The organism is Ruegeria sp. AG1 (genome assembly GCF_056541705.1).
The window spans coordinates 279,936-384,885 of record NZ_JBQFYU010000004.1 but is presented as its reverse complement, the minus strand read 5'-3'; the positions used below and the strand labels follow the sequence as shown (position 1 = coordinate 384,885).

The 104,950-nt window shown below is 58.4% G+C and carries 93 protein-coding genes and 1 tRNA gene (1 of these 94 running past the window's edge); 51 read left to right on the top strand and 43 right to left on the bottom strand.

Annotation, left to right across the window (positions count from 1 at the left end; all coding sequences use genetic code 11):
• Positions 1 to 13: 13 nt before the first annotated feature.
• The 3 genes from ACR0B5_RS08325 to ACR0B5_RS08315 form a co-directional block, all read right to left on the bottom strand.
• Positions 14 to 499, bottom strand: a complete 486-nt coding sequence (locus ACR0B5_RS08325; RefSeq protein ID WP_480539836.1) for a (2Fe-2S)-binding protein — start codon at positions 497 to 499, stop codon at positions 14 to 16.
• 148 nt (positions 500 to 647) lie between these two features.
• Entirely contained in the window at positions 648 to 1,649 is a 1,002-nt protein-coding gene (locus ACR0B5_RS08320; RefSeq protein WP_480539834.1) for a molybdopterin-binding protein, read from the bottom strand.
• The gene (locus ACR0B5_RS08315; RefSeq protein ID WP_480539832.1) at positions 1,646 to 2,614 is read right to left on the bottom strand and encodes an XdhC family protein; all 969 of its coding nucleotides are present in this window, start codon (positions 2,612 to 2,614) and stop codon (positions 1,646 to 1,648) included. Before ACR0B5_RS08315 ends, ACR0B5_RS08320 begins: the two co-directional genes overlap by 4 nt.
• Before the next feature lie 225 nt (positions 2,615 to 2,839).
• Here ACR0B5_RS08315 and ACR0B5_RS08310 point away from each other — a divergent pair, with 225 nt between their 5' ends.
• Entirely contained in the window at positions 2,840 to 3,340 is a 501-nt protein-coding gene (locus ACR0B5_RS08310) for a hypothetical protein (RefSeq protein ID WP_480539830.1), read from the top strand.
• A gap of 3 nt (positions 3,341 to 3,343) precedes the next feature.
• Here the strand turns inward: ACR0B5_RS08310 and ACR0B5_RS08305 are convergent, their stop codons facing one another.
• Positions 3,344 to 4,603 carry a vWA domain-containing protein gene (locus tag ACR0B5_RS08305; RefSeq protein WP_480539828.1) on the bottom strand — a complete coding sequence of 420 codons (1,260 nt, stop codon included), beginning with the start codon at positions 4,601 to 4,603 and terminating at the stop codon, positions 3,344 to 3,346.
• A 58-nt stretch (positions 4,604 to 4,661) separates the two neighbouring features.
• Positions 4,662 to 5,570: an AAA family ATPase gene (locus tag ACR0B5_RS08300; RefSeq protein WP_170483861.1), complete on the bottom strand. Its 909-nt coding sequence runs from the start codon at positions 5,568 to 5,570 to the stop codon at positions 4,662 to 4,664.
• 135 nt (positions 5,571 to 5,705) lie between these two features.
• On the opposite strand from ACR0B5_RS08300, the gene pyrC reads away from it, so the two are divergent.
• Positions 5,706 to 6,743: a dihydroorotase gene (gene pyrC, locus ACR0B5_RS08295; RefSeq protein WP_480539825.1), complete on the top strand. Its 1,038-nt coding sequence runs from the start codon at positions 5,706 to 5,708 to the stop codon at positions 6,741 to 6,743.
• Here pyrC and ACR0B5_RS08290 read toward each other — a convergent pair.
• Together ACR0B5_RS08290 and ACR0B5_RS08285 are read right to left on the bottom strand one after the other, a co-directional pair.
• Entirely contained in the window at positions 6,740 to 8,035 is a 1,296-nt protein-coding gene (locus ACR0B5_RS08290) for an MmgE/PrpD family protein (protein ID WP_480539823.1), read from the bottom strand. The two genes, pyrC and ACR0B5_RS08290, sit on opposite strands and share 4 nt — an antisense overlap.
• Positions 8,036 to 8,073: 38 nt before the next feature.
• On the bottom strand, positions 8,074 to 8,520 hold the full coding sequence (locus ACR0B5_RS08285; RefSeq protein ID WP_480539821.1) for a type II toxin-antitoxin system RatA family toxin: 447 nt from the start codon (positions 8,518 to 8,520) through the stop codon (positions 8,074 to 8,076).
• Between the two features lie 73 nt (positions 8,521 to 8,593).
• Here ACR0B5_RS08285 and hpt point away from each other — a divergent pair, with 73 nt between their 5' ends.
• Positions 8,594 to 9,130 (top strand): hypoxanthine phosphoribosyltransferase, encoded by a 537-nt coding sequence (gene hpt, locus ACR0B5_RS08280; protein WP_170376813.1) that lies wholly within the window; start codon positions 8,594 to 8,596, stop codon positions 9,128 to 9,130.
• A gap of 8 nt (positions 9,131 to 9,138) precedes the next feature.
• Here hpt and ACR0B5_RS08275 read toward each other — a convergent pair whose 3' ends face one another.
• Positions 9,139 to 10,281, bottom strand: coding sequence for an amidohydrolase (locus ACR0B5_RS08275; protein WP_480539819.1), 1,143 nt, complete (start codon positions 10,279 to 10,281; stop codon positions 9,139 to 9,141).
• Positions 10,278 to 11,228 (bottom strand): lipoyl synthase, encoded by a 951-nt coding sequence (lipA, locus tag ACR0B5_RS08270; RefSeq protein WP_170551141.1) that lies wholly within the window; start codon positions 11,226 to 11,228, stop codon positions 10,278 to 10,280. The genes ACR0B5_RS08275 and lipA overlap by 4 nt, the downstream gene beginning before the upstream one ends.
• A gap of 262 nt (positions 11,229 to 11,490) precedes the next feature.
• Between lipA and ACR0B5_RS08265 the strand changes: the two genes are divergently transcribed.
• A complete protein-coding gene (locus tag ACR0B5_RS08265; protein ID WP_170718092.1) occupies positions 11,491 to 12,039 on the top strand; it encodes a peroxiredoxin in 549 nt (182 codons plus the stop codon).
• A gap of 47 nt (positions 12,040 to 12,086) precedes the next feature.
• On the opposite strand, the gene ACR0B5_RS08260 is transcribed toward ACR0B5_RS08265, so the two are convergent.
• Together ACR0B5_RS08260 and ACR0B5_RS08255 are read right to left on the bottom strand one after the other, a co-directional pair.
• Complete coding sequence (locus tag ACR0B5_RS08260; protein WP_480539818.1) at positions 12,087 to 13,010, bottom strand: LysR substrate-binding domain-containing protein; 924 nt, start codon at positions 13,008 to 13,010, stop codon at positions 12,087 to 12,089.
• A gap of 47 nt (positions 13,011 to 13,057) precedes the next feature.
• On the bottom strand, positions 13,058 to 14,140 hold the full coding sequence (locus ACR0B5_RS08255; protein WP_480539855.1) for a DUF6456 domain-containing protein: 1,083 nt from the start codon (positions 14,138 to 14,140) through the stop codon (positions 13,058 to 13,060).
• Between the two features lie 240 nt (positions 14,141 to 14,380).
• Here ACR0B5_RS08255 and ACR0B5_RS08250 point away from each other — a divergent pair, with 240 nt between their 5' ends.
• The gene (locus ACR0B5_RS08250; RefSeq protein WP_170458051.1) at positions 14,381 to 14,680 is read left to right on the top strand and encodes a DUF6477 family protein; all 300 of its coding nucleotides are present in this window, start codon (positions 14,381 to 14,383) and stop codon (positions 14,678 to 14,680) included.
• On the opposite strand, the gene ACR0B5_RS08245 is transcribed toward ACR0B5_RS08250, so the two are convergent.
• Together ACR0B5_RS08245 and ACR0B5_RS08240 are read right to left on the bottom strand one after the other, a co-directional pair.
• Positions 14,681 to 16,225, bottom strand: coding sequence for a trimethylamine methyltransferase family protein (locus tag ACR0B5_RS08245; RefSeq protein ID WP_480539815.1), 1,545 nt, complete (start codon positions 16,223 to 16,225; stop codon positions 14,681 to 14,683).
• A 135-nt stretch (positions 16,226 to 16,360) separates the two neighbouring features.
• Positions 16,361 to 17,065, bottom strand: a complete 705-nt coding sequence (locus ACR0B5_RS08240) for an MgtC/SapB family protein (RefSeq protein WP_480539813.1) — start codon at positions 17,063 to 17,065, stop codon at positions 16,361 to 16,363.
• Positions 17,066 to 17,229: 164 nt separating this feature from the next.
• Between ACR0B5_RS08240 and guaA the strand changes: the two genes are divergently transcribed.
• From guaA to ACR0B5_RS08190, 10 genes are all read left to right on the top strand, one after another.
• Positions 17,230 to 18,789: a glutamine-hydrolyzing GMP synthase gene (guaA, locus tag ACR0B5_RS08235; protein ID WP_480539811.1), complete on the top strand. Its 1,560-nt coding sequence runs from the start codon at positions 17,230 to 17,232 to the stop codon at positions 18,787 to 18,789.
• A gap of 89 nt (positions 18,790 to 18,878) precedes the next feature.
• The gene (locus tag ACR0B5_RS08230) at positions 18,879 to 19,550 is read left to right on the top strand and encodes a class I SAM-dependent methyltransferase (RefSeq protein ID WP_480539809.1); all 672 of its coding nucleotides are present in this window, start codon (positions 18,879 to 18,881) and stop codon (positions 19,548 to 19,550) included.
• Between the two features lie 29 nt (positions 19,551 to 19,579).
• Positions 19,580 to 20,485, top strand: a complete 906-nt coding sequence (locus tag ACR0B5_RS08225) for a DMT family transporter (RefSeq protein ID WP_480539807.1) — start codon at positions 19,580 to 19,582, stop codon at positions 20,483 to 20,485.
• Positions 20,486 to 20,678: 193 nt separating this feature from the next.
• A complete protein-coding gene (locus ACR0B5_RS08220; RefSeq protein WP_480539805.1) occupies positions 20,679 to 21,758 on the top strand; it encodes an OmpP1/FadL family transporter in 1,080 nt (359 codons plus the stop codon).
• Positions 21,759 to 21,873: 115 nt separating this feature from the next.
• A complete protein-coding gene (locus ACR0B5_RS08215; protein WP_480539803.1) occupies positions 21,874 to 22,770 on the top strand; it encodes a DMT family transporter in 897 nt (298 codons plus the stop codon).
• A gap of 50 nt (positions 22,771 to 22,820) precedes the next feature.
• The gene (locus tag ACR0B5_RS08210; protein WP_170376788.1) at positions 22,821 to 23,693 is read left to right on the top strand and encodes an ATPase; all 873 of its coding nucleotides are present in this window, start codon (positions 22,821 to 22,823) and stop codon (positions 23,691 to 23,693) included.
• 35 nt (positions 23,694 to 23,728) lie between these two features.
• On the top strand, positions 23,729 to 24,646 hold the full coding sequence (gene metA, locus ACR0B5_RS08205; RefSeq protein ID WP_170551160.1) for a homoserine O-acetyltransferase MetA: 918 nt from the start codon (positions 23,729 to 23,731) through the stop codon (positions 24,644 to 24,646).
• The gene (locus tag ACR0B5_RS08200) at positions 24,636 to 25,589 is read left to right on the top strand and encodes an alpha/beta fold hydrolase (RefSeq protein ID WP_170665254.1); all 954 of its coding nucleotides are present in this window, start codon (positions 24,636 to 24,638) and stop codon (positions 25,587 to 25,589) included. Before metA ends, ACR0B5_RS08200 begins: the two co-directional genes overlap by 11 nt.
• Positions 25,590 to 25,638: 49 nt before the next feature.
• Complete coding sequence (gene ppk2, locus ACR0B5_RS08195) at positions 25,639 to 26,508, top strand: polyphosphate kinase 2 (RefSeq protein WP_170638853.1); 870 nt, start codon at positions 25,639 to 25,641, stop codon at positions 26,506 to 26,508.
• Positions 26,509 to 26,619: 111 nt separating this feature from the next.
• Positions 26,620 to 27,237 carry a TetR/AcrR family transcriptional regulator gene (locus ACR0B5_RS08190; RefSeq protein WP_170487400.1) on the top strand — a complete coding sequence of 206 codons (618 nt, stop codon included), beginning with the start codon at positions 26,620 to 26,622 and terminating at the stop codon, positions 27,235 to 27,237.
• 3 nt (positions 27,238 to 27,240) lie between these two features.
• Here ACR0B5_RS08190 and ACR0B5_RS08185 read toward each other — a convergent pair whose 3' ends face one another.
• The 14 genes from ACR0B5_RS08185 to pyrH all read right to left on the bottom strand — a co-directional run bounded on the left by ACR0B5_RS08185 (position 27,241) and on the right by pyrH (position 41,436).
• Positions 27,241 to 28,299 carry an adenylate/guanylate cyclase domain-containing protein gene (locus ACR0B5_RS08185; RefSeq protein WP_475217627.1) on the bottom strand — a complete coding sequence of 353 codons (1,059 nt, stop codon included), beginning with the start codon at positions 28,297 to 28,299 and terminating at the stop codon, positions 27,241 to 27,243.
• Complete coding sequence (locus ACR0B5_RS08180; RefSeq protein ID WP_480539799.1) at positions 28,296 to 28,664, bottom strand: group I truncated hemoglobin; 369 nt, start codon at positions 28,662 to 28,664, stop codon at positions 28,296 to 28,298. Before ACR0B5_RS08180 ends, ACR0B5_RS08185 begins: the two co-directional genes overlap by 4 nt.
• 126 nt (positions 28,665 to 28,790) lie before the next feature.
• Positions 28,791 to 29,630, bottom strand: a complete 840-nt coding sequence (locus tag ACR0B5_RS08175) for a glycosyltransferase family 25 protein (protein WP_480539797.1) — start codon at positions 29,628 to 29,630, stop codon at positions 28,791 to 28,793.
• 21 nt (positions 29,631 to 29,651) lie between these two features.
• Entirely contained in the window at positions 29,652 to 30,515 is an 864-nt protein-coding gene (locus ACR0B5_RS08170) for an urea carboxylase-associated family protein (RefSeq protein WP_480539795.1), read from the bottom strand.
• A gap of 102 nt (positions 30,516 to 30,617) precedes the next feature.
• The gene (locus ACR0B5_RS08165; protein ID WP_480539793.1) at positions 30,618 to 31,208 is read right to left on the bottom strand and encodes a YrbL family protein; all 591 of its coding nucleotides are present in this window, start codon (positions 31,206 to 31,208) and stop codon (positions 30,618 to 30,620) included.
• A 137-nt stretch (positions 31,209 to 31,345) separates the two neighbouring features.
• Positions 31,346 to 31,435, bottom strand: a tRNA-Ser gene (locus tag ACR0B5_RS08160).
• Positions 31,436 to 31,543: 108 nt separating this feature from the next.
• Positions 31,544 to 33,958: a DUF3772 domain-containing protein gene (locus tag ACR0B5_RS08155; protein WP_480539791.1), complete on the bottom strand. Its 2,415-nt coding sequence runs from the start codon at positions 33,956 to 33,958 to the stop codon at positions 31,544 to 31,546.
• Positions 33,958 to 34,992 carry a cysteine synthase A gene (locus ACR0B5_RS08150; RefSeq protein ID WP_480539789.1) on the bottom strand — a complete coding sequence of 345 codons (1,035 nt, stop codon included), beginning with the start codon at positions 34,990 to 34,992 and terminating at the stop codon, positions 33,958 to 33,960. Before ACR0B5_RS08150 ends, ACR0B5_RS08155 begins: the two co-directional genes overlap by 1 nt.
• Positions 34,993 to 35,060: 68 nt before the next feature.
• Complete coding sequence (locus ACR0B5_RS08145) at positions 35,061 to 36,176, bottom strand: NUDIX domain-containing protein (protein ID WP_480539787.1); 1,116 nt, start codon at positions 36,174 to 36,176, stop codon at positions 35,061 to 35,063.
• A 31-nt stretch (positions 36,177 to 36,207) separates the two neighbouring features.
• Entirely contained in the window at positions 36,208 to 36,648 is a 441-nt protein-coding gene (locus ACR0B5_RS08140) for a TrgA family protein (RefSeq protein ID WP_170718109.1), read from the bottom strand.
• 16 nt (positions 36,649 to 36,664) lie between these two features.
• On the bottom strand, positions 36,665 to 37,873 hold the full coding sequence (locus tag ACR0B5_RS08135) for a class I SAM-dependent methyltransferase (protein WP_480539785.1): 1,209 nt from the start codon (positions 37,871 to 37,873) through the stop codon (positions 36,665 to 36,667).
• Positions 37,874 to 37,942: 69 nt separating this feature from the next.
• Positions 37,943 to 39,367, bottom strand: coding sequence for a cryptochrome/photolyase family protein (locus ACR0B5_RS08130; protein ID WP_480539783.1), 1,425 nt, complete (start codon positions 39,365 to 39,367; stop codon positions 37,943 to 37,945).
• Between the two features lie 48 nt (positions 39,368 to 39,415).
• The gene (locus ACR0B5_RS08125; RefSeq protein ID WP_480539781.1) at positions 39,416 to 40,642 is read right to left on the bottom strand and encodes an aminotransferase class V-fold PLP-dependent enzyme; all 1,227 of its coding nucleotides are present in this window, start codon (positions 40,640 to 40,642) and stop codon (positions 39,416 to 39,418) included.
• Positions 40,643 to 40,692: 50 nt separating this feature from the next.
• Entirely contained in the window at positions 40,693 to 41,436 is a 744-nt protein-coding gene (gene pyrH, locus ACR0B5_RS08120; protein ID WP_480539779.1) for a UMP kinase, read from the bottom strand.
• Between the two features lie 85 nt (positions 41,437 to 41,521).
• Between pyrH and miaA the strand changes: the two genes are divergently transcribed.
• From miaA to ACR0B5_RS08095, 5 genes are all read left to right on the top strand, one after another.
• A complete protein-coding gene (gene miaA / locus ACR0B5_RS08115; RefSeq protein WP_480539777.1) occupies positions 41,522 to 42,415 on the top strand; it encodes a tRNA (adenosine(37)-N6)-dimethylallyltransferase MiaA in 894 nt (297 codons plus the stop codon).
• Positions 42,416 to 42,766: 351 nt separating this feature from the next.
• Entirely contained in the window at positions 42,767 to 44,437 is a 1,671-nt protein-coding gene (locus ACR0B5_RS08110) for an ABC transporter substrate-binding protein (RefSeq protein ID WP_480539776.1), read from the top strand.
• Positions 44,438 to 44,558: 121 nt separating this feature from the next.
• Positions 44,559 to 45,605 carry an ABC transporter permease gene (locus ACR0B5_RS08105; RefSeq protein ID WP_170376750.1) on the top strand — a complete coding sequence of 349 codons (1,047 nt, stop codon included), beginning with the start codon at positions 44,559 to 44,561 and terminating at the stop codon, positions 45,603 to 45,605.
• A gap of 14 nt (positions 45,606 to 45,619) precedes the next feature.
• Positions 45,620 to 47,083: an ABC transporter permease gene (locus ACR0B5_RS08100; RefSeq protein ID WP_170469726.1), complete on the top strand. Its 1,464-nt coding sequence runs from the start codon at positions 45,620 to 45,622 to the stop codon at positions 47,081 to 47,083.
• A 92-nt stretch (positions 47,084 to 47,175) separates the two neighbouring features.
• Positions 47,176 to 49,263, top strand: a complete 2,088-nt coding sequence (locus ACR0B5_RS08095) for a dipeptide ABC transporter ATP-binding protein (protein WP_170551194.1) — start codon at positions 47,176 to 47,178, stop codon at positions 49,261 to 49,263.
• A gap of 81 nt (positions 49,264 to 49,344) precedes the next feature.
• Here ACR0B5_RS08095 and ACR0B5_RS08090 read toward each other — a convergent pair whose 3' ends face one another.
• Positions 49,345 to 49,923, bottom strand: a complete 579-nt coding sequence (locus ACR0B5_RS08090; protein ID WP_480539775.1) for a lytic transglycosylase domain-containing protein — start codon at positions 49,921 to 49,923, stop codon at positions 49,345 to 49,347.
• A 204-nt stretch (positions 49,924 to 50,127) separates the two neighbouring features.
• Between ACR0B5_RS08090 and ssb the strand changes: the two genes are divergently transcribed.
• Complete coding sequence (ssb, locus tag ACR0B5_RS08085; protein ID WP_170638871.1) at positions 50,128 to 50,634, top strand: single-stranded DNA-binding protein; 507 nt, start codon at positions 50,128 to 50,130, stop codon at positions 50,632 to 50,634.
• A gap of 18 nt (positions 50,635 to 50,652) precedes the next feature.
• Positions 50,653 to 51,723 carry a site-2 protease family protein gene (locus ACR0B5_RS08080; RefSeq protein WP_480539774.1) on the top strand — a complete coding sequence of 357 codons (1,071 nt, stop codon included), beginning with the start codon at positions 50,653 to 50,655 and terminating at the stop codon, positions 51,721 to 51,723.
• Between the two features lie 9 nt (positions 51,724 to 51,732).
• Here ACR0B5_RS08080 and aroB read toward each other — a convergent pair whose 3' ends face one another.
• Both aroB and ACR0B5_RS08070 read right to left on the bottom strand, forming a co-directional pair.
• On the bottom strand, positions 51,733 to 52,845 hold the full coding sequence (gene aroB, locus ACR0B5_RS08075; protein WP_480539772.1) for a 3-dehydroquinate synthase: 1,113 nt from the start codon (positions 52,843 to 52,845) through the stop codon (positions 51,733 to 51,735).
• Entirely contained in the window at positions 52,846 to 53,433 is a 588-nt protein-coding gene (locus ACR0B5_RS08070; RefSeq protein WP_480539770.1) for a shikimate kinase, read from the bottom strand.
• Between the two features lie 79 nt (positions 53,434 to 53,512).
• Between ACR0B5_RS08070 and ACR0B5_RS08065 the strand changes: the two genes are divergently transcribed.
• The 9 genes from ACR0B5_RS08065 to ACR0B5_RS08025 all read left to right on the top strand — a co-directional run bounded on the left by ACR0B5_RS08065 (position 53,513) and on the right by ACR0B5_RS08025 (position 65,044).
• Entirely contained in the window at positions 53,513 to 53,662 is a 150-nt protein-coding gene (locus ACR0B5_RS08065) for a hypothetical protein (protein ID WP_480539768.1), read from the top strand.
• On the top strand, positions 53,652 to 55,175 hold the full coding sequence (locus ACR0B5_RS08060; RefSeq protein WP_480539766.1) for a hypothetical protein: 1,524 nt from the start codon (positions 53,652 to 53,654) through the stop codon (positions 55,173 to 55,175). The genes ACR0B5_RS08065 and ACR0B5_RS08060 overlap by 11 nt, the downstream gene beginning before the upstream one ends.
• Positions 55,175 to 56,128 carry a tyrosine recombinase gene (locus ACR0B5_RS08055; protein ID WP_480539764.1) on the top strand — a complete coding sequence of 318 codons (954 nt, stop codon included), beginning with the start codon at positions 55,175 to 55,177 and terminating at the stop codon, positions 56,126 to 56,128. The genes ACR0B5_RS08060 and ACR0B5_RS08055 overlap by 1 nt, the downstream gene beginning before the upstream one ends.
• 63 nt (positions 56,129 to 56,191) lie before the next feature.
• Positions 56,192 to 57,499, top strand: coding sequence for an HlyC/CorC family transporter (locus ACR0B5_RS08050; RefSeq protein ID WP_170765457.1), 1,308 nt, complete (start codon positions 56,192 to 56,194; stop codon positions 57,497 to 57,499).
• A 92-nt stretch (positions 57,500 to 57,591) separates the two neighbouring features.
• On the top strand, positions 57,592 to 60,009 hold the full coding sequence (locus ACR0B5_RS08045; RefSeq protein WP_480539762.1) for a GcvT family protein: 2,418 nt from the start codon (positions 57,592 to 57,594) through the stop codon (positions 60,007 to 60,009).
• Positions 60,010 to 60,040: 31 nt separating this feature from the next.
• On the top strand, positions 60,041 to 60,640 hold the full coding sequence (locus tag ACR0B5_RS08040) for a nucleotidyltransferase family protein (protein ID WP_480539760.1): 600 nt from the start codon (positions 60,041 to 60,043) through the stop codon (positions 60,638 to 60,640).
• Positions 60,641 to 61,389: 749 nt separating this feature from the next.
• Positions 61,390 to 62,826 carry a DegQ family serine endoprotease gene (locus ACR0B5_RS08035; protein WP_480539758.1) on the top strand — a complete coding sequence of 479 codons (1,437 nt, stop codon included), beginning with the start codon at positions 61,390 to 61,392 and terminating at the stop codon, positions 62,824 to 62,826.
• A 180-nt stretch (positions 62,827 to 63,006) separates the two neighbouring features.
• Positions 63,007 to 63,687: a response regulator transcription factor gene (locus ACR0B5_RS08030; RefSeq protein WP_170376721.1), complete on the top strand. Its 681-nt coding sequence runs from the start codon at positions 63,007 to 63,009 to the stop codon at positions 63,685 to 63,687.
• Complete coding sequence (locus ACR0B5_RS08025; protein ID WP_480539756.1) at positions 63,680 to 65,044, top strand: sensor histidine kinase; 1,365 nt, start codon at positions 63,680 to 63,682, stop codon at positions 65,042 to 65,044. Before ACR0B5_RS08030 ends, ACR0B5_RS08025 begins: the two co-directional genes overlap by 8 nt.
• Here the strand turns inward: ACR0B5_RS08025 and ACR0B5_RS08020 are convergent.
• Genes ACR0B5_RS08020 through ACR0B5_RS08010 form a run of 3 tightly spaced genes read right to left on the bottom strand, consistent with a single transcriptional unit; the run spans position 65,041 to position 67,775 of the window.
• Positions 65,041 to 65,508 carry a CYTH domain-containing protein gene (locus ACR0B5_RS08020; RefSeq protein WP_480539754.1) on the bottom strand — a complete coding sequence of 156 codons (468 nt, stop codon included), beginning with the start codon at positions 65,506 to 65,508 and terminating at the stop codon, positions 65,041 to 65,043. The two genes, ACR0B5_RS08025 and ACR0B5_RS08020, sit on opposite strands and share 4 nt — an antisense overlap.
• A complete protein-coding gene (locus tag ACR0B5_RS08015) occupies positions 65,505 to 66,260 on the bottom strand; it encodes a ParA family protein (protein ID WP_480539752.1) in 756 nt (251 codons plus the stop codon). Before ACR0B5_RS08015 ends, ACR0B5_RS08020 begins: the two co-directional genes overlap by 4 nt.
• 3 nt (positions 66,261 to 66,263) lie before the next feature.
• Positions 66,264 to 67,775: a CHAD domain-containing protein gene (locus tag ACR0B5_RS08010; protein WP_480539750.1), complete on the bottom strand. Its 1,512-nt coding sequence runs from the start codon at positions 67,773 to 67,775 to the stop codon at positions 66,264 to 66,266.
• Between the two features lie 131 nt (positions 67,776 to 67,906).
• Here ACR0B5_RS08010 and ACR0B5_RS08005 point away from each other — a divergent pair, with 131 nt between their 5' ends.
• Positions 67,907 to 68,254 (top strand): TfoX/Sxy family protein, encoded by a 348-nt coding sequence (locus tag ACR0B5_RS08005; RefSeq protein ID WP_480539748.1) that lies wholly within the window; start codon positions 67,907 to 67,909, stop codon positions 68,252 to 68,254.
• A gap of 56 nt (positions 68,255 to 68,310) precedes the next feature.
• Here the strand turns inward: ACR0B5_RS08005 and ndk are convergent, their stop codons facing one another.
• Both ndk and ACR0B5_RS07995 read right to left on the bottom strand, forming a co-directional pair.
• Positions 68,311 to 68,733, bottom strand: coding sequence for a nucleoside-diphosphate kinase (ndk, locus tag ACR0B5_RS08000; RefSeq protein WP_155143779.1), 423 nt, complete (start codon positions 68,731 to 68,733; stop codon positions 68,311 to 68,313).
• A gap of 115 nt (positions 68,734 to 68,848) precedes the next feature.
• Entirely contained in the window at positions 68,849 to 70,051 is a 1,203-nt protein-coding gene (locus tag ACR0B5_RS07995; RefSeq protein ID WP_480539746.1) for a multidrug effflux MFS transporter, read from the bottom strand.
• Between the two features lie 108 nt (positions 70,052 to 70,159).
• Between ACR0B5_RS07995 and ACR0B5_RS07990 the strand changes: the two genes are divergently transcribed.
• The 6 genes from ACR0B5_RS07990 (at position 70,160) to ACR0B5_RS07965 (ending at position 75,869) form a co-directional block, all read left to right on the top strand.
• Positions 70,160 to 72,013, top strand: a complete 1,854-nt coding sequence (locus ACR0B5_RS07990) for an ABC-F family ATP-binding cassette domain-containing protein (protein ID WP_480539744.1) — start codon at positions 70,160 to 70,162, stop codon at positions 72,011 to 72,013.
• Positions 72,010 to 72,630 carry a MarC family protein gene (locus tag ACR0B5_RS07985; protein WP_170469775.1) on the top strand — a complete coding sequence of 207 codons (621 nt, stop codon included), beginning with the start codon at positions 72,010 to 72,012 and terminating at the stop codon, positions 72,628 to 72,630. Before ACR0B5_RS07990 ends, ACR0B5_RS07985 begins: the two co-directional genes overlap by 4 nt.
• A 39-nt stretch (positions 72,631 to 72,669) precedes the next feature.
• Complete coding sequence (locus ACR0B5_RS07980; protein WP_170660360.1) at positions 72,670 to 73,251, top strand: retropepsin-like aspartic protease family protein; 582 nt, start codon at positions 72,670 to 72,672, stop codon at positions 73,249 to 73,251.
• A gap of 48 nt (positions 73,252 to 73,299) precedes the next feature.
• Positions 73,300 to 73,911 (top strand): ImuA family protein, encoded by a 612-nt coding sequence (locus ACR0B5_RS07975; RefSeq protein WP_480539742.1) that lies wholly within the window; start codon positions 73,300 to 73,302, stop codon positions 73,909 to 73,911.
• A 60-nt stretch (positions 73,912 to 73,971) separates the two neighbouring features.
• Positions 73,972 to 74,565, top strand: coding sequence for a YceI family protein (locus tag ACR0B5_RS07970; RefSeq protein ID WP_480539740.1), 594 nt, complete (start codon positions 73,972 to 73,974; stop codon positions 74,563 to 74,565).
• Positions 74,566 to 74,648: 83 nt separating this feature from the next.
• Positions 74,649 to 75,869, top strand: a complete 1,221-nt coding sequence (locus ACR0B5_RS07965) for an MFS transporter (protein WP_170660363.1) — start codon at positions 74,649 to 74,651, stop codon at positions 75,867 to 75,869.
• Positions 75,870 to 75,903: 34 nt separating this feature from the next.
• On the opposite strand, the gene ACR0B5_RS07960 is transcribed toward ACR0B5_RS07965, so the two are convergent.
• Positions 75,904 to 77,574 (bottom strand): flotillin family protein, encoded by a 1,671-nt coding sequence (locus ACR0B5_RS07960; protein ID WP_480539737.1) that lies wholly within the window; start codon positions 77,572 to 77,574, stop codon positions 75,904 to 75,906.
• A 33-nt stretch (positions 77,575 to 77,607) separates the two neighbouring features.
• Entirely contained in the window at positions 77,608 to 78,279 is a 672-nt protein-coding gene (locus ACR0B5_RS07955; protein WP_480539735.1) for an OB-fold-containig protein, read from the bottom strand.
• 257 nt (positions 78,280 to 78,536) lie between these two features.
• On the opposite strand from ACR0B5_RS07955, the gene metG reads away from it, so the two are divergent.
• From metG to ACR0B5_RS07940, 3 genes are all read left to right on the top strand, one after another.
• A complete protein-coding gene (metG, locus tag ACR0B5_RS07950) occupies positions 78,537 to 80,255 on the top strand; it encodes a methionine--tRNA ligase (RefSeq protein WP_480539733.1) in 1,719 nt (572 codons plus the stop codon).
• Between the two features lie 616 nt (positions 80,256 to 80,871).
• Positions 80,872 to 82,050 carry an efflux RND transporter periplasmic adaptor subunit gene (locus ACR0B5_RS07945; protein ID WP_480524422.1) on the top strand — a complete coding sequence of 393 codons (1,179 nt, stop codon included), beginning with the start codon at positions 80,872 to 80,874 and terminating at the stop codon, positions 82,048 to 82,050.
• 3 nt (positions 82,051 to 82,053) lie between these two features.
• On the top strand, positions 82,054 to 85,191 hold the full coding sequence (locus ACR0B5_RS07940) for an efflux RND transporter permease subunit (RefSeq protein WP_480539731.1): 3,138 nt from the start codon (positions 82,054 to 82,056) through the stop codon (positions 85,189 to 85,191).
• A 35-nt stretch (positions 85,192 to 85,226) separates the two neighbouring features.
• Here the strand turns inward: ACR0B5_RS07940 and glpD are convergent, their stop codons facing one another.
• The gene (gene glpD / locus ACR0B5_RS07935; RefSeq protein WP_480539729.1) at positions 85,227 to 86,816 is read right to left on the bottom strand and encodes a glycerol-3-phosphate dehydrogenase; all 1,590 of its coding nucleotides are present in this window, start codon (positions 86,814 to 86,816) and stop codon (positions 85,227 to 85,229) included.
• 179 nt (positions 86,817 to 86,995) lie between these two features.
• Here glpD and ACR0B5_RS07930 point away from each other — a divergent pair, with 179 nt between their 5' ends.
• The 4 genes from ACR0B5_RS07930 to ACR0B5_RS07915 all read left to right on the top strand — a co-directional run bounded on the left by ACR0B5_RS07930 (position 86,996) and on the right by ACR0B5_RS07915 (position 90,966).
• A complete protein-coding gene (locus ACR0B5_RS07930; RefSeq protein ID WP_480539728.1) occupies positions 86,996 to 87,760 on the top strand; it encodes a DeoR/GlpR family DNA-binding transcription regulator in 765 nt (254 codons plus the stop codon).
• A gap of 108 nt (positions 87,761 to 87,868) precedes the next feature.
• Positions 87,869 to 88,225, top strand: a complete 357-nt coding sequence (locus ACR0B5_RS07925) for a DUF3302 domain-containing protein (protein ID WP_480539727.1) — start codon at positions 87,869 to 87,871, stop codon at positions 88,223 to 88,225.
• A 21-nt stretch (positions 88,226 to 88,246) separates the two neighbouring features.
• A complete protein-coding gene (locus tag ACR0B5_RS07920; RefSeq protein ID WP_170638894.1) occupies positions 88,247 to 89,392 on the top strand; it encodes an HlyD family secretion protein in 1,146 nt (381 codons plus the stop codon).
• An 11-nt stretch (positions 89,393 to 89,403) separates the two neighbouring features.
• A complete protein-coding gene (locus ACR0B5_RS07915) occupies positions 89,404 to 90,966 on the top strand; it encodes an efflux transporter outer membrane subunit (RefSeq protein ID WP_170638895.1) in 1,563 nt (520 codons plus the stop codon).
• Between the two features lie 104 nt (positions 90,967 to 91,070).
• Here ACR0B5_RS07915 and mprF read toward each other — a convergent pair whose 3' ends face one another.
• Together mprF and ACR0B5_RS07905 are read right to left on the bottom strand one after the other, a co-directional pair.
• Positions 91,071 to 93,674: a bifunctional lysylphosphatidylglycerol flippase/synthetase MprF gene (mprF, locus tag ACR0B5_RS07910; protein WP_480539724.1), complete on the bottom strand. Its 2,604-nt coding sequence runs from the start codon at positions 93,672 to 93,674 to the stop codon at positions 91,071 to 91,073.
• Positions 93,675 to 93,761: 87 nt separating this feature from the next.
• Positions 93,762 to 94,190, bottom strand: coding sequence for an Lrp/AsnC family transcriptional regulator (locus tag ACR0B5_RS07905; protein ID WP_170376662.1), 429 nt, complete (start codon positions 94,188 to 94,190; stop codon positions 93,762 to 93,764).
• A gap of 87 nt (positions 94,191 to 94,277) precedes the next feature.
• Between ACR0B5_RS07905 and rocF the strand changes: the two genes are divergently transcribed.
• Positions 94,278 to 95,198: an arginase gene (gene rocF / locus ACR0B5_RS07900; RefSeq protein ID WP_480539722.1), complete on the top strand. Its 921-nt coding sequence runs from the start codon at positions 94,278 to 94,280 to the stop codon at positions 95,196 to 95,198.
• Positions 95,198 to 96,241 (top strand): ornithine cyclodeaminase, encoded by a 1,044-nt coding sequence (locus ACR0B5_RS07895; RefSeq protein ID WP_480539720.1) that lies wholly within the window; start codon positions 95,198 to 95,200, stop codon positions 96,239 to 96,241. The genes rocF and ACR0B5_RS07895 overlap by 1 nt, the downstream gene beginning before the upstream one ends.
• Positions 96,242 to 96,503: 262 nt before the next feature.
• Here the strand turns inward: ACR0B5_RS07895 and ACR0B5_RS07890 are convergent, their stop codons facing one another.
• The 3 genes from ACR0B5_RS07890 to dctP are packed head-to-tail and all read right to left on the bottom strand — an operon-like array spanning position 96,504 to position 99,615.
• Entirely contained in the window at positions 96,504 to 97,907 is a 1,404-nt protein-coding gene (locus ACR0B5_RS07890; RefSeq protein ID WP_170376654.1) for a TRAP transporter large permease, read from the bottom strand.
• A 3-nt stretch (positions 97,908 to 97,910) separates the two neighbouring features.
• A complete protein-coding gene (locus ACR0B5_RS07885; RefSeq protein WP_170376651.1) occupies positions 97,911 to 98,540 on the bottom strand; it encodes a TRAP transporter small permease subunit in 630 nt (209 codons plus the stop codon).
• Between the two features lie 58 nt (positions 98,541 to 98,598).
• Positions 98,599 to 99,615, bottom strand: coding sequence for a TRAP transporter substrate-binding protein DctP (gene dctP, locus ACR0B5_RS07880; RefSeq protein ID WP_480539717.1), 1,017 nt, complete (start codon positions 99,613 to 99,615; stop codon positions 98,599 to 98,601).
• 416 nt (positions 99,616 to 100,031) lie between these two features.
• Between dctP and acs the strand changes: the two genes are divergently transcribed.
• The 4 genes from acs to ACR0B5_RS07860 form a co-directional block, all read left to right on the top strand.
• Positions 100,032 to 101,996 carry an acetate--CoA ligase gene (gene acs / locus ACR0B5_RS07875; protein ID WP_480539715.1) on the top strand — a complete coding sequence of 655 codons (1,965 nt, stop codon included), beginning with the start codon at positions 100,032 to 100,034 and terminating at the stop codon, positions 101,994 to 101,996.
• 7 nt (positions 101,997 to 102,003) lie between these two features.
• Positions 102,004 to 102,687, top strand: coding sequence for an adenylate kinase (locus ACR0B5_RS07870; RefSeq protein ID WP_170376643.1), 684 nt, complete (start codon positions 102,004 to 102,006; stop codon positions 102,685 to 102,687).
• Positions 102,688 to 102,868: 181 nt separating this feature from the next.
• Positions 102,869 to 103,153, top strand: coding sequence for a DUF4212 domain-containing protein (locus tag ACR0B5_RS07865; RefSeq protein WP_170376639.1), 285 nt, complete (start codon positions 102,869 to 102,871; stop codon positions 103,151 to 103,153).
• Between the two features lie 15 nt (positions 103,154 to 103,168).
• A protein-coding gene (locus ACR0B5_RS07860) for a sodium:solute symporter family protein (protein WP_170551306.1) crosses the window boundary here: on the top strand, positions 103,169 to 104,950 show its 5' portion. The gene runs 3 nt beyond the window's last position; 1,782 of the gene's 1,785 nt are visible here — the first part of the coding sequence; the start codon lies at positions 103,169 to 103,171; the stop codon falls past the right edge of the window.

Below are 104,950 nucleotides of genomic sequence, written 5' to 3'. Positions count from 1 at the left end.
TCCCTCGGGCCGCTTATTCGGCGGCGATGCTGCTGACGTCCTGGCCCGAAGCGGCCATGATCGCCTTGACGATGTTGTGATAGCCCGTGCAGCGGCACAGGTTGCCTTCCAGATACTTGCGGATCTCGGCCTCGGACGGGCGCGGATTGTCCTTCAGCAAGGCCGCCGCGCTCATCACCATGCCCGGTGTGCAGAAGCCGCATTGCAGCCCGTGGTGATCCTGAAACGCCTGCTGGATCGCATTGAGTGTCCCATCCTCGGAGGCCTGACCCTCGATCGTGCCGACCTCGGCCCCGTCGGCCTCAACCGCCAGCATGTTGCACGACTTCACGGCCTCGCCGTTCACATGCACCACACAGGCCCCACATTGCGCCGTATCACAGCCAACATGCGTCCCCGTCAAAGACAAATGATCCCGCAAAAAACCAGACAATAACGTCCGACCCTCAACTTCACCGCTCACAGACATGCCATTCACAGTCAGCGATATATTTGGCATAAGACCTCCCCTTCTTTAGCTCCTTCGCTTGGGGCGAGTTAAACACGGGAGGTCTGACTTGAGAACAGGAATTTGTCGCTTTTTGACACCAGAGGGACGCAAAAGGCCGATGCCATAAACTCATCGGCGCCACCTGTGGGCCTCTGAACTATTTCTTCCGTTGCGCGCGAGGTTGCGGCCGGGTCGGGATTTCCTTGAGCAGACCGCCCACACCCATCGCAGCAATATCAGCACCAGTGGTCTCAACCCCGCAGGCGACCCGCGACAAAACCCAATCGGCGCCATTCAACGCGGGAGAGCGCGCGCATCCTGGCAGGCCGATCACAGGGCGTGTGTTCAGCGCCCCCAGAAACAGCAAATTGCCCGGATCGACCGGCATGCCGAACCGGTCAACATCCCCACCCGCGGCGCGCACGGCGGACGGGGCCACGTCGTTCACATCCGACGTGGCCGAGGCCGTCAGGATCATCAGCACATCGCCTTCGGCACGATCAATGGCCGATGCAAGTTGATCGGTTTTATGCGGGACGATCTGCACATCGCACAGGTCCATGCCCAGAGCTTCGACACGCCCGCGCATGGCCGCGATTCCCTTCTCATTGGGCGGCCCTCCGGCGATGTCCGTTACGATCAATCCCGCGCTGCGATAGACCGGCGCGACAAGGCGCACCGAGGCCTGCGCCAAACCCGCCGCGCGTTCAACATCGGCTTTGGGAACGGCGTAGGAGATCACCTTGATCGTGGCAACCATACCGCCCGCTGTCATCTGCTGATGCTGCGGTACCGTTGCGACGGTGATCATCGGATTGACGCGGTTGAACTGCTCGAGCGCCGCCACATCCAGCACCACCACGCCGGGCCCCTCGGCCAGAAGGTTCACGCGACCGGTGAACGCCTCGGTCAGACGCAAATTGGCGCCGGAGGGGTCAGGGACCAGAGCGCGGGCCAACATCTCGGCGGCCTCGTCCTCATGACAATCGCCCGGCTCCAGACGGGCGACGATGACCTCGTCAAACTCCGCGCTAGACAATTGCGAGACATGCTCGGCAGTTAGCATGAGCCCTTTGCGCAGCTTTTGGTCCGAGACTTTGACGGAATGCGCAAGAATAGCTCCGGCGGCTTCGGTCACGGGCACAGGGCCGAATTTCATGCCTTACCTCGCAGAACGGCGGTCATCTGAGCCAGAATGGCCACGGCAATTTCGGAGGGGCCTGCCGCGCCGATATCAAGGCCAATCGGCCCGTGAATGCGCTCAATCTGAATTTGAGTGAACCCCGCCTCAGTCATCCGCTCAACCCTTTTGGCATGGGTGCGGGTCGACCCGAGGGCGCCAATGTAGAACACATCCGCATCCAACGCGGCCTGCAGGGCCGGATCATCCAGCTTTGGATCGTGGGTCAACAGGACAATGGCCGTGCGCTGATCCAGACCCAAATTGGCGACTGCTTCATCCGGCCAATCGGTCAACAAAGTCTCTCCGGGGAAGCGGCTGTCTGAGGCAAATGCCTCACGCGGGTCGATGATGGCCGAGTCGTAACCCGCAATCCGCGCCATCGGCACCAAGGCCTGCGCGATATGAACCGCACCGACGATGATCAACCGCAACGGCGGGTTGTGAACGGCGACGAAGGTCTTGCCATCCTCTTCGAACCCGGACCGGTCCATGCGCAACCGATCCGCATAAGCATTCCGGCGCAAGGCCCTGTGTCCGCTGTCTGTATTCACTTCATAGGCCAGCGGTTCACGGCGCGCTCGGGCGGCTACCAACTCGGCCAACATCGGCTCAGGCAGGACAGAGCCAACCGGCTCGACCAACACACGGATAGTGCCTCCACAAGCCAGACCAACGGCAAATGCGTCTTCGTCGCTGACACCGAATTCAAGCAGGCGCGCCTCACCCTCGTCAATTGCTTCAATGGCTTCGACGATTACGGCGCCTTCGACGCAACCGCCCGAGACCGACCCTTCAATCCGCCCATCCCCACCAATCACCAACTGAGACCCCACACGGCGCGGCGCGCTGCCCCAGGTTTCGACAACAGTGGCCAGCGCGGCACCGCGACCACTGCGATGCCATTCCAAAGCGCGTTCCGGGCTGCTGTCGAATCGATCCATCGAATCCTCCTGGCTTGTTGCAAACCAACATAGGCAGCCTTGGACCAATGAAAAGCGAACGTTAGTCGGAGACGGCAGTCAATTCGCGATTATGTGGGCAGTAAAAGGCCGATTTGATATTCACACTCTCAAAGGATTGATTGCGAATACCCCACGTCTTAAGTTGAAACCGCGCCTGAATTTGGATTGGGCGCTCTCAATAAATTTCTCAACGGAGACGAAGAGTTGAAACGCATTCTTACACTGGGAACGGCGCTCGGCCTGTTGGCCTCGACCGCTGTATGGGCTGATACATTCGAACGCTACGGTGAGGTTGAAGGCTGGAAAGTCTTCATCGACAACGAAAAGAAATCCTGTCTGATTGAGGCCGTGGATGACGCGGAAAACGTTGTTCAGATGGGCCTGACCGAGGATCGCGGTGTGGGTTACGTTGGTGTTTTCACCAAGGCGGAAACCAATATCAAACGCGGTGAGAAAGAAGCCGTGGCAATCCTGCTGGGTGATAACCTTTATGTGGGTGAGGCCACTGGCATGAAGGGCAATATCACCAAGGGTTATTCCGGCGGTTATGTCCTGTCCGACGACCCACAATTTGCGGATGATTTGGCCAAGAAACAGGTCATGATCGTCTTCCCCGAAAAGGAATTTGCGTTCACCGTAGATCTGACCGGCACTTACAAGGCCATGGAGATGGCGCGTGAGTGCAACGAAAAACAGCTGGGCTAAACCCTAGCCAGAAAGCGCGGACATGAGCCGCGCTTTCTCTCCGACATCGTCCTGGGCTGAGATGACCGTGGCGAGGTCTTCGAGCGACGCGATCGAATGACCCGCGCGGAAGCTGTCGACATGGGGCAGCATGGCGGCCACGCCCTGCGCTTTGGGGGCGAACCCATCCCAGCGCAGCAGAGGGTTCAGCCAGATCAGACGCCGGGCCGAAAGATGCAGGCGCTCGGTCTCTTTCGCCAAAGCTTCGGGCGCACCGCGATCCAACCCGTCCGAGATCAGCAGAACCACCGCGCCCTGCCCCATCACGCGCCGCGACCAGTCTCGGTTGAAGGCGTGCAAGCAGTCTCCGATCCGCGTGCCGCCTTCCCAATCCTGCGCCTCGGCCCCGGCGGCAGCTAGGGCGGCATCCACGTCGCGCTGGTGCAGGTGACGGGTGATATTGGTCAGTTGCGTGCCGAAGGTGAAGGCATGGACCTTTGCCCAGCCGGCCCCCTTGGCGTTCGAGACCGTGTGAAGGAAGTGCAGGATCAGGCGGCTGTATTGGCTCATCGAGCCGGAGATATCGCAGAGCACGACCAGATTGGGCCAGCGCGGCCGGGGTTTTTGTTTCGCGATATCGTGCATCTCACCGCCCTGACGCATGGCGGCGCGCAGGGTTCTCGCCCGGTCGATCCGGTGGCCAATATGGCTGGCCTGACTGCGCCGACTTTCGATCGGCTTGACCGGCAGGCTGAGGCGCGACAGGAGGCGCTTGGCCTGCGCGATCTCATCGGTACTCATCTGTTCGAAATCCAGACTGCGCAGACGTTCCTCGGATGAGGCGGTTTGCGAGGCGTCGATCTCGAGCTCGGTCTCGCCCTCCTGTTCTTCGGAGGTTTCGGGCTGATCGCGTTCAACCCCGTCAAGCAACGCCTCAGCCGCGCGTTTTTCACCGGCGTCGGCTTTGCGTTCTTCCTGCACGCCACGAATGGCGGGCAGCATCATGGACATCATGTGTTCAAGATACCTTGGGTCCCGCCAATAAAGGCGAAAGACCTGCGCGAAGACGGTGCGATGTTCGGGGCGGTTCACGAAACAGGCGTGTAGGGTCCAGTAGAAGTCTTGCTTTTCGGTGAAGCCTGCGGTCTCAACGGCCCGAATGGCATCCACCACGCGACCGGTGCCGATCGGCAGCCCGGCTTTTCGAAGGGCGCGGGCGAAATGTGTGATGTTCTGCGCCAGCTTCGGGTTTTCGGGAATGTCGAGCGGGATCTGTTCGGCCATCAACGCTCATGGGGGCTCTGCCCCCATACCCCCGAGGTATTTTCAAACAGAAGAAACATCAGGCCGGTTCTAAATCGGCCTTGGCTTCGTCAAGAATGCGTTTGGCCTCGGACCCTTGCAGTTTCTGGATGTCGTCCTGGTATTTCAGGATCGCGCCGAGGGTATCTCCGATCACTTCGGGGCTGAGGTTGATGACGTCCAGCGCCAGCAGGCATTTGGCCCAGTCGATGGTTTCGGCCACGCCGGGTTTCTTGAACAGGTCTTCGGTGCGCAAACGCTGCACGAAGGCTACGACCTCACGACTGAGGGACTGGGCCGCTTCGGGCGCGCGGGCGTTCAGGATTTCAATCTCCCGGTCGAAATCCGGGTAGTCGACCCAGTGGTAGAGGCAGCGGCGTTTGAGGGCGTCATGCACCTCGCGCGTGCGGTTTGAGGTGACGATCACGACGGGTGGTTCGGGGGCTTTGACGGTGCCGAGTTCCGGGATTGTGACCTGAAAATCGCTGAGCGCTTCCAGCAGGAAGGCCTCGAAGGGTTCATCCGTGCGGTCAAGCTCGTCGATCAGCAGCACCGGCGCGCCGTTTTCATCGGGCCTCATGGCTTGTAGCAAAGGGCGTTCGACGAGGTAATCATCCGAGAACAGCTCGGTCTGCAGGGCTGAACGATCGGCGCCGCCCGCAGCTTCGGCGGTTCGGATGGCGACCATCTGCGCAGGAAAGTTCCATTCATAGACGGCAGAGGACGCATCCAGCCCTTCGTAGCATTGCAGGCGGATCAGTCGGCGACCAAGCCCTGCGGCGAGTGCCTTGGCGATCTCGGTCTTGCCGACGCCGGCCTCGCCTTCCAGAAACAGCGGCCGGCCGAGTTTCAGCGACAGGAAGACGACCGTAGCCAGCGCGCGGCCGCAAACATAGCCCTGTGCGCTCAGCATGGTTTGAACCGCGTCTATGGAATCTGGCTGTGTCATGTGCTGAATTCTCCCTTGCCACAAAAGGTCATGGCCGCGCCTGTGCGTCAAGGCCATCACCCGTTTCTGAGCTACGACGTTCGAACGAGTTGACAAGGGCTTTTCCGGCAGCGGCCTCTGTGCTAGCGGATGCGCATGACCGATAGCATCACGATCCGCCGACCCGACGACTGGCATCTGCACCTGCGCGATGGCGCGATGTTGCAGGCCGTCCTGCCCGAAACCGCCCGCCATTTTGGCCGTGCGATCATTATGCCCAATCTGGTGCCCCCGGTGGTGACCGGCGCGCACGCCGCCGCCTATCGTGAGCGTATTATGGCTGCGCTGCCCGAAGGGATGACGTTCGAGCCGCTGATGACCCTGTATCTGACCGAAGATACGGATCCGGAAGACCTCGCCGCTGCGCATGCAAGCGGGTTGGTCAAGGCAGTCAAGCTGTATCCCGCGGGTGCGACGACCAATTCGCATTCGGGTGTTCGGAATTTCGACAATGTGCGCCCGGTGCTGGAGAAAATGGCCGAGATCGGCCTGCCTCTATGTGTTCATGGCGAGGTCACCGATTCCGAGATCGACATTTTCGATCGTGAGGCGGTGTTCATCGACCGCGTTCTGGACCCGATCCGCAAGGCCACGCCGGGCCTACGCGTTGTGATGGAGCATATTACGACCCGCGACGGAGTTCAGTATGTTGCAGCAAATGAGACCGATCTGGGCGCGACGATCACGGCGCACCACCTGATCATCAACCGCAACCACATTCTCGTCGGTGGCATCAAACCACATTACTACTGCCTGCCCGTCGCTAAACGTGAAGAGCATCGGTTGGAGCTGCTGAAGGCCGCGACCTCGGGCGATCCGCGCTATTTCCTGGGCACGGACAGCGCGCCTCATACGGATGACAACAAGGAAATGGCCTGTGGCTGTGCGGGCTGTTTCACGGCGACCAACACCATGTCCTTAGTGGCAGAGATGTTCGACCGCGAAGGTGCCTTGGACAAGCTGGAAGGGTTTGTGTCGTTGAATGGTCCGGGTTTCTACGGCCTGCCGGTGAACGAAAGCTCAATCACGCTGACCAAGGGTGACCCGGTCGAATACCCGTCGAAGATCGAAAGCGGCGACGGACCCGTCACCGTATTTGACCCCGGCTTCCCCCTGCACTGGCGCGTGGTTTAACCCGCCAGTTTTGCAGCCAGATCGCGGGCGCGACCTCCGGTGCGCAGCATCGACCAGATCGCGTCCGCCTCGTCCCCTCCAATCAGTTTCGACGCTTTGGCACGAACACGGTCTTCCCGATCCGCCAAAGACATCGGAGCCATCAGATCATGGGTAACCTCGCGTCGTACGCCGTCGCGCCGCAGCAGCTCTAGGTGGGCCCGGGTCTCGGTCAGAGACTCATCCGCCTCGACCGTTATGCGGTCTCGCAAAGAGCGAATTCGAGGATCAGCGCAGACCTTTTCGGTGTAACTACTGGGCAAAGCGGTGTCGTAGCCGAGCGCCTGCATGGCGATCACCGTACGATAGGAAAACTTCGCCCCCAACCCCGTAGTCGGAGACATCTGGTTGCACACACTCATCCAACGCGGATGGGTTTTGACCTTGATTTCAGCCACTTCGGGTTCGGCAATGTCCAGACGCAGAGCAGCCTCAAGCGCGGCGTGCAAACCGTGGCAGCAAGCGTGGAACTTGTGGCTGACCGATTCGAACAGCCACTCCTCCCCCAACCCGTCCAGCGCTGCTGATGTATCCGCCGCACCCTGGTGGGTTGCACCAAAGCCGTACTGGCCTTCTAGCGCACTCGCATTGGGCTCAAAGCCCCGTTTAATCAGCAAGGCGGCCTCGATCCCAGCTGATGCGGCCAATCCTGCATTGTAGGGTTTGCCCATGGTGCCGAACTGAGCTTTCAGGCCGGCCGAGCGCGTGGATGTCAGGCCCAGAACTTGCTGCATCTGGTTCGCATCAAACCCAAGAACCCGACCCACTGCAACCGCCGCCCCAAAGGCCCCCGCAGTCGCCGTTTGGTGAAACCCGGCCTGATAGTGATCTCGGCCAAGCCAGAGGCCGATACGGATCGAAACCTCCATCCCGATCAGGGCAGCTTCCAAGAGATCAACTAGAATACGGTCATCCCATTCCGAAACCGCCAAGGCCGCGGGTAGGATGGCAACCGACGGATGGCCGATATGGGCGAAGTGTGTGTCGTCATAGTCCAACGCATGGGACACCGTTCCATTGACCAGCGCCGCCGCCCGCAAAGGCGCTGCGCCGCCACCGAATAGATGGGCCTGCGCTGCGCCGCCCTCCTCCTGCACCATATCCCGGACGGCGACCGACACAGGCTCGGACACACCGGCACGGCCCACGGCGATCCAGTCGAGAACAGAAAGAGACGAAATAGCCCGCGCCTGCGCGGTTGTGTTGACGGGGCTGGCGGCAAAACTCGCAAGCGTTGAGGTAAATCCAGACATAGCGCGCAGTCTAGCGCGCGCCGGTCGTTGGTAAAGCCTTAGCTGTAAAGCTCAGCGGCGCGGACCTCGAATGCGCGCACGATGCGCTGCATGGCCTCGTTGAAGACAACACCAATGATCCCTTGCAGGATGGCGTTCTTGAACTCGAAATCTACATGGAACGAAACGTTGCACCCACCTTCAGGGGCGTCTTCAAACTGCCAGTCCGATTTCATGTATTTGAACGGGCCGTCCAGATATTCGGTGTCTATCTTCTTTTGGTCGGCAAACAAAGTCACCCGGCTTCCGAATCTTTCGCGAAACACCTTGAACGAGATCACCAGATCCGCCTCCATCACCTCGGCTTCGCCAGCCGCATAGGTCTTACGGATACGCGCGGCGGCACACCAAGGCAGGAACTTGGGATAGCTCGCCACGTCAGCAACCAGATCATACATCTGCTGGGCCGTATAAGGCAGGTGACGCGTTTCCGAGTGGATAGGCATGGCAATCCGGCATTAGAAGGTGACAATGGCGCGTCATGTCGTATGTTGCGCGCCAAAGATCAAGGGGGCTGCGATGACTGACCGCGCTTATGTGATAGATGAGATGATCTCGGCCAAGGCAATTGCAGCCAGAATCGAAGAGCTTTGCCGCGAAATTACCGAAGAATTCGGCAATACTGACAAGCTGGTCGTCGTCGGCCTGCTGCGTGGCTCTTTCGTGTTCATCGCTGATCTGGTCCGCGAGTTAGACCTGCCGATCGAGGTGGATTTCCTGGAGGCTTCTTCCTACGGCGACGCGATGGAGAGCAGCAGAGAAGTACGCATTCTCAAGGACTTGCGCGGCGCGATTGAAGGTCGCGATGTGCTGGTTGTCGAAGATATCGTCGATACGGGCCATACGCTGAACCACGTCACCAACTTGCTGCGCAGTCGTAAGCCGAAACGGTTGAAGTCCATTGCCCTGTTGGACAAACCCAGCCGGCGCGAGGTCGACTTTCGTTCAGATTGGATCGGGTTCGAGATCCCAGACGAATTCGTCGTGGGCTACGGAATCGACTACGCGCAGCGCAATCGCAACTTGCCGTTCATCGGCAAGGTTCGATTTACCTGAACACGGCCTCAGCCCAGCACCTGCCGGATCGCCGCCAGAAAGACGCCTGTGCCAACTGGAATCAGCGCGTCTGGGAAATCATAGTCGGGATTGTGAAGTTGGGGGTGGTCTCTCCCGGCTCCCAACCAGAACATCGCCGACTTTGCGACTTTGCCGAACTGGCCAAAATCTTCCGAAAACCTCTGCGGTTCATTAGTCAACTTGCATGGAACGGCTTGATCCGCACAGGCCTCGGCCAGAATAGTCACCGCCTCAGCGTCGTTGGTGCAGGCCTCGAAGACATCCTCATAGGTGATCTCGGCACTCAGGTTCTCGGACTTGGCGACCTGCTGAACCAAGGCTTCAGCATCGGCAACGAGCTTTGCCATACGGTCGTCTGACACGGTGCGCAATGTCACCCACAGCTCAGCTTGACCGGGGGCCACGCCAAAGGTCCGCTCTCCGAGGCTGGCATGCGTGATCGTGGTCAGCGCATAGTCGGCGTTCAGGGCGCCTGCCGTGCCGAGCCGGGTTAGTTCCGGGATCATTGCGGATAAAGCGCCCGCCGGAGAAACCCCGTCCTGCGGCGCAGCGGCATGAGAGGTCTTTCCGGTCAATGCAATCCGCATACCGCGAGAGGCGCAGTTGGTTGGCTCCTGACACAGCTCAACCTCGCCCAGTTCCAGCCCCGGCAAGTTATGGAGAGAAAACACGTAATCCGGCGCAAGCTTAGCGAACTCAGGATCGTCTCGGAACGCCCTGGCCCCCTGCCCGGTTTCTTCAGCAGGCTGGAAAATCAGAACCACCCGTCCGCGAGTCGGGCGCTGTTCCTGCAACGCAAGCGCAACGCCGAGAACCATCGACATATGGCCGTCATGCCCGCAAAGATGCCCTTTACCCGGCAAGGTCGAGATATACGGCAGCTCCGAGAGTTCCTTGATCGGCAAGCCATCCAGTTCACACCGAATTGCGACGGTAGGACCAGTCGCACCGCTGTCGAAGACCGCGGCAACTCCGTGCCCGCCGAGGTCAGTCACTACGGTATCCGCCCCCGCACGACGCAGCTCATCGGCCATGCGCGCGGCGGTTTCACGTTCTTGCCCAGAAAGCTCGGGGTGTTGATGCAAACTGTGGCGCAGCGCTGTCAGCCGCGCCAATCTTTCAGGCGTCACGCTTGACCCAGCTTCGCCTGCCGCGCCGCGCGCAAACGCGCGAAATCGTCGCCCGCGTGGTAGGAGGAGCGTGTCAGAGGTGTAGCTGAGACCATCAGGAAGCCCTTGCCATAAGCCGCTTTTTCATAGGAGGCGAACTCTTCGGGCGTCACGAAACGGTCCACCGCGTGGTGCTTTGGCGTTGGCTGCAGATACTGACCAATGGTCAGGAAATCTATGTCGGCGGCGCGCATGTCATCCATAACCTGACCGACTTGCTGTTTATCCTCGCCCAGACCGACCATGATGCCGGATTTGGTGAAGATCGACGGGTCCAATTCCTTCACTCGCTGCAACAGGCGCAGCGAATGGAAATACCGCGCGCCGGGGCGAACCTCGGGATAGAGGCCCGGTACGGTTTCGAGATTGTGGTTGAACACATCCGGCTTGGCCTCGACTACGGTCTCAAGCACTTCGGGTTCACATTTCAGGAAGTCAGGTGTCAGAATCTCGATCGTCGTCTTCGGGGAACGGTGACGGACGGCGCGAATTGTCTGCGCAAAGTGATCCGCTCCGCCGTCTTTCAAATCGTCCCGATCAACCGAGGTGATCACAACGTGGTTCAGACCCAATTTTTGAACCGCATGCGCTACACGACCCGGCTCGAATGCATCCAGCGAGTCCGGACGTCCCGTGGCAATATTGCAGAAGGTGCAGCCGCGGGTACAAATCTCACCCATGATCATCATGGTGGCGTGACCCTGGCTCCAGCACTCGCCTACGTTGGGGCATCCGGCCTCTTCGCAAACCGTCACCAGATTGTTTTCTCGCATGATCTTATGCGTCTCGGCATAACCCTTGCCGCCTGGCGCCTTGACCCTGATCCATTTCGGCTTCTTAGGCTGGGCGTTGTCCGGGCGATGCGCCTTTTCGGGGTGACGTTGTTCTGGGATTTTCAGATCGCGCACGGGCAGTTTTCCTAACTTTGGGTCAACTTTGTGTACCCATAACATAAAACACTCACGCCTGTTACACCAGCGACGCATAGCCGCTATGCACATATCTGGCGAGCGTCAAATTAGTTTAAACTTAAACTATATTTTTCACACGAAAAATCAATAGACAAGCCAATCAAACCTATCTTGCAGATGCAGCATTTCATGGATTGCAGGCAATTTATAACTGATTTAAGTCGCCAGAACGTCACAACTGAATCACAGGAACTTGAACATGAAGACCGGAGCAAAACTGCCCGATGTGACCTTCCACACGCGCGTCCGCGACGAGGCCGTCGAAGGCCCCAACCCGTTCCGCTGGGAAGACAAGACAACCGCCGATTATTTCGCTGGCAAACGAGTGATCCTGTTCTCGCTGCCCGGCGCTTTCACCCCCACATGTTCGACCTACCAGCTGCCCGGATTTGAAAACGGTTACGCCGATTTCACCGCCAAGGGTATCGACGAGATCTACTGCATGTCCGTCAATGACAGCTTTGTCATGAACAAATGGGCACAGGATCAAGGCCTGAAAAACGTCAAGGTCATCCCTGATGGTTCGGGTGAGTTCACCCGCAAGATGGGCATGCTGGTCGACAAGGACAACCTGGGCTTTGGCATGCGCTCGTGGCGCTATGCGGCCATCATCAATGACGGCGTCGTCGAAGCCTGGTTCGAAGAGCCCGGCCTGATGGACAACTGCCCCGAAGACCCATATGGCGTGTCCTCGCCCGAGACTCTGATCCAGCATCTGGAAGCTGCCGCCGAACCCGCGTTGGCGTAAATCCGGTGCTTACGCGCTGATTTCAGGCCCGCTTCTAGCGGGCCTTTTCATATCCGCGTGGCCGAAACGATCTGCTCCCCCACGTCCCGGATTACCTGAGTCAAACGATCAACCCAACCGTCATCCGTTGTTGATGCACGCCGGACAAGCCCCACCGTGCGTGCCGGTTGCGGGGCACCGAAACGCAAGAGCTTCATGCCCGGTACCGCCTCTGATTCCGATTTCGCGGCGAGTTCGGGCATCAGCGTCAGGCCGAACCCCTCTGCAACCAGCCGGGAAAGCGTGGCAAGGGAGGAAGCGCCCATGTTGATCTGCCCACTGCCCCGGTCCTGCCCGCAGACCTCCAGCGCTTGATCCGTCAGGCAATGGCCATCTTCCAACAACATTAACTGCGCCGATTGCAAATCCAGAGGGCGCAGCATCTCGGGGCTGGTGTTCACACGTTGCAGCCGCGCGGCGCTGCCTGCCAGCAGGAAGTGATCCTGGAATAATGGCGTTTCGCGGAATTCTGAGCCACCGGCCGGCAAGGCCAGAACGGCGGCATCGATCTCACCTTCGCGGAGCAAAGACAGCAACCGTTCGGTCCTAGCTTCGCGGATCTGCACGCGCAGCGAGACATCTTCGGCGCGCAAACCACCCAGAACGCCGGGCAGAAGGTACGGTGCAATTGTCGGGATGATCCCGATCGACAGCGACCGATGGCCGCCGGAGTGATCCCGCGCGAACTGGTCCAGCCGCACAGCTGCCCCCAGCACCTGACGCGCATGTTCCAGAACGTCTCGCCCCAGCGGCGTCAGCAGGATATCACGCGCCTGACGCTCGAACAGTACACCGCCCAGTGTTTCTTCAAGCGATTTGATCTGAACAGACAGCGCAGGTTGCGAAACGTTGCAGACCTGCGCAGCGCGGCCGAAATTGCGTTGCTCGGCCACCGCTTGAAAGTACTGCAACTGTTTGAGTGTGAAATTCATAGCCCTTGATTATCACCAAGGGCAAAAACCACAAGGGAGACTTATACCTAGCCAATCATACGATCTTGACCCGAGAGATCCTCATAGTGTCGTTTCAAGCGCTGCAACGCGATGCGCAGAACGATCTTGCCTGAGCGCGCGGACCAGCCCATGCGTTTTTCGGCCAGCTCCAGCCCCTCAAGATAGCAACAACAGCGCAGCGCAACGTCGCTGAGCCCCGGACCAAGGTCCGACAACGCGCGCGCCACACGGTCTTTCGCGTCCGACGCCCCTAGCCCTCCGTGAGATTCACTGTCAAAATGGCCGCGCCCGCCCCCGGTCAGAAAGCGATCCCAGTTCTGCGCAACCTGCGGACCGATCTGCGCCAGCTCAAAGTCTTCGCGCAGACGTTCCCCGGCACGGACAAGCGTTTCATCGAGAAAGGGTTTGCCGTCCCGGTCCCGCCGCCGCGCCAACGCGATCAACGGGCTTTCCGTAGCACCGTAGCGCATGCGTCGGGAGCGTTCCGGTGCGTCTCTATTTAACTTCGGCTGGAACGCCGCCTGTGCCTCGGCCATGCCGAACTCATTTCGCGACCGAGCCTTGTTTTCTACCTTGGCCACCAAACGGTTCAGCGCCGCGCGCCCCGATGTTGAGATCCGGTATCGGGAAATACGGCCCGGATTGTCACAGGAAATCCAATCCTGCAAGGCAAGCGCCTGTGCGATCTTGCAGTCAACAACGGCCGTCCTAGTGGTTCCGGCCTCTCCGGTGTCACGCACGACCACGGCCTTCTCCAAATCCTCGGCCACCGCCAAAACCGATCCCGTCTCACATAGGCGTCTCAGCACACGCAGCGCTTCGCCCTCGAATGAGTCGTCTTCCTGGTTGTCCTGTCCGCCTGCGTCAAAGCGGCGCGTCCGATCAGAGACCGAGAAATGCGTCTCGGCCAGCGATTGCAGCGCCGCATCGACCAAAGGATCATCGCGGCGCATTTCGACCCGTCGGATTTGTCTGAGAATGGTCGAGGCATGGCACCCGGCTGATCTTGCGATATCCCGGATCGACTGACCGGTTTCCGTGTGCGCAAGGTAGCGCTGTGCCCCCTCGGGAACCCATGCCGGAATAGAGAATGCCACGTTGTTTTCCATGTTCATTTGCCCTCGTCGACAAAACAGACTGCCACTTTTGCCCCCGAAATTAAAGTTAACCAAATCTAACTAGAGGTGGTTTCGTTACTCGTTCGTTAACCCCGAAGCGCAGCAACCAGATTTGATTCAAAAAGATAAACAGTCGTGAAACCAACGTTCGGGGCGACCTTGAAGGACGCAACACCCGTCTAGGTTGTGTGACAAACAGGGCGTCAATTCCCCGAGCAAGAGGCACCAGAAATGCAAGACCTGATGACCATGATCACGACACTCCGCCGCCCCCGCTTATTGGCACGCGCCGCAAAATTCGGGGCGCAGGATTACAACCGTGACCGGCATCTTCAACGCATCCTGGGCTATGGACGACTGCCGGGCAACGGGGCCGCTCTAATGCGACTTATGGATATGGAGAGAGAGCAAAATACGCTTCGAAAAGAAGAGGATGCCGCCTATTCTCTGGTCAGGCATCTTGATCTTCTGATTGCGCTTTTGGGTGAGGCGCAGCTGTATCAAGCCAGCCGCGCCGCACAGTTCGAGTGATCAGGTAAATGCGTCCGGCATCGAGGCTTTCTTGTCGGCAATATAAGCCTCGAGCGCCTCTTTGGTGGCCGGGCCCATCTGCGGCTGCTGGTAGTTGGCCAGCAGATGCTCGACCCGGGCCGAGGCCAACTGACGCGTATCGCGCGAACCTTCGTCCTGCCAGGTCTCGAACGGTTTGTAGTCCAGCACCTCGGTTTTCCAGAAGGCTTCTTTGAAGTTGGCCTGCGTGTGCTCACAGCCAAGATAGTGACCGCCCGGTCCAACTTCGCGGATCGCACCCATCGCCTGCGCGTTCTCATCATAGGCGACACCTTTGGCCAGACCGTGCAGAACACCCAGTTGATCGGCATCCATCACGAACTTTTCAAAGTCGGCAACCAGACCACCTTCGAGCCAGCCGCACGAGTGCAGCATGAAATTCACGCCCGACATCAGCCCCATGTTCAGCGAGTTCGCGGTCTCATAAGCTGCCTGCGCATCAGGCAGTTTCGAGCCACAGAACGACCCCGCAGAGCGGTAAGGCAGGTTCAGACGACGTGCCAGCTGACCTGCACCATAGGTGATATGCGCGGCCTCGGGTGTACCAAAGGTCGGCGCGCCCGAATTCATGTCAATCGAAGTCACGAACGCACCAAAAATCACGGGTGCGCCCGGACGGATGATCTGGCTATAGGCGATACCCGCCAGCACCTCGGCCAGAACCTGCGTCAGCGTCCCTGCAACCGACACCGGCGCCATCGCACCACCGACGATGAAAGGCGAGACGATGCAAGCCTGATTGTTCTTCGCGTAAACCTCTAGCGACCCCATCATCACATCGTCAAAGGTCATCGGCGAGTTGATGTTGGTCAGCGAGGTCATCACGGTGTTGTTCTGAACGAATTCCTTGCCAAACAGAATCTCGCACATCTCAACCGAATCCTGTGCGCGGCTAGGGTCGGTCACGGAACCCATGAAGGGTTTGTCCGACAGTGTCATGTGCGCCATCAGCATATCGAGGTGGCGTTTGTTCACCGGAATATCGGTCGGTTCGCAAACGGTACCACCCGAGTGGTGCAGCCACTTGGACATGTAGGCCAGTTTCACAAACTTGTTGAAATCATCCATGGTCGCATAGCGACGACCACCCTGCGCATCACGCACGAACGGAGGGCCGTAGACAGGCGCCAGAACCATGTTGCGGCCGCCGATCACAACCGATTTCTCGGGGTTGCGGGCGTGCTGAGTGAACTGGCTCGGGGCCGTTTTGATCAGCTGGCGTGCCAGACCACGCGGGATGCGCACGCGTTCGCCATCAACATCCGCACCCGCATTGCGCCAACGCTCCAGCGCGGCGGGATTGTCGACAAAGTTGACGCCAACCTCTTCCAGAATCGTTTCGGCGTTGTACTCGATGATCTCCAACGCTTCTTCGTTGAGGACCTCAAAGTTCGGAATGTTCCGCTCAATGTACTTTGCGGTGTCGATCCGAACCGCAGTGCGTTCTGCCCGGCGGGCGGCTCCGCCACCACCGCGACCTCGACGACGTGCTGATGCTTCAGCCATTTTTCCTCACCATACTTTGGATGTGTTGATTGGGGTTCTATCTAGCCCGCCAACACTCGCTACTATTGGAAGATAACGGCTATTGGCACATAAAAGCGACATTACGCCGCGACGTGACCCTTTAAAATAACGGTTTCAGGTCTCGTTCGCGTCTTCCCACTCAACACTCAGAATCCCCGGTTCAAGAATAAGTGGCGCTGCGATTTTGTGTTGCACGTTTTCGGGATGATCTTCGGTGGAAACGAGAATTTCCAGTGTTTGCAAACCTTTGTCGTCTGCATCTCCCTTTTGAAACCCGACAATGCGCACCCCGTTTTGCGCCAAAGCCTGTAGTGCCGCCGCACGGACCTCCGCCTGAGCATCTGTCGCGCACTGCACGAGAATGCGGAACTCCTGCGTCAACGGAACCCCGGCGCGTGTCGTTTTTTTCAACCACTTCACCAGTGGCCGCAGCCCCAGATTCACGAAAATAACGAAACCCGTCATCATGATCGCAAAGATCCAAGCACCACTTCCGGCCATCATCCCCACAGCCGCCGAACACCACAAGGTCGCCGCCGTATTCAGTCCGTGAATGGTGAACCCATGCCGAAAGATGATGCCAGCGCCAAGAAACCCAATCCCCGAAACGACCTGCGCGGCCACACGAGTGGGACTCACCTCATCTGGATAGAGCGCAGAGAACACCACAAAAGCCGCGGCGCTTAAGGCCACCAGCGCATTTGTGCGCAAACCAGCCATACGTTGGCGTACTTGACGCTCGGACCCGATCAGCGCCCCACAGAACATGGCCAGAGCCAAATTCAAAGCGGCAAGTTCAACAGCTATGGGCAAACGCATCTCTCCTATTCGGGTGTCCGCTTCACACAGACGGAAAAATCGTCATATTTTTGTTACAAAACTTTTACAATAGCCGAAGCGCAGTTTCGCAGAAATGCGGGTATCTGCCCTTCAGCAAAGACCTTTCTCTTGCGAATTCGTCACGCTTGGCCTATGGCCCGCACATGAGTGATACATCCCACGACCGCCTTCTGATCATCGACTTCGGCAGCCAGGTGACGCAGTTGATTGCACGCCGACTACGCGAGCTGAATGTCTATTGCGAAATCCACCCCTACCAGAATGTCACCATGGAATTTGTGCGCGAAATGGCGCCCAAAGCGGTGATTTTTTCGGGTGGGCCGGACAGTGTCACGCGCGAGGGCTCTCCGCGCGCGCCGCAAGCGATTTTCGACTATGGCGTTCCGATCCTGGGCATCTGTTATGGCCAGCAGGTGATGATGCACCAACTGGGCGGCAAGGTCGAAAGCGGCCATGGTACTGCCGAGTTTGGCCGCGCCTTTGTCACTCCGAAAGGTCAGTTGGACATCCTGAAAGACTGGTTCGCGGATGGTGATGAACAGGTCTGGATGAGCCATGGCGACCATGTCAGCGAAATTGCTCCGGGGTTTGAGGTCTACGGCACCTCCCCCAACGCGCCGTTTGCCATCACCGCAGACAGAAAGCGCCATTTCTACGCTGTGCAGTTCCACCCCGAGGTGCATCACACCCCCAAGGGCGCCAAGCTATATGAGAATTTCGTAAAGCTCGCCGGGTTCAGCGGCGACTGGACGATGGGTGCCTATCGCGAACAGATGATCGAGAAGATCCGCGAGCAGGTTGGTGACAAGAAGGTCATTTGCGGCTTGTCTGGCGGCGTCGACAGCTCGGTCGCGGCGATCCTGATCCACGAGGCGATCGGCGATCAACTCACCTGCGTCTTTGTTGACCACGGCCTGCTGCGCAAGAACGAAGCGCAGGAAGTCGTCGGCATGTTCCGCGACAACTACAACATTCAGCTGATCCATGCGGATGAAAGCGATCTGTTCCTTGGTGAACTGGACGGTCAAAGCGACCCCGAGACCAAGCGCAAGATCATTGGCAAACTGTTCATCGACGTGTTCCAGAAACACGCCGATACCATCGACGGCGCCGAGTTCCTGGCCCAAGGCACGCTCTACCCTGACGTCATCGAATCCGTCTCGTTCAGCGGTGGTCCCTCAGTCACGATTAAGTCGCACCATAATGTCGGTGGACTGCCCGAGAAGATGGGCCTGAAACTGGTCGAACCTCTGCGTGAGCTGTTCAAGGATGAGGTCCGCGCGCTGGGTCGCGAGCTGGGCCTGCCCGACAGCTTTATCGGCCGCCACCCCTTCCCCGGACCGGGTCTGGCCATTCGCTGCCCGGGTGAGATCACCCGTGAGAAGCTCGAAATCCTGCGGGAAGCGGATGCAGTTTACATCGACCAGATTCGCAAACACGGGCTCTATGATGAAATCTGGCAGGCCTTTGTAGCGATTCTCCCCGTCCGAACCGTCGGTGTCATGGGCGATGGCCGTACATATGACTACGCCTGCGCACTGCGTGCCGTGACGTCAGTTGACGGAATGACAGCCGATTACTACCCCTTCAGCCACGAGTTCCTGGGCGAAACCGCCACGCGGATCATAAACGAGGTCAAAGGCATCAACCGATGCACCTACGATATCACCTCGAAACCTCCGGGAACGATCGAGTGGGAATAGTCCGATTGAGCGGATGCCCATGGGCTACGGATACGTAAACATATAAATCAAGTGGTCAGTCACGGGATTCGCGACACGCCGCTAGAACAATGAAATGGTTGCTAAAAATGTCAAATTCCGACTCCCAATATTCGCAGAGTTTTCGGATTACAACGCGCATGATCTCCTGGAATAAGCCTAGGATCGGCAAGACAATTGCATCTTGGAAGCAATGGCGGGCCTTAAAGCAACAAAAAGATATCAAACTGGAACTGGGTTCCGGAGAGAAAAACGGAACAAATGGTTGGACAACCGTAGACACCGCGCCCTGCGACTTTCGCTATGATTTGCGCAATGGCATCCCGCTTCCAGACAACTCAGTTTCTGCACTCTATGCGTCTCACTTCCTGGAACACCTGAGCTACAAAGATCTCTGCACGTTCATTCCCGAATGCCACCGCGTTCTGAAATCCGGTGGTACTTTCTCGGTCTGCGTTCCCAATTTCCGCCTCTTCATCGAGGCCTATATGGAGAACCGGGAGTTTGAGCCCAAAGAAGGTCAGTTTCAGCCTGCCGTCGTCTCAACAGGGTCGAACATGGATCAGATAAACTACATTGCTTACATGAACGACGAACATAAGTATATGTTTGATCAGGAAAACCTCTTGGCTATCCTCAAGAAAGGCGGTTTCGAAACTGTCGAAAAACGGGGGTTCGATCCAGAGCTTGATCTTGCCGAAAGGGACTATCAGTCCATCTACGCCCTCGCCACAAAAGCCTAAGATGTCCGTCGTAAATTGAAGGAAAGAGATTGAGGGAAGCGTCTGGCTCGATTGGGAAAGCCGCCCTGTGGATGACCGGCGCTATTGCCTCATTTTCCTCAATGGCCGTCGCCGGGCGAGAGCTGAGCCTGCATCACGATACGTTCGAGATCATGATGTATCGCAGTTTTGTCGGCGTGATCATCGTGGCGCTGGTACTGACGGCGACCCGCAAATGGCATCAGGTCACAACCGAGCGTCTTGGTTTGCACGCGATCCGCAACACGTTCCATTTCACTGGCCAAAACCTCTGGTTCTATGCGGTCGGAGTGGCTCCTCTGGCACAGGTTTTCGCGCTTGAATTCACCCAACCGATCTGGGTCATCCTGCTCTCTCCGCTGCTGCTGAAGGAACGCCTGACCGCGATCCGCATGACATCGGCACTGATTGCTTTTGCCGGTGTTCTGATGGTGACAAGACCCGGAACCTCAAGCCTGTCGCCGGGTATTCTCATGGCGGCTGGAAGCGCGATTTTCTTCGCGTTTACAACGATCACAACGAAACAGCTCACCCGACACGCCAGTATCGGATGTATCGTGTTCTGGCTGACAGTGATGCAGGCGGTTCTTGGCACGATTGCCGCAGGGATAGATCAGCAAATCTTCTTGCCAACCCTGCAGACTGCACCCTTTTTGTTGCTGGTTGGTCTGGCCGGTCTTTTGGCGCATTTCTGTATCACAAACGCGCTTGCAATCGCCCCTGCGACCGTGGTGGTGCCATTCGACTTTGCCCGCCTGCCGACCATCGCTGTTGTGGGTATGCTTCTTTATCATGAACCACTGGATCACTGGACGCTGCTCGGAGCAGCCGTGATCTTTTCAGGTATCTTTCTGAATGTTTGGTCCGAAAATCGTAACAGTTTAGCAACAGTTCGTGCCGACACTCATAAGAAGTAACGCACGGTCACTAGTTGACGATAAAATAGACACCGAGACAGTATCGGGCATTCAAATCGAGCAGGTCGGCATCCGTACACTCACAAGATGCCATGCAGGCCTTCAAGGGACAGTAAGGGAGGAATACATGAGAAAGGCGCTACTATCAGCGTGCGCGCTTTGCGTAGGGGCAACAGCTGGCCACGCAGGTGGCTTGGACCGCAGCGGTCAACCGATTACAATAATTTTCCAAGAAGGAAACTACGCCGAATTTTCGGTATCGCGCACCAATCCCGACGTTACAGGCAACGACCTGACGAACCAGAACCCGGCAGGAACACCCTCAGGGAACATCGCCCAAGACTTCAATCAAGTCGGAGCTGGAATAAAGTACGACTTCACTGACCAGCTCTCGGCCTCTTTTATCTACGATCAGCCGTTTGGGTCTGACGTCAGCTACCCGGCGGCATCGGGCGATCCGACGCAACCAGGTTCCATTCTTTTGGGCGGGACTGAAGCATTCGCAGACTCGGATAGCTACACGGCAATGTTGCGCTACAAGTTCAATGACAACTGGAGCGTTCACGGCGGCATCCGCTACCAGGAGCTCGATGGTAGAATTCGTTTGTCAGGCGCGGCATACGGCCCCTTTAACAACTACCAGATCGATGTCGGTCGCGATGGATCGTTTGGTTGGGTTGCGGGCGCTGCTTATGAAATCCCTGATATTGCTCTTCGCGTAGCACTTACCTACCAATCGGAAATCGAGCACAACTTCTCTACCACCGAAACTTCGCCTGTGTTCCCTACGACCATTACGAGCTCTCAGCGAGTGAAGACTCCTCAATCGGTCAACTTGGATTTCCAAACCGGCGTTGCCAAAGACACTTTGCTTTTCGGTAGTGTTCGCTGGGCAGATCACAATGTAACTCAGTTGAGCACCACAGCCGTTGGAGCTCTTCCCAGTGTAGAACTGATTGAGTTGACCAATTCCTTCACGTTCAATCTTGGTTTGGCGCATCGGTTCAATGAAAACTGGGCTGCTTCTGTAAATCTCGGATATGAGGAAGCAGACAGCGACGATCTGGTATCACCTCTTGCACCCACCAATGGCTTCACGAGCATCGGCGTTGGCGTTCAATATACCTACGAAAACATGATAATCAGCGGCGGTATCAGATATACTGATCTCGGGGATGCTTTTGCGGAGACTGGGACGCCGGATGTCGCTCGGGCTGAGTTCAACGACAACGATGCGGTAAGCTTCGGTCTTCGGGTCGGATATCGATTCTGAAACGCAGCGGATTTCACATCCAATAGCACTATCAGCCTGCTGACTTTTCAGCAGGCTTTTTTGTTTCCGCATCTTTCGGGTCGCCGCATGAACTCAAAGCTGCCACAACCTGTTCATGGAACAGCAAAAACACCTATCCCCCCGCGCATGGGCTGAGCTTTCGCTGCTGGGTATCATCTGGGGCGCTTCATTCGTTTCAATTCGGATTGCGCTGGACACGATACCAGTGATGACCTCGGTGCTGCATCGAACATTCTGGGCAATGCTTGCCCTGTGGTTGGTGGTTTGGCTTAGGGGTCTAAGCGTCCCGACCTCACCGCGCCTCTGGTTGGGTTTTCTGGTCATGGGACTGCTCAACAACGTGATTCCGTTCTCGCTGATGGCGTGGGGGCAGTTGTACATTGACACCGGCCTCACGGCGATTTTGAACGCGGCGACGGCTATCTTTGGCGTTCTCATTGCTGCCCTCTTCTTTTCCGACGAGAGGTTGACACCACCGCGCCTACTCGGCGCAGGGCTGGGCTTTTTTGGCGTCTCAATCGCGATCGGTATCGGTAACCTCACCAGCTTCAGCCTGCAAAACACAGCTCAACTTGCCATCCTCGCGGGCACTATCTCCTACGCTTTTGCCGGCGTTTGGGCGCGCAAACACCTAAGCTCTCTGCCCCCAATCGTCGCCGCCGCCGGGATGCTGACCGGCTCGACCCTCTTCATGATCCCGATTGCCCTTATGAATGACGGCATCCCAAGTCTCAGCCTACCTGCGGTCACATGGGCGGCAATCGCTTATTATTCCCTGATCGCGACGGCGGGTGCCTATCTTCTCTACTACCGGGTCCTTGCAATGGCTGGCAGTGGCAATTTGTTACTCGTGACCCTCATCATCCCCCCTGTCGCGATCGTTTTGGGCGCCTTGCTGCGCGACGAGGCACTGGATCCACGCGCCTATGTCGGCTTTGCCGTGCTGGCCGCGGGACTATTGATCCTCAACCGAGCCGTCCCACGCGATTGACGCCGCCGCCTGCCCGAATTAGCAAAGGCAAAAACAAGGGACAGCACAAGATGATCTACAGCTCGGCAAGAGATTGGCGTGTGGCTGCACGCAAGAAGGTGCTGTTTTTCGGCATGTCGGGGCTGGGCAAGACCTATGTATCCAACATCCTGCGAGACAGCGGTGGCTGGTTTCACTACTCGGTCGACTACCGGATCGGCACCCGCTACATGGGCGAATACATCGCCGATAACGCCAAGGCTGAGGCGATGAAAGTCCCATTCCTGAGGGACCTTCTGCTGTCGGATTCGATATATATCGGCTCGAACATCTCGTTCGAGAACCTGACCCCTGTCGCATCCTATCTTGGCAAACCCGGTAATCCGGCGCTTGGCGGATTGGAGATGTCCGAGTACCGCCGCCGACAGGAGCAATTCCGACTGGCCGAAATTCACGCCCTTCTCGACACCGAATACTTCGTGGATCGGGCAGAGCGTCTCTATGGCTATCCGCATTTCATCTGCGACACAGGCGGGTCGATTTGCGAGTGGGTCGACCCGAACGACCCAACAGATCAACTGATGTCCGAGTTGTCAAAACAGGCGCTGATGATCTGGCTGAAGGGTGACGACGACCACACGGCCGAACTGGTCCGACGCTTTGACAAGGCCCCCAAGCCGATGTCCTATCAGGCTGAATTCCTGACCCGCGTCTGGACCGAATATCTAGATCAACACGGCTGCTCCGAGTCTGACGTGGACCCGGACGCGTTCATCCGGTGGACCTACGCTCAGGCGCTTGCCCATCGTCAGCCCCGGTACGAGGCGATGGCGAAGAACTGGGGCGTTACGATAACGGCCAAAGACATCGGAAAAGTGCGCGATGCGGCTGATTTCGATGAGTTGATCGAACGCACCCTTGAGACCGGGCGCGATCGCGCCTAACTACCTCCTCCTAACCTACTCAAAAGTCTGACCCGATGCCGATCAAAATCCCATCCGAACTGCCCGCCTTTGACGTCCTGACCCAGGAAGGCGTCATGGTCATGGCTGCGGATCAGGCAATGCGGCAAGACATTCGCCCCCTGCGGATCGGACTGCTGAATCTGATGCCCAAAAAGATCCAGACCGAGAACCAGTTCGCGCGTTTGATCGGGGCCACTCCACTGCAGATTGACCTGTCACTGATCCGCATGACCGAGCATCGGACCAAGAACACCGCCGCCGCGCATATGGCCGAGTTCTATCAGCCGTTCAAGGATGTGAAGGACCAGAAGTTTGATGGCCTGATCATCACCGGTGCGCCGATCGAGCATCTGGAATTCGACGACGTCACCTATTGGGAAGAACTCCGCGAGGTATTTGAGTGGACCCAGACCAACGTCCATTCCACATTCGGGGTCTGCTGGGGCGGTATGGCGATGATCAACCATTTCCACGGCGTGAAAAAACACATGCTGGACGCCAAGGCCTTTGGCTGTTTCCGGCATCGGAACCTCCTCCCGTCCTCTCCGTTTTTGCGGGGATTCTCGGATGATTGCGTTATTCCTGTCAGCCGCTGGACCGAGATGAAACAGGCCGAGATCGACACCGCGGACGGTCTCGTCACGTTGCTTGGCAGCGATGAAGCAGGTCCTTGCCTTGTCGAGGACCCGGCGCATCGTGCGCTCTATATCTTCAACCATTTCGAATATGACAGCGATACGTTGAAGCAGGAATATGATCGGGACATCGCCAATGGCACACCGATCAACGTGCCGATGAACTACTATCCGGATGATGATCCGACGCAGGCGCCGCAGAACCGGTGGCGCAGCCATGCGCATCTGCTCTATGGTAACTGGATCAATGAAATATATCAGTCCACACCATTCGATATGAGTGAAATTGGCCGCTAAGATCTGGATACTCCTGACGCTGGGCCTGATCGGCTTCGCAGCGTTTACCCTGTGGCGCGCCGCCCAGAGCGAGGCACGCGCCGCGCAGGCGTTTCCGCCCGAGGGCCAGATACTGGACGTGGATGGGATTGCCGTGCACGCGGTTGTCATGGGGGATGGACCTGATGTCGTCTTGATCCATGGCTCCAGCGGCAATACCCGCGACATGACCTTCGCCTTGGCCCCTATTCTGGCCGAAAACTACCGCGTGATCGTGTTTGACCGTCCCGGCCTTGGCTATTCGGACAGTTTCAATCCCGAAGGTGAAACCATTCAGGAACAGGCGGATATCCTGCAACGCGCCGCTGCCCAACTTGGCGCAGAGAAACCCATTGTCGCCGGGCAAAGCCTTGGAGGGTCGGTGGCGTTGGCGTGGGCGGTGACCCGTCCCAACAATCTCTCGGGCCTTGTGCTGATCGCCCCGGCCGCCATCCCGTGGGAGACGCCGCTGGACAATTTCAACCGATTGGCGGCGACCAACCTAGGAAGCGCGCTCGCCCTACCCCTGATCACCTCCTACGTGCCGGAATCTTATGTCGAAACGGCCCTCGACAAAGTGTTTGCCCCCCAAACTGCGCCCGAAGGCTATGCCGAGCATTTCGGCCCCGCCCTGACAATGCGCCGCGCCTCGATGCACGCCAACGCAAAACAACGGGTCCGGCTGCTGGAAGAGGTTGAGCGTCTGCAGCCCCGATACGGTGAAATCTCTGTGCCTACCGAAATCATTCACGGCACGGCAGACACGACCGTCAAGCTGGATTGGCACTCAACCCGCTTGATCGAACAAATCCCCGGTGCCGAGCTGATCGAGCTGCCGGGCATCGGCCATATGCCCCAGGTCGTCGCAGCCGAAGAGGTCGCCGCCGCCATAGACCGCGCCGCACAACGGGCGGGTTTGCGTTAGGCCAGCACCTAATCCATAGTAAGATATGGATTTTATCGCGAGGTAGCTCATGGCCCGGTCAGAAAAAGGTGCAATCGAGAAGTATTACCGCAAGAAAGCGCCCGGCGACGTGCGCAAAATGATCGAAAAGGCTAACAAGGGCGACATCCTGAATCCGAGCTATCCTTACGCCGAAAAAATGAAGACCAAGGACTACGAGCAGCAGATCGAGGCGCTGCAAATCGAACTGGTCAAAATGCAATCCTGGGTCAAAGAAACCGGCCAACGCGTCGCGATTATCTTTGAAGGCAGAGATGCGGCGGGAAAAGGTGGCACCATCAAGCGGTTCCGTGAGAATTTGAACCCACGCGGGGCTCGGAATGTTGCGCTCAGCAAGCCCTCGGATTCCGAGCGCAGCCAATGGTATTTCCAACGCTATATCCAGCACCTGCCCTCGGCCGGTGAGATCGTATTTTTCGACCGCAGCTGGTACAACCGAGGTGTCGTGGAAAACGTCTTTGGGTTCTGCAATCAGGAGGAGCGCGAACGGTTCTTCCGTCAGGTGTTACCGCTGGAAACCGGGTTCGTGAACGACGGGATAAGCCTGTTCAAGTTCTGGCTGAACGTCGGCCGTGCTGAACAGCTGAACCGCTTCTTGGCGCGTGAAACGGATCCGCTGAAACAGTGGAAACTCAGCCCGATTGATATCGCCGGTTTGGAAAAATGGGATGAATATACTCAGTCGATCTCTGAAACTCTGACCCGATCACATTCGGAAAACTGCCCATGGACGATCGTGCGATCAGACGACAAAAAACGTGCGCGCCTTGCTGCCATCCGGACGGTGCTGCTGGCTTTGGACTACGATGAAAAAGACGAAAAAGCCATCGGCGAGAATGATCCGAATATCTGCGGCGGGCCGGATGTCTGGGAGTCCTGACGTTAATAAAGGGCTGGGCAAGAATTGATCGCTTGGGCGTTGGACCATTGGCTGAAATTGGACTATCTCTTGGCACCCGAACACGTGAAAAACCAATAACCTGAGGCCGGAATGACGAAGCGCGGGTATCACCACGGAAACCTGAAGCAGGCCCTGATTGAGGCCGCGCTGTCGTTGATTGAAGAGAAAGGCCCCACTGGTTTCACCCTGTCCGAGGCCGCCAAGACCGCCGGGGTCACTCCTGCTGCCGTCTACCGGCACTATCACGGGCGTGAGGACCTGATTGCCGAAGCCGCCCGGCAAGGGTTCGAGATGTTCGCCGACCTGATGCAATATGCCTATGACGAGGGCCAGCCATCCGCTCTGGCCGCGTTTGAGGCCACCGGGCGCGCCTATCTGGCCTTTGCCCGCAAACATCCCGGCCACTACATCGCCATGTTCGAAAGTGGGATTTCCCCGAACCGCACGCCCGAGCTGTCGTTAGCGTCAAACCGGGCCAAAACGGTTCTGGAGAAGGCCGCTGCGGACCTGTCGCAACATATCCCACCTGAAAAGCGGCCTCCCGCGTCCATGTTCTCGGCCCATATCTGGGCGATGAGTCACGGTGTGGTCGAACTCTATGCGCGCAACGCGACAGGTGCGACCTCCCCCTTTTCGCCCGAGGACCTTCTGGAAAGCGGGATTGGGATTTACCTGCGCGGGCTGGGTCTGGTGCCGCAGGACGACTGACCCTCAGAACAATCGGCTTCCTTGATTGGCACTGAGGCCCGATGAGACGTTGATCAGGTCCATCTCTCCCATCCCCTTGATCTCGACCCGCCCCAGATCTGAGACCTGAAACTCGTCGATCAACGCGTATTTCATCTCCTCTGGCGCGACGATATTCATCGGGTTTGCAAAGACCTGCAGGCGCGCGGCGATGTTCACGGCTGGGCCAAACACGTCATAGACATATTTCTGAATGCCCACGACCGACCCGACAGCAGGCCCCATACCCAGACCGATCCGGGCCTGCCATTTATGCGGATGGCTTTCGTTTCGACGTTCCAAATACCGCAAGAAGCGCACCGCGCAATGGGCGACAGCCGTGGCATGGTCGGGCGTCGCATCCGGCATGCCAGAGACGGCCAGATAGGCGTCCCCAATCGTTTTGATCCGCTCGCAACCGTATTGCTCGACAATCCGGTCGAAGGCCGTGAATATGTCGTTCAACTCGCTCAACGTGACCGTCGGGTCGGTTTTGGCAGCAAAATCCGTGAACCCGACGAAATCCAACATCACCACCGAGACTTGATCGAACAACTGAGGGGTCACAACGCCAAACGTCTTGAACTCTTCATAGACAGCGCGGGGCATCACGTTCAGCAAGAGGCGTTCAACCCTCTCCTTCTCGCGCTCCAATTCACGCGTGTTGCGCTCGACCATGGTCGAGTAACTGTCGATCATGCTCTCAAGCTCGCGAATGCGCGTGATGTTCTGGCATTCCACGATCAGCACCTGTTCCGATAACCCACTGGCCAGTGAGACAGTGACCGCGAAGATCAGCGTCCGGCGTTTCGGTTTGATCTGAAGTTCGACCGAATACCGGAGGCCGGATTGCTTGACGTCCTCCAGCTCTCTCACGTCGAGGTCGGGCAGGATATCCAAAAGAGATTGCTTTTTCTCGGGCTTGCCAAACCATTCGGCGAAAGGGCTGTTATGAAAGACGAATTTCAGATCCGAAGCCCGCACAACGGCAACACCAACGCCGATGGCACGCAGCAGCTGTTCATTGATGGCAAGGATGCTCATGCCGCGTCGCGGCTGACGATGATCGAGCGTTTGCCTTCAATCGCGCCAAGGGCCGTTTTGATATCGCGCTCGGACATACCATGCATCTCGAGCGCCTCGCCGAAAAGCTCTGCCATAACATCGAAGTGGTCATGTGAAATGCCAAGGTGCCGATGCACGGCCTCGATCCTGTCGTCGCTAAACGATGCAGGACCACCCACCAAGGACGAGACGAACTTGGTCTGATGGTCAATCAAGCGCGGCATGTCGATATCTTCGAAGAAATGCCCGATGTCGTCGGATTCCAGCGCTATTTCGTAGAAACTCATCACCACACGGCTGATGGTTTTGAAGCCGCCGTATTTCTCGTAAAGCGTTTGTGACACCCCAACACCCAGTCAAAAACCAGAAATAACGCCACAACATTATATCAAATTGGTATTTTTGTTAATGCTTTTGAAAAACGTGAGGTCTTCTGCGTCGGTTTGCCTCTGCGCAGGTCGAGACAGGCCTCAGACCTTAAGGTCTGTATCAACGGCAATGAACCCGACGAACCCACCCTGATCGAGCAGTTTTTTCTGCCCTCCAAAGCGCCAGCCAAACTTGCGTTTTGCCGCCAACAGCTCGCGCCGAGCGCGGAACCAGAACGGGCCTTTGTCCAAGCCTGTATTGGTGGATTGATCCCCTTCCCGCTCACTGGTCTTGACCTGTTCAAGATCCTGCTGCTGCTTCGACCAGATCATCTGCACACCCACAGCCGGGAAAACCTGGTACATCCGCCAGTCTGGCCGGGGGATCGATACGAAATCATCGAGATGGTCGGAATACTGCTGAGACCAGGCGAGCAGTTTGCGACACCCCTCCTGCGATAAGATATAGGCGGCAGCACTTGGGGCCATTTCCAGCAGAGGACGAACTGTGGCGCCGCCTATCTCCGTCTCGGCCCCAAAGCGCAGGCTGCGCGGCGAGTAGTCCATCTTTGCGAAATCGAACCTGTTCGCGTTCTCGACGAGGCTGTCGATCACCTGCCCCAGTCGGGACGACATCTCTACATCATCCTCGAAAATCGCAGCCGCCTTCAGGTCTTGATCCACCACTTGCTGCCAGACGGCGCGATGGCTTTCAAAACAGGCGATCTCGCTTTGCTTCAAACCCCAGCGAGAGCCGACACCCGGCACATACCCATTCCCCTCCAGAGCATCCGCCTGACGTGCATCAACTGCGCTAAAACGGATCGGGTCGGTCACGCCAGCTTTTGCGAACTGCGCCTCCATGAACGCGCGGCGTTCGGGAACCCGGTCAAGGTTTATGTAGAATACAGCTGTCTCCAGCTGCTTGTCCGCTTTCGTCACGCGTTGTCCTTTCGCTGCCTTTTATGTGCCATGCGACCGGTCATAAGCCGAGACACTGGGCCGAACATGTGACTGCCGCGCCGCCTCACCCGGATCAAAGACCTCGATCAGCAAAGGATAGCATGCAGCGGTGTCCGAGGAATGCTCAGAGGAACAATCCCCACCCGGACAGGCTGAGAGGCCGACGATCAGGTCGATCTCGGCGTGGAATTCAAGGTAGTCACCCGGACGCACTGGGCTGGCCTTCATAAAATACTGGCCGGTATCGCGCGTGAACCCAGTACACATGAAGACGTTCAGAACGTCATGCACATGGGTCTCCGCCTCGTGCAGAGGCAGATCGCAATGCTGCGCCAAGGCCCGGGTCAGGTTCGAATGACAGCAATAGTGGTAGTCATCCCCCGACAGCAACCGACCGGTATACGGGTCGCAGCGGGTGCCGATCACGTCATGAACGGAGCCCCCAAAAGCGTCAAAGCCGTACCAGTCCAGCGTATCAGCCGTGATGGTCGCCATGGGCCGCATATTTGGGAAACTCGACCACATGCGGTCTCCGGTCGAAAGATGCGTTCCGTGCAGCGCGCGGGTTTTACCGGAGTAGAACCGTTCGGTCAGATCGTGCTTGTTCCACAGGTTCAGATCGCCGACCTGCGCGCCTTCGACGGATGTGATGCGGAAAAAGGCACCGGCTGGAACGTCGATACAGGCAGCGTCTCGCGGCGCGGCGGTGACCTCGGCAGTTTTCTCGGATGTGTCCCGCAAGCGGGTCAGCCCATCTAGATCAGGGCTGGGCAGAGTTTCAGGCGGATAGCAGATGACAGGGCGGATGGCCTTGCGGTCCTCGGCGTCAGTTGGGGCCGGGAAATTTGGGGTTGAGAGTTTCACTTAGCACCTCCGCCAATTTGGGCTGTCTTGCACCTAACATCGCCAGACATAAAGCAAATACAGGACAGCGGCCAATGCTCAAATCGGTCCATTCTACCGTAACTAGCCCGCCATGCGTGCACGCCGCCGCGCCATGGATTTGCGAAACGCCCAATCGCTGAACAGTGTCAGAGGCAACAGGACCCTCTCGCCCAACCCGTCAATGACGACAAGTTTGCCACCACGCTCCTGCGCGCGCACAATGTTTCCGATCCCCATATCACCGACGATGATGCGTCCTCGCTCCAGATCGTCTAGCAACTCCATCAAGTCGGCCCGCAGCTTCTCAGCCACTTCCGGGTCACCATTTGCAGCCATCATCTCGGCATGCAGGGACGGGGCGAGAGCCCCATCCGGGCCGGTCATCTTTTCCACCACGATTGCAGGCCCCCGCGAGGTTGGCGCATAACCCATGAACTTCGCCAGACGCTCGATCTCGGGGCAGCCACGGTGCAGTGCGGCAAGGTATTCGTTCGCTTCGCGGTTCCACTGTCGCAAATTGCCGTAACGCCATTCCGCATAGCGCGGTATGAGGTGGTTTCGCTTAGGCTCATCCACGCGGACTTTCAACAGGGCGCCATCCATTTCGGGATGCTGGAAAATCTCATAATTCTGGCTTGTACGCAGAGGCACCCGCCCGGTCAGGTCAATCATGTTCGTCCGTCTGTCCTGTGCAGAAAATTCGCGTCGACCGGCACTATATGGCTGTCATGGAACTGATACAATGCAACCAGATCTCGCCACATAGAACGCTCGTATCTAGGTGCGGCATAAACTGATCAGGGGGATTGTGGCGGAGAGACAGGGATTCGAACCCTGGAGACGGTTTCCCGCCTACACACTTTCCAGGCGTGCGCCTTCGACCACTCGGCCACCTCTCCGTGAGCGCGATATGTGACGCAATGCAAAAGGATTTGCAAGGCCCCAATTCCGTGAATTCACACCCGTTTGCACATTAGTTTGCGGACCATTCCCAACGCGAGCAATGGTCAGACTTCGTCCCCTCCGTCGCCGTCCAGATCTCCCTCGGTCATGGCTGCGGGTTCGGTGCTGGGTGCTCGTTGCTCCGGGGCTGGCGAGGTTGGGTCTTGTGATTCAGTGCTCAGGGCTTCGGGGTTGCGAAGCCAAACGTCGCGTTGTGCGAATGGAATCTCGATCCCTTCTTCCACGAACCGGCGATTGATTTCGTGGTTCATGTCGGATTTGACCGACAGAACCCAATTCACGTCCCGCAGAATACCGCGGATTTCAAAGTCCAGCGAATCCGCGCCGAACCCCTGAAACACCACGCTGGGGGCTGGATTCGCCAAGACCATAGGATGAGAATTCGCGATCTCGCCCAGAATGGTCTCGACCTTGCGCGTGTCGGTCCCATAGGCCACGCCCACAGGCACGATCACCCGGCCAATCGTGTTGCCACGCGTATAGTTGGTGACCACGCCGCTGATCAGATCCGAGTTCGGAACAATGACATCCGTCCGGTCAAACGTCTCAATCCGCGTGGACCGGACCGAGATATCGCGGACATAGCCCATCATCCCGTTCACATCGATCCAATCCCCTTTCGAGATCGGCCGCTCAACCAGCAGGATGATCCCGGAAACGAAGTTCGAAACGATGGTCTGAAGACCAAAACCAATACCAACAGACAGTGCACCGGCTACAATCGCCAGCGATGAGAGATCAAAGCCAGCCACCGTGATTGCAACCAGCGAAGCGAGGAAAATTCCGACGTAGCCAGTGCCCGATACGATCGCATTTTGCCCGCCTGGATCAATACTTGTCTTGGGCAGCAGCGAATTGCGCAAGCCTCCCTGTAGCAGTCGTGTCAGGCCATATCCGATGGCAAACACGGCAACAAAAGTCAGGAAATTGGACGGAGAGATCGTAACCCCACCCAAGCTGAACCCTTGAAGGATCTGCGACCAGATCTCGCTCAGATCCGCTTCGCGCGCGCCCCAGAAAAGGGCCAGGATAGGGATCGAAATCAAGGCCAGGAAGAAACCCACCAGAACCGCGAACAGAGAATCGCGGGCGTTATCCCCCTGCCCAGTAAACCAGCCGTATAGCGAGCTGATAAAGCGCTGTACGATCACAAGAATGGCGATCAGGATCAGCGTATTGACTGCAGGAAACACAATCGCTTCGGCCGCGTTGGTATAGCCCAACAAGGCCAGAACAGGCGCGCTGACACCAAGCAAAAGCACGATGCGCCGGACAACCTCGACAACCTGCGAAAATCCACTGGCACGTGGGATCTCGCCGCCCTCGGTCGCTGGATCTGATTGTCTGATCTGACGAATGCGCAGCAGAAGAAGTGAGGTGACGACAATGACCGGAAAGACCACAACAGCGCGGGTGGACTCCGCTATGTTCTCAATCCTCTCGAACAGGCCAACCATGTCGTGCAGGATCAGCATCACTGCCAGAATATCGACATAGATACGTATTTCGGTGATCTGCCCCACCGAGAATCTTCGGAAATTCTGTGCCGCGGCCATCAGGTAGACCTGCCGTCCGACCCAGTCGAAAACAAGCACGATTGCCGCCCAATAAGGCACCTGCTGCAGCAAAAGCGTACCGCGCAGCCCAAGTACACCAGTCAGGTCAATCGCAGCCGTCAGAGCCACCACGCCAATCCAGGGAAGGATGATGCGCAACAAGGAAATCACAAAGGTCCACGCACCGGTTCCGCGCCCACCGAAACGACGCAGATAGTCGCCTCCGCGTTCAGACCAACGGCGTCCATAAACCAGTAAGATGACGGCCAGCGCGACCAAAGCCAGTATCGCAGGGGCCTGATTCTGTACACGTTCTTTAGTGACGTCCGAGGTCAGATTGGCCGACGTCTCGTTGAACAGTCCGAACAGAGCCTCGCGAATATCGGACCATGCGGCGGGCCATGTCGAAAGATTCAGCGGCGATGGACCACGTTCCAGAAACTGCTTTCTCTGTCGTTCTCGCAGAATACGGTCAATTTCGCTGATCAGACCGTTGGCGCGGCTAAAGGCTTCCTCGGAGATAATCCGCGGCACCCGCAAGGCGTTGAGCTGTTCATCCAAATGCTCGCGAAGTTGCGCGATATCCTCCGGCTCCGTGACCCCTTCTTCAGGTTTAGGACCCAGCGCATTTACCTGGCTTTCCAGTGTCTGGATGCGGTCGGCATTGGCATTGCGGGCCGTATTGAACGTATTGCGATAGCCATCGATCTCGGTTCGCAATTGCTCCATCGCCGCGTCCGACGCCCTGTCGGCTTCAACAACGCTTTCGGCACGGTCCGCAGTGCTGAGCCAGCCTTTGTAGAACTCGCTTTGCCGGTCGGTCAGTTGGGCCGAGGCCGCCCCCGCCAATCCGACAAAGATCAGCGCGGCGAGAGCCAGAAACAGGCGGACCTGTCGCAGCATCAGACGTCCTCGAACACGCCCGGTATCTTGCGCGGGGCGTCTGTCATCCAATCCGGTACCGGCAGTTCTTTTTCGCGCAGGAACTCGGGATTGAACAGTTTGGACTGATAGCGTGTGCCATAGTCACACAGTATGGTCACAATCGTATGCCCAGGCCCAAGGTCCTTGGCCAAACGCACCGCACCAGCCATGTTGATCGCGGTCGAACCGCCCATGACCAGACCTTCTTCGCGCAGCAATTCAAAGATGTAAGGCAAGGCCTCATTGTCGGTCGCCTGATAGGTGTAGTCCGGCTTGAACCCTTCGAGGTTCTTGGTGATCCGCACCTGTCCGATACCTTCCGCGATCGAACCGCCCTCCATCGCGATTTCGCCAGTTGTGTAATAGGAATACAGCCCCGCGCCCATCGGATCGACCAAGCCAATCTTCACACCCTTGGGCTGCAGCGCATCGGCCACGCCCGCAAGCGTTCCGCCCGAGCCGACCGCGCAGACAAAACCATCGACCTTGCCTCCGGTCTGTTCCCAGATCTCGGGGCCGGTAGTTTCCACATGGGCCTGACGGTTGGCAACATTGTCGAACTGGTTTGCCCAGATCGCACCATTGGGTTCAGTTTGCGCCAGTTCCTCGGCCAGACGGCGGGAGTAGTGAACGAAGTTGTTGGGGTTGCGATACGGTGCCGCCGGAACCTGAACCAACTGCGCGCCTGCAAGGCGCAGCATGTCTTTCTTCTCTTCTGACTGGGTTTCCGGGATCACGATCACCGTCTTGAACCCCATCGACGCGCCGACCAGAGCCAGCCCGATGCCGGTATTGCCTGCGGTGCCTTCCACAATGGTGCCACCGGGCTTCAACTCACCCCGCGCAACTGCATCGCGGATGATGTAGAGCGCAGCACGGTCCTTGACCGACTGACCGGGGTTCATGAATTCAGCCTTGCCGAGGATCTCGCACCCGGTTTCTTCACTGATGCGCTTTAACCGGATCAGCGGCGTTTTTCCGACTGCGTCGGCAAGATCTCGTGCAATGCGCATGGCACCCTCATTTCATTACGTAACACTGCAGATTTACAGCCGCTATGCGCCAACCACAAGCGCGATAGTCACCCACGCAGACGGTCGCGATGGCGCGCCAGCCAATGGGCCAGGTTCAACAGTTGCAAATCTTTGAAAACATGGCGATCCACCATGTCTATGAAGGTATCAAACGGAAGGATCTGAGAACGGATATCCTCGCCTTCGGTCTCCAACCCTCCGGCCATCGTCGTCTCGGTCAGTGAGGCCAGCCCCACATAGAAATACAGATAGCCCGTTGAGGAGCCGCTGGAAGAGTACCCCCCACCGGCATAGTGCAACGCGTCGAACGTAACCCTCGCTTCTTCCATCCCCTCGCGATGGGCTGCCTGCTCAGGGGTTTCGCCGGGGTCAATCATTCCGGCCACGGCCTCCCACAGCCAGGGTTCGGGGTCTTCCAGCAGAAAAACAGGCGGGCGGAATTGTTCGACCAGCAGAACCGTGTCTCGCACGGGATCGTAGGGCAGAATGGCGACGGCGCTGCCCTGCATAAGGCTGGCCCGGCGCAAAACCGGCCCCATGGTTCCGTCATGCTGCCGGTGCTGCAGGTCAATCTCTTCCATTGCGAAGTAGTTGACATATGCGCGGTGATGGCGATGCACGATCACGTCCTTGGACACATCGCGCGCATCGCCCGTGTGCCGCTGCCGCGCGAAGAGTTTTGCCCAGGCCCGCGTCTGAATCGCTGGCATGCTGCGCGCCATATCCGACGGCGCAACCCGCCCGAAATAACCCATCTCCTCTTCGGCGGCGAGCGCGGTGACGTCACCGAGGCGTTCAACCCACCCGTCCAGAGACCAAGGCCCATCCGGCACCCAGGCCGTAGGTTCGGGAAAAAACACCTGAGCCTGCGCCCAGGTTCCATCCTCTAGCGTCACTGTCAAAGGCCTCAGATCATAGTCGAACCCGCCCTCGTAATAAGCCAGTCGATCCAGATCCGCTTGCGTCAGACCTTGCACAAACAATCCCACACCCTGCTCACCGCTTGAGGGTTGAATCATTGGGAAGTCCTGCCCCTGAACCGCAGAAACCATGTGTTCTGGCAGAATGGCAGGTTTCAGCGACAGCTCAGACGACGAGCGCCCGAGAACCGCCTCCAACAGCGGCACATGCCGCAGGGTTCCATAGAAGAACAAATCGGACACGAGAGGCTAGACTTTCGCTAAGTGTTCACATTCAACGCCAGCGACGGCTTGCTATTTCAGTCAGCAAGCCGGTGGCAACGGCCCCAACACCCAAGGTGATCAGGATTTCCGGCGCGAGCAACTGTTCACCGAATTCGACGCCGATCTTGAAGATGGCAATCAGCGCCTCGAAAGGGCCGTCATAGCGGTGGCGCATGGCCAGTCGGAACATTTCATAGGTGCCCTGAACGAAAAGGCCCCAAAACACCAGTGAGGCCATGCCGGTCAGGCCGTTGTTGATTCCGGCCGTCCAGCCCCGGCCAGCGCGCTTGCCCATGATTTTCCAACCGCAAATCCAACCCAAGGCGATATTGACCACGGTAAAATACCCGTAGTCCTTCCCCTCTTCTCCGTTTGCGATAACCATGCTGGACACGATGAACGCCAACACCACAAGACAAGCGGCGGCGACAAGGCGACTGGCGGTGGGCATGTATGAATTCCGTTCGTTAACTAGGCTTTGCTATGGTGATCTGTGTCACATCGCAATTGCCCGTGTCAAAGGCTGCGCCGCAGGCCGTCAAATAATAATTCCACATGCGGCGGAAACGCTCATCAAATCCCATTTCCGAGATCTGGTCCCACTTGTCGTTGAACGTATCAAACCAACGACGCAGGGTCAGGTCATAGCTCTTGCCGAACTCCTTCGAGCGCACGACATTCAGCCCTGCCTGATCAATCTGCTGTCGCAAGATCGTAGGCGATGGCAGCATTCCCCCCGGAAAGATGTATTTCTGAATGAAATCAACGCCGTTCTTGTAGTAGTCCCAGCGATGATCGCCCACGGTGATGATCTGCAAGGTGGCTTGTGCACCCGGCTTCAACCGATCCCGCACAGTATCGAAATAGACCGGCCAGTATTTCTGACCCACGGCCTCAAACATCTCGATCGAGGCAATGCCGTCGTATTGCCCTTGTTCGTCGCGATAGTCTTGAAGTTTCAGATCAACCAGATCGGATACACCTGCCTTATCAATGCGTTGTTGTGCGAACTTCAACTGCTCTTGACTGATCGTCAGACCCGTCACACGCAGGCCACGCTCTTTCGCGGCATATTCGGCGAAGCCGCCCCAGCCACAGCCGATCTCAAGCACATGATCGCCTGGTTTGACGCCCATCTCATCGACCATGCTGGCGTATTTGGCGGTCTGCGCCTTCTCGAGGCTCTCCTGCCCTGTCTCGAAAATGGCGCTGGAATAAGTCATCGTATCGTCAAGCCAGAGCGCATAAAAATCGTTCCCCAGATCGTAGTGATACGAGATATTCTTCTTGGCCTGTTTGCGATTGTTCCGATGCAACCAAAACCTCAGACGCTCATAGGCCTGCACGAGAAACTTGCCAGTGAACCCATCGTAGGCCGTTTCACTGCCCATATGGACCAAATCCATAAAGGCGCGCAAATCAGGCGTGCTCCAATGGCCCTCCAGATAAGCGTCGGAAAAGCCAAGCTCACCTTCCCGGATCAGGCGGGCGAACACGTCGGGATCGTGAATTTCGACCTCGGCAACCGGTCCTGGCTTTGAGCCCTCAACACGGAAGGTCCGTCCGTCGGACAAAGTAATATCCAAGCGCCCGGCTTCCATTTTGCTCAGCATCTTGAAAACCTGCGCGAAATATCTGGGCAGACCTTTCTGGCCTTCGGTCGTTGTCAAGATCATCCGCTCTCCCCTCTGCGGTCGTTGATGCAGGCTAGGACGCAATTGTGTTTGTGGCAAGTTTTCAGTTCCTTACTGGTTTTTTCGGCGTTCATACGCGGCCAGCGCGCGGGCGCGACCTGTTGGCAGATCGACCACCGGTGGCGGGTAATCCGCCTTGGGGTTCAGTCCCCAGGAACGGGGCGTGGCTTCAAAGTAGGACAAGGCCGTCGCAGACGGGTTTGGCCTGCCTTCGGCGATCCATTGCTTTAGGTAGACACCCTTGGGGTCGAATTTTTCCTGTTGAGTATCGGGATTGAAAATGCGGAAGAACGGAGACGCATCCGGTCCGGACCCCGCGACCCATTGCCAGCCCATCGCATTGCAGGCCGGATCCCAGTCGATCAGGCAATCCTCGAACCACTCCATCCCGATTTTCCAATGGGTCATCAGATGCTTGGTCAGGTAACTTGCCACGATCATCCGGGCGCGGTTGTGCATCCGCCCGGTCACATACATCTGCCGCAGACCCGCATCCACAACCGGGATGCCGGTTCTGGCCTGCAGCCAAGCTTGCACCTCGGGCGCATCTCGCGCCTCGTTCCAAGGAAAACCGTCCCATTCTGGCTTCCAGTTGCCCGACACCAGCTGAGGCGTGTGGTACATCAGATGATAGGCGAACTCGCGCCAGATAAGCTGTCGTAGAAATGAACCCGTGCCTTGGGTCCCTTCGAAAACCGCACGTTGCACGCAATGCCAGGCGGTACGCGGACCGATTTCACCCAATGAGAGGTACTCGGACAGGTTCGAGGTCCCGTCCAGATCCAGCCTGTCACGGTCAGCGCCATAATTCGCGACCCGTTTCAGGAACCCCTCCAGATGATCAAGCGCCGCTTGCTCACCCGGTTGCACATAGGGTCTGACGACCGCAGCCCCTCGGTTCATCGCCGCGCCAAGGTGCCAGGTCGCCAGATCGTCAGAGGCAGGCCAGTGCGCGGGGGCGGTCAGCCTGGTCGGCGCGACCTCGGGTGGAGGGACTTCGCGCCCCTGCACAGCGCGCCACATTGGGGTGAAGACGCGAAACGGCTGACCGGCTTTGGTCGCAACCGTCCAAGGTTCGAACAGAAGATGTCCGGCAAAAGACTTTGCCTCGATCCCCTGCTCTTTCAGCGCCGATTTGATCTTCGTATCCCATACAATCGAGGCGGGATCGTAGGCGCGCGACCAATACACGTCCGTCGCGCCGGTTTCAGCGATCATCCGCTGCAACTGCTCCAACGCATCGCCCCGTCGCAGGATCAGACGGCTGCCAATGTCGTTTAGCGCGCGGGCAAAGACCTCAAGCCCCAGCTCAAGCCGCCATTTCGGGGCCGCGCCAAGGGTTTGCACCAGATCATCGCACAGAAAAACCGGCACCACAGGGCGACCGGTCGCAGCCGCCGCCGCAAGCGCCGGATGATCGCCTAGCCGCAGGTCGCGCCTGAACCACAAAATGATCGGAGGTTGCCCGTCTTCCATATTCGCCCCGCCGTTTTCTTTCCACTACGGAGCATATCGAAAACTGGATCACAAAACCCGGTCAAGTGCATTCAATAACTGATCAATTTCCTGTTGGGACGTGTAGTGCGTGAAACTGACCCGCAACACGCCTTGATCCGGATCGACCCCCATCGCCTGCAAGGCGCGTACAGCATAGAAGTCACCACCGCCGGCCATCACGCCATGCGCCGCCAGCTCAGCCGCCACAGCAGCGGCCGGTCGCCCCAAAGCCAAGGCAACGGTGGGCGCGCGCCGCGTTGCCTCGGAGGGGCCGAGCAGTCGTACTGTGTTTCGGTTTTTGACGGCATCCAGCACCGGTTGCAGCAGCGCGACCTCGTGATTGCGCATCAGGTCATGGGCGAAAGCGCCTTGCGCGGCGGCACCATCAGTTGGGCCGCCATGGTGAGTACTGAGCAGCGAGATGTAATCCGCCATCCCCGCGCTGGCCGCTATTTGCGCATGGTCCGGCCCTGCCGGGGTGAACCGTTTGTACAGAGTATCGCCGTTGAAATAATGCGCTTGATTGGGCAGCAACTCACCCAGAGCACGCCGGATGATCATGCAGCCCTGATGTGGACCGTAGGTTTTGTAGGCCGAGAAAAGATAGATATCCGGCCCCAGATCACCCACATTCGGAAACCCGTGCGGCGCGTAGGACACGCCATCGACGCATACGAAAGCGCCTGCAGCATGGGCAATGGCGGTGATCTCGGTTACCGGGTTGATCTCACCCACCACGTTCGAGCAATGCGGGAGGCAGACCAACCGTACTTTTTCATCCAGCAGGTTTTCCAGATCCTGCGGGTTCAGAGATCCCGTTTCGGGATCGATCTTCCACTCGCGCACCTCGATCCCGGCCTCGACAAGGCGTCTCCACGGGCCGGAATTGGCCTCATGATCCTGATTGGTGACGATGATTGCTTCGCCGGGGTTCATCCACTGACGGAAGGCCTGCGCCAGAACGTAGGTGTTCTGAGTGGTTGAGGGACCAAAACTCAGTTCGTCAGTTTCAACCCCCAGAATAGCGGCCATCCGGGCGCGGGCTTCATCCATTTCGGCACCCGCAAGACGGCTGGCCTCGTAGGGTGCATAGGGCTGCACCTTGCGTTGCGTGTAAAACCGCGTCAGCCGGTCGATCACTGGCTGGCAAGTATACGACCCACCCGCGTTCTCGAAAAAGGCCTGCCCCTGAAGGCTGGGTTCGGCAAAGGCCGGGAACTGAGCCCGAACGAAATCAATATCCAACGCTGACATGGACAGACCTTTCGATGAGTGAAGAGAACGGTAATAGCTGAGTGCGCGTCTTAGCCTTCAACCTTGGTATAGGTCCCCTCACCGGCCAGAATGCCCCGGAAACCGCCCGGTTCATCCAGACCGAACACGATCAGCGGCAGGTTGTTGTCACGCGCCAGCGCAATGGCCGAAGCATCCATGACCCGCAGCCGTTTTGCCAGTACGTCGTCATACGACACCGTGTCGTACCGCTTTGCATCGGCATGTTCTTTCGGGTCCTTGTCATACACCCCGTCCACGCCGTTTTTGCCCATGAAGATCGCCTGACAGGCCATCTCATTCGCGCGTAGGGTGGCGGCTGTATCAGTGGTGAAATACGGGTTGCCCGTCCCAGCGGCAAAGATACAAACCCGTTTCTTTTCAAGGTGGCGTACGGCGCGGCGGCGGATATACGGCTCGCAGACCTCATCCATGCGGATGGCCGAGATCACGCGGGTAAACACCCCGATCTCTTCCAGCGCCGACTGCATCCCCAGCGCGTTCATCACGGTCGCCAGCATCCCCATATAGTCCGCCGTGGTTCGCTCCATCCCTTGGGCCGAGCCGCTGAGGCCGCGGAAGATATTGCCGCCCCCAATCACCATGCAAATCTCGACGCCCAGATCGTGGACCGATTTCACCTCCTGCGCGATGCGCTGGACGGTGGGCGGATGCAGGCCGAATCCCTGATCACCCATCAGCGCCTCGCCGGAAATCTTCAGCATCACGCGATCATATTTGGTTTTTTGGGAGTTGGGGGACGAGGTCAGGCTCATATTGCGCTCCGGGCTGGCACGGGTTTATTTTCCGGCGCAAAATGAAGCAAAACGACCGCAGGTTCAATGCGGATACTGAGGGACCATGACCAATCACCCTACCGCGTCGATTTGGGACCGGATACCCGAGATACCGGATGACAAGCCGGTTCTGATCGCTGGCCCGACAGCCTCGGGCAAGTCCGAGCTGGCGCTGCGCATCGCTGAAAGGTTCGGAGGGGTGATCGTCAACGCCGACGCTAGTCAGGTTTACGACTGCTGGCAGGTGATTTCGGCCCGCCCCTCGCCGGACGAGGAAGCGCGCGCGTTGCATCGCCTTTATGGTCACGTCGCGTTTGATCAGGAGTATTCCACAGGCCACTGGCTGCGTGAGGTCACACCGCTGCTGACAGGCAGCCAGCGCCCGATTATCGTCGGTGGAACCGGGCTGTATTTCACCGCTTTGACGGAGGGAATGGCCGAGATACCGCCGACACCCCCGCATGTGCGTCAGGATGCCGATGAGATTGATCTGGCCCAGCTGATGGCGGGTGTGGATACCGAAACCCTGGCCCGGCTGGACACCAACAACCGCGCCCGCGTTCAGCGCGCGTGGGAGGTTCAGCAGGCAACCGGTCGCAGCCTTGCATCCTGGCAGGACGACACTCCGCCACCTGTGCTTGCCCTGCAGGACACAGTGCCGATCGTCTTTGACGTCGACAAATCATGGCTGCTGGACCGCATCACCCGTCGGTTCGATCACATGTTAGAGAGCGGTGCTTTGGACGAGGTTGCGGCCATGCGCGACCGCTATGATCCGTCGCTGCCGGCCTGCAAGGCCATTGGGGTGCCGGAACTCATGGCCTATCTGGAAGGCTCAATGACATTGGAGCAAGCACGCGAACGGGCCACGATCTCGACCCGTCAGTTTGCCAAACGCCAGCGCACATGGTTTCGCGCACGAATGAAGGCGTGGAATCACCTTGATTTATCAAACTGATACGAAACGCGGTTGATTCCCCGTATCCAATCTGGCTGCCAATCGGAATGAACCTATATTTCTAGTACTTACGGCGCTAAGCGTCCAAGAGTTGGCGTCATGCCCCGCGTCGGGAATGGGTAAGAAACACTGGGCAAGTGACTCGCAACAACCGCCCATACATGTCGTTTTTTTGCTCTTCATGCCGCATTCGAACATTGACGTCCTTCGGATTCTGTTGCCGAATACCGACATGGGGAATTCCAACGTTCAAAAAACCGAACCCTTCGACCTTCGCCTTGGCCTGAAAAACGCCGGCTAGGTTCGTTCATTCCATGCAAAAAAACAAATATGTCACAGGGAGAGACATTCATGACTAACCATACAACAAAGGGATCGTCGGTGCACTGGGCCGCAGAGATGCACGCCCAGGAATACCGCGACGGCAATCTGAGCCGCCGTGAGTTTCTGGCCCGCGTCACCGCACTGGGCGTTGCCGCTCCGGTCGCCTACGGCATGATCGGTCTGCAATCACCCGCAGCCGCAGCTGAGCCGCAACAAGGCGGTACCATCCGATATCAGATGGAAGTCCGCGCACTCAAAGACCCGCGAACTTATGACTGGACGCAGATTGCGACCTTCACTGCGGGCTGGCTGGAGTATCTTGTCGAGTACAACAACGACGGTACGTTCAAGCCCATGTTGCTGGAAAGCTGGGAAGCCAATGATGACGCCACCGAATACACGCTGAACGTCCGCAAAGGCGTTAAGTGGAACAACGGTGACGACTTCACGGCCGAAGACGTGGCACGCAACATCGAAGGCTGGTGCGATGCGTCGCTGGAAGGCAACTCGATGGCCTCGCGCATGGCGTCGCTGGTCGATGAGAGCACCCAGAAAGCCGCTGATGGGGCCATTACCGTGGTCGATTCGCACACCGTTAAACTGAAGTGCAACGCGCCGGACATCACCATCATCCCCGGCATGGCGGACTATCCGGGTGCTATCGTCCACAGCAGCTTTGACGCAAATGACATGCTGTCGAACCCGGTGGGCACAGGCTTCATGATCCCCGAAAGCCACGAGGTCGGCGTGAAGGGCGTTCTGGTCCGCAACGAGGGCTTCGACTGGTGGGGCTATGAAGCGGGCAAAGGCGGTTACATCGACCGTATCGAATTCATCGATTACGGCACCGACCCTGCCGCCTTCCTGGCCGCTTATGAGGCCGAAGAGATCGACATGAACTGGGAGTCGGTCGGTGAGTTCGTCGACATCTTCGACGGCATCGGTCTTGTTCGCTCGGAAATCCCGTCGGGCTTTACCATCGTCATCCGCCCGAACCAGCTGGCTGAAGATGCGGACGGCAACAAAATCTACGGCGACAAGCGAGTCCGTCAGGCCCTTGCCATGGCCGTGGACAACAATGTCTGCCTTGAACTTGGAATGTCCGGTTACGGCATCCCTGCCGAGAACTGCCATGTGGGCCCAATGCACCCCGAGTTTGACTCGGCTGTGACCCGTATACCCTACGATCCGGCCGGCGCGAAGGCGCTTATGGACGAAGCGGGCATGGGAGATTTCGAGCACGAAGTGCAGTCCATCGACGATGACTGGCGCCGGAATACCACTGCGGCGGTTGTCGCTCAGCTGAACGACGCGGGCATCAAGGCCAAGCACACGGTTCTACCGGGCTCGACCTTCTGGAATGACTGGACCAAGTACCCGTATTCCTCGACCAACTGGAACCACCGCCCGCTGGGCACTCAGGTTCTGGCGCTGGCTTACAAGTCGGGCGTTGCGTGGAACGAATCCGGCTTTGCCAACGAAGAGTTCGATAATCTGCTGGCCCAGGCAAACTCGCTCGCTGATGTCGACATGCGCCGCGAGGTAATGGCGAAACTGCAGGCGATCATGATCGATGAAGGTGTTGTCATTCAGCCTTATTGGCGGACTGCAATGCGCCACCATCGCGACAACATGGTCGGTGTCGAAAAGCACATCGCGGACCTGCCGCAGCTTTACAAGTTCGGCCTGACCTCCTGACCCAAAACACACAAGGGCCGCGCCACACTGGCGCGGCCCTTCGTCCTCAATACGGCGACCATAAGAATAGCAACGCGTGAGGCGGAATGCCGTCCACGCCAGCCGACCAACAGGGGCTAACATGGGACTTTTCATTTTAAGGCGTGTAGGGATTATGCTGCTGACAGCATTGTGCCTGACATTCCTGGTTTTTTTCCTCACCAATCTCTATCCGAACCTGGAAAAGCTAGCGAAAACGCAGGGCAATTTCCGGATGTCGGATGAGCAGGTCGAGAGCTTTTTAGAAAAAGGCGGATACCTTCAGTCGACGCCCATAAAATACGGTGAATGGCTAGGCGTTCTGCCCTCATACCGGCACACGAATGAGGACGGCACAGTTCAGGGCCGATGCATTCTACCGGGCAAAACCGCCGAAGAGTCTCCTAATTTCTGCGGAATCCTTCAGGGCTACTGGGGGTATTCGACAGTCTTCAAAGAAGAAGTCGGAACCGTCGTCGGCACCCGGCTCGCTTTGACCGGCAGGCTGATGTTCTGGGTGATGCTGCTGATGGTCCCCTCGGCCCTGATCCTTGGCATTCTGGCTGGGATGAAAGAAGGGTCGGCTACGGACCGGACGCTGTCGACCTTTGCCATAACCACCACCGCGACGCCGGAATACGTCTCGGGTGTGATCTTCATCGCGATCTTCACGTCATCCGCTGTGGGCCTGAAATGGTTCAAGGGCACGGCGACGCAAGCAATGGAGAACCCTACGTTCGAGAACTTCTTCTTACCGGTGCTGACAATCGCGCTTTATGGGATGGGCTATATCGCCCGCATGACCCGCGCCTCAATGACCGAGGTGATGACAGCGCAATATATCCGCACCGCGCGCCTCAAAGGTGTCTCGTTCCCGAACATCGTCATGAAACACGCGCTGCGGAACGCTCTGATCGCGCCGTTCACCGTTATCATGTTGCAGTTCCCATGGCTGCTGAATGGTGTGGTGATCGTCGAGACCCTGTTCAACTACAAGGGCTTTGGCTGGGCGCTGGTGCAGGCGGCGGGGAACAATGACATCCAGCTGTTGCTGGCGATCTCGGTCGTGTCGGTCTTCGTGGTGCTGGTAACGCAGCTGATCTCGGATATCGGCTATGTCTACCTCAACCCGCGCATTCGCATTTCTTAAGGGAGGGTCAGATCATGGAACCACTTACCTGGACTGGCTCTATCGCCTTCCTCAACCCGCTACTCGCGCTGGCACTGGGGGTCATGGCCCTGTCCATCGTCGTCTGGATGCTGGCCAGCATTGTGCTGCCCGAAGATCAGATGACGGTGAACCCGGACGGTACGTTAACCTCAAGCTCGGGCCTGCGGAACATGATACAGGCCGCGCTGCGCTATAGCTTCATGGCCAGCGTGGCGATCGCGGTCGCCTATGTCGTGTTGGGCATACTAATGGGCACCAGCGCCGGGATCATTGGTGCGATCTCGCAGCAATTCCTGCCCGTCTGGCTGTCACTGATCATACTTTATGCGATGTCAATCGCGTTCAAACGCAAGCTGGGCCTTTACGGCAAGCTTTTCGACAGCCCCATCGGCATGATCGGCTTTGGCCTTGTGATGTTCTGGGTCTTTACCGGCATCTTTGGCGCGCTTGATCTGATCGTGACCCATGACCCGCTGGCACAAATCTCGGGCATGAAGAACAAGGTGCCCGGCACGCCGCTGCCCAATCTGGAGGACGGCCAATACGCCTGGTACCTTTTGGGCGGAGACAACCTGGCCCGCGACGTATTCAGCCGCATGGTCAAGGGCGCGTGGATCGTGGTGCAGATCGCGCCGCTTGCCACTATGTTTGCCTTTATGGTTGGGATCACACTGGGCCTGCCCGCCGGGTACTACGGTGGTCGCCTCGATACGCTGTTGTCGTTCCTGGCAAACCTGATCCTCGCCTTCCCTGTGATCCTGCTGTTCTACCTGTTGGTGACACCCGAGATCGTGGCGACCGGTGTGCCGAACTATATGGCAGCGATCCTGTTTGTCTTCCCGATCATCTTCCTCGGTGTCCTGCTGAATTCGCGCTACTACACGCGTCCGAATTTTCGAACACCTCTGCTGATCGGGGTTCTGGGCGTGGCGCTGTGGTTCTATCTGTCGCTGATTTCGACCGGAGGCTACATCATCAGCACCGACAGCTACCGCGTCTGGGGTCTGCCGACCTATCTGGACTTGTTCGACATTCCGGGCGGTATTCTGGTGGTGTTCGTTTCGGTGGTCTTCGTGAACTCTCCCACGGTGTTCCGTATCGTGCGTGGGTTGGCGCTGGATATCAAAACCCGCGACTATGTGGCTGCGGCCCAGACGCGTGGTGAGGGCCCGTGGTACATCATGCTGTGGGAAATCCTGCCCAACGCGCGTGGTCCGCTGATCGTCGATTTCTGTCTTCGGATTGGCTATACCACCATCCTTCTGGGGACCTTGGGTTTCTTCGGGCTGGGCTTGCCGCCCGAAAGCCCGGACTGGGGCTCGACGATCAACGAAGGGCGCAAGCTGCTCTCGATCTATCTGCACCCTGCCCTTCCGCCTGCTTTGGCCCTGTTGTCACTGGTTCTGGGTTTGAACCTGCTGGCAGACGGTCTGCGCGAAGAAAGTCTGAAGGACTGATGTGATCAAGGCCGGGGGCTCTGCCCCCGGACCCCCGAGATATTTTTAGCCAGATGAAGGGGATCCCCCGGACTCTCGCGAGGAGTAACAAGATGAACAAACTGGCGGACTATGACGGGCCTATTCTTGAGATCGACAAGCTTTCGATTTCGTTTTTCACCCGGCTGAGGGAAATTCCCGCCGTTATGGATTTCTCGGTCAGCGTGCAGCCGGGTGAGGCTGTCGGGCTGGTGGGGGAATCCGGCTGCGGTAAGTCTACGGTGGCGCTGGGTGTCATGCAGGATCTGGGCAAGAACGGGCGCATCGTTGGCGGCTCGATCAAGTTCAAAGGGCGTGATCTGGGTGAAATGACCACCGAGGAATTGCGCGACATTCGTGGCAATGAGATCGCGATGATCTATCAGGAGCCGATGGCCTCCCTGAACCCGGCAATGAAGATCGGCAAACAGTTGATGGAAGTGCCGATGATCCATGAGGGCGTCGGTCAAGAAGAAGCTTATGCGCGTGCTTTGGAGGTCGTCACAGACGTCCGCCTGCCCGACCCTGAACGGATGCTGAACTCATTCCCGCACCAGCTATCAGGCGGCCAGCAGCAGCGGATCGTCATCGCGATGGCGTTGATGTCGAAGCCTGCCCTGTTGATTTTGGACGAACCCACAACAGCGCTGGACGTGACCGTTGAGGCTGCCGTGGTCGAGCTGGTCAAGGATCTGGGCAAGAAATACGGCACCTCGATGCTCTTCATCTCGCACAATCTGGGGCTGGTTTTGGAAACCTGCGACCGGCTGTGCGTGATGTATTCGGGCGAAGCGGTCGAGCGCGGCTCGATCCACGATGTGTTCGACGAGATGCAGCACCCTTACACACAGGCGCTGTTCCGGTCGATCCCTCTGCCCGGCGCCGACAAGAACGCTCGCCCACTGGTGGCTATTCCAGGGAACTTCCCTCTGCCGCATGAACGCCCGCCGGGATGTAACTTTGGCCCGCGTTGCGACTATTTCGAAGAAGGCCGTTGCGACGCCCAGAACATCCTGATGGAGGCTGTGCCGGGCAATGATCGCCACCATACGCGCTGCCTGAAGTTCCAAGAGATTGACTGGAACGCGCCGATCACAGTAGGTGAGCAGAAGGAAAAGGGCGAGATCGGGCGGACCGTTCTGAAGATGGACAACCTCAAGAAATACTATGAGGTGGCGGCCAACGCTCTGTTTGGAGGCGGTACGACCAAAGTGGTCAAAGCCAACGAGACGCTGAGTTTCGAAGCCCATGAGTCTGAGACACTGGCCATCGTGGGCGAATCCGGTTGCGGTAAATCCACTTTCGCCAAGGTTCTTATGGGGCTCGAAACGGCGACCGACGGGCAAATCCTGCTGGACAACCGCAATATCGAGGCCGTGCCGATCGAAGAACGCGACGCCAAGACCGTGGGAGAAGTTCAGATGGTGTTCCAGAACCCGTTTGACACGCTGAACCCGTCGATGACTGTCGGGCGTCAGATCATCCGCGCACTGGAGATCTTCGGGGTTGGCAATTCCGAGGCTGAGCGCAAAAAGCGCATGCTGGAACTGTTGGATCTGGTTAAACTGCCCCGCGCCTTTGCCGACAGGATGCCGAGACAGCTCTCGGGTGGTCAGAAACAGCGTGTCGGTATCGCCCGCGCCTTTGCGGGTGATGCACGGATCGTGGTGGCGGATGAACCGGTCTCGGCCTTGGATGTGTCGGTGCAGGCGGCAGTGACCGATCTGCTGATGGAGATCCAGCGCGAACACAAGACCACGCTGCTATTCATCAGCCATGATCTGTCGATCGTGCGCTATCTGAGCGACCGGGTGATGGTGATGTATCTCGGCCACGTGGTCGAACTGGGCACGACCGATCAGGTCTTCTCGCCCCCGTATCACCCTTACACCGAAGCGCTTCTGAGCGCGGTTCCGATTGCAGATACCTCGATCGAGAAGCAGCATATCGTGCTGGAGGGTGATATTCCGTCGGCCATGAACCCGCCGCCGGGTTGCCCGTTCCAGACGCGTTGTCGTTGGAAATCCGAGGTGCCGGACGGGCGTTGTGAATCAGATGTCCCGCCTGTGAAAACTCTGGCCGACGGCCATCAGGTCAAATGTCACCTGGCCGAAGATGTTCTGGCCCGTATGGAGCCTGTGATTAAAATCGCCGCAGAATAGGCGCTTGTACGAACTTGAAAGGCCGGTCACAGACCGGCCTTTTTCGTTGAATACTACTGTCAAATTTAACTGTTGTGCGCCTTAACCGCCCCAGATCACCTTCACGTAATTCTGGGTTTCCGCGTAAGGCGGAATTCCGCCGTGTTTCTCAACGGCCTTGGGACCTGCATTATAAGCTGCCAGCGCCAAGGGCCACGACTTGAACTTGCGGTATTGCCACGACAGATACCGCGCACCTCCTTCAAGATTCTGTTTAGGATCATGCGGGTTGACGCCCAACAACTGGGCCGTCTGCGGCATTAGCTGTGCCAGACCCAAAGCCCCTTTGTGAGATTTCGCTGTGGGGTTCCAGCCGCTTTCCTGCTGCACCAGGCGCAAAAACAACTCTTCGGGGATGTTGTGTTGGCGGGCTGCTTGGCGGGCAAGCTTCAGGTATTCTCCTCGATACTTCCCAGTATAGCGCTTGTCGAAACGCCCTTGAGCCACTTTCGGCTTAAGCCGCTCAGAACCGCGATACTGCGTCGCCGCGCGCGAGTCCAACACTTTGGATTGCTTGAGGAATAGGTCTCTTCTGTTCTTGGTAGACAATGTCTCGGCCTGCACCGGGGCCGAGGTCAGCAGCAGACACACACCGACAAAACCTAAAACCAAAGACCGCATAAATGCCTATCCTGCCCGATCCAAAAACAAGCGAAGTATATGGTCCCGCCGACTGAATTAAAAGCGTGCAGAAGGGGACAGGCAAATTCTTGTCCAACACTGTGTCATCAACTGTGTTTCAACCCTGATGCAGGCCGTATAGGGTCTCTGGCATATTCAGCGCCAGATTCGGCGCATTCAAGTGAGAACAAAGCGGGGAACTACATGGCGGGTTCAGTTAACAAGGTCATTCTGGTCGGAAATCTCGGCCGAGATCCCGAGGTTCGGTCGTTTCAGAACGGCGGTAAAGTGTGCAACCTACGGATTGCGACGTCAGAGAACTGGAAAGACCGCAACACGGGCGAACGCCGGGAGCGGACCGAGTGGCACTCGGTCGCGATCTTCTCGGAACCTCTGGCCCGCATTGCCGAGCAATACCTGCGCAAAGGCAGCAAGGTCTATATCGAAGGTCAGTTGGAAACTCGCAAGTGGCAGGACCAGTCCGGCCAAGATCGTTACTCGACCGAGGTTGTTTTGCGCCCCTATCGCGGTGAGCTGACCCTGCTGGACAGCCGCGGCGAAGGTGGCGGCGGCGGCGGTTATGGCGGTGGCCAATCGGGCGGCTACGGCGGCGGACAGGCTGGCGGCGGCTACGGTGATCCTTATGGCGCACCGTCCGGCTCACCTGCCCCGGCATCGGGCGGAATCGACGACGACGAGATTCCGTTCTAAACGAAACGGAGACACAACATGGCATGGTCCTTCGCTCTCGGTCGGCTTCTCGGGTCCGAACTGAGGGTCCATGTCACCTTTTTCCTGTTGTTGGCCTGGGTCGGATTTGCGGCCTATTCCAGCGGAGGTTGGCCCGCCGCGATCCAGAACCTGATTTTCGTTTTGGCGCTATTCGCCTGCGTTGTGGCGCATGAGTTCGGCCACGCGCTCATGGCGCGCCGCTTTGGCATCAAAACCCCTGACATCACCCTGTTGCCCATCGGCGGTCTGGCCCGGCTGGAGCGTATGCCGGAAAAACCGATGCAAGAGGTCTGGGTGGCCCTCGCCGGTCCGGCCGTCAATGTCGCGATCTGGTTGGTTCTGGTGGGATTTGGCGCCGGGATGCCCTTTGAGAGGATCAGCCAGATCGATTCCGCAAATATCGGGATGCTAGACCGTCTCGCCTATATCAATCTTCTGCTTGCCGCGTTCAACATGATCCCCGCCTTCCCGATGGATGGAGGTCGCGTTTTCCGGGCCCTCCTCTGCCTTCGTCTGGACCGCGTCACAGCCACGCGCATCGCGGCGCTGAGTGGTCAGATGCTTGCCGTTGGGCTCGGGTTTTACGGGCTCAGCTCGGGTAATCCGATCCTCGTTGTGATTGCTGTTTTCGTGTTCTTCGCAGCCAATGCAGAAAGTCAGGATGTGGCGCTGCGCTCGGCCACGCGGCACGTTTTAGCACGCGATGCGATGATTACAGAATTTCACGCGCTGTCACCTCAGGACACGTTGAATACTGCCGCGCAGGCCGTGATCCATACAACGCAACATGAGTTTCCGGTTCTGGACGACAAAGGCCACCTTCAGGGCTTCGTAACCCGAGATCACTTGTTCAAGGCGCTGGCAGGCGACCACCCACGCTCTGACCCCGCCGTTTCGATCATGGAGCGTAACATCCCGCAGGTCGGCTTGACCGCCGGGTTGGCAAAGGTTCTGGACGGGTTGCACAAAGGCGCGCCAGCGGTCGCCGTGATCAATCGCACCGGGCTTATGATCGGCTATATCACCCGTGAAAACATCGGTGAGTTGATGGTGATCCGAGGGCGCTAACCGCCCTCGTCAGACTGATGCCAACGCATCCTCTAGCACCGATAGGACGGCCTCACGCGGGACATCCGAAGTCACAAAAGCCTGACCGATCCCTCGCGCAAGAATGAAACGCAACTGACCGTCGATCACCTTTTTGTCCTGCGCCATCAGGTCCACCAAGGCCTCGGCTCCGGGAAGATCACCGGGAATATCAGCCAGATCGGTTTTCATCCCCATAGCCTTCAAATGCGCCCGCACTCGGCTTGGGTCTTCCTGCGAACACAGGCCCAGTCGTGCCGACAATTCAAAGGCCAGCGCGCAGCCGATGGCAACGCCTTCGCCATGCAGCAGCCGGTCGGAATAACCCGTCGCGGCCTCCAACGCGTGGCAGAACGTGTGCCCGAGGTTCAGAAGCGCGCGATCGCCCTGCTCGGTCTCGTCACGCGCTACGATATCTGCCTTCATCTGGACCGATCGCGTGACAGCACGCACCCGCGCGGCCATATCGCCTGAGGAGACCTTGGTGCCGTTGCCTTCAAGCCATTCGAAGAAATCGGCGTCGCCCAGCAGGCCGTATTTGACCACCTCTCCATAACCCGACAAGAAATCGCGCTGGGTCATGGTGCCCAGAACCGAGGTATCGGCCAGCACCAATGAGGGTTGATGAAACGCGCCGATCAGGTTTTTGCCCTGCGGCGCGTTGATCCCGGTTTTGCCACCAACCGAGCTGTCGACCTGTGCCAGCAAAGAGGTCGGGATTTGAACGAAGCGCACGCCACGGCGCAGCACAGCAGCGGCGAAACCTGCGAGGTCTCCGATCACACCTCCGCCAAGGGCGATGACGATGTCCCGACGTTCGACCTTTTCGGCCAGAAGCCATTCAACCGCGCGTTCAAAATGCGGCCAGCTTTTGGTCGCCTCACCTGCTGGCAAGGCCAGTGAGGACATCTCGATCCCCGAAGCCGCCAAACCGTCGCGCAGGGCCTCTAGATGAAGGGCGGCGACGTTCTCGTCAGTCAGAACCGCAACCTTCGGACGGTGCAGCAAAGGCGCGATCCGTACGCCGGATTGCGCCAGCAGGTCCGGGCCAATCTCGACATCATACGAGCGTTCGCCCAATTCCACATGTACGGTCTGATGCATTTATTTTCGTTCCAAAACATCGGGTCGCGCCAGAAGGGCGTCGACCACGCGGTCTACCATATTGTCGATCGAGGTCTCCCCATCCGAAGCCACCGTCAGATCGGCCTCGGCATAGACCGGCACACGCGCCTCGTACAGCGCCTTCAACGTCGCATAAGGGTCATCAGTCCTCAGTAACGGGCGCGTATCCTTGTGGCGTACCCGGTTCCACAACACGTCAAGATCCGCCCGCAACCAGACCGAGGCACCCCGTTCGGTGATCATATCGCGGTTGCCCTCGGACAGAAACGCGCCGCCACCGGTCGATAGAATACCCTTCTGCTCATCCAGCAAGCGACCGATAACCTGAGTTTCCTTGGCGCGGAAAAACGGCTCTCCGTCGCGCTGGAAAATCTCGGGGATGGTCATATTAGCGGCTGATTCGATCTCGGCGTCGCTATCGAGGAAAGGAACACCCAGCCGCGCGGCTAATGAGCGACCCACAGCGGTCTTTCCGGCCCCCATCATGCCCACAAGAACAACGGTTTTGTGCAGATCAAACCCGCCCTGTGTGCCTGCCGCGTGTGTGTTATGCTTAATTTCGCTCATTTAACCGTGAATGACGTGATCTTAAGAAAAATGCCAGTTATAACTTGGTCAAAACCAAAAATTGAGGCAGCGTGGCGCAATGGGCCGTCTGATCAAGTTCCTGATGTATATTGTTTGCCTAGCCTTCATCGGGCTGGTGGCCTACGCCTATGTGGGTCCTTATTTCGGTGCCGATTTCTCGGCCCCGCAAAGCGAAATCCGTGAACCGGTCACGTTGGATGTCGATTAAGCATGTGTTGGTTGCGCTGTCTCTGGCCGGAGCAGCGCAGGCGCAGCAGCCGCTGACTGCGATTGATTGGCTGAACGACCCGCCCGAGAACCTGCCGGGAACTGTACTGCTGGAACCTCCGGTCGCACAGAACGGAGGCCAGCCCGTGGTTGAGGTCACGCCACTGGACGCGCTGTCGCAACCGATCGGTCTGGTGTCATTGAGTGTAACCGGGCTACCCGTCGACCTCTGGCATGGCAGCGACCCCGAGCGGATTTCAGAACTGATCGCCCGCATCCCGGTCAAGCACAACCCGGCCATGCAGCGCCTGCTGTTCACCCTTCTACTGTCCGAGGCCCGCGCGCCCGGCGGTGCGTCTGGGGAAGAAACACTATTGCTGGCGCGTCTGGACCGACTGATGCAGCTCGGCGCGGCGGACCCGGCGCAGTCACTGGTACAACTCGCCGGTCCAACGGACACGCAGGCCCGGTTCGAACGCTGGTTTGATGCAACGCTTTTGACTGGAGACGAAGATCGCAGCTGCACGGCGCTGATTGCCCAGCCCAACCTATCCAAGGACTATGCGGCCCAGATCTTCTGCAAGGCCCGCCGGGGGGATTGGCCCTCTGCCGCTTTGACGCTTGAGGCCGCCCACGCGCTAGAGCTGTTGCCGCCTGAGGAGCTGGACCTCCTCGACCGTTTCCTCAACCCCGACATTTTTGAGGACGCGCCTTACCTGCCGCAGCCCGAGGACCCGGATCCGCTGAGCTTCAGGTTGTTTGAGGCCATTGGGGAGCGTTTGCCCTCAGCCCCTCTGCCGCGGGCCTTCGCCAATGCCGACCTGCGCGATGTGGCAGGCTGGAAGGCGCAGATCGAAGCCGCTGAACGCCTGACCCGCATTGGCGCGCTGACCCCGAACCAGTTGCTTGGTCTTTACACCGAACGTTCTCCGGCAGCTTCGGGTGCCGTTTGGGATCGGGTGGCCACTGTGCAGCAGTTCGAGACCGCCCTCGAAACCGGCAATGTCGAGGCGATCAGCAAGACCCTCCCCCTTGTCTGGAAACAGATGCGCAGCGCCGGGCTTGAAGTGCCCTTTGCCGATCTCTTCGCCGAACGCCTCTATGGGGTCGAATTGCAGGGGGCCGAAATGGAAGCCCTGCGCTGGCGTATCCTGATGCTCTCGGACTTCTATGAACGCGCCGCGATGCAAGCGCCGGACACAGCGGTTGAAACGCAGTTCCTGGCAGCTTTGGCGCAGGGTGATCCGGGCCGCGCTGTTTCGCCGTCGCCCTTGGCTGATGCGGTCGCTCAAGGGTTCGCCTGGGCCGCGCCTGTGCCGTCGGATATCGAGGCCTTACTGGACAATGGCCAACTCGGCGAGGCGATTTTGGAGGCGATGCAGCTGTTTGCCCACGGTGCCCGCGGCAATCTGGTGGACATGACCGCCGCTATCGCCGCCTTCCGCCGTGTCGGGCTCGAGGAAACCGCCCGCCGCGCCGCGCTGAACTTGCTGATCCTGAACGAGCGCGTCTGATGAGCGGCCCGGCATCAGATGAGCTGTGGATTTCAACCTTCCTGCAGGCGCAGGCCGCCGAATTGGGCGCGGCCACGAATACTCTGCTGGCCTATGGTCGCGACCTGAAGGATTTCGCTACTTGGCTGGAGCATCGCAAAACCAGTTTCGAGCAAGCAGATCGGGACCGGATCGAAGCCTATCTGATCGATTGCGATGCGCAGGGCCTGTCCCGCGCGACCCGCGCCCGGCGGTTGTCGGCGATCAAACAACTCTACCGGTTCGCGTTTGAAGAAAGCTGGCGCGAGGCCAACCCGGCCATTCAGATCAAAGGCCCGGGCCGCAAGAAGCAGCTGCCCAAAACGCTGGACGTCCCAGAGGTCGACCGCTTGTTGGAGGCCGCCCGCCAGACCGGACGCAGCCCGGCCGACCGTATCCGTAACACCTGCCTGATGGAGCTTCTGTACGCGACCGGTATGCGGGTGACGGAGCTGGTCTCCCTGCCCGTCTCATCCGCGCGCGGCGATCCCCGCATGTTGCTGGTTCTGGGCAAGGGTGGCAAAGAACGGATGGTTCCCCTGTCCCCACCGGCCCGCGATGCGTTGGCTGTTTGGCTTGAAGAACGGGACAAGGCCGAGGATGCAAGTGTTGGAAAAGGCGGCACCCGATCAAAATTCCTGTTCCCGTCACGGGGTAAATCAGGGCACCTGACCCGGCACAGGTTCTTTTTGCTGGTCAAAGAACTGGCGGTTCAGGGCAGTGTCTCGCCCGAAAAGGTCACGCCGCACACGTTGCGCCATGCCTTCGCCACCCATCTGCTTGCAAACGGGGCCGACCTGCGCTCTATCCAGACCTTATTGGGTCACGCAGACATCGCGACGACCGAGATCTACACCCACGTGCTGGATGAACGGCTGTCAGAACTGGTGCTGGAACATCACCCGCTGGCGAAAGACAAGGCTAGCAAGGGCTAACCCCTTGATTGCAAGGGTCCGCATCCCCATAACGGGTGCAGAGACACGAACAACCAAGGACCGATGGAACCCACATCCTCTCTGATCGACGGCGCATTCTGGTTTACCACTGGCGCTATCCTACTTTTGCTTGTCCTTTCGGGCTTTTTCTCAGGCTCAGAAACAGCGCTGACCGCATCGTCCCGAGGGAAGCTGAGGGCACAGGCCGACAAAGGCTCTCGCGGGGCGCAAAAGGCGCTCGATATCACCGATGACAATGAGAGGCTGATCGGCTCGGTTCTGCTGGGCAACAACCTGGTCAACATCCTCGCGGCCTCGTTGGCGACGGCCCTGTTCACCCGACTGTTCGGGGAAAGCGGGGTGGCGCTGGCGACGCTGGTCATGACCCTACTGGTTCTGATCTTTGCCGAGGTACTTCCCAAGACGTATGCCATCACTAATTCGGAAAAAGCCGCCTCTGCCGTGGCCCCGATCATCAGCGTTGTCGTCACCGTTTTCTCACCCATTGTGGCCGCGGTACGCCTGTTGGTGCGCGGCGTCCTGCGGATTTTCGGTGTCCAGATCGACCCCGATAGCAACATCCTCGCCGTGCGCGAAGAAATCGCCGGTGCTTTGCAGCTGGGCCATTCCGAAGGCGTGGTCGAAAAAGAAGACCGCGACCGCATTCTGGGCGCGCTTGATCTGGGGGATCGCGCGGTTGAAGAGATCATGCTCCACCGCTCGAACATCGAGATGATAGACGCCGATGCAGAGCCGGATGCCATTCTGGAGCAATGCCTGCAAAGCCGCCACACCCGCCTGCCGGTCTTCCGTGACGAGCCCGAGAACATCATCGGCGTGGTCCATGCCAAAGACCTGTTCCGTGCAATGTACGCGCAGGTCGGAGGATCCGAAAGCAACACGGACCGTTTGGCAGGGTTCGACATCACCAAAGTCGCCAACGATCCCTATTTCGTGCCGGAAACCACCACTCTGGACGACCAGATGCGAGAGTTCCTGCGCATTCGCAGCCACTTTGCCTTGGTGGTCGACGAATATGGATCGCTGCGCGGCCTGATCACGCTTGAGGATATTCTCGAAGAAATCGTTGGTGAAATCGCCGACGAGTTCGATATCGAGGAAGAGGTTCCCGTCACCCGCACCGAGGATGGTCAGTTCCTGGTCGAAGGGGCCATGACCATCCGCGACGTCAACCGTGCCCTTGACTGGTCCCTGCCGGATGAAGAGGCGAACACCGTCGCTGGCCTTGTGATACATGAGGCGCAGATGATCCCCGTGGTCGGTCAGGTGTTTTCCTTCCACGGGTTCCGGTTCGAGGTCACCGCGCGCGAGGGCAACCGGGTGACAGAGCTGAAGATCAGACCTCTCTAAGCGCGGGGCGACGTGCACGACATTTTTTGTCGTTTTTTTACTTGCGCGCCAGGAGCCTCCGGTCAGACTTCCAGAAAATCTGGGAGTCTTTCATGAAACTGCAAACCCGCGTGGCGGTCATTGGGGGCGGCGTTGTTGGCTGCTCGGTTCTGTATCACCTGACCAAACTGGGGTGGTCCGACGTCATGCTCTTGGAACGATCCGAGTTGACCTCGGGCTCGACCTGGCACGCGGCGGGTGGGTTTCACACGCTGAACGGCGACACCAACATGGCGGCGCTGCAAGGCTATACGATCCGTCTGTACAAAGAGCTGGAAGAGATCACCGGAATGTCCTGCGGGCTGCACCATGTGGGCGGCGTAACCCTGGCAGACAATCAGGACCGCTTTGACATGCTGCTGGCCGAGCGCGCTAAACATCGCTTCATGGGGCTTGAAACAGAAATCGTCGGCCCGGATGAGATCAAGAGGATTGCGCCTATCACCAACACCGACGGCATCATCGGCGCGCTTTATGACCCGCTGGATGGGCATCTGGACCCATCAGGCACCACCCATGCCTATGCCAAGGCGGCCCGAATGGGCGGCGCCACGATCGAGACCCATTGCATGGTGCGCGAAACCAACCAGCGGGCGGATGGCACCTGGGACGTGGTAACCGACAAGGGCACGATCCACGCCGAACATATCGTCAATGCAGGCGGCCTCTGGGCGCGTGAGGTCGGTGCAATGGCGGGCATCTATTTCCCTCTGCACCCGATGGAGCATCAATATCTGGTCACCGACTCGATCCCTCAGATCGAGGCCATCATCGACGCAGGCGGAGAGCATCCGCATGTGATGGACCCTGCTGGCGAAAGCTATCTGCGGCAAGAGGGGCGTGGTTTGTGCATCGGGTTCTACGAACAACCCTGCAAGCCTTGGGCTGTGGACGGAACGCCTTGGGAGTTCGGGCATGAACTGCTGCCCGACGACTATGACAAGATCACCGACAGTATTGAGTTTGCCTATCGCCGCTTCCCGGTTCTGGCCGAGGCCGGGGTGAAATCAGTGATCCACGGCCCGTTCACCTTTGCGCCCGACGGGAACCCTCTGGTCGGGCCAGTGCCCGGGATGCGCAACTATTGGTCTGCTTGCGGCGTCATGGCCGGGTTCAGCCAGGGCGGCGGCGTTGGCCTGACGCTTGCGCAATGGATGATCGAGGGCGAGCCGGAACGTGACGTCTTCGCCATGGACGTCGCCCGCTTTGGCGACTGGATCAGCCCCGGCTATACCCGGCCGAAGGTCATTGAGAACTATCAGAAACGGTTCAGCGTCGCCTACCCGAACGAGGAACTGCCCGCCGCGCGTCCCAACCGCACCACGCCGATGTATGACATCTTCAGCGATCTCGGCGCGGTTTGGGGCCAGCAATACGGGCTGGAGGTGCCGAACTACTTCGCGCAAGGCGACGAGCCGAGTTATGAGACGCCCTCGTTCCGGCGCTCGGACGCGTTTGACGCCACTGGGCGCGAGGTCCGCGCTGTCCGCGAAGGCGTAGGGATCAACGAGGTCCACAATTTCGGCAAGTATCGCATCTCGGGCCCGAATGCCCGCGCGTGGCTGGATCGGATCATGGCGGGGCGTATCCCCCAGCCGGGCCGCGTTTCCCTGACCCCAATGCTGTCACCCGAAGGCAAGCTGATCGGCGATTTTACCGTGTCTTGCCTGAGTGAGACTGACTTCCGCCTGACCGCCTCATACGGCAGCCAAGCCTACCACATGCGTTGGTTCCAGCAGAACGCCGCCGAGGGCGTCTCAATCAGCAATATCAGCGACCAGCTGAATGGCTTCCAAATTGCAGGCCCTAAGGCAACCGAGGTTCTGGCCGCTTGCACGCGCGAAGATGTCTCGACCCTCCGGTTCCTCGACGTGCGTCCAATGACGATCGGCATGACGGACTGCCTCGTGCAGCGGGTCAGCTACACCGGCGATCTGGGCTATGAGATCTATTGCGATCCGATGGCGCAACGACAGCTCTGGTGGAGTTTGTGGGAGGCCGGGCAGCCCCACGGGATGATGCCTTTCGGAATGCGCGCCATGATGTCCTTGCGTCTGGATAAGTTCTTTGGCTCGTGGATGCGAGAGTTCTCTCCTGACTACACAGCCGCAGAAACGGGGTTGGATCGTTTCATCTCTTTCGCCAAGAATACAGATTTCATTGGCCGCGAGACGGCCGAGGCCGAGCGGCATAGTGGTACGGCTCGCAAACTGGTCGCCTTCGAGGTCGAGGCTGAAGATGCGGATGTGAACGCGTATGAGCCGATCTGGCTGGACGGAGAGGTCGTCGGTTTTTGCACTTCGGGCGGCTATTCCCACTATGCCCAAACCTCCGTCGCGATGGGGTTCCTTCCGACCGACCGTATCAAGGACGGGCTGCAGGTTCAGATCGAAATCCTTGGCCAGATGCGCACCGCACGGGTGATCTCGACCCCGCTGTTTGATCCTGAGGGCGACCGAATGAGGGGCTGACAACACAGCAACCGAACGGCATGTTGCCCCTATGACAGACATACCCATCATACTGCTTGCGGCAGGGCAATCGCGACGCATGCGCGGTGCAGATAAGCTGCTACAGGCTGTCGACGGCATACCCCTTTTGCGGCGATCTACTTTGACGGCCTTGGAGGTCGGGCCGGTGATCGTGGCACTTCCTCGCCGCCCTCATGCTCGCTACGACGCGCTGGGTGGGTTAGATGTGCGGAAGGTCCCTATTGCGGATGCGGCAGAAGGCATGAACGCCAGCCTACGCGGTGCGTTGGCCCGGGTGGATGACTCTGCGCCGGCTGTCATGGTGCTTCTGGCGGATTTACCTGAGCTAACCTCGAACGACCTAAGAGCTGTGAAGAACGCGAGACACGCCAATCCCGATAATCTGATCTGGCGCGGGGCCACGTCGGCTGGCAAACCCGGTCATCCAGTGATTTTTGATCGCCAGCTTTTTCCAGAACTTCGGAAGCTGACTGGAGATCAAGGTGCCCAATCCGTCATTCGCGCGCACAAGGACAAGGCTCACCTCACACGTCTTCCCGGCGACAATGCCCTGTTAGACCTCGACACACCCGAGGCATGGGCGGACTGGCTCAGAAAACGAGGGTCGTAAACGAACACGACCCGGTCGTTAAAGACCGGGTCGTGTGCCCAAAACAGGACTACCACTTTCAGCAATCAATAAAGCTAAACCAAATCACCTATACAGGTGGTCGGGCGTACAGCAGCTAAAACCTAAACAAGACCCCCTCGTTAACATGCCACCAGCGCTTTAAGACTGAGCAAGCCACGGGCACCCCCTAGTGCCTTTGGCTCCCCCTCACTTGGGCATGTTTATATTTGCTGATCCGATCCTTCGAAACAACGTAAAATTGGAAGAAACGGATAACTAGGGGCGTCTCAGTTTGGTTTTTAGGCAACATCCCGTCGCGTCAAGATCAACCTTAAGGGGATTTCCGTTGGCCAAGGCATTAAAAACCGCCCCGTTAAACATGGTCTTATTCGATAATAACCATGCAATTGCAAGAATATAGTTTACATCGTCAGAATATTTTTCGGCCATCTTCTACTTTAGGTAGAGTGCCTAAAAACACCGCCAAACGACCCGCCGTTTGTTCATGTTCAATATTCAATTCAACCAAATTCAAAGTTTGACAGCCAATTCAGCAACAATCCTCCGATTCGCAGTGTGTCAGAAGGCCTAAATCCGCGAATCCCAACAGTGCTCCGCCGACACGGAACAATTGCTTTGTGGCAAAATTAAGTTTTCTTAATTCATCAGTCAGGAAAGACACAGATTGAAGGTTCATTTGCTGTTTCAACGCGCGCCTCAATTCGCGCGACGTGAACAGGAGACAAAAAATGAGCATCCGTAAATCCTCACTACTTTTTCCGCGCAAATCCAGCTGGGTTGGCGCCAGTGCCTTAGGCGCAGCCCTTCTGGCCACAACGGCCCTGCCCTCAATGGCTGATGAAGCGCTGGCCGATCTGGTCGAGACGGTCTCGCCTTCGGTCGTGACTATCATTGCCGAACAGGACGCCGTCGCGACGCCCGCTCGCGGCCAGGACTTTGATCTGGAAAACCACCCCTTTGGTGAGTTCTTCAAAAGGTTCGGTGCGCCCGAAGGCTTCGACATGCCGCAGCGCGGTCCGTCCCAGGGTCTGGGCTCCGGCTTTGTACTGGATGCCGATGGCTACATCGTCACCAATCATCACGTGGTCGACAATGCCTCGACCATCACAGTCCGTATGAGCGACGACCGCACTTATGACGCCGAGGTCGTCGGCACCGACCCGTTGACCGATATCGCCGTCCTGAAGATCGAGCCTGAGGCTGAGCTGCAAGCGGTGACTCTGGGTGACAGCGACGTGATCCGCGTCGGTGAAGACGTCGTGGCCATCGGCAACCCCTTCGGTCTGAGTTCCACCGTCACCACCGGCATCGTGTCCGCCAAAGGGCGCAATATTTCGCAAGGACCTTACGCCGAATTCATCCAAACCGATGCCGCCATCAACAAAGGCAATTCGGGCGGCCCTCTGTTCAACATGGAGGGCGAAGTTATCGGTGTGAACTCAGCCATTTACTCGCCAAGCGGCGGTTCGGTCGGGTTGGGTTTCGCCGTTACATCTAACATCGTGGACTACATCACGGCAGACCTGCGCGATGATGGAGAGATCAGCCGCGGATGGCTGGGTGTTTCGATCCAGAATGTCAGCCCTGAATTGGCAGCTGCGTTGGGCATCGACGCTTCAACCGGCGCGCTGGTGTCCGATGTCGTGACCGACAGCCCGGCAGATGGTGTGTTGCAGCAAGGCGATGTGATCCTGAGCTTCAACAATGAACCCGTGGACAACAGCAGCGACCTGCCGATCCTTGTGGGCACCACCAAAGTGGGCACCGACAGCGTTCTAACCGTCCTTCGGGATGGCACCGAGCAGCAGCTGGAGCTGACCATCGGCCAACACCAGACGGCGTCTGCCCAGACGGACGCGCCGGTCGAAGCCGAGGTCTCGGGCACATCGCTCGGTGTTGCCGTTGCCCCTCTGACTGAAACTGCACGTGCCGAAATGGGCGTTGGCGAAGGGATCGACGGGGTCGTCGTGACTGATCTGAAGCCCGACAGCCCTGCCGCCAAGGCCGGTTTGCAGCGGGGCGATGTGATCGTCAAGCTGGGCAGCCAGGAAACCGCTTCGCCGGATGCCCTCAAGGCGGCTTTGGACAGCGAGAAGACGGACCCTGCCCTCGTGTTGATCAACCGCGGTGGCAACCAGATCTTCGTGGCGGTTGAAATCGTCTGACCTCAGGCCCGCGCGCGCCACATGATGGGGAGATCTGGTGCGCGCCTCCTGGCGGATTGGTTTGTCCGCAATTCGCCGGGCGTGCCGGGTGCGCAAGGACGCACCCGGCTCGTGTTTTCCTCAGGCCATGTGCTTTGGCCAAAAATTGTGTTTAAATTCGAATAGAAAGGAGCCTCCATCATGAGCAGACGCCTGCTGATCGTCGAAGATGACGCAGATACACGGGACTTCATCGCGAAAGGATTCAGCGAAGAAGGCTATGTGGTCGAGGTTGCCGCAGATGGCCGCGAAGGGCTGTATCACGCCACTGACGGAGGATTTGACGCTATAGTTCTGGACCGGATGCTGCCCGGATTGGACGGCCTGTCCCTGATCAAATCCATGCGCGCTGCCGGGTTAAAGACACCTGTCCTGATGCTGACCGCGATGAGCGCCGTTGATGAGCGTGTCAAAGGTCTACGTTCGGGTGCGGATGATTACCTGGTCAAGCCGTTCTCGTTCCAGGAACTGCATGCGCGAATCGAGGCGCTGCTGCGCCGCCCGCAGGACGCCGAAGAAACACCGACCCTGACCTGCAAAGACCTTGAGATGGATTTGCTGACCCGCAAGGTCACACGCGACGGGCACGAGATCTCGTTGACACCGCGCGAGTTCCAGATCCTTGAATTCTTCCTGCGTCGTAAGAACCGAGTTGTGTCGCGCACCATGCTGCTTGAGGGCGTTTGGGACTATCACTTCGACCCGAACACCAATGTCGTGGACGTCCACATCTCGAAGCTGCGACGTCAACTGGACGAAGGCGGAGATGTACCGCTGATTGAAACCGTCCGGGGCGCGGGTTACATGATGTCTGATGGATAACCTTCGACTTTCGGTAAATAATTCCAGAACAAGACTTGTCGTCGCCAGCATGGTTCTCAGCACCATTCTGACGGCGACGGTGCTGGCTTTGGTCTATGTGACGGCCAATCGCAGCATCGAATCCGAAACACGCTCGGTCGTCTCGGCGGAACTGACCGGGCTTGCCGATGAATATGAGCGGCGCGGTCTTATTGGCCTCATCACCGCAATCGAGCGCCGCCTGCCCAGTGCCTCGGAACGCGACGCGCTTTATCTTTTGACCGACCGGTTCGGCAACAAACTGGCGGGCAATCTCAAGCATTGGCCCGAGGACATCACGGCGGGCAGTGGCTGGGTCGATCTTGAGGTCCGCCGCGCCGATAATGACGAGCTGGTGCCCGTTTCTGCCGCCTCAATCCGCCTGCCCGGTGGCGAGCGCCTTATCGTTGGGCGTGATGCCGTTGCCCGTCAGCAATTTGACCGCGTCCTGCTACGCTCGGTCGCGCTGGCGCTCGGGATTGCCCTGCTCCTCAGCCTGCTGACCGGATGGCTGTTCACCCGACTGGTGTTTTCGCGCCTGTCCGACATTGCTAGCACGGCGGAGAATATCGTTTCGGGTGATCTGTCCCGTCGGATGCCGATACGCGGCACCGGAGATGAATTCGATCAGGTCGCCGGGACCTTGAACACCATGCTCGACCGGATTGAAGAGCTGATCAGCAACCTGCGCACGACCTCGAACTCGATCGCGCATGACCTTCGCTCGCCCCTTTCCCGGTTGAAACAACGGGTTGAGGCGCTGTCCGACCCGGACAAAAGCGACATGGACCGCGAGATCGACATCGCTCGGGCCACCACCGAGGTTGATCATGTCTTGCGTGTGCTCGGGCAACTGACCGAAATCTCACGCGCCGAGGCCGGGCTGGGGCGCGAACAGTTTGAGGATGTTGATCTACACCAACTAGTTGCGGATGTTGTGGACCTTTATGAGCCGGTTGCGGCGGATCAGAATGTCCGACTTGAGGTGACAGGAAAGGCCAGCCCCATCCAAGGTCACCGCCCCCTTCTGTCGCAAGCCTTGTCCAACCTTATGGACAACGCGTTGCGCTATGCGCCAGAGGATTCGACCATCACCGTATCCCTTGCAGAGGACACCGCCTGCACCCGCGTCAGCGTGCGCGATGAAGGGCCCGGTGTTCCGGAACAGGACCTGCCTCGCCTGCAACAGCCTTTCGTAACGCTCGACCCCGCGCGGACTGAGCGCAATGCCGGGCTGGGCCTTGCCTTGGTGGCTGCAATCTCACGGATGCATGGCGGCGCGTTCGAGGCGCGCAACTGCGATCCCGGCCTCGAAACTACGCTGAAACTGGCGCGCTAACTCGGGAGTCCGTTGATCGCCATGCTCTTGTTTTTATAGCGCTTATCCTCGGTCACATCAGCACCGAACCACGCAGGTGGCGTGTAGTCTTTCGCATCTTGCTCTGAGGTGAATTCGACCTCAACCAGACACAGCGGCGCCAGATCACCTTCAAACACGTCCAGTTCAAACACATGCCCATCCGGCAGCGTGCCTGTATATCGCACCTTCTCAACCCGCCGACCCTCGGTCTCGGGCCAGAAGGTTTCGAACTGATCGGCTGAAATCTCAGCCTCCCGTTCGACCCGAACCAGTCCGCCCGCGCCCTTGAGGGTTAGGAAATAACTGTCATTCTTTTGCCGCAACCGCATCTCCACTGTGTCCTCAGTGGCCGTAAGATACCCCTGCCGCACCACGGCCTTTTTGGTTCCACTCATATCGGGCAGTTCAGCGACCAGAAATTTGCGTTCGATTTCGATGCTCATTTCGATGCAACCACTCCGTTTTCCAATTCATCATAGAGCGCCTGATAGGCTTCACTGGCCGCACTGCGTGCAGCATAGGTGCTGACCGGAGCGCGGTGCTGGCCCATTTTCTCGATATCCGCGGTGAAGGGAATCGAGGTCTGCAGAAACCTTTTGCGGTATAGCCCCCGCATCTTCTCCATCGTCTCCTGATGCAAAATCTTGCGCTTCTGCACCATTGAGAAGAACGCCCTCAGCTTCTTTTTCCGTAGCTTGTGCTCGTCGAAAAAGCCGACCAGTTGATCGAAAGTACGTTCCGAGAGCGTCGTCGGGATCACCGGCACGACAATCTCATCAGCAGCGCGGAAGATGTTCTCTGACAGGGTCGAGAAGTTCGGCGGGCAATCCAGAATGATCACGTCATAGTCGCTGCCTGCCGCGACCAAAGCCTTCTTCAAACGCGAGCGCTTGTTGCGCATCCGGGATAGGAACACGTCGAAGTCACGGAATGTCAGGTTGGCTGGCAAAACGTCCAGACCTTCAAAATCGCTAGCCCGGATGGCCTTGGTAAACCTTTCAACGTCTTCAAAAAAACGCGCGTCTGTCAGCTTTTTCGAAGGTTTAACCCGAAAATAAAACCCCGAGGCCCCCTGCGGATCAAGATCGCACAAAAGCACCTGCTGACCCGCCTGCGCATAGGCGTAGGCGAGGTTCACCGAGGTCGCGGTCTTCCCGACCCCGCCCTTGTTACTGTAGCAGGCAATGATCTTCATTCCTTACTCCTTTGTGTGGTGAAACAGGCTGCGGAAAAGATGCCGAATCTCCGGGCTGTCGAAATGCTGAAAGTTTGAAATCACGCGCGCACGCTCGGCCTTTTGGCGTTGGTCGAGAACAGCGATCAGCCCTCCTGCGGCTAAACCAAGCTGCGCGTCCACGCGGCCTTGGGCGGTGCTTTGGTCGGAAACAAACGCCAGCAGCGCCTCTTGCTGGACGGAGTAATCGTTGAACAGACCCAGATTATCTTGCAGCTTTTTCAGAGGCTTGAGGATCGTTTTGAAATCCTTCGCGTCAAACAGAGGCCCGAAGAACTCCATCAGATAGCGCAGTTTCTTGCAGTCGATCCGCAGGTCGTGAACGGTTTGGTCCGGCGTCTCTTCGCTGATGCTGCGGGCGAGTTTGCAAGTCTTGCGATAGCGTTTCCAGATCAGCGCGCAGGCATAGCTATAGGCACCTCGCTCCGCACTTGGGCCGGGCATCAGGGTTTCAGGGCTTGAGAATTTCTGCGCCAGATCGGTCATCGCAGTTTCATAGGTCGCGTTGCGTAAATGGCGGGACAGACGGGACAGTTCCTTGGCACGCTCTTGTTCGAACCGGTCGAACATGGCCTGAACACCAGCATGAAGATTTTCCGGTATGAGACTGAGATACATATCTTTTTCCAAAAGATAGACATCCAGATCCCGTAAACGACCGGTTGGGGCCATCAGGTCCGAAAAGACCCGTTTCAACTCTGCCGTCTGCTGGTCTGAAAACACCCCTTTGAACAAGCTCACGACTGAGCGGATACGCCGAAAAGACACTCGGTAGTCATGCAGAAACTCGGTATCAATATCCGCCACTATGCCAGCCTCATTCTGACGCGCGACGCTGAGATAGGTCCGGATCAGATCAGTCGCGACCTCCAAGGATGGTTCTTGCGTGCCAAGCGCAATCTCCGGTTTTGCGCGGTAACGCGCCATGTCTGGGAACAAAGCGTCGAACAAGTCGTCAATGCCGCGCGAAGTCATCCCGTCAAGACTGTCACAGGCCGCGGCAAAAGCGCGATCATAGCCGCGCAGTTTTTGCAGCCAGACAAGCGCCACCTGCCCGCGATCCGTGCGCAACGTCAGGATATGCCCCCGAACCTGCGTCTTTTGCAGATCGTCGAGGATCGCGAGCGTGCCTTCCCCAACCTCACCCGCGCCAATCGGCGTCAGGGCGCGCAAAGTAGGAAAGCCGCTCAGCGCCGCCTTCACCGGACCTTCAGGGAGGTTCTGTACGAATTGCCCCTTGCCGTTGGCGTGCTGCTCTGAGACCTGCCCCTGCATTGAGACAAGCCGCAGCCCCTCTCTGCTCTCGAACAGGACCCGGCCCGAACTGCGCAGCGATTGATCGTGACAATCGAGCACAAGGACCGGCGCGGCGCTGCCCATCTCGATATCGACAGTGTGGTTGGGCAAAGCGCGCTCGAACGCGGCCTGATCAAGCCCGCCGGGGAGGATGAAGAACCCGTTTGTTCCCTGCGACACGTCTGACCCCTGCCCGATCCTTCTACATATCGTCATGAGACCGTGAATCACGCTCTGCATCAAGAACAAGATCAACCAAACCGGGGATTTGTGCGGGTGACAGGTCAAAACCGTCCGGCTAAAACCAAGGCATGTCTGATCCGGTCTCCTCCATCCGCAACCTCGGCCCCGCCTTCGAACAGGCCTGCACCCGCGCGGGCATCCATTCGGCGCAGGAGCTGCGGGAACTGGGCGCCGACGCTGCCTATGCCAAGCTGTTGGCAGCAGGCACGAGGCCGCATTTCATCGGCTACTATGTGTTGGTGATGGGGCTGCAGGGCCGCCCTTGGAACGACTGCAAAGGCGAGGAGAAAAAGGCCTTAAGACAACGGTTTGACACGATCAAATCCGGCACCAAGGCGGCCCCGGAAAGCCAAATGGTCTCGGACCTGGATGCCATCGGGGTGAGGGTTGCAGCCAACGATCTAAAGCAGATCTGAAACGAAAAAGGCCGCCCCCTTCAGGAGCGGCCCAATCTGTTCACCAAAGTGGTGGCTTAGCCTACCAGTTCGATGCCCGAGAAGAAATAGGCAATCTCCACGGCGGCGGTTTCCGGAGCGTCCGAACCGTGGACCGAGTTTTCGCCAACCGACTCAGCGAACTCAGCGCGGATGGTGCCGGCTGCTGCGTCTGCAGGGTTGGTTGCGCCCATGACTTCACGGTTCTTCGCAATGGCGCCTTCGCCTTCCAGAACCTGAACAACGACCGGAGCCGACGACATGAATTCGCACAGTTCGTCATAGAACGGACGCTCGGCATGCACTTCGTAGAACTTGCCGGCTTGTTCTTTGGTCATGTGGATGCGTTTCTGCGCAACAATGCGCAGGCCAGCTTCTTCGAACTTGGCGTTGATTTTGCCAGTCAGGTTGCGGCGGGTTGCGTCAGGTTTGATGATCGAGAATGTGCGTTCCAGTGCCATGTCGGCCTCTCCTTACAATGTGGCGCGAGATGTGCGCCGAAATCCATCGCGCGCCGCCTAACATGGTCTGTGGCTCATGAAAAGTCTTATGATGCCTTGCCCTGCGCTTTGCGGTTCAGATTGTGTCAGGCAAAGGCTCCAAACGGTCGACACGGCGGACATAGAGCACCGCAAGCAGGCCGATGAAACTGCTGCCACTCATCATGCCCAGAACCAGATATGGGCCGTTTTCGGCGTTGACGAATGCTCCGGTCATTGAGGTCAGTACAGCCCCCAACGCCACGATCATCGCGCCCGAAAGACCTGCGGCGCTGCCTGCCAGTTTCGGGCGCACCGACATGACGCCAGCCGAAGCATTGGCGTTGGTCAACCCGTTGCCAAACCCCACGCAGATGGCAGAGCCGAAAAACACCCAGACCGAGCCGATCTCGCCCAGAAACAAAAGCAACCCAAGGAAGGGGCCAGTCGAGGCTACGATCCGCCCAATCAGGATCATCGTGGTCAGCCGGGTCCGAGCAGCGATGCGTCCAGTGATGAAATTGCCCACCATAAAGCCGCCGGTGATGATGCCAATGCCTAGGCCCAGCATCGCAGGGCTCAGATCGAACCACGCTGCAGCCACTAAGGGCGCACCGGTGATAAAGCTGTAGAACCCCCCAATTGAGAACGCCGCACAAAGGGCATAACCCCAGAACCTGCGGGCGCGGAACAAGTGCGGGTATTCTCTCAGCTGTGCAGCAAAAGTTGAGGAACGATTGATGTTGGTCTCGCCCATGTCGAACCAAAGCAAGGTCAACAGTCCCGCCCCCAACAGCGAATACAAAACGAAGCCTGCCCGCCACCCGAAAAGCATATCGAGCGCCCCGCCTAGCATCGGCCCGAGCATCGGCGCCAAGGCCATCGCCATAGCGACATAGCCAAGTTTGCTGGCGGCCTCATTCGGCGGGTATTGATCCCGGATCGACGCGCTGGACAAGACTGAGCCCGCCACCACAGCGGCTTGCAACAGGCGGAAGCCAAGGAATAGCCAGATCGACTCGGCGAGGGCGCAACCGATTGAAGCGCAAACAAAGATCGTCATGCAGATCAACAGGACAGGTCTGCGTCCGTAGCGATCCGACAATGGCCCCATGATCAGCTGAAGTATGGCCGAAACCGCCAGGTACCCCGCGACTGACAGATTCACGAGGCCATAGTCGACCGCGAAATCCTCACTCATATGCGCCAGCGAAGGTAGGAACATATTCAGCGAAAGAACCGACAGCGCCGTAGCAAAGATCAGCGTGATCAAATTTGGAGGCGTCTGGGCGGCGCGCATAGTCTAAACCGTTTCAAATTGGCAAACGAGACAGCGCTAACACATCGTTGGTCAGTTGAACATGGTTAGCCGCTGGCGGCGGCATCACGGCTCTGCTAATAGCGCGTCATGTTACGGATCGAAGACATCACTTACGCCGTTGAAGGCCGTCCCCTGTTCGACGGGGCCAGCGCAACCATTCCAGATGGCCACAAGGTTGGCCTTGTGGGCCGCAATGGCACCGGGAAAACCACCCTCTTCCGCCTGATCCGGGGGGAGCTGGCACTGGAATCGGGCAATATCTCGATCCCGAAACGCGCCCGGATTGGCGGTGTTGCGCAAGAGGTGCCCTCGTCCGACGTGTCGCTGATCAATACTGTTCTGGCCGCCGACACCGAACGCAGCGCGCTGATGGTTGAGGCTGAAAGCGCCGAAGACCCCGCTCGCATCGCCGAGATCCAGACCCGACTGGCGGATATCGACGCCTGGTCGGCCGAGGCGCGCGCGGCCTCGATCCTCAAAGGTCTGGGCTTTGATGATGACGACCAGTTGCGCCCGTGTTCCGATTTCTCGGGCGGTTGGCGGATGCGCGTCGCTCTGGCGGCGGTGCTGTTCTCGCAGCCCGATCTGCTGCTGCTGGACGAACCGACCAACTATCTGGACCTCGAAGGCGCGCTGTGGCTGGAGAGCTATCTGGCGAAATATCCTCACACGGTCATCATCATCAGCCACGACCGCGGGTTGCTGAACCGCGCCGTGGGGTCGATCCTGCATTTGGAAGATCGCAAACTCACCTATTACGCGGTTCCATATGACAAGTTCGCTGAACGCCGCGCCGAGCGTCTGGCGCAAGCGGAATCCGAGAATGCCAAAGCCAAGGCCCGCATCGCGCATCTTCAAAGCTTCGTGGACCGCTTTCGTTACAAGGCGTCCAAGGCCGTGCAGGCCCAATCGCGCCTGAAGATGATTGAACGCATTCAGATGGTTTCGACCCCGCAAGAGGCCGCTTTGCGCGCGTTTTCCTTCCCCGAGCCCGAGGAACTGTCGCCGCCCATCATCCAGATCGAAGGTGGTGTAACCGGCTATGGCGAGACTGAGGTTTTGCGTCGCCTGAACCTGCGGATTGATCAGGACGACCGGATCGCGCTGCTGGGCAAGAATGGTCAGGGTAAATCGACCCTGTCCAAACTCTTGTCAGACCGCCTGCCCCTGATGGCGGGTAAGATGAGCCGCAGCAACAAGCTACGTATCGGGTATTTCGCGCAGCATCAGGTGGATGAACTGTATGTGGATGAGACCCCTCTGGACCACCTACGCCGTCTGCGCCCGGATGAGGCGCCGGGCAAATGGCGCTCGCGTCTGGCCGGGTTTGGCCTGAACTCCGATCAGGCCGAGACAGAGGTTGGTCGCCTGTCCGGCGGGCAAAAAGCCCGCCTGTCTCTGCTGCTCGCCACAATCGACGCGCCGCATATGCTGATCCTCGACGAGCCGACCAACCACCTCGATATCGAAAGCCGCGAGGCGCTGGTTGAGGCGCTGACCACCTATTCCGGTGCGGTTGTGCTGGTCAGCCACGACATGCACCTGCTGTCTCTGGTAGCCGATCGATTGTGGCTGGTCTCGGACGGGACGGTCAAGCCGTTCGACGACGACCTTGAGGCCTATCGCACCATGCTGCTGGCGCGGGACAAGCCAGTCAAAACAAAGCCGCAGGCTGCAAAGCCCAAACGCCAGTCTCGCGAGGCGATGCTCGCCCTGCGCGCCGATCTACGTAAATGCGAGGACCGGATTGAAAAGCTGACGGATATGCACGAGAAACTCTCGGCCAAGCTGGCGGATCCAGCGCTGTACGAGGATGACAGGATCAACGATCTGGAGACCTGGAACCGCAAATTCGCCGAGGTCTCGGAAGCCATGCAAAAAGCCGAGGCCCTATGGGTGGCCGCAGCGGAACGCCTTGAACAAGCCGAGAATGCCGCATGATGGATCTGGCCTTTTTCATTACAGCCTTCACCACCTTGTTCGTGGTGATCGACCCGTTTGGCACCACGCCGATTTTCGTAGCGCTGACGCAGGACATGGATGCGAAGACTCGGCGCAAGACTGCCTTTCGTAGCTGCCTGACCGCCGTCTTCATCCTGATCGCCTTTGCCGCTTTTGGCGAGGCACTGCTGGGCTTTGTCGGGATCTCGATGGCCGCCTTTCGCGTTGCAGGCGGAGCTTTGCTGTTCCTCACCGCGCTGGACATGCTGTTCGACCGCCGTACCAAACGCCGCGAAGACCGAGCCGAAGAAGAGGAACATCCCGACCCGTCCGTGTTCCCTCTGGCCATTCCGCTGATCGCGGGGCCGGGTTCGATCGCGACGATAATCCTGCTGGCCGGCCAGCATCCCGGCGTACTGGGTATTGTAGAGGCCTGCATCGTCATGCTGGCGGTTATGTCTGTTGTCCTGATCTTCTTCCTGGCTGGCGGGTTGATCGGCCGCATTCTGGGCAAGACCGGGCTGAACGTTCTGACCCGGTTGCTGGGTATGTTGCTGGCGGCTTTGTCGGTTCAGTTCATTCTGGATGGCCTCAAGGCCTTTGGATTCGCGTCCTGACCCCCCATATACTGCTGTGTAGCGAGTAAGGATTTCGGCATGGACACCGACAATGTAATGCGTTTGGTCTACCTCAGCGTGCTGGGCACAGCTGTTGTGTTCTGGTTCCTGGCACAGAACCGCCAATCGCTGAACAAAACCCTGCAGCAGGTCATGGCCTGGGTGTTCATCTTCGTGGGTGTCGTGGCCGTGGTTGGCCTGTGGGAGGATATCCGCACGACGGTCGGCCCTGCTCCGCAGATGACGGTGACAGGTGAGTCGATCGAGGTCCCCCGCTCGGCGGACGGGCATTACTATCTGCCGGTTCAGGTGAACGGAGAACCGATCACCTTTCTGGTCGATACCGGTGCCAGCCAAATTGTTCTCAGCGACAAAGACGCCAGACGCGCGGGAATCGACCCGAACCAGTTGAACTACTTTGGCCGCGCCCTGACCGCCAATGGAGAGGTCCGGACCGCTCCGGTGCGGCTGGACACGCTGACGGTGGGGCCAATCACCGACCAGAATGTCTCGGCCTGGATCAACGAAGGTGATTTACACAAGTCGCTTCTGGGCATGGACTACCTGCATCGTTTTTCGAACATCCAGTTCACCGACGGACGTATGATCCTGTCCCGCTAGGCGCGTGTGACACTTGAGAACAAAGAAAGAACATGATATGAGTTGCTCATGTCTGTTCAGCTTCTTGGTCAAAAGCCCGCGCGCGCCGCGCCGGGGGTTACGCTACAGGATGGGATCACCCTGCAACTGGGGCGCGTGCATGAAGGCTGCGGCCCCGCGCGGCACAGCTTTGCCATGTGGCTGGCCGGTCAGATGCAGGGGCCGGTCCTATGGATTTCCCCTGCGTGGGAGCCCGGCCAGTTGAACCCCGACGGGATGATGCCCTTTGCCGATCCCGCCCGGTTCATCTTTGTCCGTCCCACCCGCGCCGAGGACCTGTTGTGGTGCATGGAGGAAGCGCTGCGCAGCGGGGCCATCCCGCTGATCGTCGGGGATCTGCCTGGCGCGCCGGGGCTGACGCCCGTGCGCCGGATGCATCTGGCCGCCGAACAGGGCGGCTCTATGGGGCGGGCCCCGCTGGGCCTGCTGCTGACGCCCGGTGATGGAGGTGCGCAAGGAATCGAGACCCGCTGGCACATGGCCGCCGCGCATCAGGGCGAGGCGCGCCGCTGGACTCTGACCCGCCGCCGCGCCCGTGCCTTGCCTCCGGTCAGTTGGACGGCCACGCAGATCAAACCGCGCGCCGGGCTGCAGCTTGACCAGATCGCTGCCGTGGACTGAGCGCACCTGATCACGCATTTTTTTGTTGGTCCAAAGGGCCGCGCGCCCTAGCGTCCGGCCATGAGAGATTTGAACCGACGTGCCGTTCTTGCGGGGCTGGCGACCCTACCCTTCGCCCAAACGCTGCATGCAGCGCTCAGCCCCTATGCCCTGTCGGAAAGCGATACGAAGGTTGGCTTCAGCTTCGATCTGTCCGGCGTCGCGCAAAGCGGTACCATGCCGATCCGAACAGCGGATGTTCAAGTGGATACGACCCGCCTGCAGAACAGCCGGGTGCAGGTGGCATTGGACGTGAGCAAAGCCAAAACCCGCCTGCCCTTCGCGCGCGCGCCCATGCTCAGTCCCAGTGTACTGGACGCCGAAAGCCATCCGACCATCACCTTCGTCTCAACCGAGATCGAACTTGGGCAGGATGGGCGCATCTCGGGCGGGGCCCGTATCACCGGGGACCTGACAGTTCGGGGAGTGACGCGTCCGATCACGTTGCAAGCCAGCCTCTACCGGCCCCCGGGCACAGCGGCGGGTGATCTGGATCGCCTGTCGATCAGCCTGAAGGGGGCGCTGAACCGGCACGACTTCGGCGCCTCGGGCTATCCTGACCTGGTGAATGACACTGTCACTTTGGACATTCGCGCCGAGATAAGCCGTCTCTGACCAAAGGCGAAAGTTCAAAAACGACTCCTTGACGTCGAATAGCTGCGCGCATTGTCTGAAAGCCTCGCCAAGGTGGACCCATCATGCGCACGATCATATCCTTCGCCGCCCTGTTCCTTTCTGTCATTCTGCTGCAACTGTCCACCGGCGGCGTTGGACCGCTCGATGCCATTTCCGGCATCACGCTGAATTTCACGACCGAGCAAATCGGTCTGCTAGGATCGGCGCATTTCATCGGTTTCTTTGTCGGCTGCTGGTGGGCTCCGCGTCTGATGGGCAGCGTCGGGCATTCCCGCGCCTTTGCTGTCTGCACCGCGCTGGGCGCGATGGGCCTGATTGGCCATACACTGACCGAAAACCCCTATGTCTGGGCGTTCCTCAGGATCGCGTCCGGCACCTGTGTCGCCGGGTGTTACACGGTGATAGAGGCTTGGCTGAACGCGAAAGTCACCAATGAGACCCGGGGGCGCGCCATGGGCACCTATCGCATCGCCGATATGGGTGCATCGCTGTGCGCGCAGTTGATCATCGCGGTGCTGCCGCCCGCCTCTTACGTCTCGTACAATCTGCTGGCGATCCTGTGTTGTGCCTCCTTGCTACCGCTGACCCTGACACGCGCCAGTCAGCCTGCAACCCCCGACGCGCCGCGCCTGCGCCCCAAACTGGCCTGGCGCAGCTCTCCTCTGGCGGTTGCAGGCGTGATTGTTGCGGCGCTCAGCTCTGCCTCATTCCGTATGGTCGGCCCCGTCTATGGGCAAGAGGTCGGGCTGGGCATTGATCAGATCGCCTTCTTCCTCGCCTCATTTGTTCTGGGTGGTGCAATGGCGCAATATCCGATGGGATGGCTTGCGGACAAATACGACCGGCGCTGGGTATTGATCTGGCTGTCTGCCGCTGCAGTCCTGAGTTGTGGGATAACCATGATGGCCAGCAACACGGGGACGCTCGGGGTGATGCTGGCGGCATGGGTGTTCGGCTTCACTACCTTCCCGATCTTCTCAGTCTCCTCGGCTCATGCCAACGACTTTGCCACCACTGAACAACGGGTCGAGCTGTCTGCAGCCCTGATGTTCTGGTACGCGCTGGGCGCGATTGCCTCGCCCTACATCTCCTCCACTCTGATCGAGAAATTCGGCCCGGGCGCGCTGTTTGCCTTTGTCGCCGTTGGTCATTTGGGTCTGATCGCCTTCGGTCTGGCCCGAATGCGTTCTCGCCCCACCCCAGAGGAGCGGACGAACTATGTCTATGCCCCCAGAACATCCTTCACGATTGGGCGTTTGTTGAAACGCTCGCGCGAGGAATAGAGAAAGGGCCGGGAAATCCCCGGCCCTTCGGTTTTTACGACTGGTTCGCTGGCGTTTCGTCTTCAACCAGAACCTCGACTTCCGGCTCCGGCGTCGCCTCAAGCGCACCATTTACGACGCCACCAACACCGTTTTCCATAGACAGACCCAGCTCTTCGCCCAGCTTTTTCAAGGCCGGCATCTGAACCGCCATTCCCATGATCGAATCCAGTGCCTGATTGACAACGGGCTTGTCGCTGTTGGCCGCCCCACTTGTGGAACCCGCACCGATCCCGCCAACCTGATGGATCTTAATCGAGTCGATCTTTTCAGCAGGCTTGACCATTTCCGAGATGATCGACGGCATGGTCTCGATCCGTGCCATATCGACTTTCATGCGAATTTGCGCTGCGGACAGAGCATTGTCGGCCTCAACAATCGCGCGTTTACCTTCCGCTTCGGCCAGCATGTCGTTCTTCTTGGCCTCGGCACGGATGTTCAGCGCATCCGCTTCGGCCTGAGCCTCTTCACGACGGGCTTCCGCACGGTCGGCGGCGGCCTCTTTCTCGGCCTGGGCAGCCAGTCGGATCGCGGTCGCCTGACGTTCGGCCTCACGCGTGGCTTCGATCAAAGCGATTTGCTTGTGACGCTCGGCCTCGGCCACTTCGCGAGCAGTTGCCACGGCTTCGGTCGCTTTGGTCGCTTCGGCCCGGGCCAGATCGGCAGACGCACGCGCGCGGCTTTCTTCCTCGGATTTCTGCGCAATGATGATCTGACGCTCTTGCTCGGCCACTTCGATCTCACGCTCTTTGGCGATCTCTGCATCGCGGATCTTGCGCTCACGCTCAATCTCAGCGGCACGAATGGCCTCTTCGCGGGCAATCCGGGCGCGTTCGGTTTCACGTACCGAGTCTTCGGTTCGAGCCGCGATCTCCGCCTCTTGCGCCACACGCAGGGTTTCAACCTTTTGCGTCTGCTCAATACGGGCCTGCGCCTCGTCCTGCTCGATCAGTAGCTTCTGACGCTCGGCTTCCATCGCTGCGCGGCGCACTTCAACCTCAGCTTCCGCATCAATCTGTGCGCGTTCTTTCTTGGACACGGCGATAACCTCAGCCAGCTTGCGCATACCGACGGCGTTGAAGGCGTTGTTCTCGTCCAGAGCTTCAAACGGAGTTTGGTCCAACGCGGTCAGCGAGACCGACTCTAGCGAAAGACCGTTCTTCAACAGGTCCTCAGACACTGCGTTCTGAACCTCCTGCACAAAGTCAGCGCGGTTTTCGTGTAGGCCATCCATGGTCATCTGAGCAGCGACCGCGCGCAGACCGTCAATCAGCTTACCTTCGATCATCTCGCGCAGTTGCTCGACGTCAAAGGTGCGGTCACCCAGAGTTTGCGCTGCACGGGCGATGCCCTCTTCGGTTGCCATGACCGAGACGTAGAACTCAACACCAACGTCGACGCGCATCCGGTCTTTGGTGATCAGAGCAGCCTCGCCGCTGCGCTGCACCTCAAGGCGCAGGGTCTTCATGTTGACAGGGCTGACCTCGTGCAACAGCGGCACGATGATGACACCGCCATCCATGATGACTTTCTTTCCACCCGCCCCGGTTTTCACAAGGCTGATTTCGCGGGTTGCGCGTCGATAAAGGCGGCCAAGCACAAGGCCAATAAACAAGAGTACCGCTAAAATAGTCACAACTGTGACGGCCAGGAATGGAAGTTCCATGCAATATCCTCCGGATTGGGGTTGAAAATTGGATTAGTTAGACAAGCCGACCAGAACGAACCGGTCGCGCCGTCGATCACGTAGAACAAGCACTTCGGTACCTTGCTCCAACGAATCTTGGTCCTGCAAAGGTTCTGCGCGCAGGTAGTGCGAGTTGCCGAACCGGTCCATGACGCGCACCTCTGCCGGGCGTCCGCGTGAGGCCGTTCCTTGAGTGATCACACCACGACGACGGGCCAGCATCCGTTCAGACATCGCCTCAGTCTCGGTTTTTGGAAGTAGCCGGACAAAGACGCCACCAAAGCCACGCGCAAACCACAGACCAAATGCGCCTGCAGGGATGGCAGCGATCCAACTGGGCAAATCGAAGCCCAACAGATCGCGCAGCGCCAGTTGCAGGCCCATACCACTGAGGCCGAACCCAGCCAGCAGAACCACAAGCCAGATCATGAACGGCATCTTGCCGATACCCAGCCAGCCAAACGGGCCAGTAGAGGCAATCTCGGGCATTTCGGTTTCGATCTCGGCCAGTTCCAGGTCGCCCAGATCGATATCGGCATCTATATCCAGATCGACCTCGCCATCGCCTGCCAGCAGACTTCCACCCAGAACCAATGCGATCAGTTCCAGCGCCAGAAGGCCGAACAGAAGCGCAAGCGCCAGGGTAAAGGGCACAAATGCGCCCTCAAGTAAAAAGTCAAACATCAGCAAGTTGCCCTCGTTATTGTATACCTTTGTATACAACTGAGATGGGAAGTCATTGATTGAATTTCAAGAAGTTGTGATTCCAAATTTCAACCTATGGGTAGTGCAGCTCTTGACGGATATGCAACTCGCCCTAGCCACCTTTCGTATTATTCCCTCAAATACGCGCTCAAAATGACATGGCAGCGCAAGCCGGGCTTTTGCTGAGCGATGACATAAGGTAGACGGGCGCGCAGACAGTTACGTGGACACGCAAAATGGCTCGGATTCTCATCACCTCGGCGATCCCCTACATCAACGGGATCAAGCACCTCGGCAACCTGATCGGCTCGCAATTGCCGGCCGACCTGTACGCACGTTACCAGCGTGGCCGGGGGAACGAGGTCATGTTCCTGTGCGCCACCGATGAACACGGCACCCCGGCCGAGCTGGCCGCAGCCAAGGCCGGCAAGCCGGTGGCCGAGTACTGCGCCGATATGTATGCGGTGCAGGCCGATATCGCCAAACGCTTTGGTCTGAGCTTCGATCACTTTGGTCGTTCCTCCAGTGAACAGAACCGCCACTTGACGCAGCACTTCGCAGGCAAGCTGGATGAGGCGGGTCTGATCCGTGAGGTCCGCGAAAAACAGGTCTACTCGAACGCCGATGGCCGGTTCCTGCCGGATCGCTATATCGAGGGCACCTGCCCCAATTGTGGCTATGATCGCGCGCGTGGCGACCAGTGCGAGAACTGTACCAAGCAGCTGGATCCGACCGATCTGATCGAGCCTCGCAGCGCGATCAGCGGCTCGACTGATCTTGAGGTGCGCGAAACCAAGCACCTGTATCTGCGCCAGTCCGCGATGAAGGATCAGCTGGATGCCTGGATCGACAGCAAGACCGACTGGCCGATCCTGACTACATCCATTGCCAAGAAATGGTTGCATGACGGAGACGGCCTGCAGGATCGCGGCATCACCCGCGATCTGGACTGGGGTGTTCCGGTCAAGAAAGGCGATCAGGACTGGCCCGGTATGGAGGGCAAAGTCTTCTATGTCTGGTTCGACGCACCGATCGAATACATCGCCTGCGCCAAGGAATGGGCCGACGCGAATGGCAAGACGGATGCGGATTGGGAACGCTGGTGGCGCACCGACAAAGGTGCGGACGACGTGCGTTACGTGCAGTTCATGGGCAAGGACAACGTCCCCTTCCACACGCTCAGCTTCCCGGCCACCATTCTGGGTTCGGGCGAGCCGTGGAAGATGGTCGACCACCTGAAATCATTCAACTACCTGAACTATGACGGCGGCCAGTTCTCGACCTCTCAGGGCCGCGGCGTCTTCATGGATCAGGCGCTGGCCATTCTGCCCGCCGACTACTGGCGCTGGTGGCTGCTGAGCCATGCGCCGGAAAGCAGCGACAGTGAGTTCACCTGGGAGAATTTCCAGCAATCGGTGAACAAAGACCTTGCCGACGTACTGGGCAACTTCGTCAGCCGGATCACCAAGTTCTGCCGCTCGAAATTCGGCGAAGCTGTGCCGGAAGGCGGTACATTTGGCGCGCGCGAACAAGAACTGATCGCCGACATCACCCGCCGCGTCCGCGCATACGAAGGCCACATGGAGGCCATGGAAGTCCGCAAATCCGCGCAAGAGCTTCGGGCGATCTGGGTGGCCGGTAACGAATATCTGCAATCCGCAGCCCCGTGGTCGACCTTTAAGGAAGACCCCGAACAGGCGGCAGCACAGGTGCGCCTTGGCCTCAACCTGATCCGCCTCTATGCGGTTCTGAGCGCGCCCTTTATTCCCGACGCTTCAGCCAAGATGCTGAGTGCAATGAATACGCTGGATACAAGCTGGCCCGAAGATGTCGAGGCCGCGCTGAACGCCCTGCCCGCAGGTCATGCGTTCTCGGTACCTGATGTCCTGTTCGCCAAGATCGCCGACGAGGACCGTGAAGAGTGGCAGGAGAAATTTGCGGGTACGCGCGACTGACACAAGCGGCTTGAAGTTCTGAAACGGGGGCCTCGACGGCCATCCCCACCAACAATATGTGGTGGTAAAACTTGTGTGGATGTTGAAACAAGTCTTAGCGCAACCCATATCCCGCTCAAGGGCTTGGAAACATGTGTTTTCGCCCAAAGGAATAGTCGGAGCTGGCCACGAGCGACAAGACTAAACGGCATCGTGGCAAGCTGGCCTTATGCGTGGAGCCGCCTACACTAAGGGACCCCCATGCAATTGAGATAGGAGGATTGCCATGTCGGCATCCCTGCTTCTCGAAGCCAGTGGTCATAAAGGCGGAAGCATTCGCCTCAAGGTCTCGATCAACCTTTCTTGGTTGAACTGGCTTTGGGGAAATTGACTTAAGCGTTGACCGAGAGGGGGAGAGTCGACCGACGCTCCCCTTTTTCTTTTGTGCTCCTTGGCCTAAACTCCCCGTAAACCGGCCCAGTTGCAGGGGATTTTCGCACCCCAGCAATCCTCCCAAGCCTTCAATCAACTTGAGATATGTTTCCAAAACGGCCATCCTGCCCTCAAGTTCTGCCGACTCGTCGCTTTTTAACGCTGCGTATTGGCTCAGTTTTTTGAAATGTATGAGGCTTTTGACATGTCCGTCGCTCTGAAGCAGCCCCGCAACCGGTCTCGTGGTGCTGTCACCGCACTGTGCCGCCCTCTGATCATTCTGTCATGCATCGGTTTTGGCTATCCGGCACTTGCGCAAGACGAAAGTGAAGCGCCCGCCGCGAAAGTGTCAATCGCCGCAGCCTACACCGAAGAGATCACCGACGAGGCAAGCTTTATCGGCCGTGCAGAAGCCATCAATAAGGTCGACATCGTCGCGCGCGTCAGCGGATTTCTTGATAGCAAGGAGGTCGAAGATGGCGCCCTGGTGACCGAGGGCGATCTGCTGTTCAAGATCGAACCGGACCTCTATGAGGCGACGCTTGAGGCGCGGAAAGCAGATCTTGACCGCGCCGAAGCCAATTTGGAGCTGGCCAAGGTCGATCTCGCGCGGAAAGAGGAACTCTTTAGACGCGACGCAACCCCAGAGTCAGAACGTGACATCGCGCGTGCCAACGAACTGGTCGCCGAGGCCGAGGTCAAAGCCGCAAACGCCGCTATTCAGCAAGCTGAGCTGGACCTCAGCTATACCGAGATCCACGCGCCCTTTACCGGTCGCCTCGGTCGGGTCACCACGAGTGTAGGCGATGTTGTTGGCCCCACGAACCCACCGCTGGTTAACTTGGTCAGCGAAGCGCCAATCTACGTGAATTTCTCCTTGAACGAGAAACAGTTTACCTCGGTTCTTCAACAGGTTGGTGAAAGTGCTGCCTCTCTGGCGGAAAGCAACAAAAGCCCCAATGTGCATGTCATTCTGCCGAACGGAACCGAGCTGGATGAAACCGGTGAAATCGTCTTTGTCGACAACCGTATCGACCCGCTGACCGGCGCCATTACGGTGCGGGCCGAGTTTGACAACGCAGATCGCCTGATCATCGACGGCGCGTTCGTGAATGTACAGATCGAGGCACTGGAGCCGACCCTTCAGGTCCTGATCCCTCAGGCAGCATTGCAGCGTGACCAGCGCGGCGAGTTCGTACTGGTTGTCAATGACCAGCAGATGGTCGAACAGCGCTATATCACGACCGGCGACTCCGTGGGCACGGCCATAATCGTCTCGGAAGGTCTGCGCGAAGGTGAAAGCGTGATTGTCGAGGGCCTGCAACGCGTGCGCCCCGGCGTGGCGGTGGACGCGGTTGTCGCGTCCGAGCAGCCGGGAGAATAAGGCATGTTCTCAGCCCTGTTCATCAGCCGGCCCAAGCTGGCGCTTGTCATTTCTCTCGTCCTGACGATCATGGGCAGTATCGGTTATATGGTTCTGCCGGTCGCCCAGTTCCCGGACATTACACCTCCGGTGGTCAGCGTCTCGACCACCTATACCGGCGCCAATGCCGAGACCGTAGAAAACACCGTCGCCGCGCCAATCGAGGCGCAGGTCAATGGTGTGGACGACATGATCTATATGACGTCGACCTCTTCCGACAACGGCTCCTATTCGTTGAACGTTACCTTTGAGGTCGGCACTGACCCCGATATCGCCTCGGTCAACGTGCAGAACCGCGTTGCCCAGGCCATGTCATCACTTCCGTCCGAGGTAACCTCATCCGGCGTGGTGACGCAGAAGGCATCGACCAACATGCTGTTGCTGGTCACTCTGACCTCGCCCAATGGCACTTATGACAGCGTGTTTCTGTCCAACTATGCCTCGATCAACCTGAAAGACGCTCTGGCGCGGGTTCAAGGTGTGGGTAAAGCGGATGTTCTGACCAATCTGGAATACGCCATGCGGATCTGGATGGATCCCGACCAGATGGCTGCTCTGTCGATCACGCCCGGCGATGTGATCAATGCCATTCGCGAACAGAATATCGAAGTCTCCGCAGGCTCCATCGGTGCCCCTCCGGTGCCCGAGGGACAGACCTTTCAATACACGATCAAAACCAAAGGGCGCCTGACATCGGCAGAAGAATTTGGTGACATCGTAATTCGAACGGGTGACGCCGGTTCCATTGTGCGCGTACGTGACATTGGACGCGTTGAATTGGGTGCCGAATACTATGCGGCGTCAGGCTATTTCGATGCGGTGCCTGCGACCGTGATCGGCATTTACCAGGCTCCCGGCGCTAACGCGCTTGCTGTATCCGAGCGTGTGCAGGCCGAGCTTGACCGCCTGTCCCGGTCCTTCCCCACAGACGTGGAATACAGTGTTCCCTTCAACACCACCGACTTCGTTGAAGCTTCGCTGAACGATGTGGTCTCGACCCTGATCCTGACGTTCATTCTGGTGATCTCGGTCGTGTTCGTTTTCCTAGGCAGTTGGCGAGCGACGATCATTCCAGCGGTGGCGATCCCGGTCTCGTTGATCGGGACATTCGCCTTCCTACTGGCCTTCGGAATGTCACTGAACACGATTTCGCTTTTCGCCTTGGTTCTGGCCATCGGGATCGTGGTGGATGACGCCATCGTGGTTGTAGAAAACGTCGAGCGGATCATTGCGGATGAGGGGCTGCCCCCAGCCGAAGCGACCCGAAAAGCGATGGGCCAGATCACTGGCCCTGTTATCGCGACGACGCTAGTTCTGCTGGCCGTTTTCGTACCGGTAACCTTTATGCCCGGCATCTCTGGCAGGCTCTATTCGCAGTTTGCCGTGACCATTTCGACAGCGGTTGTGATCTCGTCCATCAACGCTCTGACCCTGTCGCCTGCCCTGTGTGGCTTGGTTCTGCGCGCACGCTCTGGCCCGCCCAAAGGGTTGCTGGCACTATTCGAAGGTCTGATCGGGACCGTCCGAAACGGCTATGTCGCCATCGTGCGCAAATTGCTGATCCTGCCGATTGTCGCGCTGGGTGTGATTGTCGCCTTGGGGATGGGAACCGGGACGATCATGTCCAATACCTCAAGCGGGTTTATCCCACTTGAGGACAATGGCTATCTGTTCGTGGATATCCAACTGCCCGATGCGGCAACGCTGGAACGGACCGAGACGATCTCGGCCCGTGTGGACGACCAGATCCGCGAAATTCCGGGCGTTTCCAGCACCGTTCTCATCAATGGCTTCTCGCTGCTGAACGGCACCACGACCAACGGCGCGGCTATCTTCGTCAACCTCGAAAACTGGGCCGACCGGCAGGAAGAAGACCTGAGTGCCGACGCCATCCTCGCCAAGGTGCTTGCGATTGCGAACGGGGAATCCGCGGCTTCGATCGTGGCCTTCAACCCGCCGCCCATTCAGGGCCTCGGCATGTCGGCCGGAGTCGAGATGGAGGTGCAACAGACAGGTGGTGGCTCGCCTCAGGATCTAGCATCGGCTGTTGGCTCATTCGTTTACGCGGCGAACCAGCGGCCCGAGATCGGCCAATCATACACCACCTTCCGCGCAAACGTTCCGCAGCTTTTTGTTGATCTGGATCGGGAAAAGGCCAAGACCCTGCAGGTCTCGGTCGCCGAGATTTTCCAGACGATGCAGGCGCAACTGGGATCTTACTACGTGAACGACTTCAACCTGTTCGGTCGTGTCTACCGCGTGATGATTCAGGCTGATGGTACCTATCGCGATAATGTCGAGGATATCTCGAACCTTTATGTCCGCTCGCAACAGGGTGAGATGGTGCCTCTGGGTACATTGATTGATGTGGAAAACGTGTTGGGGCCGGTCTTGCTGAAGCGGCACAACCTGTTCCGTTCGGCCACGGTGACGGCGGTGCCCGCTCCGGGCCTGTCCACCGGTGACGCGATCAACGTCATGACCGAAGAATCCGCAACCGCCCTACCCCCCGGATATGCGTTCGAATGGACCGGCACGGCACAACAGCAGCTGGCCTCGGGCGGTCTTGTCATCGTGATCCTTGGGCTGGCGATCCTGTTTGGCTACCTGTTCCTGGTGGGCCAATATGAAAGCTGGACCTTACCGGTGTCGATCCTGCTGTCGGTGATTGTCGCCCTGTTCGGTGCGGTCGCGGCCGTAGCGATCGTGGGCAGTGACATCAACCTCTATACGCAGATCGGGATGATCATGCTGGTGGGGCTTGCCTCAAAGAACGGCATTCTGATCGTCGAGTTCGCGATGGAGCAACGCGCCAAAGGCCTGTCGATCAAGGACGCCGCAGCCGAGGCCGCCTATCAGCGTTTCCGAGCTGTGATGATGACGGCGCTGTCCTTCCTATTGGGGGTTGTCCCGCTATTGGCCGCCAATGGCGCGGGGGCGGCAAGCCAGAAGGCCATCGGTGTCGCCGTGTTCGGCGGCATGCTGGCCGCCACATTGGTCGGCGTGATCCTTGTGCCGGTCCTCTACGCCCTGATGCAGGGGCTGCGAGAATGGATCAAGGGTAGCAAGAATGATCCCGGCCCGTCCGAGGAAACCGCCTAAGAAAAAGCCCCGCCAACTCGGCGGGGCATTTGTTTTCAAGCTGCGTCGTCCTTTTTCAACCGCTCTGACATCCACTGATCAATGCGCGCGATCTGGGCGGCACTCAAACGCAGCCCAAGTTTGTTGCGACGCCAGACCACGTCCTCGGCGCTGCGGGCGTATTCTTTGTCCATCAGCCATTCGAGTTCTCGCGCGGTGAGGGTTGCACCGAAGTCTTCACCCAACTCAGCGACGTCTTTTGCTTCCCCCAACACGGCACGCGCCTCTGTCCCGTATGCACGGATCAGACGAGCCGCCCATTTTTCAGTGAGGAACGGATAGTCCTGGATCAACGTCTGCTTGAGGTCCTGCACGCCATGGACGGGAAAGTCTCCACCAGGCAAAGACACGCCCGCTGTCCAAGGGCCCGGCAGGTTTGGGAAATGCTCCGCGACTTTCTCAAGCGCGCTTTCTGCCAGACGACGGTAGGTCGTGATCTTGCCTCCGAACACGTTCAAAACAGGCGCCCCACCTTGCGCATCAACCTTCAAAGTATAATCTCTCGTCGCCGCCGTCGCGCTGCTGGCCCCATCATCATAGAGCGGGCGCACACCGGAATAGGTCCAGACGATATCGTCCTGTGTCACCGGTTTCTTGAAATACTTGGTTGCGAACTGGCAGAGGTAGGTCTGCTCGGCCTCGGTGCAGACCGGAGGCTCAGAGGGATCGGAATGGTCCTGATCCGTCGTTCCGATCAGGGTAAAATCCCGCTCATAAGGAATGGCAAAGATGATACGGCCATCCTCGCCTTGGAAGAAGTAACACTTGTCGTGATCGTACAGCTTCTTTGTCACGATATGACTGCCGCGCACCAGACGAACCCCCTCGCGTGAGTTCACCCGGATCTTGGTTTGGATGATGTCCCCTACCCACGGGCCGCCCGCATTGATCAGCATTCTCGCTCGGACCACTTGGCTTTCCCCGGTCGCCCGATCGCGGATGGTGACATGCCACAGGTCATCAACACGCTCGGCCGAGACAACTTCGGTCCGCACCATGATCCGCGCACCGCGGGATTCGGCGTCGCGCGCATTGAGCACCACCAGCCGCGCATCTTCAATCCAGCAGTCCGAGTATTCATAGGCTGTTTCGAACTTGCCCTGCAAAGGACCGCCTTCCGGCGCGCTGCGCAGATCCAGCGACTGCGTTCCCGGCAGAATTTTGCGCCCTCCAAGGTTATCATACATGAACAGACCCAGACGGATCAGCCACGCGGGGCGACGCCCGCGCATCCAGGGCATGACGGTGCTGAGCAGCTTCGATGTTGGCGTCTCGGAGTCAAAGCGCATGTCTTTGTGATAGGGCAGCACAAAGCGCATCGGCCAACTGATATGAGGCATTGCGCGCAACAGCGTCTCGCGCTCGATCAGCGCCTCGCGCACCAGCCGGATCTCAAAATACTCCAGATAGCGCAGTCCGCCATGAAACAGTTTGGTCGAGGCTGATGACGTTGCCGAAGCAAGATCATTCATCTCGGCCAAGGTAACAGACAGTCCCCGCCCCGCCGCATCCCGCGCGATTCCGCATCCGTTGATCCCGCCGCCGATGATGAACAGGTCGCTGATCTGATCGTCCGTCGCTTGCATGGCTTGTGATTCCCTATCCAATCTGGTTGCGCGCATTAATCAGCACTGCATTCGCACAATCAACGTTTATGTTCGTTTTTTTTCGTTTTGCAACACACCTATGAAAAATTTGCATGGCGGCTTGCTAATTTCGACCAAAAGAAGAAAAACGAAAGCACATCATCTGCATGGGACCACACATGTCGCTCTCTTTCCGCCAATCCGACATTCTTGAGATCGCCAGCACCGAGGGCCGCGTTACTGTTGACGGTCTGGCCGAGCGGTTTGGCGTGACGGTCCAGACAATCCGCCGGGACCTGTCCGAGCTGGCCGATGCTGGCAAGCTGGACCGCGTTCACGGCGGGGCTGTCCTTCGCTCCGGCGTCTCCAACATCGGGTATGAGGACCGCCGTACCCTGAATGCAGACGCCAAGACCCGAATGGCGAAGGCCTGCGCCAATGACATTCCAGACGGCGCGTCGGTCTTCATGAATATCGGCACCTCGACCGAGGCCGTGGCGCGGCAGATGCTGAACCACAGGGACCTGATGGTGGTGACTAACAACACAAACGTCGCCAATATTCTCGTCGAAAACCCCGATTGCGAGATTGTTGTGGCGGGCGGTGTCTTGCGCCGCTCGGACGGAGGGCTGGTGGGCAATCTCACCGTCTCGACCATCCGTCAATTCAAGTTCGACTATGCGGTGATCGGTTGTTCCGCGCTGGATCCCGATGGTGATCTGCTGGATTTCGACTTTCAGGAAGTCCATGTCAGCCAGACGATCATCGCGCAGGCCCGGCGCACTCTGCTGGTGGCCGACCATTCAAAATTCCAGCGACTTGCCCCTGCCCGCATTACCTCGCTGGCCGAGATTGATGGCTTCTACACCGATGAGCCGCTTACCCCCGACCTCGCGGCGAAATGTGCCGAATGGGACACTGGTCTGATCGTCTGTCCTGACTGATCCGCACTGCCTCGGGTTCGGAAACGCTAGGTCCCAGCACAAAGTCATTGACGAGACAGGGGCCTACGTCTGAGGATGAGACAACCTTCCCTACAGGAGGCATCGAGCATGGGACTTTTGGGGCAGCCGCTAGGCTACTACGACTATCTGACATTCGTGGCACTGATCCTGCTGTTGGCAGCGGTGATGGCACTGTTTCTTTTCCTTATGGGGCTGCCCGGACGGATCGCGATCAAACGCAATCATCCACATGCCGAGGCGGTCAAGATCATGGGATGGATGGGTTTTTTGGCTGTTGTACCATGGGTTCATGCCTTCATGTGGGCGTTCCACGATGGTGTGACGGTCGACATGCGCCGCGGTCCGGACGAGGAAAAAGACGCCATCCGCAAGGATATCGAACGCCTCGGTGGTACGGTTAAAGAAGAATACCAGGCTGCGCCTGAAGAGACGCCGAAAAGCTAAGGCCAAAGGAAACACTCAGACATGTTCGTCGCCCTCGGCATTACGCTGTTCTACATCATTTTCGTCTGGTTCATCTTCTTCAAGATGGAGTGGCTCAAGTTCAACATCGCCTGGGGGATTGTTTCGTTCTGGGTCGGTGCGCATTTGCTGCTGATCTTCCTCGTCGCGCTGCGCTTCTTTCAGCCCTTCTCGGTCGACAGCCATGTGGTGCGCTCAACAATTCAGATCGTGCCAAAACTGACCCAGCCGACGATTCTGACCGAGGTTCTAGTCGAGCCGAACACTCAGATCACCAAGGGCGACCCGCTCTATCGTTTTGACGACACCGTGTTTTCGCTGGCCGTCGACAATGCCAAGGCGCAACTGGTCGCCGCCGAGCAGAACGCCAAAATTCTGGAACAGGATGTCATTGCCAAAACCGAAGCCGTCGAGCGCGCCAATGCGCAACTGGCCTACGCGTTGACCGAACAGGCGCGGTACGAAAATCTGGTGCCCGCAGGCGGTGCTCGTCAGGATGAGCTGGATCGCTGGAACGAACAGGTATCCGAGGACACCGCCTCGGTCAAACAGGCCGAAGCCAATCTTGAGAAGGCAAATCTGGCACTGGCCTCGCAGATCGATGGCGTAAACACGGGCATCCTGCAAGCACAGGCGCAGCTGTCCGAGGCCCAGTACTTTCTGGATAACACCACGATCTATGCCCCGGAAAACGGCATGATCGTCTCGCAACAGGCCCGTCCGGGTTTGGTGGTGGGTGACATTCGTCTGGGTGCGATTGCCAGTTTCGTCACCGAAGACAGCCCCTATCTTTTGGCCACCTTCCGCCAGCAGAACCTGAAATTTGTTGAAGTAGGCCAAGAGGTTGAAGTCGCCTTGGACCTCTATCCCGGTGAAATCCTAACCGGCAAGGTCGAAGCGATCTGGTGGGCCACCCGTCAGGGTCAGTACCTGCCCTCAGGCCGCCTGCCCGGCTTTGAGCTGCCCAAGCTGCCCGGACGAATTGCGGTACAGATCACGGTCGATCTGCCAGAGGAGCACATCCTGCCCGCTGGCGGCCACGCCGCCGTGGCGATCTACACCGGTCAGGGCAAAAGTTTCGAGTTTCTGCGGCGCATCAATATCCGCCTGTATTCCTTCGCCAATTTCATTCGACCGCTAGACATTTGAGGACGCGCATCATGACACGGGCCACCCCCTTTCGACACTTGATGGGAACAGCCCTGTGCGCCGCGTTTCTGGTAGCCTGCGCGCCAGTTGGTCCTGATTTCGTGCGCCCGAACTCTCCGGTCGTGAAACAGTGGATCGAGGTGAACAGTCCCAGCACCGGGCAAAGCGGCCTTACCTCACGCAGCGCGCCGGTCGTGAAATGGTGGGAGACGTTCAATGACCCCACTCTCAACAAACTGATCGCCGAGGCCTATGCCCAGAACCTGTCACTACAGGTCGCTGGCGCGCGGGTCCTGCAAGCGCGGGCACAGTTGGGCATCGCCTTTGGCGAGTTGTATCCGCAATCGCAGGTCCTCGGGGCCTCGACCGAACGGCGACAGATCAGCGACAATCTCGGGCCCATTGCCGATATCAACCGGATCATTCCGCTGGATACCGAATTCTCGACCTCTCAGGCCGGGTTTGATGCGCAGTGGGAATTGGACGTCTGGGGGGCGCAGCGGCGTGGTGTTCAGGCGGCGCGATCGAATTTAGCGTTGCAGGTGGCGAACTATGACGACGCGCTGGTGACGCTGACGGGTGATGTCGCCGCGCTTTATGTCAATATCCGCGCTTTGCAGGAGTCGCTGGGCGTCGCGCGTGAGAACATCAAGTTACAGCAGGAATCGGCAGACCTGACTCAATTGCGGTTCAACAACGGGATCACCACCGAGTTAGACGTGCAGGAATCGACGGCTCTGCTGAACAACACCAAGGCCCTCGTGCCCGAGCTTGAGAGCGATCTTCAGCAAACCAAGAACGCTCTGGCCGTGTTGCTGGGGGCCACCCCGTCACGCATGTCCAGCCTTCTGGGCAATTCCGGTCGCATCCCCTCGGCCCGGTCCAACGTCGCCGTTGGCGTCCCGGCTGAGTTGCTGCGCCGCCGTCCGGACGTGAGGGCCGCGGAACTGGCCGCAGCCACGCAATCGGCCGAGGTCGGCATTGCCATGGCGGACCTCTATCCGCAGTTCATTCTGTCCGGCTCGGTCGGGTTGCAGGCCTCGGGCGGGCGGAACCTGTTCAGCTCGAACAGCACAACGGGCCTTGCCAGCGCGGGCGTCGTTTGGAACGTCCTGAACTATGGCCGCATCAAGAACAACGTCCGGGCGCAGGATGCCGCCTATCAGGCGCTGATCGCCAACTACCAGAACACCGTTCTGACCGCCTATTCCGAGGTCGAAAGCGCCATGGTCGCCTATGCGCAGGCGCGAAAGCAGGTCGGGTTCTATCAACAGAGCGTCGATGCCTCGCGCAAGGCGGCAGAGATCGCCGTCAATCAGTACACCGACGGGATCGCCGACTACTCCCGCATATTGAACACGCAGACGGCCCTGCTGCGGTCTCAGGCCAATCTGATCGAGGCGCGCCAACAGGTCTCCAGCAATCTCGTCGCCGTTTACAAAGGTCTCGGAGGCGGTTGGCAGATTCGCGAGAACAGAGAGTTCCTGCCTGATACCGTTCTGGCCGAGATGGCTTATCGCACCGATTGGGGCGACCTGCTGCAGGAAACGCCAACCCGCGCTAGCCTGAACTAGAGCGTTTCGGGTTTCACTTTAATCAATGGGCGACGCCAATGTCCCGAGAATGCCGGAGGCATGGCAGGGTATTGGCGTCTCAAGCTAAACCCGAAACGCTCGCGCTACTTAGTTAGGCCCCGCAGACCGCCCGAGATCAGGATGTTCACCTCATACAGGATACGCGGCGCAGCAAGCCCTCCGGGGCTGGCGAGATAGTTCGGGCTCCATTCCGGATCGAACTTCTGTTTGAACGCGCGCAGCCCTTCGAAGTGATAGAATTGCTCACCATGTTCATAGACGAACCCGCCGATCCGGTTCCAAAGGGAGGCAAGCTGACGGTTCTCAATCCCTGAAAACGGCGCTGCACCCAGTGAGAACCAATGGAACCCTTGCTCGGCCCCCCAGGACATCATCTCGGCAAACAAGGCATCCATGACGAAGCTGGGGCTGTCCGGTTCGTAGCGCATCAGGTCCAGAGAAAGCTCGGACTTTTGGCCACCTTGAAACAGGTTGGCGAAAGCCATGATCTGACCGGTTTCTTCGTTCCGCAACACGGCGTGGTCGAAGTAGGACAGGTAGTCATCGTCAAAACCACCTAAGGCGAAACCTTTCTCGGCCCCTGCTTTTTGCTCCAGCCAGTGATCGGAAATCGCCCTCAGCTCCGGTAGACTGGGCGCAAGGTCTTCTTTTGGAATGATCTCGAACACATAACCTTCCCGCTCGGCCCGGTTCTTGGCCTGACGGAAACGCTTGCGGGATTTGCCGTCCAGCGAGAAGTCTTTCAGCGGTACGCGCGCGACCTCTCCGATCTTGAGGATCGACAAGCCCAGGTCCAGAAACGTTGGTAAATACTTAGTCGAGACGCTGTAAAAGGCGCAGAGCTTACCTTCTCGATCCGCCATTTCGCGCAGTTGCCAGACTAGTTGCTTGCCAGCCTTTTCATCGCCCACAGGCTCACCTTTCGAGATGATGGCGTTGCCCGTGTCGGCATAGGCGATGAACGCAGACTCATCAGGTGCAATCAGGAATTGCTTGTCGCCGGTTAGGGAAATCTGGGCCTCGGTATCTTCGCTCTCCATCACCAGCTTTTCGACGCATTCCGGGATTTCGGTGCGTATTGGCACCGGGATTTCACGTCCGAACAAGGACGTAACGGCCACAATCCCAAGGATGACCGCCACCACGAGGCTAGAGCGCAGGAAGCGGGAGGCATCGCCATTCCACGCGAACTCCCACCACAAGGCATTCTGGTATTGCACGTGGGAATAGGCGAACAGGCCAATCCAGAAGATAACAGCGAGCAGCGCCACAACACTGACAAGCCAAGGGATATTCAACCGAAAGATCGACGCACCGCTGACGCGGTAGAACGCACCACGGAACAGCGCCAAAACGGCGATCGTGGCCAACATGCCCAACGCCTCATGCGTATCCAAACCCTTGGCCAGAGACGCGGCGAAGCCCGCGACCATCAGCAACATCGCGACCACCCAAGCGCGGTAGAGCTTGCGGAAAAGCCCCCGCGACACAAGCAGCAGCAGAACACCCACCGCGCTGCCTGCCAGATGCGAGGCCTCGACAAAGGACAAGGGCAAAATCTCGCGCAACGCACCGAGGCTCTTGCTGTCCGTCGGCAACGCGCCCGAGACCAGCAGGATGATCCCAGCAACAGCCGTCACCCCGGCTGCAACCATCGGCACAATGGGGCGAATGGCCCGGTACACCCATGTCCCCGCCCCGATGATCCGATGGCGCTGCGTCAGCGCCGAGGCAACGGCGATGGACAGGCTGGCGATGGCGAAGGGCAGGAACGTGTAAACGACGCGGTAAAGCAGCAGTGCGGCGATGACATCTGATCGACCCGAGGCGCCCAGCCCTGCGATCAGCGTCGCCTCAAACACGCCAATACCGCCCGGCGCATGGCTGACAATCCCAACGGCAATCGCGGCGATGAAGATGGTGAAGAAATACGGATACCCAACCCCAAGGTCGTCCGGCATCAGCACGTAAAGAACCATGGAGGCCCCGGCAAGATCGCCAATCGCCGCTAGCGTCAGGCAAGAGGCCAGCTTGCCGCCCGGCAGTTGGAAGCCAATCCCCAGAACCTCTAACCGACGCCCACCGGTGGAGAGCCAGACAAAAACGGCGATCAACGCGCCAAGCAGACCCAACCCGATAGCGGTCTCAAACGTCGCGCTGATCGGCAGAGCGTTTGAAATACCGTCAGGGTGAAAGGTCAAAAGCAGGCCAAGGACCAAAACCAGCCCCGTCCAGAACGCCACCCAAGACGTGGCGATGACCCCGGCAACGCGGCTCAGATCAAGGCCCAGAGACGCATATATCCGATATCGGATGGCCGTTCCGGTGATGTAGGAAAAGCCCAAACAGTTGGACACCGCATAGCCACTGGCTCCGGCCATTCCTGCAACCGGCAGAGGGACCTCTCCGTCTGCCACGCTTTGAACTGCGAAGACATCGTATAGAGACAGCGAAAAGAAACTGACCACCGTCCAACACAGAGCATAAAACATCACGCGCCAAGGTGTTTCCGAGATATCCGCCTGAACGTCTGCCCATTTCACATGAGAAGACAGCTCATGCAGAACCGTCAATGCAATCAGGGTGACGAAGATCGGGATGGCAATGCGGACCCATGGCTTCTCAAGGAATGCGGTGATCTTTTCGGCCAATTGCACGGCCCGTGGTTCGTGCTGCTGAGTGGTCATCTTCGATCAATCCTGCCTGTATCTCCGCCGACTGTGGCACAATTTCCGTGGCCGACAAAGCGTTACGGCCCGTTTCACGCAGCGTTTTCAGAACCTTCCCTTGCGCGTGGACAGCAGAAGGTTCGTCTCAGACCGAGTGATCCCTTCCATACGGCGGATCTGGAACAAGACCTCGTCGAGTTCGGCCAGCGTATCCGTACCGATCTCAGCGATCAGGTCCCAGCTTCCATTTGTGGAATGCACGGCGCGCACCTGCCGTAGCGCTCCGATCCGGGCCATTGTGCGTTCGGTCCCGCGCCCCTCGATCTCAAGCATCATCAGGCCCCGGACCGGGCTTTGCGCCACATCGCGCCTGGTCTGAACGGTAAAGCCCACGATCTCGCCCGATTGTTTGAGGCGCTGCAACCGGCTGCGCACGGTCGTGCGCGTGACGCCAAGCGTCTCGGCCAGCTCAGACAGCGACGCCCTTGCGTCCCGATGTAGCGCGCTGAGCAGCCTGTTATCCAAATCGTCCATGAATAGCTTCCCTTTCGGATACTCATCTTTCTTATTGAGCAATTTGCTCTCTTCACGCAAGACAGACTGCCACGTTACATGAAGCATATGGATACGAAGAACATAATTTTAGTTGGCGCCCCCATGGACGCTGGTAAGCGTCGGCAGGGTTGCCGAATGGGCCCCGATGCCTACCGTGTGGCCGGGCTGGATCGCGCGCTTGCGGATCTTGGTCATACGGTTATCGACTACGGAGATGTCGCCCCGGATGCGGTCGAGACCTCGGACCACCCGCACCTTTTTGCCCTGCCCGAGTGCATCGGGTGGACGCAGGCTTTGGCCCGAGTCGCCGCCGAAGTCTCGCCCCAAGGTGTGCCAATCTTCATGGGCGGCGATCATGCCTTGTCGATGGGAACCGTGGCCGGAATGGCGGATCATGCACAGCGCATCGACCGGCCTCTGTTCGTTCTGTGGCTGGACGCCCATAGCGATTTTCACACCCCCGGAAGTACCGACAGCGGCAACCTGCATGGAACACCTGTCGCCTACTTCACTGGCCAGCCCGGCTTCGAGGATTTTCCGCCGCTGCCTGCCGTGGTTCCAACCAATCGCGTTGGAATGATCGGGTTGCGTTCGGTCGATCCCGCTGAACGCGCCTCGCTTGAGAAGAACCACGCCATGCTGGCCGATATGCGCAGCATTGACGAACATGGGATCAAAGCCCCGCTCATGGCCTTTCTGGACCGCGTGAGGGCTGAGAACGGCATCCTTCACGTGTCACTGGATGTCGACTTCCTCGACCCCGCAATCGCGCCGGCTGTCGGAACCACTGTGCCCGGAGGCGCCACAGAACGCGAAGCCCATCTGGTCATGGAGCTTCTGCATGAAAGCGGGCTGGTCTGCTCCCTCGATCTGGTCGAGTTGAACCCCTTTCTGGATGAACGCGGACGCACCGCAAAACTCATGGTCGATCTGGCTGCATCCCTGATGGGACGCAGGATCTTTGACCGCCCCACTCGGAGTTTCTGATGACTGTACCCTCAGACAAGGCCCTGGTGCCCTTTGTTTCCGTCGACAACATGATGCGGCTGGTTCACCATGTCGGCGTCGAAAAGATGATCGTAAGGATCGCCGAACAGATTGAGGCCGATTTCAAACGCTGGGAAAGCTTCGACAAGACCCCTCGGATTCCGGCGCATTCCCCGCATGGGGTGATCGAACTCATGCCGACATCGGATGGTGAGGCCTACGGGTTCAAATACGTCAACGGTCATCCAAAGAACACTTCTGAAGGGCTGCAAACAGTAACGGCCTTTGGACTGCTCGCGGATGTCTACACAGGCTACCCGACGCTTCTGACCGAGATGACCATCCTGACCGCCCTACGGACGGCGGCGACATCGGCTTTGGTCGGTCGATATCTGGCCCCCATGGGTGCAACCACCATGGCCATGATCGGCAATGGCGCGCAGTCTGAATTCCAATGCCTGGCCTTCAAAGCCATGTGCGGCATCGACACCGTGCGGCTTTATGATACGGACCCGAACGCCACCGCCAAATGCGCGGCTAACCTGCAAGGCAAAGGCCTGAACGTAGTGCCCTGCAAAACCGCCGAAGAGGCGATTGAAGGCGCGCAAATCATCACCACCTGCACCGCTGACAAGAAATACGCCACGATTCTGACCGACAACATGGTCGGCCCCGGCGTCCATATCAACGCGATTGGCGGCGACTGCCCCGGCAAAACCGAACTGCATCGCGACATTCTTCTGCGCTCGGAGATATTCGTGGAATACCCCGAGCAAACCCGGATCGAGGGCGAAATTCAGGCTTTGGAGGATGACCATCCTGTCACTGAACTGTGGCAGGTTATGACCGGTCAGGCACGCGGTCGGACAGACGATAAGCAGATCACGCTGTTCGACAGTGTCGGCTTCGCCATCGAGGACTTCTCGGCTCTGCGTGTCATCAAGAGTGCGGTCGCGGAAACCGAATTCTTCGAACCGCTGGATATGTTGGCCGACCCTGACGATCCCCGCGATTTGTTTGGGATGCTAATGCGCGCGGGCTAACTTCCTTCCGATCCCGCACCGAGCCAATGTCGAATTGGGGGCTCTGCCCCCGCCGCCCGTTCCGGGCGACTCCCCCGGGATATTTTCAGCCAGATGAAGAAACGGATCGTTAACCTAGGCTCGGTACTCTTGTTTTTGCGGTACAGGCGGGGACGCCGATGACCGCGCCAGGTGAAGCTCTCCGACGTTGATGTTGGAGAGCGGATCCCTGCTTCATCTGGCAAAAAATATCCCGGAGCGCGAAGCAGAGCCTCGCAAACTCCTAGCCTGCCAAAGACGGCAAGTAGAGAACGATGCCCGGAAATGCCACAAGAAGCGCAATGGTGGCCGCGTCTGCCAGGAAGAACGGGGTGACCCCCTTAAAGACATCCTGAACACTCAGGTCTGGCCGGACCCCTGCAACCACAAAGCAGTTCAGACCAATGGGTGGCGTGATCAGACAGAATTCAGCCATTTTCACCACCAATATCCCAAACCAGATCGCACACATCGGTCCAGACATGCCAAAAGCGCTGTCTGCAGCGCTGACAGTTTCGCCTCCGTTCAGGGCCATGACGGCGGGGTAGACGACGGGTAAGGTCAACAATAACATCCCGATGGCATCCATGAACATACCCAACACGGCATAGGCCAGAAGGATACAGATCAGGATCAGCATCGGCGACATCTCAAGCGAGGTGATCCAATCCGAGAATGCGCCCGGAAGGTCTGCAAAGCCCAGGAACCGCACATAGATCAGTACGCCCCAAATGATCGAGAAGATCATGGCCGTCAGCTTGGCTGTCTCTAACAGAGCCGATTTGAACTCGGGCCAGCGCATGCCATGAACCAGGGCGAAACAGAAGACGATGAACGCGCCTATGGCCCCGCCTTCGGTTGGGGTGCCCCACGCCTGTTCGCCGAATGGGTTGTAAACGAAACAGATGATGATCAGGATGACGGCAACAATCGGGATCGCCCCGGGAAGTGCTTGGAACCGTTGTTTCCAAGTGAAACCGGTGACCGGAGGGCCAACGGATTTGAACACAACCGCGATTCCAACAATGAGCAAGCCATAGATCACGGCAGAAAACGCTCCGGGAATGAAGCCGGCCAGCAGTAGTTTGCCGACGTCCTGTTCGACGATGATGGCATAGATCACAAGGATGGCTGACGGCGGGATCAGGGAGGCCAGCGTACCTCCAGCGGCAACGACGCCCGCGGCGAAGCGCTTGTTGTAGCCAACGCTCAACATCTCGGGAATCGCGATCCGGGCAAACACAGCCGAGGTGGCGACCGAAGCGCCAGAGACGGCCGCAAACCCTGCCGTAGCGAATATGGTAGAGACCGCGAGGCCTCCGGGAACCCAAGCGATCCAGCGTTTGGCCGCTTCGAACAGCGCGCGCGTCAGGCCCGCATAGTAGGCAAGGTAGCCGATCAGGATGAAGGTAGGGATCAGGCTGAGCGTATGGGCGGCAACCTTAGAATGCGGCACCTGCCCCGCCGTTTTGACGGCGACGGTGAGAGCCTTGCCAAACCTGTCGGGATCGTAACCGAACTTGGCCCAGAAAATCCAAACCAAGCCGAACAAACCGGCCAGACCTGCCGCAAAAGCCACTCGCATGCCTGTGACCACAAGGACCAGCAGGCCCGCAGTCACCCAAAGGCCGATGTCAATCGTGTCCATCTGTTAGTCCTGCCCTTCGAACTGCTCTGCCTCTGCGGCAGCCTGTGCGGCGGCGTCTTGGATCAAGGGCACCGCCACGGGTGCCTCAAGCCCCAGAACGAACGCGCGGCCATAGCCCCAGATCTGCAAAACCAGCCGGAGTGACAAGACCGAGAACGCCACCGGGGCCAGCAGTTTCGCGGGCCAAAGCGGAATGCCTATGTCAATTGAGCTGTCGCGGCTCCACATCGGCGCGCCGAAATCAAAGGATCGGTCGAAATGGGACCAGCTGCCCCAGACCAATGCCAGCATCAGGACAAGGATCAGGATTACCGAGATCAGCTCGAACAACCACAGCGCCCGTCCGTGCAGACGCGAGATCACAATGTCCATCCGGATATGGCCGCCATCGCGCTGCACGTAAGAGATGCCGAGAAAGGCGATCAGTGGCATCGCCTGTTCGATCCAGTCCACATAGCCCGGCAACGGCGCGTTTATCGCGTTGCGGCCGCTGACCGAGACGACGGCCAGGACCATCAGTCCAAAGACGGCTATTCCGCTGATCAAGGCGAGAGCCCGCTCTAACTTCAGCAAGTGCTGATCGATCTGGCTGAGGCGACTGCCATCCTCCAGCACCGTGGCCTGTCCCGCCATTCCGGTGATCCCCTTTGTCAAGAAAGGCCGGGCGCTAGGACGCGCCCGGCGTATGCGATCAGTTGCCGCCGCGCTGTTGCGTCAGCGTAGTCTGAACTAAATCGTAGAGGTCCTGCGCTGGTAGGCCCTGCGCGCTCATATCTGCAATCCACTGTTCGCGGATCGGATCGGCGGCCTTGGCGCGGAACTCTTCAATGACCGCGTCGTCGATCATTACCTTCTGCACACCCTTTTCTTCCAGGACGCTATCCCATTGCTCCAGAAGCCCAGCATAGTTAGCCAGATAATGCTCAATGGCCTCATCAATCGAGCTATCAAGCGCTTCGCGGTGCTCAGGCGACAGCGCTTCATACGCGTCGATATTCGCAACCACCGGGCAATTCACGGTGCCGGGGTTGAGGTTCGCAGTCCACCAGTCCGCCTCATTGATCGTACCGAAGGACAGGTGCGCGTGCTGCGCGAAGGCGACCGTATCGACCACACCGGATTCCATGGCGTTAAACGCCTCAGTCGCAGGGACAGAGGTTGGGACACCGCCCACGGCCTCAAACGCTTTGCCCAGACCACCTGTTGCGCGAACACGCATGCCCTCGAACGCCGCCAGGTTATCGCGCGGATCGCCGGTGCCAACCAGATTGTACTGCGGCATCGGCGAGGTCATCAGAATGCGCGCATTCCATTGCGCCATCTCATCAGCCACCGCTGGGTGATCATAGACTGCATGGCTGACGGCAACCTCTTCTTCCAGATTGTTCACACCCAGAAACGGCAGCTCCAGTACGGTAATCGCGCGGTTTTTGTCGCGGTGATAACCGGCACAGAACTGCGCAATCTCGAATGCGCCGATCTCGATGCCATCCAGGTTCTCGCGCGGCTTCGACAGGCCGCCATAGCTGACATTGATCGTGAACTCTCCACCGGTTTTTTCCGAAACCAACTCGGCCAGTTTTTCGACATGTTCGGTAAAGGCGCGGCGCTTGCCCCAGACCGAGGCGTTCCATTCGGTGGCTGCGGCCTCGGACACGAAGGCAACGCCAAGGGCGGCGACGGCGGCACCGCTCAGCATCTTTTTCATAATATCTTCTCCCTTTGATGCGCCCCCTCCCGAGGCGCTTGGAAAGATGCTAGCGCCAACATGTATATGTGCCAACCCCTGCTTCCCGATAGGTGATTTTCAAGCACATCTTTTGACTCTTGTTGTTCGACGACATAGCTGCGGATCACCACGGAAACGCCCCTCATGTGTCGATCAAAAAAATTACATCTTTAGTATTGTTTTTTCACGTTTTTTTTTCGCGTATCGAATTTTTTTGACTAACTTACTTCGTTCGAAAAAATTTCTTTACAAACAAATCCAAGGAATACGGCAATTTATTTCATTATTTTCTGAACCCGGCCATACTTCGATTGGGGAGGAACGGGATCGACAATGCTCAAATAACGGGCAAGAGACGTCCCATAGTTATCCAGCCTAGAGGGAGGAGCCTCAACATGACCACCGCTGCCCAGGCAGATGCCAAGACCTATCCGCCAACCGCAGAGACCGTTGAGCGGGCGCATGTCGATGCCGCGAAATATGAAGAGATGTACGCCGCATCGGTTAGCGACCCGGACGAGTTCTGGGGCGAACACGGCAAGCGGATCGACTGGATCAAGCCCTTTACGCAGGTCAAGGATGTCAACTACGATTTCGGCTCGGTCAAGATCAACTGGTATGCCGATGGTACTCTGAACGTCTCGGCCAACTGCCTGGATCGCCATCTGGAAACTCGCGGTGATCAAACCGCAATCATTTGGGAACCGGATGATCCAAATGATGCGGCCCAGCACATCACCTATGCCGAGTTGCACCGCCGCACCTGCCGCATGGCCAATATTTTGGAAACCATGGGCGTGCGCAAAGGTGATCGCGTCATCATCTACCTTCCGATGATCCCCGAGGCCGCCTATGCCATGCTGGCCTGCGCGCGCATCGGTGCGATTCACTCGATCGTTTTTGCAGGCTTCTCGCCTGACGCTCTGGCGGCCCGTGTCAACGGTTGCGACGCCAAAGTCGTCATCACCGCAGATGAAGCCCCGCGCGGCGGCCGCAAAACGCCGCTGAAATCGAACGCTGACGCGGCGTTGCTGCACTGCAAGGACAGCGTAAAATGCCTGGTCGTCAAACGCACAGGTGGTCAGACCACTTGGATCGATGGGCGTGACTACGACTACAACGAAATGGCGCTTGAGGCTGATGACTATTGCGCCCCAGCCGAGATGAGCGCGGAAGACCCATTGTTTATTCTGTACACGTCGGGTTCGACCGGCCAGCCCAAAGGTGTGGTTCACACTACCGGCGGCTATCTGGTCTATGCCGCGATGACTCATGAGATCACCTTCGACTATCACGAAGGCGATGTGTACTGGTGTACGGCAGACGTGGGTTGGGTCACTGGCCACAGCTATATCGTTTATGGTCCGCTGGCCAATGGTGCCACAACCCTGATGTTCGAAGGCGTGCCGACCTACCCGGATGCAGGTCGTTTCTGGGAAGTATGTGCCAAGCACAAGGTCAACCAGTTCTATACGGCTCCAACCGCGATCCGCGCCCTGATGGGACAAGGAAGTGAGTGGGTCGAAAAGCACGATCTCAGCGACCTCAAAGTTTTGGGTACCGTGGGTGAGCCAATCAATCCCGAAGCCTGGAACTGGTACAATGAGGTTGTCGGCAAAGGTAAATGCCCGATCGTTGATACGTGGTGGCAGACCGAAACCGGCGGTCACTTGATGACCCCGCTGCCCGGCGCACATGCGATGAAGCCCGGCTCGGCGATGAAACCGTTCTTTGGCATCGAACCAGTGGTTTTGGACCCGCAATCCGGCGTCGAGATCGAAGGCAACGGTGTCGAAGGTGTACTGTGCATCAAGGACAGCTGGCCTGGTCAAATGCGCACCGTCTGGGGCGATCATGAGCGGTTCGAGAAGACCTACTTCTCGGACTACAAAGGCTACTACTTCACCGGCGACGGCTGCCGTCGCGACGAAGGTGGTGACTACTGGATCACTGGCCGCGTCGATGACGTGATCAACGTCTCGGGCCACCGTATGGGTACTGCTGAAGTCGAAAGCGCGCTCGTGGCGCATGCCGCAGTGGCCGAGGCCGCTGTAGTGGGCTATCCCCATGAAATCAAAGGACAAGGCATCTATTGCTATGTCACTTTGATGAATGATCGCGAACCTTCGGATGAGCTACTCAAAGAGCTGCGCACCTGGGTCCGGACCGAGATCGGCCCGATCGCCTCGCCTGACGTCATTCAGTGGTCCCCAGGCCTGCCCAAAACACGCTCGGGCAAAATCATGCGCCGCATCCTGCGCAAGATCGCCGAGAACGACTTTGGCTCGCTGGGCGATACGTCCACTCTGGCCGATCCGTCAGTTGTCGACGACCTGATTGCAAACCGAGCGAATAAATGAGGGCATGATGGACGCTGCGACCATGACAACTCCTGCTGTTCTCATCCTTCTCGGCCCTCCGGGCGCCGGGAAGGGCACTCAGGCGCGCATGCTGGAAGACAAGTTCGGGCTGGTGCAACTCAGCACCGGTGACCTTCTGCGTGCGGCTGTTGCCGCAGGTACGGATGCCGGAAAGGCCGCGAAAGCGGTGATGGAGGCCGGTGAACTGGTCAGCGACCAGATCGTCATCGACATCCTGCGTGACCGTATGGCTGAACCCGACTGTGCCAAGGGGGTCATCCTCGATGGCTTCCCCCGCACCACTGTTCAGGCCGAGGCACTGGATGGTCTTCTGGCGGAAAAGGACCAGAAGATCAGCGCCGCGATCAGCCTTGAGGTTGAGGATGCGGAAATGGTGATCCGGATCTCGGGCCGCTACACCTGCGCCGGTTGCGGTGAAGGCTACCATGACACGTTCAAGAAACCGTCGGTCGACGGCACTTGCGACAATTGCGGTGGGACCGAGTTCAAGCGCCGGGCGGATGACAACGCGGAAACCGTTGCCTCACGCCTGAGTGCCTATCACGCACAGACAGCCCCACTGATCACCTATTACGACGGTCAGAGCGTTCTGAAGCGGACGAACGCCATGGGCAAGATTGAAGACATCGCGCGCGACCTGGAGGACATCGTCGCCAGCGCGGTGAACTAAGGGAGGAAGACAGGCCGTAAGGCCTTGATCCTTAAACGGAATACTTCGATGCACCGCCTTGGCGGAACAGAGGAGTTTTGTCAGATGCCACGGGGTATCTGTCACATTCGAGAAGCGGTCCGGCGCGCTGGAGGAACGAAGCAAAGGACCGCCCAACGAGGAAGCGAAGGAGGAACCCGCAATGGCGGATCAATCTACCAACTCCGCGCAGACTGCCGAAGCCGATAAGGGCTATTGGCAGGCCAACCTGCGCCTCATCTACATCAGCCTCGCGATCTGGGCGCTGGTGTCGTTTGGATTCGGCATCCTGCTGCGTCCGCTGCTGTCCGGCATTTCTGTTGGCGGTACCGATCTGGGCTTTTGGTTCGCTCAGCAGGGATCAATCTTGGTCTTTCTGGTGCTGATCTTCAACTACGCCTGGCGCATGAACAAGCTAGACGCCGAACACGGCGTAGACGAAGAGTAAGGGAGAGCGGGGACAATGGATCAGTTTACCATCAACCTGCTGTTTGTTGGCGCATCCTTCGCGCTATACATCGGCATCGCGATCTGGGCCCGTGCGGGTTCCACATCTGAATTCTACGCTGCTGGTCGCGGCGTTCACCCGGTCACCAACGGTATGGCGACAGCGGCGGACTGGATGTCTGCGGCCTCGTTCATCTCGATGGCGGGCCTCATCGCCTTTACCGGCTATGACAACTCGACCTTCCTGATGGGTTGGACCGGTGGCTACGTGCTGCTGGCTCTGCTGCTTGCGCCTTACCTGCGTAAGTTCGGCAAATACACCGTCTCGGAATTTATCGGCGACCGTTTCTACAGCCAGACTGCACGCGTCGTTGCCGTGATCTGTCTGATCGTTGCGTCGGTGACCTACGTGATCGGTCAGATGACCGGCGTTGGCGTGGCCTTTGGCCGCTTCCTTGAGGTTTCGAACACATCCGGTCTGCTGATCGGTGCTTGTGTCGTGTTTGCATACGCGGTGTTTGGCGGGATGAAGGGTGTGACCTACACCCAGGTTGCTCAGTACTGCGTGCTGATCACAGCCTACACCATCCCGGCGATCTTCATCTCGCTACAGCTGACCGGCACTCCGATCCCTGCACTTGGTCTGTTCGGCGACACTGCAAGCGGTGAGCCTCTGCTGACCAAGCTGGACGCCATCGTGACCGAGCTGGGCTTCAACGAATACACGGCTCACCACTCGAACACGCTGAACATGGTTCTGTTCACGCTGTCGCTGATGATCGGTACTGCGGGTCTGCCGCACGTCATCATGCGCTTCTTCACCGTTCCCAAAGTGTCTGACGCACGTTGGTCGGCTGGTTGGACGCTGGTCTTCATCGCGCTGCTGTACCTGACCGCCCCCGCGGTTGGCGCAATGGCCCGTCTGAACATCACCGACATGATGTGGCCCAACGGTGGCATCGAAGGTGGCGCTGTCTCGGTTGAGGAAATCGACAACGATCCGCGCTATGACTGGATGCAGACTTGGCAGAAAACCGGTCTTCTGGATTGGGAAGACAAGAACGGCGACGGCAAGATCCAGTATTACAACGACAAGTCCGAAGCGATGACCGCTATCGCGGAAGAAAAAGGCTGGGTCGGAAACGAGCTGACCAAGTTCAACCGTGACATCCTGGTTCTGGCCAACCCCGAAATCGCCAACCTGCCGGGTTGGGTGATCGGTCTGGTCGCTGCCGGTGGTCTTGCGGCTGCTCTGTCGACCGCTGCGGGCCTGTTGCTGGCGATCTCGTCGGCGGTGTCCCACGACCTTGTCAAAGGTGCGATCAATCCGCAGATCTCGGAAAAAGGTGAACTGCTGGCTGCGCGTATCGCAATGGCCGTAGCCATCCTGGTTGCAACCTATCTGGGTCTGAACCCACCGGGCTTTGCGGCACAAACCGTGGCCTTGGCCTTTGGTCTGGCGGCTGCCTCGATCTTCCCGGCGCTGATGATGGGGATCTTCTCGACCCGCATCAACAACACCGGCGCGGTTGCTGGTATGCTGGCTGGTCTGGTTGTCACTCTGGTCTATATCTTCCTGCACAAGGGCTGGTTGTTCATTCCGGGCACCAACTCATTCACCGATGCTGATCCGCTTCTGGGTCCGATCAAGTCGACTTCGTTCGGCGCCATCGGTGCAATGATCAACTTCGCAGTTGCGTATGTTGTTGCCGGCATGACCAAAGAGACTCCGCAGGAGATCAAAGATCTGGTCGAAAGCGTACGCATTCCCCGTGGTGCGGGCGCAGCTCAGAACAAA

Bases quoted from the DNA above. Each gene is read 5' to 3' on its own strand.
- ACR0B5_RS08150 (WP_480539789.1), bottom strand. From the start codon at position 34,992: ATGCGCATTGCACGAGATCTTGCCGACGCAGTCGGAAAAACGCCGCTG.
- ACR0B5_RS08015 (WP_480539752.1), bottom strand. From the start codon at position 66,260: ATGAAGATCATTGCCTGCTACAGTAACAAGGGCGGGGTCGGGAAGACC.
- ACR0B5_RS07980 (WP_170660360.1), top strand. From the start codon at position 72,670: ATGGACACCGACAATGTAATGCGTTTGGTCTACCTCAGCGTGCTGGGC.
- ACR0B5_RS08285 (WP_480539821.1), bottom strand. From the start codon at position 8,520: ATGCCTATCCACTCGGAAACGCGTCACCTGCCTTATACGGCCCAGCAG.
- hpt (WP_170376813.1), top strand. From the start codon at position 8,594: ATGACTGACCGCGCTTATGTGATAGATGAGATGATCTCGGCCAAGGCA.
- ACR0B5_RS08245 (WP_480539815.1), bottom strand. From the start codon at position 16,225: ATGGCTGAAGCATCAGCACGTCGTCGAGGTCGCGGTGGTGGCGGAGCC.
- ACR0B5_RS08065 (WP_480539768.1), top strand. From the start codon at position 53,513: ATGGGCCGTCTGATCAAGTTCCTGATGTATATTGTTTGCCTAGCCTTC.
- ACR0B5_RS07965 (WP_170660363.1), top strand. From the start codon at position 74,649: ATGCGCACGATCATATCCTTCGCCGCCCTGTTCCTTTCTGTCATTCTG.
- ACR0B5_RS08090 (WP_480539775.1), bottom strand. From the start codon at position 49,923: ATGCGGTCTTTGGTTTTAGGTTTTGTCGGTGTGTGTCTGCTGCTGACC.
- ACR0B5_RS08155 (WP_480539791.1), bottom strand. From the start codon at position 33,958: ATGCTGCGACAGGTCCGCCTGTTTCTGGCTCTCGCCGCGCTGATCTTT.
- ACR0B5_RS07985 (WP_170469775.1), top strand. From the start codon at position 72,010: ATGATGGATCTGGCCTTTTTCATTACAGCCTTCACCACCTTGTTCGTG.
- ACR0B5_RS08210 (WP_170376788.1), top strand. From the start codon at position 22,821: ATGATCTACAGCTCGGCAAGAGATTGGCGTGTGGCTGCACGCAAGAAG.
- ACR0B5_RS08035 (WP_480539758.1), top strand. From the start codon at position 61,390: ATGAGCATCCGTAAATCCTCACTACTTTTTCCGCGCAAATCCAGCTGG.
- rocF (WP_480539722.1), top strand. From the start codon at position 94,278: ATGGATACGAAGAACATAATTTTAGTTGGCGCCCCCATGGACGCTGGT.
- ACR0B5_RS08135 (WP_480539785.1), bottom strand. From the start codon at position 37,873: ATGATCTTGACAACGACCGAAGGCCAGAAAGGTCTGCCCAGATATTTC.
- ACR0B5_RS08095 (WP_170551194.1), top strand. From the start codon at position 47,176: ATGAACAAACTGGCGGACTATGACGGGCCTATTCTTGAGATCGACAAG.
- ACR0B5_RS07945 (WP_480524422.1), top strand. From the start codon at position 80,872: ATGTCCGTCGCTCTGAAGCAGCCCCGCAACCGGTCTCGTGGTGCTGTC.
- ACR0B5_RS08230 (WP_480539809.1), top strand. From the start codon at position 18,879: ATGAAATGGTTGCTAAAAATGTCAAATTCCGACTCCCAATATTCGCAG.
- ACR0B5_RS07960 (WP_480539737.1), bottom strand. From the start codon at position 77,574: ATGGAACTTCCATTCCTGGCCGTCACAGTTGTGACTATTTTAGCGGTA.
- ACR0B5_RS08060 (WP_480539766.1), top strand. From the start codon at position 53,652: ATGTCGATTAAGCATGTGTTGGTTGCGCTGTCTCTGGCCGGAGCAGCG.
- ACR0B5_RS08240 (WP_480539813.1), bottom strand. From the start codon at position 17,065: ATGCGTTTGCCCATAGCTGTTGAACTTGCCGCTTTGAATTTGGCTCTG.
- ACR0B5_RS08005 (WP_480539748.1), top strand. From the start codon at position 67,907: ATGTCTGATCCGGTCTCCTCCATCCGCAACCTCGGCCCCGCCTTCGAA.
- ACR0B5_RS08185 (WP_475217627.1), bottom strand. From the start codon at position 28,299: ATGAGCATCCTTGCCATCAATGAACAGCTGCTGCGTGCCATCGGCGTT.
- ACR0B5_RS07895 (WP_480539720.1), top strand. From the start codon at position 95,198: ATGACTGTACCCTCAGACAAGGCCCTGGTGCCCTTTGTTTCCGTCGAC.
- ACR0B5_RS08100 (WP_170469726.1), top strand. From the start codon at position 45,620: ATGGAACCACTTACCTGGACTGGCTCTATCGCCTTCCTCAACCCGCTA.
- ACR0B5_RS07915 (WP_170638895.1), top strand. From the start codon at position 89,404: ATGACACGGGCCACCCCCTTTCGACACTTGATGGGAACAGCCCTGTGC.
- ACR0B5_RS08290 (WP_480539823.1), bottom strand. From the start codon at position 8,035: ATGTCTGGATTTACCTCAACGCTTGCGAGTTTTGCCGCCAGCCCCGTC.
- aroB (WP_480539772.1), bottom strand. From the start codon at position 52,845: ATGCATCAGACCGTACATGTGGAATTGGGCGAACGCTCGTATGATGTC.
- ACR0B5_RS08130 (WP_480539783.1), bottom strand. From the start codon at position 39,367: ATGGAAGACGGGCAACCTCCGATCATTTTGTGGTTCAGGCGCGACCTG.
- dctP (WP_480539717.1), bottom strand. From the start codon at position 99,615: ATGAAAAAGATGCTGAGCGGTGCCGCCGTCGCCGCCCTTGGCGTTGCC.
- ppk2 (WP_170638853.1), top strand. From the start codon at position 25,639: ATGGCCCGGTCAGAAAAAGGTGCAATCGAGAAGTATTACCGCAAGAAA.
- ACR0B5_RS08040 (WP_480539760.1), top strand. From the start codon at position 60,041: ATGACAGACATACCCATCATACTGCTTGCGGCAGGGCAATCGCGACGC.
- mprF (WP_480539724.1), bottom strand. From the start codon at position 93,674: ATGACCACTCAGCAGCACGAACCACGGGCCGTGCAATTGGCCGAAAAG.
- pyrC (WP_480539825.1), top strand. From the start codon at position 5,706: ATGACCGATAGCATCACGATCCGCCGACCCGACGACTGGCATCTGCAC.
- ACR0B5_RS07990 (WP_480539744.1), top strand. From the start codon at position 70,160: ATGTTACGGATCGAAGACATCACTTACGCCGTTGAAGGCCGTCCCCTG.
- ACR0B5_RS07920 (WP_170638894.1), top strand. From the start codon at position 88,247: ATGTTCGTCGCCCTCGGCATTACGCTGTTCTACATCATTTTCGTCTGG.
- guaA (WP_480539811.1), top strand. From the start codon at position 17,230: ATGAGTGATACATCCCACGACCGCCTTCTGATCATCGACTTCGGCAGC.
- glpD (WP_480539729.1), bottom strand. From the start codon at position 86,816: ATGCAAGCGACGGACGATCAGATCAGCGACCTGTTCATCATCGGCGGC.
- ACR0B5_RS07865 (WP_170376639.1), top strand. From the start codon at position 102,869: ATGGCGGATCAATCTACCAACTCCGCGCAGACTGCCGAAGCCGATAAG.
- ACR0B5_RS08255 (WP_480539855.1), bottom strand. From the start codon at position 14,140: ATGGAAAACAACGTGGCATTCTCTATTCCGGCATGGGTTCCCGAGGGG.
- ACR0B5_RS07870 (WP_170376643.1), top strand. From the start codon at position 102,004: ATGGACGCTGCGACCATGACAACTCCTGCTGTTCTCATCCTTCTCGGC.
- ACR0B5_RS08105 (WP_170376750.1), top strand. From the start codon at position 44,559: ATGGGACTTTTCATTTTAAGGCGTGTAGGGATTATGCTGCTGACAGCA.
- ACR0B5_RS08305 (WP_480539828.1), bottom strand. From the start codon at position 4,603: ATGGCCGAACAGATCCCGCTCGACATTCCCGAAAACCCGAAGCTGGCG.
- ACR0B5_RS07890 (WP_170376654.1), bottom strand. From the start codon at position 97,907: ATGGACACGATTGACATCGGCCTTTGGGTGACTGCGGGCCTGCTGGTC.
- pyrH (WP_480539779.1), bottom strand. From the start codon at position 41,436: ATGAGCCTGACCTCGTCCCCCAACTCCCAAAAAACCAAATATGATCGC.
- ndk (WP_155143779.1), bottom strand. From the start codon at position 68,733: ATGGCACTGGAACGCACATTCTCGATCATCAAACCTGACGCAACCCGC.
- ACR0B5_RS08315 (WP_480539832.1), bottom strand. From the start codon at position 2,614: ATGGATCGATTCGACAGCAGCCCGGAACGCGCTTTGGAATGGCATCGC.
- ACR0B5_RS08165 (WP_480539793.1), bottom strand. From the start codon at position 31,208: ATGATTGACCTGACCGGGCGGGTGCCTCTGCGTACAAGCCAGAATTAT.
- ACR0B5_RS08080 (WP_480539774.1), top strand. From the start codon at position 50,653: ATGGCATGGTCCTTCGCTCTCGGTCGGCTTCTCGGGTCCGAACTGAGG.
- ACR0B5_RS07905 (WP_170376662.1), bottom strand. From the start codon at position 94,190: ATGGACGATTTGGATAACAGGCTGCTCAGCGCGCTACATCGGGACGCA.
- ACR0B5_RS08055 (WP_480539764.1), top strand. From the start codon at position 55,175: ATGAGCGGCCCGGCATCAGATGAGCTGTGGATTTCAACCTTCCTGCAG.
- ACR0B5_RS07970 (WP_480539740.1), top strand. From the start codon at position 73,972: ATGAGAGATTTGAACCGACGTGCCGTTCTTGCGGGGCTGGCGACCCTA.
- ACR0B5_RS07955 (WP_480539735.1), bottom strand. From the start codon at position 78,279: ATGTTTGACTTTTTACTTGAGGGCGCATTTGTGCCCTTTACCCTGGCG.
- ACR0B5_RS08325 (WP_480539836.1), bottom strand. From the start codon at position 499: ATGCCAAATATATCGCTGACTGTGAATGGCATGTCTGTGAGCGGTGAA.
- ACR0B5_RS08265 (WP_170718092.1), top strand. From the start codon at position 11,491: ATGAAGACCGGAGCAAAACTGCCCGATGTGACCTTCCACACGCGCGTC.
- miaA (WP_480539777.1), top strand. From the start codon at position 41,522: ATGACCAATCACCCTACCGCGTCGATTTGGGACCGGATACCCGAGATA.
- ACR0B5_RS07885 (WP_170376651.1), bottom strand. From the start codon at position 98,540: ATGGCGGGACAGGCCACGGTGCTGGAGGATGGCAGTCGCCTCAGCCAG.
- ACR0B5_RS08025 (WP_480539756.1), top strand. From the start codon at position 63,680: ATGGATAACCTTCGACTTTCGGTAAATAATTCCAGAACAAGACTTGTC.
- ssb (WP_170638871.1), top strand. From the start codon at position 50,128: ATGGCGGGTTCAGTTAACAAGGTCATTCTGGTCGGAAATCTCGGCCGA.
- ACR0B5_RS08300 (WP_170483861.1), bottom strand. From the start codon at position 5,570: ATGACACAGCCAGATTCCATAGACGCGGTTCAAACCATGCTGAGCGCA.
- ACR0B5_RS08215 (WP_480539803.1), top strand. From the start codon at position 21,874: ATGGAACAGCAAAAACACCTATCCCCCCGCGCATGGGCTGAGCTTTCG.
- ACR0B5_RS07925 (WP_480539727.1), top strand. From the start codon at position 87,869: ATGGGACTTTTGGGGCAGCCGCTAGGCTACTACGACTATCTGACATTC.
- ACR0B5_RS08125 (WP_480539781.1), bottom strand. From the start codon at position 40,642: ATGTCAGCGTTGGATATTGATTTCGTTCGGGCTCAGTTCCCGGCCTTT.
- ACR0B5_RS08020 (WP_480539754.1), bottom strand. From the start codon at position 65,508: ATGAGCATCGAAATCGAACGCAAATTTCTGGTCGCTGAACTGCCCGAT.
- ACR0B5_RS07975 (WP_480539742.1), top strand. From the start codon at position 73,300: ATGTCTGTTCAGCTTCTTGGTCAAAAGCCCGCGCGCGCCGCGCCGGGG.
- ACR0B5_RS08250 (WP_170458051.1), top strand. From the start codon at position 14,381: ATGCAAGACCTGATGACCATGATCACGACACTCCGCCGCCCCCGCTTA.
- ACR0B5_RS07940 (WP_480539731.1), top strand. From the start codon at position 82,054: ATGTTCTCAGCCCTGTTCATCAGCCGGCCCAAGCTGGCGCTTGTCATT.
- acs (WP_480539715.1), top strand. From the start codon at position 100,032: ATGACCACCGCTGCCCAGGCAGATGCCAAGACCTATCCGCCAACCGCA.
- metG (WP_480539733.1), top strand. From the start codon at position 78,537: ATGGCTCGGATTCTCATCACCTCGGCGATCCCCTACATCAACGGGATC.
- ACR0B5_RS08190 (WP_170487400.1), top strand. From the start codon at position 26,620: ATGACGAAGCGCGGGTATCACCACGGAAACCTGAAGCAGGCCCTGATT.
- ACR0B5_RS08140 (WP_170718109.1), bottom strand. From the start codon at position 36,648: ATGCCCACCGCCAGTCGCCTTGTCGCCGCCGCTTGTCTTGTGGTGTTG.
- ACR0B5_RS08070 (WP_480539770.1), bottom strand. From the start codon at position 53,433: ATGAGCGAAATTAAGCATAACACACACGCGGCAGGCACACAGGGCGGG.
- ACR0B5_RS08030 (WP_170376721.1), top strand. From the start codon at position 63,007: ATGAGCAGACGCCTGCTGATCGTCGAAGATGACGCAGATACACGGGAC.
- ACR0B5_RS08045 (WP_480539762.1), top strand. From the start codon at position 57,592: ATGAAACTGCAAACCCGCGTGGCGGTCATTGGGGGCGGCGTTGTTGGC.
- ACR0B5_RS08260 (WP_480539818.1), bottom strand. From the start codon at position 13,010: ATGAATTTCACACTCAAACAGTTGCAGTACTTTCAAGCGGTGGCCGAG.
- ACR0B5_RS07930 (WP_480539728.1), top strand. From the start codon at position 86,996: ATGTCGCTCTCTTTCCGCCAATCCGACATTCTTGAGATCGCCAGCACC.
- ACR0B5_RS08050 (WP_170765457.1), top strand. From the start codon at position 56,192: ATGGAACCCACATCCTCTCTGATCGACGGCGCATTCTGGTTTACCACT.
- ACR0B5_RS08110 (WP_480539776.1), top strand. From the start codon at position 42,767: ATGACTAACCATACAACAAAGGGATCGTCGGTGCACTGGGCCGCAGAG.
- ACR0B5_RS08320 (WP_480539834.1), bottom strand. From the start codon at position 1,649: ATGAAATTCGGCCCTGTGCCCGTGACCGAAGCCGCCGGAGCTATTCTT.
- metA (WP_170551160.1), top strand. From the start codon at position 23,729: ATGCCGATCAAAATCCCATCCGAACTGCCCGCCTTTGACGTCCTGACC.
- ACR0B5_RS07995 (WP_480539746.1), bottom strand. From the start codon at position 70,051: ATGCGCGCCGCCCAGACGCCTCCAAATTTGATCACGCTGATCTTTGCT.